Below are 115343 nucleotides of genomic sequence, written 5' to 3' on the forward strand. Positions count from 1 at the left end.
GAACGGCGGAAAGTCGCTGATCATGCCCTGGCCGATCAGATCGCGCATCCACGAACTCTGCACGATCAGGATGGCGGCGGCGACGCCGAGCGCACCCGCGGCGACCGTCGCGACGACGCTCTCCATCATCACGGCGAAGAACACGCGCCCCGCGGTCGCCCCGAAACTGCGGCGGATGCCGATCTCGCGCACGCGCTGACGCACGGTCACGAGCGCGATGTTCACGAGCCCGAGCGCGCCCAGCAGCAGCACGAGGACGGCGATCCCGCCGACCACGAGCTTGGTCACGAGGAACGGATCGTCGTCGTACTGGGCGTAGTCCTGGCGAGACACGTCGACGGCGGTGCCCTCGCCGAGCGCCGCCTGCATGTCGGCCTTCACGCGTTCACCGAGTTCCTGCGAGACCTCGGGCGGCACCCACATCTCGTACTGCGTCTGCGCGCCGCCGTACGGATCCATCGAGGGGTCGGGCGCTCCCTGCGTCTGCGCGACGGTCTGCTGCACCGCCTGCAACTGGTCGGCGAGCATGAACATCGTCGGCTCGGTCTCCCACTCGTTGACGGGGGTGACGCCGACGACGACCGCGAGGATGCCGCTCGTCGCCCCGGTCGCGCTGCCGGGAACGCTGTCGCCGCCGAGCGCGACGGTGGGGTGCGTCGCCAGATCCGGACGCCCCATCCGGTCGTAGAAGACGTCGTTCACGATGAGGCGCGGGGCGTACTGCTCGGCATCGCTGGGCGTGAACCATTCGCCCTGCGACATCCGCACGCGGTGCATCTCGCCGTACGGCTGGTCGACGGCTTGAACTCCGACGGTCGCGCTGCCCGTCGCGAAGGGCACGGTCTGGGTGGCCTGCATGACCCGGCTCGCGTAGGTGATGTCGTAGCGCGCGAGCATTTCATCCCACGCCGCGGCCATCTTGGCGGAATCGACGGTGCCGCTGTCAGTGCGATAGGCCGCCAGATACAGGGTGGCGGGGCGCCCGCTGGAGCGTTCGTTCATCTCTGCGGTCGCCTGCTGCACGATGCCACCGAGCGCGACGACCGTCGTCAGCGAACAGACCGCGACGGCCACGCCGACGAGCGACAGCAGCACGCGCGTGCGGTGAACGCGGAGCTCCTGCCAGGCTTCGAGGACCGCGCCCACGAATCCGGTGAGCAGGCGCTTCATGCCTCGACCGCCGTCACCCGGGTATCGGCAGCGTCAGCGTCTGCCGCATCCGCGACCGCGTGATCCGGGTCGACCGGATCCTGGGCACGGGATGCGGCGCGCTGTTCGCGGCGGCTCGGAGGGTCGGCCGCGGGGTCGTCGACTTTCGTCAGGACGCCGCGATCGAGGCGGAAGTGGTCGCGCGCCCGCTGTGCCACGGTCGGGTCGTGGGTGATCGTGATCATCGCCGCGCCCGTGCGGGTGGCCACGTCGTCGATCAGGTCCATGACCTGCGCCCCCGTGTCGATGTCGAGTGCGCCGGTCGGTTCGTCGGCGAGGATGAGGCTCGGTCCGCGCACGAGGGAGCGCGCGATCGCGACCCGCTGCTGCTCCCCTCCCGACAGCCGATCGGGCATGCTGTCGAGGCGGTGGCCGAGACCGACCTGCTCGAGCATCTCGGCGGCGATCGTCCGGCGCCGCCAGAAGTCGCGCCCGGTCGCGTAGAGCAGCGGCATCGCGACGTTCTCGAGGGCGGTGCGACCGGGGAGCAGGTTGAACTGCTGGAAGACGAAGCCGATCCGGGCGCCGCGCACCCGGTCGCGTTGCGCGCTCGAGTAGCTGCGCACGGCACGATCGGCGAACTCCACCGTGCCGCTCGTGGGTAGATCGAGGAGCCCGAGGATGTTGAGGAGCGTCGACTTGCCGGATCCCGATCGCCCCACGATCGAGATGCGGTCGCCGGGCTCGACGGTCAGGTCGATGCCGTTCAGGATCGTCAGCGCGGGTTGATCGGTGGGGATGACCGTACGGGTGACGTTCTCGAGGCGCAGCAGGCTCACGGCATCTGCACCGGGTCGCCGCAGATCGTGCTTCCGTCGGGCATGGCCGTGCATCCGCCGTCCGCGGGGACGGCGAGCGCGCCGGGCGCGAACTGGAGGATCTCTTCGCCCTCTTCGAGCCCGCTCGTGATCTCCACCTGGCTCCCGTCGCTGAGGCCGAGCCCGACGGCGCGTTCCTCGGTGCCGCCGTCGACGGTCGAGACCCACACGGTGCCGGTCTGCGCGGCGCCGCGAACAGCGGTGGTGGGAACGACGACCACGTCTTCGGCCCGCCCTCCGGCGAGGGTCATCTCCGCCGCGAGGCCGGAGAACACCGTCACCTCGGCGGGTACGGCGCAGCTGACGGTGGCGCCGGAACCGCCGGATCCGGCGCCGGGCGCCGCACCGGTCTCGCCCGTCGATCCACCGTCGCCACCCGTGCTGCCGGCGAGCGGGGTGGAGATGCGCAGCCCCGTGCAGACGAACGGAGCGGGTCCGCCGGTGATCGCGACGGTCGCTTCGGTGGGCTGGTTCAGGAGCCGGTACTGCTGCTCGGGCTGCAGTGCACCCGAGACCGAGAAGGTGGGCGGCGCGACCTGACCGGCGACCATACCGATCGTGACGTCCTGGCCCTGGATCACGGCGAGCGAGCTCAGCACACCCGCGGCGGGCGCGGTCACCCGCTCGTACCGGAAGATCGCGGGCAGCGGGTTGCCCTCGGCATCGACGCTCTTGGCCGGATCGCGTTCGATCGGAACCTTCACCTCGAACACGGGGTCACCCGCGGCGACGGTCGCGCCCTGTTGCACGAACAATTTGCTCACGGTTCCCGCCGCGGTCGACTTCACCGCGACGGCGGGATCGGCCGACACCGTCGCCGTGATCACGACGTCGTTCGTGACGGTTCCGCGCGCGACCGGGATGCGGGGTTCCACCACCGCGCCGGTCGGCACCGCCGGGCTCGTCTCCTCGGCCGTGTCGGGAACGAACGCGAGCTTGCCGAGGGCGACCGCGATCACCGCGATGAGCACGATCCGGATGATCGGAAATATCCACTTGCGAGTGATGCCCATGGCGCTCCCCGTGCGAGACGTCAGACCACCGGCAGCGGGTGGCAGCCGGTGCATACGGTCGTTTGGTCAGAGCGTATCGGCAAGCCGGGGCCGCGCACCGACCACGACAAGCCTCAGCCCTGGCCGCTGATGCTCTTCGCCGTGATCGTCAGGATGATGCGCTGCTGGTCGCGCCCGCCGTACCAGGGGTACGGCCGCCCGGTGTACTTCTGCGAGAGGGCCTCGATGCTCGCGGCCCCGCCCTCCGTGGTCATCGCGGTCACCTCTCCGCGCACCTGGATGTAGCGAAAGGGGTTCTCCGGGTCTTGGATCGCGACCGCCACGCGGGGGTCGCGCTCGATGTTTCGCACCTTCACGTAGCCGACCACCGTGTTGATGATGATGTGCTCGCCGTCGGTGTCGACCCAGGTCTCGGTGACCTGCGGCGAGCCGTCGGGCATCAGCGTGGAGAGGAAGCAGGGGCTGGGTTTGCGCAGCAGATCGAGCAGGCTTTCGGTCAGGGTCATGGGGTCTCCTCAGGGGTGGAACCTCAGTCTCTCCCCGAACCGACGTGAACGGATGCGGTGCGCGACCTCGTGCAGACTTGCCCCACGACGATCCCGAAAGGCCCGTGATGGAGTACTCCGCGAACATCGAGATGCAGTTCACCGAGGCCGGGCCGCTCCCGGCGCGCGTGCGGGCCGCGGCCGAGGCAGGATTCGACGCCGTGGAGTTCTGGCGCTGGGAAGACACCGACGTGCCCGCACTGGCCGCCGCTGCCCGCGAGCTCGACGTGCAGATCGCTCTGTTCGCGACGGACTGGAGCATCGCGGTCGCCGACCCGGCGGAGCGGGCACGGTTCACTGCATCCGTCGACGGCGCCATCCGGGCCGCCGGCCTTCTCGGCGCGCGACAGATCGTGGTCTCCCTCGGCCCCGACCTGGGTCTCCCGCGGGAGAGCCTCGTCGACGAGCTGTCGGCGGCGCTCCGCGTCGTCGTACCCCGCGCGCACGACGCGGGGGTGACACTGCTGCTCGAACCGGTGAACACCCGCGTCGACCACCCGGGCTCCGCGCTGTCGTCGACCGCCGACGCACGCGAGATCCTCGCACGCGTCGATCACCCCGCGCTTCGGCTGCTCTTCGACGTGTACCACAGCGCGGCGCAGGGCGAGGATGTCGCGCAGGAGCTGCGCCGCTCACGCGATCTGATCGACTACGTCCAGCTCGCAGACAGCCCCGGCCGTCACGAACCCGGCACGGGCGAGATCGATTGGATGCAGGTCGCCGCGGTCGTCCGCGAGATCGGGTACACGGGGCGGATCGGGCTCGAGTTCTCGCCCCTCGCCGACAGCGCGACCGCCCTCGAGCAGGCACGGGCCGTGTGGGAGAAGGCCTGGGCCGGCTCGATACGATGAGAGTCGGCGGACGACGAGGGGACCTGCATGCCGGCGATCGACCAGTCCGGGATGCGGCGCCTCAACACTGCGGCGACTCTTCGAGTGCTCACTGACGCGAGCGGAACGCTCACCTCGGCCGACCTCGTCGCCCAGACGCGGTTGTCTCGCCGCACGATCGAACTGATCGTCGGCGACCTGATCGCCCAGGGCTGGGTCGACGAGGCCGACTCCCCCGCCCCGACGACCGCCGGGCGCCCGAAGAAGTACTACCGACTCGTCGCCGACCGCGCGACGGTGCTGTCGGTCGGCATCAACCCCCCGCTCGTGCGTGCCGTCGTCGCCGATCTCCGGGGCCGGGAGATCGCCCGGGCCGAGGGCCCTAGCGGCACGGTCGCCGACACGCTGGACAGCGCGCTGCGCCTGGCATCGGAGGCCCTCGCCCAGGCGAACGTCGACCCCGATCATCTGCACGCGCTCGTCGTCGGTCTCGGCGGCACCTTCTCCCCGGATGGCGTCGTGCTCACCTCGCCCGTCGACCCGGAGTGGGTCGGCGTCGATGTGCGCGAGCCGTTTGCGCGCCGCTTCGACGTGCCCGTCGTCGTGGAGAACGACACGAACCTGTCGGCTCTCGCCGCCCGTGCCGAAGGCCCGGCCCGCGGCGAGCAGACGTTCGCCCTACTCATGCCGGGCATCCGCGTGAGCGCCGGCGTGGTGATCAACGGCGAACTGCACCGCGGGTTCCAGGGGGCCGCGGGCGAACTCGTTCGACTCCCCGACCTGAGGGACGCGAACCACCGCGGCCTCCTCGCCCAGATCAGCTCCCCCGACGAGCGCGAGCGGGTCGACGCGCGAGCGCATCTCCGGCGCGCGATCGACGGAGACCCGGCGGTTCGCGAGGACGCCCGCGCGTTCTTCGACGCCGTCGCGCGCGTCGTGGCCGTGCTCGGCTGGGTGATCGCTCCGCCGGTGATCGTGCTGGTGGGCGGCTTCGAGGGCCTCGAAGACGGCACGCTCGCACTTCTGCGAGACGCCCTGTCGACGATGGATGCGCCCGACATCGACATCCGCGTCGCCGCACTCACCCCAGACTTCCCCGTTCGAGGCGGCATCCAGCTGGCACTCGATATCGCCGGTGCGACCATCTTCGATCCTCGCCGCTGAGCCACTTCTCCCCGCTCGACCGGCCCGCCTCACGTGCCTGCGCGGCACGCCGGGATTATTCACGGCCGTTTCGGCTGCGTAACAAGTCGGTTTCCGGCTAGGCCATCACTGCTACTTTCGCGCATTATTGCTCGGAACACCTCGAGAGCCCCGTTCGCGGTGACGACGACCCGCCCCCTTCACCTGGAGTTCCGCCATGTCCCGAGCTATGCCGCGTACCCCACGCATCCTCACCTTCACCGCGCTCGGCCTCGCCGGCGCCCTCGCCCTCGCCGGCTGCGCGTCGGCCGACCAGTCGTCCTCCGGCGACGAAACCGCCAGCACCGGCAGCACCCTCCCCCAGGAGCTGGTGGATGCGGCCGTCGCCGCGGCGACCACCGCCGCGGACGGCCAGGACCTGTCGGGCACCCTCGAGATGGTCGGCGTGTCCACCGGAGCCGACGCCGACCCGTTCATCGGCGCCATCTCCGCATTCGAAGAGGCCACCGGGGTGACGGTGAACTACACCGGCGCCCCCGACCAGGCCACCGTAGTGCCGGCCGCCGTCGAGGCGGGCAACGCCCCCGACATCGTCGACGGCCAGGGCCTCGGCCTCATGCAGCAGTTCGCCGCGAGCGGCGACGCCGTCTCGCTCAGCGACGTGATCGGCGACGACGTGCTCGCCGACAACTTCAACCCCGGCCTGCTGCAGTCCGCCACGGTCGACGGCCAGGTCTACGGCATCTGGAACGAAGCCGACACCTTCCAGATCTTCTACAACCCCGCGACATACGACGGCCCGACCGAGGGAAGCTGGCAGGACCTGTCGGCATGGTCCGAGGCCCTCGCCGCATCCGGCACAGGCGTCGCGCCGTGGTGCATGGGACTCGAGGCCGGCGCCGGATCGGGCTTCCCCGCCCAGGGGTTCATCGAGAACCTCTTCGTGAAGCAGTTCGGCAGCGACGCGCTCGCGGCGTGGGCCAGCGGCGAGCTGCCCTGGACGAGCGACGAGGTGCGCTGGGCGTTCGAGGAGTTCGGCCGCATCGCGACCTCCGAGACGATGGTCGCCGGTGGCCCGCAGGCCGCCGTGTCGACCTCGGCGTTCTCGTTCATGGACGGCATGTACACCGACCCGCAGGCCTGCCAGCTGACCCTGTGGGGCAACTACGCGGCCGGCATCGTGCAGGGCTCGAACCCGGAGGCCACCGTTCCGGACGGCCTGAACTTCTTCGACATTCCGGCCAGCGACCCCGCCTACGCCGGCGCGCTCGACGTCGCCGGGCACGTCACGTTCGCCCTGAACGACGACCCGGCCACCGCCGCGTTCATGAAGTACTGGGCGACCCCCGAGGCGCAGTCCCTCATCGCCGCGAGCGGGCGGTACACGGTCGCGAACGTGAACGTGCCGCTCGACGTCTACCCGAACGAGAACATGCGCGGCTCGGCCGAACTACTGCTCGCCGCAGAGACCGTCACACCCGGGCCGGCGAGCGCCATCCCGACCGCGGTCAACACGGCCTACCTGCAGGGCATCCTGTCGTACATCCAGGACCCCGCGTCCCTCGACTCGATCCTCGCCGGTATCGAGGCAGCGAAGAGCTGACCGCATGACCGTCCTGTCCATCCTCATCGGGACGGTGCTCGTCCCGGCCGCCGTGATCCTCCTCACGGCGGTCGGTGAGCGCCTGCTCGCACGTGCCCGCCCCGTGGTGGCACGCCGCATCCGCCCCTGGTTCTGGCTCGCGCCGGTCATCATCGGCGTCGGCGTCGTGCTCGTCTATCCCGCGATCGCGACGCTCGTGCTCAGCTTCCGATCGGCCGACTCTTCGGCCTGGACCGGGCTCGACAACTACCTCTGGGCGCTCGGCAGCGACGTGCTCCCCCTGTTCGTGAACAACGCGATCTGGATCATCGCCCTGCCGCTCGGCATCGTGATCGTCGCCACGATCATGGCCGTCATGATCGATCGGGTGCGGTACGAACTCGTCGCTCGCACACTGCTCGTGCTGCCCACCGCGATCTCGCTCACCGCGGCCGGCATCAGCTGGCGCCTGCTGTACACCTGGGCGCCCGAGGGTCGCACGCAACTCGGCGCGTTCAACGCCGCGCTGCAGGCCATCGGCTTCTCGCCCGTGCCGTGGACCTCGAGGCCCCCGACGGATGCGCCCTGGCTGAACACGCTCGCCCTCGTGGTCGTCGGCGTGTGGGCGGGGCTCGGCGTTGCCGTGCTCATCCTTTCGGCCGCGGTGAAGGCCGTACCGGCGGAGTACCTCGAGGCCGCCCGCCTCGACGGCGCGGGAGAGTTCCGCGTGTTCTTCCTGATCGTGCTCCCGGTGATCTGGCCGAGCATGCTCACCGTCATCACGACGCAGGTGATCGCGGCCATCAAGGTCTTCGACATCGTCTACGTCATGACCAACGGCAACGCGGGAACCGACGTCGTGGCCAACGAGATGTTCGGACAGCTCTTCCACTTCCCGAACGACATCGGCCACGCCAGCTCGCTCGCCGTGCTGCTGCTCGTGCTGGCGCTGCCGGTCGTGTGGTTCAACGTGCGCGCCGCCCGACGGGAGATGAACGCATGACCGCCGCCTTCGGTGCCCCCGCCCCGCTCGCTGCCCATTCCGCATCCGGCGGCCGACGTCGTCGCGGCGCACGGGTGCGGGTCGCCCGCATCCTGCTGCACGTGGTGATTCTCACCATCACGGTCACCTGGTTCACGCCGGTGCTGCAGATGATCGCGATGTCGCTGCGCACGACCCCCGATTCGGCATCGAGCGGATGGTGGACGATCTTCGCGCAGCCGCTGATCACGCTCGACAACTTCGCCGTCGCCGCGAAGGCGCTGCGCCTGGACACGACCCTGCTCGCGACCCTCACCTTCGCCCTTCCGGCCGCGGTGATCACGCTGCTGCTGTCGGCCTACGGCGGCTACGCCCTGTCGCGCTGGCGATTCCGCGGCAACCTGTTCGTCTACGGCACGCTCGTCGCTCTGCTGGCCATCCCGCCGCAGCTCGCGTTCAGCCCGCTGATCCAGCTGTTCTCCGCGGTGGGACTCAACGGCACGCCCGCCGCCGTCTGGATCTTCCAGGTCGCCTACACGCTGCCGTTCGGGGTCTTCCTCGTGCGCGGCTACATGTACACGATCCCCATCGAGCTGTTCGAGGCGGCCGCCGTCGACGGCGCCAGCGAGCTGCGCATCTTCCTGCGCATCGTGCTGCCGCTGTCGGCGCCCATCCTCGTCTCCCTCGCGATCTTGCAGTTCATGTGGTCGTGGAACGATCTGCTCACCCCGCTGATCTTCGTCGGGGTGAGCAGCGACAGCACCCCGATCACCGTTCAGCTCTCGGGACTCGCCGCGCAGATCTCGTCCAACGGCACGAACACGACAGCCGCCGGTGCACTGATCTCCGTGCTGCCCCCGCTCGTGATCCTGCTCGCCCTGCAGCGCTACTTCGTCGCCGGCATCACCGGCGGAGCCATCAAGTGACCCGCACGACCATCGCGCTGTCGGCAGCGCGCGAAGGAGTTCGCCCCCTATGACCCTCGACATCGAAACCGACGTTCTCATCGTCGGCGGCGGCATCATGGGATCGGCCGTCGCCGCCCTGCTGCGCGAAGCCGACCCCGACCTGGACATCGTCATGGTGGACGCCGGCGAGCCGATCGGCGACACCGTCGGGCGGCACCTGCACGAGAGCGACGACCCCGAGATCTGGGAGCGCTACAACCATCGTGTCGCGAGCGGAATCCAAGGCCTGTACGCCGGCGACGAGACGTTCCGGCCGGTCGCGCGCAGTCGCGACGAGCTCGAACTGGGGATGCACCGGCTGGCGACCCTCGGGGAGGACGCCGAGGAGTTCTCGGGCGCGGCGCTCGCGTGGAACGCCGGCGGGATGGGCGTGCACTGGACAGCGGCGACACCGAGCCCGGGCGCGCAGGAACGATGGGGCGAAGAGGACCGCTGGGCCCGGGACCTCGAGACCGCCGCGCGCCTCCTCCGCATCACGGAGGCACCGCTCGGTCCGACGGTCGCCGGCGAGCCCATCGTCACCGCCCTGCGCGAACGCTTCACCGACGTGCCCGCCGATCGCACCCCGCGGGCCATGCCGATGGCCGTCACGGTCGACGGCGACCGCCGCATCCGCACGGGTCCGGCGACGATCTTCCCGCCGATCGCGGTCGGCGGCGACCCCGCCTTCCGGCTGTTCACGGGCACGATCGCCACGGCGATCGACCACGACACCGACGCCGTGATCGGGGCGCGGGTGCACCGGTACGCGGATGGCGCGCGCGGCAGCATCCGCGCGCTCATCACGATCGTCTGCGCCGACGCGCTCCGCACTCCGCAACTGCTCTTCGCGTCCGGCATCCGCCCCGCGGCCCTCGGCCGGTATCTCAACGAGCACGCGTTCATCAGCAATCGTGTGCTGCTCGATCTCGACCGCTTCGGGCTCACGCTCGCCGACCTGCCCCCCATCCCCGAGGGCGAGACCGTGTCGGATTCGCTGTGGCTGCCCGCCAGCGCCGAGCAGCCGCTGCAGGCGCAGATCATGGCGCGTCCGTACATCGACGACGAGGGCTCGCCGCTCGCCTTCGGCGTGGGGGTGTCGATCTACGTCCCGCTCGACAGCCGACCCGAGAACCGGATCGAGTTCGGCGACGAGTCCGATCTCGCCGGTATGCCCCGGATGCGGATGCACTTCTCTTACTCGGATGCCGACCGCACCGCGATCGCGAAGGCGACCGATGTGATGGCGGAGATCGCCGCGGACCTCGGCGAGTGGGATCGCGCGAGCGACTCCGTGCTGCTGGCGCCGGGCAGCTCGCTGCATATGACCGGCACCGTGCGGTCGGGGAACATCGACGACGGCACGTCGGTGTGCGATCCGGGCGGACGAGTGTGGGGTTTTCGCAACCTGTTCGTCGCCGGCAACGGAGTGATCCCGACGCCGATGGCCGGCAATGTCACCCTCACGGGTGTGGTGACCGCGATCCGCGCCGCGGAGAGCGTGACGAGTCTTCTTGCCCGACGAACGGAGGTGTCGGCATGACCTTGCCGCCACGCGAACGCATCGCCATCAACCCTCTCCAGTGGGCGACGCCCCGTCTGGATCCGGCCGACCCGCTCAGCGAGCGTGCCTGGCTCTTCCCCGACCCGGGATTCGTGCCGACCTACGCCGCGGCGCTGCACGAGGTGAAGGGCGCCGGTTTCGACGCCGTGTCACTCGAGGTGCTGCCCACTCAGACGACCGCGGAGTACGCGCGCATCGTGGCGGATGCGGGCCTCGCGCTCGCCCCCGGATACGCCGCGATCGACCTCCCTGACGAACTGCCCGCTCCGGGGAGCAGCGCGCGGTCCGCGCTGTTCGACGACATGCGTCGGAAGGCCGAGGAGTCGGTGCACTTCGGTCTCGACACGATCTTCCTCGCCCCGGCGATGACCTTCCGGGAGGGCTCGGTGCGCACACAGGAGGCGGCCGCAATCGGAGCAGGGTTCGATGCCGACCGCCTCGACCGCATGACCGAGGTCATCGGGGAAGCGGCCGACGTCTTCGCCGCCGCGGGCGTGCGCGCCGGGCTGCACAACCACATCGGCACGTGGGTCGAGACCGTGGCGGAGATCGATCACGTGCTCGCCGCGATCGATCCGAGCAGGCTCGGTGCGTCGTTCGACATCGGCCATCTCGCGTGGCTCGGCGTCGATCCGGCGGACGTCCTGCGCCGCCACTCGGACCGGCTGATCGACCTGCACATCAAGGATCTCGATCTGGGGATCGCCGCGGCGAGCCGTGACGGGGCGCACCCCTACAGCTGGGGCCCGCGCCGCGGCCTGTTCCGCGAGCCCGGCCTCGGCGATATGGATCTCGACGCGATCCTCGCCGCGCTCCCGGAAGGGTTCGGCGGATGGATCGTCGTCGAGGTCGACAGCACCGACCTCGACCCCAGCGAGAGCGTGCGCCGGTGCGCACGCTGGGCCGACGCCACGTTCGCCTGACCCGACGGGGGCGGGCGGTTGGCCCGCTCCGGGTGGCGCATCCGCCGCAACTCCGAGAGGGAGCGGCGTGCATCTCTCCTCGGCGGCAGGCTCAGCCGTCGGTCTCGGCCGATCCACCCGTGCGCCGCGACCGGGGCAGCTCACGCGACGCACCCCACAGTGCCGCGAATCCCGCGTACGCGCCGAAGATGACGACGAACCCCAGAATCCCGATGAAGACGCCGGGCCCGTTCTGGTAGAACCAGCTGAGGTAGATCAGGAACACGATGCTTCCCACCGCACCCCCCATGCCTGCGCCGACGCTCCTTGCCGCGTTATTGACCGCGGGCCTGGGCGCGTCCGCCGACATTCGAGCGCCGACGTACGCACCGAGAGCCGCCGCCAGTCCGGACAGGATCCCGGTGATGACCGTGGGTATCAGGATCAGGAGAATCGTCCAGGACACCCCGGCACGGGCATCCGGCAGGTTTCCGACGTAGATCGCCGCCTGAATTAGCAGCATTCCCCCGGTCATGCTCAGGACGCCGAACAGGGTGAGCGCGAGCGTAAGGCGGCGCATGTCGGTCGGGTACTTCTCGAAGGGGTCCATGAGTTCTTCCGCGGTGTCGTCCTTGGTAGAGAATCTCAGGTTGTCAGCGATGACGTATTCGTATCCCGCACGGTCGCGCCATCACCGACTGGATGGGTACTCTTCCGCGGCCGGTTCAGGCTGCGGAGGCCGCCGCGTCCGACCCGCCGCCTGTCGGCGCGATCAGCGCCAAGCGGAGGAAGGCATTCCGCAGACCGTCGTCTTGGACGGCGTCGGTGACGAAATCGGCCACCGCCTTCGCCGCATCGGTGCCGTTGCCCATTGCTACGCCCACACCGCAGGCGCGCAGCATCTCGATGTCGTTTCCGCTGTCGCCCACCGCGACGGTGTCGGCCATCGTCCGCCCCAACCGCGCGGCGAGCACCTCGATCGCGGCGGCCTTGTGCACGCCGCGCGGCGAGATCTCGCCGCTGGCGGTGCCGAGTCCGGGCAGGGTGCCCCCGACGACGACGTACTCCTCGCCTAGACGCGCCGTCACGAGGTCGTACGCCGAGGGGTCGTCGCCGTCGAACACGATCTTCGCGGCGTGGTCGTAGCGGATCTCGCCCGGATCGAGCACGTGAAGTCGCACGCCGGAGTTCTCCATGTCGGCGCGCGTGTAGCCGAAGCTCGCCAGCACTCGCTCCATCCGCGCTCGGTGACCGGCGGTCGGGTACACCCCGCGCCTGCCCTGGAGGCTGTAATCGAGCCCCAGCTCGTCGAGGATGCCCGCGAGGCGCCGCGTCTGCGCCTCCGTGAGCTCGTTCTCGACGATCCAGTCGCCCTCGAACAGCACGTACGCTCCCGCGCCGGCGACGAGTCCGTCGAATCCGAGCGCGTCCACGCGCGGATCGATCTCGAGGGGGCTCCGGCCGGTCGCGATGAAGACCAGGTGCCCGCGTGACCGCGCCTCCGCGATAGCGGCTGCGGCGGATGCCGGGATGTCGCCGCGCTCGTTCGTGAGCGTGCCGTCGATGTCGAGGAAGACGAGACGGGGGGCGGCGGGCGGGCTGCTCAGGTGCACGACGACACCGTATCACCAAAACCGAGCGTTGTTTGGTTTATAGATCGCGGGAGGCGGCCGGGCACACTCAGGCCGTGTCCGCGTCAAGAATCAGATCGGCGATCGGTCCCTCCGGGAGCGCGATCCACCCTTCCCGCGCGGCGAGCGCCGAGACGTCCGCCGGAGGAGCGGAGGACGTCCCGCGCGCAGCGCTGCGCGCAGCGAGCGCGGCGATCACGGCGTCGAACGCATCCGCGGACGAGATCATCGCCGGCTCGAAATCGCCGACGTCCAGCCACGGCGCCGCATCCTGGATCGTGCGGAGCAGCCGGCGTCGATCCTCCGGATCGGTGCGATACCCGGCCGTCGCGAATCCCCACAACCGGAGCGACGCTCCCGGGTAGATCTCGACGACTCTCCCGCTTCCGGCCCGGTCGACCGGGATCCCCGCCTCGGCGATCCGGGCGAGCAATCCGGCGCAGCGCATCGCCGTCAGCCCCAAACGATCCGTCGATACGCTGAGCGGCCAGCGGCCCGTCCGTCGCCGGACGTCGCGGTCGGTCTCGCGGAACGCGAGCGTTCGCCGCCAATCGATCCCGCCATCGACAGTGCGAGAATCCGCGGCATCGTTCGCATGCGCGTGAACGAAACGCACGAACTCATCGGGCCAGCCGAAAGCGCAGTCGATGCCGACCTTGCCGACGCGTCGAGCAGCGTCGACGACCCGAGCGTCGTCGACGTCGAGCCGCAGGTCCACCACGGTGGCCGACGTTTGCCAGTCGATGATCGCCAGGGCTGTTCCTTTGCTCTGGGCGGCCAGGTCGACGCCCGCCGTCAACACTCTCGACCTGCGCTCTCGGAGGAAGTCACCACGCCATCCTCTCCCGGAGGAGAGTGCGTTCGGCGGATGCCCGGATGCAGACGGCCCGCTGCGAGAATGGGGCGAGGACCGCAGGGATCGCCTCACGGAGCGCATTCTCACGAGGAGGAGACGTCGATGGTGGGGCCGATTCTGCACGTCGACGCAGATTCCTTCTTCGCATCCGTCGCGATGCGCCGACGTCCCGATCTGTACGAAGTGCCGTTCGCGGTCGTCGCCCACGTCTACATCGCGAGCGCGAACTACCCCGCCCGCGCCCGCGGCGTGACTTCCGGCCAGCTCGTCCACGAGGCCGTCGCGGCGTGCCCCGATCTCGTCTTGCAAGACGTCGATCGAGACGAAGTGGAGTCGGTGAGCGACCACCTCTTCGACATCTTCGGCCGCCACGCCGTCAGCGTCGAACCCGGCTCGCTCGAGGAGGCGTTCCTCGACGTCGGGGCACGAGACGGGACGGCCGCGATCGCCGCGGCTCGGGCCATCCGCGCCGAGACGAGCACCACCCTCGGCATTCCGGTCAGTGTCGGCGTCGCCCGGACGCGGCTGATGGCCAAGCTCGCGTCCCGCCGCGCCAAGCCCGACGGGATCTACACGATCGGGCCGCCCGAAGAGCGACACCTGCGCGCCACGCTCCCACTCTCCGAGGTGTGGGGCATCGGCGCCAAGACCATCGAACGCCTCCGATTGTCGGGGTACGGCACCCTCGGCGAGCTCTCGACCGCATCCGACGAGGAACTCCGTCGGGTCTGTGGCGTGACCATGTCGCGACGACTCACCGCCATTCGCGCGGGTACCGACGAGTCGGCCGTTCGAGGACTCGACCGTCGCACGTCACTGTCGTCCGAGGGCGCGATCTCGGGTTTCGGCCGCGCCGATCTCCTCCCCGCCGACCTCGTGCAGCAGTGCGTTCGGCGCGTCTGTCACCGTGCGACGAGAGCCGGACTCCTCGCCTCGACGCTGTCGCTGTCATTGCGCCTCACGTCATCCCGGAGCCTCGCGCCGCTCAAGGCCGGTGCGCCCGTGCCGACCGACAATGCCGCGACCTGGACAACCATCGCCCGCACCCTACTGACCCGCGGCCCGGCGGCCGGAGTGACCGGCGTACGCGTCACGCTGAGCGGCCTGATCGCCGCGGAGGACGTGACCCCGCCGCTCTTCTGACCGACCTCTGCCCGCGAGCCGGGCGAGTACGATCAAGAGTGAGCGGTCTCACTTTCGGCTGACGCCGGGGACGCGCTGCCCTGCGCCACACCGGCGCCACTCGCCGTCCTCCCGAAAGTTGCTCGTGCACGCCGCTGCCCCCTCACCCCTGGACGGAACCGACGCAGCACTCGCGGCCCGCTCGCAAGGCAGCACTCTTCCGGCACGGGTGGCTCGTTACGTGTCGATGACGAAACCCCGCGTGCTCGCCGGGAACGTCCTCACCACCGCCGCGGGCTTCGCTCTCTCCAGCGCCGGCGCGTTCCGTCTCGATGGCTTCCTGACCGTCACCATCGGGACGACGCTGATCATCGCGTCCGCCTGTGTGGTCAACAACGTCCTCGACCGCGACATCGACCAGTCCATGGCCCGCACGAAACAGCGCGCGACGGTCACCGGAGCGGTCTCCGCCCGCGCGGCCAGCATCTTCGCCGCGGTCCTGGGACTTACCGGTCTCGCGATACTGCTGTGGATGTCGGGCTTGCTGGTGGCCGCGATCGGCGTCATCGGGTTCATCGTCTACGTGTTCCTGTACGGAATGTGGTCGAAGCGCATGTCCCGCCACGGCACACTCGTCGGCAGCGTGTCGGGGGCGATCCCCGTGCTCGCGGGGTGCGTGGCAGCATCCGGGACAATCGACGCGACCGCACTCGTCGCTTTTCTGATGATGTTCTTCTGGCAGGAACCCGAGTTCTACTCGATCGCGATCTATCGGCGTGACGAGTACGCGGCCGCGGGCGTTCCCGTTGTGTCCGTCACCCGCGGAATCCCCCACACGAAGCGGCTGATCGTCCTCTACACGGCCCTTTTCAGCGTGAGCACACTCGCGCTTCCGCTCGTCGCCTCCGTCGGGATCGTCTACACCGTCGTCATGGGCGCCGTCTGCGTCGCCTGGATGGGGATCGCCCTCGCCGGTCTTCGCACACGCGACGACGAGCGTTGGGCGCGGGGAAATTTCCGCTTCTCACTCTGGGTCGTCATGATCATGTGCGCGGCGTTCGTGGTGGGCCCGCTTCTGCCCTGACTCCTTCCTGCTGCGCAGGAATGTCGGTGATCCTCGTCGCCCAACGGCTCCCTGCGCAGACGGAATCCCGACCGACGCATGCCCGCGACGGCAGACCATCGGTGACAGTTCATGCGGCGAGAACGACAGATTGTGCGGCAGAGCGGGCGACCAGCGCACGCCACGATGAAATGACTGCTGGCACCGCTGCGCCGATGCAGGGTACCGATCTCCATCGTCGGAGATCTGCACACAGAGGAGTACACAGTGAGTTCAGCGACGGCTAAGCGGCCGATGTCGAACAAGAAGTTTCTCGCCATCTGGATCCCGATCGTCGCCGTGGTGGCCATCGTGGCCATCGGCGCGAACATCGCGATCGGCATGTTCCGAGGCGCGATCGAGTCGTACATGGGGGCCGGGACCTACGACATCAGCAATACCGCTGAAGGATCGGAGCTCGACACCGACTACTACGGCGCCGACTACGAGACCGTCGATGACGCCAAAGCGGCATCCAGCGCTCTCGTCGAAGAGATCGCCGGCGAGGGAATGACCCTGGTCAAGAACAACGGCACGCTCCCGCTCGCTGCGGGCGCCGTCACTCTGCTGGGTCGCGGAGCAGCCGATCCCGTCTACGGCGGCTCCGGCTCCGGCACCGCCGACACCCGGACGGCGATCAACATCCGCGCGGGCGTCGAGAACGGCGGGTTCACCGTCAACGGAACCGTCTACGACCAGCTCGCCGCGTTCGCAGAAGCGAACCCTGCGGCCGAGGGCGGACGCACCAACATCGTGATGGACAAGCCCGACGAGTCCAACTACAACATCGGCGAGATGCCGGTGGACCAGTACACGCAGGAATCCGTCGACAGCTTCGCCGAGTTCGGTGACGCGGCGGTCGTCGTCATCGCCCGCGGCGGCGGCGAGGGCGGCGATCTGGCGACGAACATGGAGCAGTGGGATGAGAACGCCGAGCCCGGCCAGCACCAGCTCGAGCTGAACAAAGACGAGAAGGACCTCCTCGAACTCGCGAAGTCGAACTTCGACAACGTGGTCGTCGTCGTCAACGCGTCGACCTCGCTCGAGCTCGGTGCACTCCAGGACGATGAGGGCATCGACGGCGTTCTTCTCGCCGGATCTCCCGGTGCCGTCGGCTTCGGCGCCCTCGGCCCGATCCTCGCCGGCGAAATCAACCCGTCCGGCCGCACGGTCGACATCTTCTCGAGCGATTTCACCGCCGACCCGACGTTCGCCAACTTCGGCGACTACGCCTACAGCAACGTCGACGACGCCTACTTCGTGGACTACGAAGAGGGCATCTACGTCGGATACCGCTACTACGAGACGGCGGCCGTCGAAGGCTTCATCGACTACGACGAGGCTGTCGTCTACCCGTTCGGCTACGGCCTGAGCTACACGGAGTTCGACTACGCGGTGACGGGGCAGAGCCTCGGAGCCACCGACGGAGAGATCTCCGTGGACGTCGAGGTCACCAACAGCGGTGACACAGCGGGCAAGGACGTCGTGCAGCTCTACTACACGGCGCCCTACACTCCCGGCGGCATCGAGAAGTCGTCCGTCGTGCTCGGCTCGTTCGCGAAGACCGATGTCCTCGAGCCCGGCGCATCCGAGACCGTGACGCTCAGCATCCCGGTCGAGCAGATGGCTTCTTACGACAGCGAAGGCGCCGGAGCGTACGTGCTCGATGCGGGCACTTACGAGATCAAGGTGCAGACCGACTCGCACACGGTCGCGCCGGGGACCTCCCCGATCGCATACACCGTCGCCGAGACGGTCGCGTACACCGACGGTCGAGCCAGTGACGAGACCCCGGCGACGAACCAGTTCGCCGAAGCGACGGCGCCGTTCACCGACGGCACTCTGACCGAGTTCTCGCGCGCGGACTTCGCCGGAACCTTCCCGAACGCCCCCGAGGGCGACGACCTCGTGGCGAACGACGCGACTCTCGCCGCGTTCGCTCCGTACGACGCCGCGGCTGCGGCAGAGGAGAACGGCGACGTCGAGGCACCGACCTGGGGCGCCGACGGCGACCTGTCGCTCATCGACATGCGCGGGCTCGCCTGGGACGACCCGGCCTGGGAATCGTTCCTCGACCAGCTCGAACTAGCCGACATCGTCGACATGCTCACCTCGGGTGCGTACAACACGGCCGGGCTCCCGGAGATCGGCAAGATCCGCACGAACGACCTCGACGGTCCCGCCGGATTCAGCTCGTTCATCAACCCGGACCTGTGGACCGGCACCGCGTTCCCGTCCGAGTACCTGCTGGGCCAGACGTGGAACGTGGATCTCGCCGAAAAGATGGGCGTCGCGATCGGCAACGAGGCGCTGACGATGGGCGCGAACGGCTGGTACGCGCCCGCCGCGAACCTTCATCGCTCGCCGTTCGCGGGTCGCAACTTCGAGTACTACTCCGAAGACCCGACCCTGTCGGGGATGCTGGCGACCGCCGCCGTCGACGGTGCGCTGACGAAGGGCGTCTACTCCTTCACGAAGCACTTCGCGATGAACGATCAGGAGACCAACCGTGTCAACGGCATGGGCATCGCGACGTGGGCCACGGAGCAGACCATCCGCGAGATCTACCTGAAGCCGTTCGAGATGATCGTCAAGGACGCCTCAGGGGAACTCAGCTGGTATGACGCGGACAACCAGAAGCAGACCACCGAGATCGGCGCGACGGCCATGATGAGCTCGTTCAACCGCATCGGGGCCACCTGGGCGGGCGGCTCGTCCGCGCTGATGCACGACGTGCTCCGCGAGGAGTGGGGCTTCACCGGCTTCGTCATCACGGACTTCAACCTGTACCCGTACATGTATGTCGATGAGGCGTGGGCCGCACGCGGAACCGATCACATGCTGACCTTCTCGGGCACGAAGACCGTCGACGACACGGAGAGCGCATTCGCGCAGTCGAACATCCGGTACGCCGCGCACAACGTGCTGTACACGGTCGCCAACTCCAACGCCGTCAACGGCATGGCCCCGGGCGCGACCCTGGCCTACCAGCCGGCCGCGTGGGAGATCTGGGTGACCGTGGTCACGGTCGTCCTCGGGGCACTGATCGTCGCCGGCATCGTCTGGATGGTGGTTCGCGTGCGTCGCCACCGCCGCCGCCCCGTCGTCACCACAGAAGACACCGCGTCGGCCTGATCTCGGTCCGACACCGAACGGGGCCGGGCGAGGTCTCCCCTCACCCGGCCCCGAACAGAAAGAACCATCGTGACTGACGTGAACGACACACTGGCGGACTTGAGCCTCACGGAGAAGGCTGCTCTGCTGAGCGGCGAGAACACGTGGCAGACGCGCGCCATCCCCGCACTCGGGGTTCCGCGCATCTGGATGGCCGACGGTCCGCACGGGGTGCGCAAGCAGATCGGGTCCGCCGATCACCTCGGCATCAACGGCTCCGAGCCCGCCACCTGTTTCCCGACCGCGGCCACGGTCGCCAACAGCTGGGACGAGTCACTAGCGGAGGAGATCGGCGCCGCACTGGGGCGCGAGGCGTCCGAACAGGGCGTGCACGTGCTCCTCGGGCCCGGCCTGAACATCAAGCGCAGCCCGCTCGGCGGGCGCAACTTCGAGTACTTCTCCGAAGACCCCGAGCTCGCCGGACGACTCGCCGCCGCCTACGTCCGCGGTATCCAGTCCGAGGGCGTCGCCGCATCTCCCAAGCATTTCGCCGTCAACAGCCAAGAACTCCGCCGCATGGTCAGCGACTCCATCGTCGACGAACGCACCCTCCGCGAGCTGTACCTCACGGCGTTCGAGATCGTCGTCCAGGAATCCGCCCCGTGGACGGTCATGAGTTCGTACAACCTCGTGAACGGCGAGTACGCGCACGAGAACACCCACCTTCTCCAGCACGTCCTGCGCGACGAATGGGGCTTCGGCGGGGCCGTCGTCTCCGACTGGGGCGGCAGCAACGACGCCGTGGCCGCCGTTCGCGCCGGCGGCACGATCGAGATGCCCTCCCCCGGTTTCGATTCCGCACGGGAGATCGAAGCGGCCGTGCGTTCGGGTGCTCTCGACGAAGCCGACCTCGATGCGCGGGTGCGCGAGGTCCTGACGCTCGTAGCACGGGTGACGGCTCGCCCCGTCCCCGCCTCCGTCGACGTCACCGCCCATCGCGCGCTCGCACGCCGCGCTGCCGCCGAATCCGCCGTTCTCCTTCGCAACGAGAACCGGATGCTGCCGCTCGCTACGGGCACTCGCGTCGCACTGATCGGTGATTTCGCGACCACGCCGCGCTACCAGGGCGCCGGTTCGTCGCTCGTGAACGCGCGGGACGTCTCCACTCTCGCGCAGGCGCTCGGAGCCAGCACGCTCGACCTCGTCGGCACCGCCCGCGGATTCCGCCGCGACGGCGTCGCCGATGCCGCGCTCGTCTCGGAGGCGCGAAGCCTGGCCGCATCCGCCGACGTGGTGATCCTCACGCTCGGACTTCCGGAGATCGCCGAGTCCGAGGGCTCTGACCGCGTCACGCTTGCCCTGCCGGCCGACCAGATCGCCCTCATGAACTCCGTCGCCGCCGTGAACGCACGTGTCGTGGTCGTGCTGAGCGCCGGTGGGGTGGTCGAGGTCCCGGCACTCGATGGTGCCGCCGCTCTCGTGCACGGTTACCTCGGCGGTGAGGCCGGTGCCGAGGGCATGGCTGATGTCCTCACCGGCGTCGCCGAGCCCGGAGGACGTCTGTCCGAGTCGATGCCCCTCCGACTCGCGGACACCCCGACCGCGGGGAGGTTCCCCAGTACCGCCCGCACCGCCGAGTACCGCGAAGCGCTCTCGGTCGGCTACCGCTGGTACGACGCATCCGGCACTCCCGTTGCCTTCCCGTTCGGATTCGGGCTCGGCTACACGACCTTTGCGTACAGCGACCTCCGGGTGCAGAACGGCATCGTGACGGTGACCGTCACGAACACCGGCGAGCGCGCCGGTAGCGATGTCGTGCAGGTCTACGTCGGGCGTTCCACGCCGAGCCGGATGCCGCGGCCCACGCGCGAGCTGAAAGGCTTCTCGAAGGTGCGCCTCGAGCCCGGCGCGTCGACGACCGTGCGTGTGCCGCTCGGCGACCGCGCCTTCCGCTACTTCGACGTCGATCTCGGCTCGTGGCAGGTCGAGGGCGGCGAGTACGACGTCTCGGTCGGGCACCACTCGGGCGATCACACGCTGTCGGAGACGGTGCACGTCGAGGAGTCGATCTCCGAGGGTGCGGCCGCGAGCGATCAGCACGCGGCGCGTGCGGAGGCGGGGCGAGTGCTCACCGATTCCGAGTTCGCCGCGCTCCTCGGCCACGACGTGCCGGCACCGGGCTGGGGAAGCGGTCCGCTCGGCTACAACGATCCGATCGACCGCATCTCGACGTCGAAGAGCGCGCTGGTGCGGCTCGTGTTCCGCATCCTCGACCGGCGCCGCCGCAAGGCAGAGGCGTCGGGGCACCCCGATCTCAACATCCTGTTCATGTTCAATGCGCCGTTCCGCGTGCTGTCGAAGATGAGTGGCGGCCTCGCCACCCGTCGCCTCACCGAAGCCGTCCTCACGGTCGTCAACGGTCAGGTCGTCCGCGGCGTGGGAGCGGTCGTGTCCGCCTACTTCCGCGGGCGACGTCTCGAGAAGACGAGCCGTGAGCGCTTCCGCGCCGCATCCGAACGCCCCCGCACGACTCGAAGGAGCCGGTGATGTTCACCGCCATCAAAACCCGCTGGACCACATTCGCGGACGGTCACCCGGAGCTGTCGAAGTTCCTGATGTTCTTCGTCTTCTCCAACGGCGTGACCCTCCTGCAGATCGCGCTCATGCCCCTGTTCCGCTGGGGATTCGACGCGTTCAGCGATCTCACGCAGGTCTCGTTCCAGGTGCTGCCCATCGGGTCGAACGTGGACGGCAGCCAGTACTACATGTTCAACTACGCCGCGGGTCCGCTCCCTGAAGGCGGCGGCGGCCTGTCGTACTTCCTGTCGGTGCAGATCACGCTGCTGATCGCACAGGTGATCAACTTCTTCCTGCAGCGCAACATCACCTTCAAATCGAACACCTCGGCCTGGGTCGCTGCCGGGTGGTACACGCTCGCGTACGTCGTGATCACGTTCGTCGCGGCCGCGGCGCAGGGTTTCTACAAGGCACCCATCTACGATTTGCTCATGAACATCTGGGGCTGGGGCGCGACCGGCGCGGTCGTCGCCGACGTCATCACGGTGATCATCAACTCGGCCATCTCGTTCTGGGTGTTCTACCCGATCTTCAAAGTCATCTTCCGGCAGAAGACCGTCGAGCCGACGCTCACCGGCGCCTCCGCTTGACCCGCCCGCAACACCTCGAATGCACACCGTCCCCACTCCGCTGCTGAGCGTCATCGTGCCGGCGTACAACGCCGTCGCGTACCTCTCGCGCGCACTCGACCCGTTGGCGACAGCGTCGCCGCGGGAGATCGAGGTCATCGTGGTCGACGACGGATCGACCGATGCCACGGGAGCCCTCGCCGACGCGTACGCGGCGGCCCTCCCCGATCTCATCCGAGTGGTGCATCAGCGCAACGGCGGCCACGGCGCGGCGATCGAGGCGGGGATCGCGCTCGCGCGCGGCGAGTACGTCAAGGTTCTGGATGCCGACGACTGGCTCGATACCTCGGCGCTGCTCTCAGTGCTCGCCACGCTGAGAGACCTGGCCGGACGCGGCGGTGTCGATGCGCTATTCACCGACTTCGTCTACGACCGCGCCGGGAAGAGCAACCGCGTCTCCCGGTTCGATACCGTCTTCCCCAGCGACCGGCTCTTCGGCTGGCACCAGACGGAACGGTTCGGAAAGCGTCAGCACCTGATGATGCACGCCATCATCTACCGCACCTCACTGCTCCGGGCGAGCGACCTCTCGCTGCCGCACCACACCTTCTACGTTGACAACCTCTACGTCGTCCGGCCGCTCGTGCGCGTCCGCACGATGTACTACCTGCCCGTGCAGCTCTACCACTACTTCATCGGACGGGCCGGGCAGTCGGTCGACGCCGACGTGATGCTCGCGCGGGTCGACCAGCAGCTCCTCGTGAACAAGCTCGCTCTGGGCGCCCTCCCGCCCGCCGCAGACGTCGCCGCCGGGTCCATCCCCGTCCAGCTCTATGCCGCGCTCCTCCATTACGTCGAAGCGCTGTGCGCGGTCACGTCCGCCACGCTCGCGCGGGGCGGCGACGACGCCCACCTCGCCAAGCGCGACGCGTTCTGGTCGCACGTGAAGCGCGAGAACCCGTGGGTGTACACCCGGATGCGGCGGAGTTTCATCGGCACGAGCAGCAATCTGCCGGGCGGCGCGGGCCGCAGGGTCACCTCGCTCGCCTACCACGTCGCGAGGCGCGTCGTGGGGTTCAGTTAGGATCGCGCGAGCGGGAGAGGAGCACTCGATGATTCGGATCGGCGTCGTCGAAGACGACCCCGCCAGCATCGACCGTTTGGTCTCCCACCTCGACCGCTTCCAACGCGACCACGGCGAGCGGTTCCACGTGGGTGCGTTCCGCGACGGTCGGGACATCATCGACGACTACCGCCCCGACTGGGACATCCTGCTGATGGACATCCAGATGGAGCGCGTCGACGGGATGACTGCGGCCCGCCGCATCCGGGAACACGACGCCGAAGTTCTGATCCTGTTCGTCACCAGCTCGCCGCAGTTCGCGATCAGCGGGTACGAAGTCGACGCCCTCAGCTACCTGCTGAAGCCCGTGTCGTACCCGGTTTTCGAACAAGAGCTCCAACGATGCCTGGTTCGGCTGCGACGACGGGAACGTCGCCACATCCTGTTCTCCACCGTCGACGGCGACCGCCACCGCGTCGATGTCGCAGACGTGCTGTACGTCGAGAGCGCCAAGCATCAGGTCGTCATCCACACGCTGACCGGTGACTACTCGGTCGTCTCGTCGCTGAAGGCGATGGAGGCCGAGCTCGCCGGCGACGACTTCTTCCGGTGCAACAGCGGCTATCTCGTGAACCTGCGCCATGTCACCGGGATCGAGGGCAACGACTGCTCGATCCGCGGCGGAGTCCACGTTCAAGTGAGCCGCCCTCGGAAGAAGCTCTTCCTTGCCGCCCTGGCCGCGCACATCGGTGCGAAGGGCATCACCTCGTGATCCCCGAGGTGGTCGCGAACATCCCCCGCACGTACACCGCCCTGGCCGAGTGGGGTGCGTGCATGGTGTTCGTGTTGATCGTGGCGCGGCGGATGCCGTGGCTGGCGACCGCGGCGACGATGCTGGGCGGCCTCGGCGCGCTGCTCGCGGTGCAGACGATTGCGGGCCTCCTGTCGGTGACACTGTGGATCCCCGGCATGCTGGCCGCGGTGGCGACGATGTTCGTGCTGCTGCTCGGAGTGCTGAGGGTGACCGCGGTGACCGCCGGCTACCTCACGGCGCGGGCGTTCGTTCTCGCCGAGCTCACCGCATCAATCCACTGGCAACTGGACCGGTTCTACGCCGACGCCCCGGAGGCGGGAAAGGCCGCCCTGCTCGTGCTCGTCTACGCGGGCGTGCTGGCGGCCGCGTGGTTCGTGGAACGCCGGCACATGCCGCGTGGCACGCACGTCGACGTCGGCGTCGCGGACCTCGTGAGCGCCTTGGCCATCGCCGGCGCGACGTTCGGCATCTCGAACCTCAGCTTCGTGAATGCCTCGACCCCGTTCAGCGGTCGCCTCGGCCCGGAGATCCTCTACATCCGGACCCTGGTCGACCTCTGCGGCTTCATCGCCCTGTACGTGCAGCACGAGGTGCGGCGCAGTTTGCAGACCCGACGCGAGTCGGAAGCGATGGCCCGTCTCCTCACCAGTCAGCACGATCAATACGAGATCTCGCGCCGAACGATCGACGAGGTCAACCGCAAATATCACGACATGAAGCACCACCTCGACGCTGTCCGCGCCGAACAGGACGCCCAACAGCGCCTGGTGATACTGGACGAGCTGGAGACGTCGATCCGTGATTACGGTGCGCAGGTGCGCAGCGGGAATGCTGTTCTGGATGCGGTGCTCACGGGCAAGCAGATGTACGCGCGAGAGCAGGGCATCCCGGTCGTCGTGGTCGCCGACGGCCGACTGGTCGACTTCGTTCGACCTCTCGATCTCACCGCGATCGTGGGAAACGCACTCGACAACGCGTTCGAGGCGACGATGCGCCTCGGCGAGCGAGAACAACGGATGGTGAAGTTCTCGCTCTTCGCCCACGACGATTTCGTCATGCTGCGCGTGGAGAACACCTTCGACGGCCGGGTGCACCGTCGCGCCGGTCGGATCGTGACGCGCAAAGAGGGCGAGGGCCACGGGTACGGGCTGCGTAACATCGAGGCCGCCGCCGAGAAGTACGGCGGATCGGTCTCGCTCGGGCAGGACGACGGCTGGTTCTCTCTGCGTGTCCTGCTCCCCCGGCGCGGGTCTGCGCAGTCTTCCTAGGCCGGGATTCGATCGCGTTCGTCGGCCGCATCGGCGGTCGTTCCGATCTCCGGTTCGCGCCGGAAGATGATCTTGAAGATCGGGAAGTACACCGCCGCTGAGAGCAGGGCGTTGATCAACATGGTGACCATGTCGGCCGCAGCCTCGCCCGTCGCCCCCATTCCCCACGTCGTGATGAAGAGGTCGTAGATCGGCGCTTTGTAGAAGCCCTGCAGCGCCGCGGCGCCGAACGTGATGACGACGTAGGCGAGCGCGTACCAGACGGCTGCGACCCACGGGTTGCTGTTCGATTTGAACGTGATGTTCCGCTGGGCGAAGAAGTTGATCACCTGCGCGATCGCGAGCGTGATCTGGACGGCGAGGAAGTACGCGAGCCCGCCGCCACCATCCGGAAGCGCGCCGGCGGCGTAGTCGAAGACGTAGTACTGACCGGTCTCGGTGGGCGCCCCGATCGGCAGCGCTTGGAAGCCCGTTTCCACGAGGGGCGTGGACTCGAAGAGCATCTTGATGACCGGCATGAGGATGAGCTGCAGGACCGTCATCCCGACGTTCAAGATCATGAAGATGATGAGCTGCGCGAGAGTCGGCTTCGCAGCTTCGAAGCTCGACCAGCGACGGGTGATCCGAGTGAACATGACGCGCTTTCTGACGACGGCGTGAGGTGGCTTCGCATGGGCCGAAGTTCAGGCAATCACGGACATGAAGGGTCGCCCCGGCGGCACACACGATCTGTCGGTCTGACGGCACAACCTGCGTGCGAATCCCCGCGCCTCCACCCTGAGAGGGGCGTCACGCACCCGCGCGGCTGGTTAGCGTGAATACTGGGGGCAAGACGGCCAAGAGCTCCTCTCGGGACGGCGACGACGCGTAGGGAGCGTCCGTCGCACCAACCTCGCGGGGTACGGTCGGGAGGAGCCGAAGCGAGCGACGCTGGTGCGGGACGAGGAGCGAGCGAATGCTCATCAGACATCGGGACTGTGAGCCGACGATCGATCCGACCGCCTACGTCGCTCCGTCCGCCGTCATCGTGGGAGCTGTGCGGATCGAGGCGGGCGCCCGCATCCTGCACGGGGCGGTCATCACCGCCGAAGACGGCGAAGTCACCATCGGCGAGAACACCGTCGTGATGGAGCACGCCCTGATCCGTGGCCGATCGGGTCATCCGGTGCGCATCGGCGCAGCGGTCATGATCGGCCCGCACGCGCACGTGAACGGCAGCGTCGTGGAAGACGAGGTCTTCGTCGCCACGGGGGCGTCACTGTTCCCCGGGAGCCGCATCGGCCGCGGGGCCGAGATTCGAATCAACGCGGTCGTGCACGTGAACACGGTCCTCGAACCGGGCGCCGTCGTTCCGATCGGATGGGTTGCGGTGGGCGAACCGGCGTCGATTCTGCCGCCGGAACGTCACGACGAGATCTGGGCGATCCAGCGACAGCTCAACTTCGGAGGAACCGTTTACGGCATCGGACCTGCCGTGTCGATGCGGGAACTCATGCGACAGCAGTCCGCGTTCTACGGCGCACACCTGGAAGACCGAGCGATCGACGAGGAAGACCGCTGCCGGATAGACGGCGTCGATCAAATAGATTCGACGTCTGGCGGGGCGTTGACTGGCGGAGACGGAGGGATTTGAACCCTCGGTCCCCGTGAGGGGACTCCACCTTAGCAGGGTGGTGCACTAGGCCGAACTATGCGACGTCTCCAGGCGCTCGCCTCGCGACGAGCACACCTGGCAATCATAACGGCTGCCAGGCGATCTTCCGAACGCTAGCGAACGTTGCCGTTCGAGCAGGTTTCTTCGGCCGCCGTCTGACCGGCGATCGCGGACGGAAGCTCGGCCACATCCGGTGCGGTCGTTGCCGACTCCGTCGGGGCGGGCGTCTCCTCCGGCGCGGTCGTCTCGGCGGGCGCCGGCGTTTCCGTCGGGCTCGCGACGATCGTGCCGTCGCCCTGGCTGGTGGTTCCGGTCAGCACGAGCTGCTGGTTCGCCTCGAGCGCCGTGAACAGCGCCTCGGCGGCCGGGTAGTTCGGCACGACCTTGTTCGGGTCGGACGGATCCGCGTTCGTCGGGTACTGCACGAACACGATGTCTTCGAACGGCACACCCTTCAGCGCGAGCGCGAGCTGCACGAGCTTCAGCGGGTTCGTCAGGCTCTGGCTGGGCGTGATGTTGTCAACGGCCACCGTGGCGAGCTTGTACAGCGTCGCCGGGTCGGACAGCACATCTTCGCTCACGACCTTGCGGGCCAGACGCGACATGTACTGCTGCTGGTTCGAGATGCGACCGAGGTCGCCGCCGTCGCCGACGCCGTGCCGGGTGCGCAGAAACTGCAACGCTTCGAGGCCCTGGATGTTGCGCGGACCGGCCGGCCAGTCGATGCCGGTGTAGCGGTCCTTGATGCCGTTCGCGATGCAGACATCGACACCGCCGACGGCGTTCGTGATCTCGATCACGCCACCCCAGGTGACCTTCGCCGCGTACGGAATGCTCTCGCCCGTGAGCGTCGAGATCGTCTTCACCGTGCACGACAACCCGCCGTAGGTGAACGTCGAGTTCAGCGGCTGCTTGCTCATCGCCGACGTCGAGGACCCGTCCTCCTGCTCGCAGGAGGGGATCGGCAGCATGAGGTCGCGCGGGAACGAGATGACAGTGACCCGGCGCGGATTGTCGGAGATATGCACCATCAGGTTCACGTCGTTGAGCTCGCCGCCCGCATCCGCACCCGTGCACCGGGCGCCGAAGTACTGCTCGTACGCCGGCTCGCACGCGTCGGTTCCGGCGAGGAACACGTTCGTGCCGCCCTCGATCGCCCCGATGTCGGGCGGTGCCGCATCCTGACCCTCGAGCGCGACGGCACCGTCGGCGTAATCGGTCGCCAGGGTGGCGACGTTGTACCCGATGATCCCGACACCGGCGACGAGAACGACGGCGAGGCCCACGGCCAGAAGTTTGAAGAACTGCGAGACCGGATGCGGCGAACGCAACTGGCCGTGGCGCGCGATGGTCTCGCGGCGCCCAGGTCGGGTTGACGGGCTCACTCGGGTCCTCTCCTCCGCGGACGCGACCGAATACGCCGCTCCTCCATGACGGCCCTCATCTTACGGGCGCAGCCCTGAAAGCTCGTTGAAGGCGCGACGTGCGTTGCCCGGGTGGTCCGGCTCCGCTTCCGGCGAGGAATGTTCGTCGCGGAAGCGGAGCCGGATGCAGACCTACGCGGTGACGAGCGTCTTGGCGTCGATGACGAAGCGGTAGCGGACGTCCGAACGGAGCACACGCTCCCACGCCTCGTTGATCTCATCGGCCGAGATCAGCTCGGTCTCCGGCGCGATGCCGTGCTCGGCGCAGAAGTCGAGCATCTCCTGCGTCTCCTGGATGCTGCCGATGCCGGAGCCGGCGAAGGACCGCCGGTTGCCGAACAGCGTGAACACCTGGATCGGCAGCGGCTCGGGCGGAGCACCCACGTTGACGAGCGTGCCATCGAGAGCCAGCAGCCCGAGGTACGCGCCCATGTCGATGACGGCAGACACCGTGTTGATGATGAGATCGAACTCGTTCACGTGCTCTTCGAAGACCACGCCATCGGCGGTGGCGTAGTAGTGGTCGGCACCGAGCCGGAGCCCGTCTTCCTGCTTCGACAGCGACTGCGACAGCACCGTGACCTCGGCGCCCAGAGCGTGCGCGATCTTCACGGCCATGTGCCCGAGACCGCCCATCCCGACGACCGCGACCTTCTTGCCGGGGCCGGCGTTCCAGTGGCGGAGAGGTGAGTACGTGGTGATGCCGGCGCAGAGGAGGGGAGCGGCGGCGGCGTAGTCGATCGACTCCGGCACGCGGAGCACGAAGTCCTCGTCGACGACGATGTGGGTCGAGTACCCACCCTGCGTGATCGTGCCGTCGCGGTCGACGGACGTGTACGTCTGGGTGTTGCCCTTCAGGCAGTAGTTCTCCATGCCTGCCTTGCAGTTCACGCACTCGCGGCACGAGTTGACCATGCAGCCGACGCCGACACGGTCGCCGACGGCGTACTTCGTGACACCCGATCCGACCTCGGTGACGACGCCGACGATCTCGTGACCGACGACCTGCGGGTAGCTGATCGGGCCCCACTCACCGCGGGCGGCGTGGATGTCGGAATGGCAGATGCCGGCGTAGGCGATCTCGATCAGGACGTCCTGGGCGCCCACATCGCGGCGCTCGATGGTCGTAGGGACGAGGGGTTCTGTGGCGGACGGGGCCGCATAAGCGTTAACAATCATCCTGGCCACCATAACCACCACACGCCCGAAGAAAGAGGGTCTGATGGGGCACCCCTCCGCGGGAATAAACCGGAGACCGGATGCGGATGCGGTTGCGGGGCGGCGTGGGCCCACCCAAGGCTTCGAACCCGCTCTACCGAATGGTGAGAGGGAGGCCCCCTGCGGGGACCTCCCTCTCACCAGCGGAGGGTGTGGGATTCGAACCCACGGGACATCTCTGCCCACTGGTTTTCAAGACCAGGTCCATCGGCCGCTCGGACAACCCTCCCGACGACACCGTCACCGGCGCGCGTCGAAACCCGAGTCTAATGCGCGGGCCGACCCGGCTCAGAGTTCGCGCAGAACCGCCGCGACGCCGCCCTCGGACACGGATGCGGTGACCTCGCCCGCCGCATCCCGAACCTCCTGCGGCCCCTGGCCCATGGCGACCGCGCGGCCACCGTTCTCGCGCGCCCACGCGAACATGCCGACATCGTTGCGCCCGTCGCCCATCACGAGCACCCGCGCGGCGTCGATGCCGGTCCACTCGCTGACGTGCGCCAGCGCCGTGCCCTTGTCGACGCCCTTGGGCGCGATATCGAGCCAGGCCGTCCAACCCACGGCATACGAGACCTGGTTCAGCCCCACTCGCTCGACGAGTTCGACGAAATCACGCTCGGTCTGCTCGGGCGACACCACCACGACGCGGGTGACCGGCACCCGTGACAGCTCCTCGAACTCGACCTGCTCGGCCCGATCGAGATTCCAGTCGTCCATGTAATCGGTGTACTGGCGTCGACCGTCGGGCAACTCCACGAGGTAGTGCGCGTCCGGCAGGTGCTCGCGCAGCAGCGTCAGCACCTCGCGCGCATCGAACGTCTCGGTGTGGAACCGCTCGTAGGCGGCGGCGCCCGCATCCGGATCCCCCGTGCGCTTCATGATCACCGCACCGTTCGAGCACACCGCGTAGTCGGGCGCGATCTCGAGCACATCGTGCAGGCGATGCGTCGCCTCCCAGCTGCGACCGGTCGCGAGCATCACATCGTGACCCGCGCGACGGGCGTCGGCGATGGCCTCGACGATTCCGGGGCTCGTGGACTCGTCCTCGAGCAGCACCGTCCCGTCGATGTCGAGCACGATCAGCATCGTCTCGGCGCCGGATGCGGCATCCTTCGCCAGCCCCTCGACGAGCTCCGCCGCTTCGCTCACCGGCTCCACGTCGACCTCGCCGCGGGCGGGAAGGCTCGCGTCGTTCACGCGATCGGCTCCATGACCTCGAGACCACCCAGGTACGGGCGGAGCACCTCGGGCACCGTGACCGAGCCGTCGGCCCGCTGGTGCGTCTCGAGGATCGCCACGATCCAGCGCGTCGTGCCGAGCGTGCCGTTCAACGTCGCGACCGGAGCGGTCTTGCCGCCGTCGGGGCGATGCCGCACATCCAGGCGACGCGCCTGATAGGTCGTGCAGTTGCTCGTGCTGGTGAGCTCGCGGTACGCATCCTGCGTCGGAACCCACGCCTCGACGTCGTACTTGCGGGCGGCGGAGGATCCGAGGTCGCCGGCCGCGACGTCGATGACGCGGTATGCCAGACCGAGGTCCTGCAGCATCCGCTCCTGCATGTCGACCAGGCGCAGGTGCTCCGCCTCGGCGTCGCTCGGGTCGGCGTAGACGAACATCTCGAGCTTGTTGAACTGGTGAACCCGGATGATGCCGCGCGTGTCTTTTCCGTACGAACCGGCCTCGCTGCGGTAGCACGTGGACCACCCCGCGTAGCGCTTCGCGCCGCGGGTCAAGTCGAGGATCTCGCCCATGTGATAGCCCGCGAGCGGCACCTCGCTCGTGCCGACGAGGTAGAGGTCCTGCTCCTCGAGGTGGTAGACCTCGGCGGCGTGTTTGCCGAGGAACCCGGTGCCGCGCATGACCTCGGGACGCACGAGCGTCGGGGGGATCATCGGGGTGAAGCCGGCCTGCAGCGCGCGGTCGAGCGCGAGGCTCATGAGCGCGAGCTCGAGGCGGGCGCCGATGCCGGTGAGGAAGTAGAAGCGGCTGCCCGAGACCTTCGTGCCGCGTTCCATGTCGATCGCTCCGAGCAGTTCGCCGAGCTCGAGGTGGTCGCGGGGCGTGAAGTCGAAGGAGGGGATCTCACCGTGCGTCCGCAGCGTCACGAAGTCGTCTTCGCCGCCGGCCGGAACACCGTCGATCACGATGTTCTCGATCGCACCGAGCGCCTCGGCGGCCGCCTCTTCGGCAGCAGTCGCGGCGACCTGCGCCGCCTTGACCCGCTCGCTCAGCTCCTTGGCCTCGGCCACGAGCGCGGCCTTCTCGTCTTTGGGGGCCTGCGCGACCTTCTTGCCGTGGGCGTTCTGGGCCGCGCGCAGCTCCTCGAAAGCGGTGATGGCGGCGCGCCGGTCGCGGTCCGCGACGAGCGCGGCATCGACCGTAGCGGCCGACTCTCCCCGCGCTTCCTGCGAGGCTTTGACCAGCTCGGGCGCGTCGCGAAGCAGTGCAAGATCGATCACCCCGCAAGTCTAGACGCGCCCGGGGTGCAGACTCGCGGGGTGCGGGGGTGCGGGGTGCGGGCTGAGGGGGTGCGGGGGTGCGGGGGTGCGGGGGTGCCAGGCGGGTGCGGCGTGCAACTCCTCCAAAACAGGCTGTTCCCGTATCCCCGGCGTCCGAAGGGGCCCCGTTTGGAGGAGTTGTGCCACACGGTGACCCGAACGACCGTCGAACAGGGGCGAGGGTAGCTCTCCGAACGCGGAGCCGCGGGGTGGGGGCTCGCGGAGGGCGGAGCGAGGGGTGCGCGGAGCGGGGGGGCGCGCGGAGCGAGGAAGGTGCGCGGTGCGAGGCGGATACGCCGTGCAACTCCTCCAATACGAGCGATACGCGCGCCCAAGGCGCCCGGGGCGCGCATTCTGGAGGAGTTGCACGCCGCTGCGGCCGAACACCTCACCGCACGCCGCTGCGGCCAAACCTCCTGCCGCACGCCGCTGCGGCCGCGCCGCATGCCGCTCGCCGCGGCGCGCGCGCCGCACGCCGCTCGGCGCGGCCCAGACCAGCACCCCACGCCGCTCGGCGCGGCGGCGCGGCCGTACCGGGTTATCGTGTGACCCATGACAGCGGACGCGGCGACACGGCGCCGCGCCGCACTCATCTACAACCCGATCAAGGTCGACGCCGAGGCGCTGCGCGAGCAGGTCACACACTTCTCCCGACGCGCCGGGTGGACCGACCCGCTGTTCTTCCCGACCTCGATCGACGACATCGGGCAAGGACAAGCTCACGCGGCCGTGGCCGCGGGCGTGGACGCTGTGCTCGTCGCGGGCGGTGACGGCACGGTGCGCGCGGTCGCGGAGGGCCTCGCCGGCACCGGCGTCGCCCTCACCATCGTGCCCAGCGGAACGGGCAATCTGCTCGCCCGCAACCTGCGGTTGCCGCTCGATGACGCGGAACGCATCATCCGCAGCACGTTCACCGGCGAGCGGATGCAGGTCGACGTCGGCTTCGCGCTCCTTCGCCGCGTCGATGGCACCGCCGACGAGCACGCGTTCGTCGTGATGGGCGGCATCGGACTCGATGCGGCGATGATCGCCAACACGAACCCGAAGCTCAAGAAGAGCATGGGCTGGGTGGCCTACGTCGACGGCGCCGCCCGCTCGCTCGCGTCGGCCCATCCCTTCCGCGTCGTCTACCAGGTCGGCGATAACCGCATGCATTCGGCCCGGGTGCAGAGCGTTCTCTTCGCGAACTGCGGCTCGCTCCCCGCCGGGCTCGAGCTCATCCCGGAGGCATCCGTCACCGATGGGTCGATGGACGTCGCGGTGTTCCAGCCGAAGGGCTGGTGGGGCTGGCTCTTCGTGTGGCGACGGGTCGCCTGGGATAACAGCGTGCTCCGACGGTTCCGCGCCGGGCGCCGCGTGCTGTCGCTCCGCACGCGCGACAACTCGGTGCGGTACTCGCGCGGGGTGTCGCTGGACGTGGCGGCGGCGGGTCCGCATCCGGTGCAGCTGGATGGCGACGAGTTCGGCGAGGCGGTGCACATCATCGCGCGCATCGAAGCGGGGGCGCTGACGGTCGCCGTGCCGCCCGGGCACGACCTCCGCGGGCTCTGACCCGCCCCAGGTCTCCCGACCGCGAGACGGCAGTGGGGCGGCGAGACGTTGGCCCGCGACCGACGTCTCGTTGCGAAACTGCAGTCTCGCGGTCGGAGCAGCGGCGGGGTGTCAAGCCCGCGGCGGCGGCGCAACGGGCCCGGCATGATGAGTGGAATGACCGGCCCTTCGATCGTGTGGTTCCGCGACGACCTGCGCCTCGCCGACAACCCCGCCCTGCGCGCGGCCGTCGACCGCGATGAGCCCGTGATCGCTCTGTTCGTGCTCGACGAGGAATCCCCCGGCATCCGTCCGCTCGGTGGCGCCGCGCACTGGTGGCTTCATCACTCGCTCGCGTCTCTCGGCGAGCGCCTTCGCGAACGCGGCGGCAATCTCATCCTCCGCCGCGGCCCGGCCGCCGAGGTCGTTCCTACGGTGGTGTCGGATGCGGGCGCCACCGCCGTCTACTGGAACCGCCGCTACGGCGGCCCGGAGCGCGAGATCGACGCGGCACTGAAGTCGGGCCTGCGCGCCGACGGGCTCGAGGTCCAGTCGTTCGCGGCGAACCTCCTGTTCGAGCCGTGGACGGTGCAGACCGGCGCCGGCACGCCGTTCGCCGTCTACACCCCGTTCTGGCGCGCCTGCCTGCAATCACCCACCCCGCGCGCGCCGCTTCCGGAGCCGCAGAAGATCCGCGGGGCGACGCCGCATCCGCCGTCCGACGACCTCGCCGACTGGAACCTGCTGCCGACCTCCCCCGACTGGGCCGGCGGCTTCCGCGAGGCATGGGAACCCGGCGAGCCCGCCGCCCGCGCCCGCCTGCGGGAATTCCTCGCGGACGACATCGCCGACTACGACCGCGCCCGGGACGAGCCCGCCGCGGGGGTCACCTCGGCGCTGTCGCCGCGCCTGCGCTGGGGCGAGATCAGTCCGTTCACGGTGTGGCACGAGACTCTCGCGGCGAACGCGGATGCGGGGCGCTTCCTCTCCGAGATCGGCTGGCGCGAGTTCGCGTGGCACACGCTCTTCTTCCACCCCGACCTCGCGACGGTGAACCTGCGGCGGCGCTTCGATGCGTTCCCCTGGCCGGACCTCGACGAGGAGCACCTCCGCGCCTGGCAGCAGGGGCGCACCGGGATTCCGCTCGTCGACGCCGGCATGAAGGAGCTGTGGCAGAGCGGCGCGATGCACAACCGCATCCGGATGGTGACGGCGTCGTTCCTCATCAAGAACCTGCTGATCGACTGGCGCCTCGGCGAACAGTGGTTCTGGGACACCCTCGTCGACGCCGACGGCGCGAGCAATGCGTTCAACTGGCAGTGGGTCGCGGGTTCCGGGGCGGATGCGTCGCCCTACTTCCGCATCTTCAACCCCGAGACGCAGGCCGCGAAGTTCGACACGAACGGCGAGTACATCGCGCGCTGGGCCCCCGAGCACCGCAGCGGCGACGCGCCGGACCCGATCGTCGACCTCAAGGCGACACGAGCCCGCGCACTCGACGCCTACGACGTCGTCAAGAACGCGAACTGATCCGCCGCACGGCGGAGTCGGCGGTCGGCGTCGCTCAGTTCCAGGGGTCGGTCGGGTTGCCCGCGTCGAGATCGGCGAGCACCTTCTCGATCTCCTGAGTGATCCGTTCCTCGTGCGCCTGCAGATCCTGCAGCACGAGATCCAGGTTCGTGGCCGCCTTCGTGACGTCCCAGGACAGGTTGGTGAGAAGTTCACGGAGCAGGAACGACAGCTCCGCCCACTCCACCCCCGGCCCCGTGGCGCCGATCCCCAGCGACGGGTCACGACGCGCGCCACCGATCGACGTGCCCGCTACCGTTCCGGCGACACTCGTCAGCTCGGTGGCGATCGCCGGGAGGTAGGTCTTCGTGATCTCGGTGATGAGGCCTGGCTGGTAGGCGATGACGTCGGTGGTGTCGGCCTGGTCGTTGCGGATCGGCGGGGCCGACAGGTCGTACGACGTCTGATCCGCACGGACGTTCGCGAGGTTCGTCGAGAGGTTGTCCCGCAGCCGGGTCTCCTCGGTCGAGATGTCGGAGTTGATGCGTTCCAGCGCGGATTCGAACGCGCTCAGCACGGCCTCCGCATCGGCGCCCGATACCTTCGGGTCATCGCCGGGTTTGCCCGTCGATTCACCGAGGATCTCGATCCCGAGCGACGCGACTTCGAGCACGGCACCCGCGCCGGGTACGAAGATCTTGGCGCCCTTCGCCGCCCAGCCGGCGACTTGCAGCACCACCTCGGGACTCCCCGATGACCCTGACGCGGCGAGCGCGGAGGAGGCTGCGACTCCGGCGGCGACCGCATCCGCCACCGCCTGGCGCGCCGCGCCCCAGAGCCCTTCCTCCGCCGCCAGCGCCGAGCCGACCACGAGGGAGATTCCGTGGTGTCCTCCGATCACCGGCCCCAGCTGCGCGAGGAACTGCGACTTGAACGCCGCGATCGCGTGACCGGCCATCGCGTCGCTGTTCTCCAGGATGAGCGAAATGTTCCCCGGGATGATGCCCGCGCCCACCTGACCGCCACTCGACGCCGCCGCCGCACCCGACAGCTTGCGGGTCACCTGGCGGCACTCCTCGACCTCCGGCGTGATGTCGGCGGGGTCGGGAAGAGTCAGCCACGGCGCGATCGCGGAGTCGATCCGGGAGCGGATGCTGTCGAACGCGCCGCCGTACTCCTCGTCGTTCGAACCTCCGGTGAAGATATTCGCGATGAAGTTGTTGCTCGACCAGTCGCCGCCGCCCTCGCCGTCCGCGCCGGGGCGGGTCACCTTTGTATTGGTGCTGCTCGAGCTGATCTCGTAGTGGTCGCCCTCGATCGACCATGCGTACGGCAGGGTGCGCATGTACGCGTCGATCGCGGCGCGCTTGAAGTCCTTGATCAGGTCCGGAATCTCGCTGTACTCAGCCACGGGTGGCCTCCTCGGTGTGGACGACGGCGCCGGTGTCGGTGCGGCGGACGAGGGTCAGTGCGAGAGCAAGTCCGGTTCCGAACACCGCGGTCAGAGTCATCCACAGAGAGCGGGTGTCGCGGGCGTCCTTGCACAGCGCGCGGACATTCGCGAAGACTTCGCCCGCATCCTCTGCGGTCGGCGATTGAGAGATGTCGTCGATGTACAGGTTCTGCAGCAGCCACTCCTGGCTCCGCTCCTGCTGCTGATCGGTCAGCGAGTCGGTCAGATCTGCCGCATCGATGGGCGCGAGAACCGCACGGCACTCCATCGCCCCTACCCCCGCCGAGAGGCCGACGGATGTGGGCGCGAACCCCATCCACGCGACCCCCGCGATCGTCACCGCGGCCACTGCGATACCGGACTTCCGCATCGTTCCCCCATTCATCTCTTCACAGCAGCCTATGGACACACGGGATTCTGGCCTCGTGCGCTTTCATCTGCGGCGGCGCTGGTGTAGCGGGGCGGGGGCCGTGGGCGGTGCTGGGCCGGGGCTCTGTGGGTGGAGGGGGCAGGGGCGGGGCTCTGTGTGTGGCGGGGGCGGTGGCGATACTCCCGAGGGCGGGATGGCCGCGCATCGTGGGTGCGGCCGCGAGTCGTCGGACCGGATCGACACCGAGCGCCCCACGTGCCGCATCCGTCATCATCCGCCCCACCGATCCGACGACTGCGGAGCTGATCGACGTCCGGTCCGGCGGACGGCGGTCGCGGAAAGCAGGCGCGGCCGGTTCACCCGGGGCGGGGCTGCCGGTGATCCGGGGCGGCCGGTGGTCCTGCGAGGGGCACGATCACCGCCCGGGTGGCCCGCACCAGGCGGCACGGTCGCGAGTCGTCGGACCGGATCGACACCGAGCGCCCCACGTGCCGCATCCGTCATCATCCGCCCCACCGATCCGACGACTGCGGAGCGCCGGGGGGGAATGAGCGCGCCCGCGGGCGGGTTGGCATGAGGGATATGAGCATTTCCCTGTCTGTCCTCGACCTCGTTCCCGTGCGCACCGGCCAGACCAGTGCCGAAGCGGTCGCCTCGTCGCTCGCCCTCGCCGAGCGCGCCGACGAACTCGGCCTCACGCGCTACTGGTTCGCCGAACACCACAACATGCCCGCCGTGGCCTCGACGACTCCGCCGGTTATGATCGCCGCCGCGGCCGCACGCACGCGCCGCATCCGGGTCGGGTCGGGCGGCGTGATGCTGCCGAACCACTCGCCGCTCATCGTCGCGGAGCAGTTCGCCGCGCTCGAGGCGCTTGCCCCCGGGCGCATCGACCTCGGTATCGGCCGCGCCCCGGGCAGCGACCCGGTCATCACCCAGTTGCTGCACCGCAGCGGAACGACGAGCGACGTGGACCGGTTCCCCGATCACGTCCGCGACATCCTCGCGCTCACGAGCGCCGAGGGTGCCACCATGTCCTTCACGTCGGGCGGCACGTACACCGTGCGCGCGACGCCCACCGCGACCGGCACCCCCGAGGTGTGGTTGCTCGGCTCGAGCGACTACTCCGCGCAGTTGGCGGCCGCATCCGGGCTCCCCTACGTCTTCGCGAACCACTTCTCCGGTGAAGGACTCGAACGGGCGCTCGCCCTCTACCGAGGGAAGTACCGGCCGAGCGAGGCGCACCCCGAACCCCGCACGTTCGTGACGGCGAACGCCGTCGTCTCACCCACGGCCGAGGAGGCCTGGGATCGCGCGCTGCCGCAGGTGCGCATGATGGCGCGCCTGCGCACCGGGCGTCCGCTCGTCGCGCTCGAGACGGTCGAGGAGGCGCGGGATGCGGAAGCATCCGACAACCTCGCCGCACCGTTCGCCGACTGGGCACGCTCGTCGTGGTTCCTCGGGACGCCGACGGATGCCGCCACCGCCCTCCGCGACTTCAGCGCACGCCATGGCGTCGACGAGGTCATGATCTCACCGGTCGCCGGGGCCTACGCGGACGAGCCGATGACCTCGGCCACGGGGCGCGCGCAGACACTCGAGCTGCTGTCGGGCGCAATCGCCGCGTAGCGTCCGCGTTCCGCATCCGTCCGCGCTGCTTCCTCCTGCCGCTCACGTGTCGCAATCCGTCGCCGCGCCCCACGGAATGCGACACGTGAGCAAAACGGGCTCGCGCTCACATGACGCAATCGGTCGCCGCACCCAGCGGAATGCGACACGTGAGCAAAGCAGCCTCGCGCTCACGTGGCGCAATCGGTCGCCGCAGCCAGCGAACTGCGACACGTGAGCGATGTCGACTCGCGCTCACGTGGCGCAATCGGCGCGCGCGCCCAGCGGATTGCGACACGTGAGCGAAAGTGGGCTCACGTGAGCAAAGTGGGCTCACGTGAGCGAAATGGGCTCGCGCACGCCCGGGGGATCAGGCCTCGGGCTCGCCGCTCAGCAGCCCGCGCAGCCAGTCGCGCGCTTCGACGAAGATGTCGTCGGAGTAGCGATCGGGATAGCGGATGATGGCGCGATCGGCCCGCGGATACGAGCCGAGGAAGATGACCTTCGGGCTCGTGCGGCGAAGACCGAGCAGCGCGTCGGCCATCCGCTCGTCGAGCACGTGACCGTCCGCGTCGATGACGAATCGGTAGCGCCCGAGGGCGTCGCCGATCGGGCGCGAGGCCAGCAGACTCAGGTTGATGCCGCGGGTCGCGAACTGTTCGAGCATGTCGAGCAGCGCGCCCGGGCGGTCATCGGACAGCTCCACGATGAGCGAGGTCTTGTCGGCGCCGGTCTGGGCCGGCGGGGCGACCGTGCGGCTCACGAGCACGAAGCGGGTGACCGCATCCTTCTTGTCGCCGATGCCGTCGGCGAGCAGGTGGAGATCGTGGTGCTCGAGGATTCCGGGCGGGGAGATCGCCGCATCCGCAGCGCTCGTGCCGTCGATCAGTCCGATCGCGCTCGCAACGTTGCTCGCGGCAGGAATGTGGGCGTGAGCCGGCAGTTCGCGGCTCAGCCACTGCAGGCACTGCGCGTACGCGACCGGGTGCGCGGCGATCAGCGACACATCGGCCAGCGTCGTTCCGGGGCGACCGACGAGCACGAAGTTCACCGGCACGAGATACTCGCCGACGATCCGCAGACCCGGCATGGTCGCGAGCGCGTCCTGCGCGGTCGAGACACCGCCGTCGACCGAGTTCTCGATCGCGATCATGGCGGCATCCGAACGCCCCTCGACGACATCGGCGAGCGCTTCGGCGACGTTCCGCACCGGGCGCCACACCTGTCCGCGCGCTTCGGGCACCTGCGCGAGGGCCGCTTCCGTGAACGTCCCGGCGGGGCCCAGATAGCTGTAGGTGCGGGGCGGGACGGATGCGGTAGTCACAGCGACCCAGCCTAGGCGGTCGCGCGCCGTCGCCGCCTTGGAAGGTTCGATGCATCCGCGCGGCTGCCGTCACGACACCCGCAGACCCCCGCCCCCGCCCGCGTCCGCAAACCCCCGCTGGCCGAAAACCACCAGTCTCGGTGGCCGGGCGGGCGACGCCGCGTGCGCCGGAGCCGAGAGGATGACGATCGAATGCCCCCGGCTGCGTGCCGGCCGCGCGCACAGACGACCCGAAGCCCGTCTGCGCGCCGGGCAGGGGAGGAAACGCCATGACCCTCAACGCGCCCGCACGCACCCGGCACCGCCGCCGCGACGATCGCCGGCGGCCGCGTGCCGCATCCGCGCCGCCCCGGCGCCCCGGGCGGCGTGCCCGCCGCATCGCGAGAGACGCCGCGCAGCCGTCGGTGTTCCACGCCGCCCCGAGCGCCGGCCGCATCGCGCGGGCTCGACTCGCGGTGTGCCTGTGCATCGTGCTGTGGATGCTGTACATCGTCACGGTCATCGTCACGCTCGCCCGGGGCGGCGCGCTCTCGGATGCCGCGCAGCTGCTCTCGACCAGCGCGTTCCTGCTGTCCGTGACGCTGCTCACGTTCTCGGCCTGCATGTATCTGCTCGCCCGGGCGGCCGCGCTCCCGCGGTTCGCGGCGCATCGCCGGGTGCGCCGGGTCGACCTGGACGCGCACTTCGCGCACCACTCCCCCACGCTGACCGCGCTGCTGCCGTCGCGGGCGGAGGATCCGGACCTCGTTCGGATGGCGCTGTGGTCGGTCGCGCTGCAGGAGTTCGGCGCGCTGCGGATCGTGCTGCTGCTCGATGACGATCCGCATCCGAGCGATGCCGACGAGCGCGCGGTCCTCGACCGCAGCCGCGCCCTGACCGCCGAACTGGTGCAGGACTTCGCGCCGCCCCGCGCCCGCGCCGAGTACGCCCTCGAGCGGCTTCGCGGCGAGGTCCTGGACGCCCGCACGACCGAGATCGTGATGCGCGAGCACGCGGCCGCCGCGGCCTGGCTACGTGGGCGAGCGGATGCGGAACCCCCGCGCACGCACGTCGAGACGTTCTTCGTCGACCGGGTCCTGCGCGGTCTCGCGGCCGACCTGGACGCGACGGCGACGGCTCTGCACGAGGCCGCCGAGGCGGGCGAGCCGCCGCTTCCCCGGGCGCGCGCGGAGCAGCTCCTGCTGCGTATCGTGCGGATCTTCTCGGTCGAGGCGACGGTCTTCGAACGGAAACGCTTCGCCTCGCTCTCGCACGAGCCCAACAAGGCCATGAACCTGAACAGCTACCTCCAGCTGCTCGGCGGTCGCTACCGTGTCGTCTCCGACGGGATCACCGAAACGCTCGTCCCCGCCGGCGACGCCGCGCACGAGACGGGCGAGATCATCGACGTGCCCGAGAGCGACTACATCCTGACCCTCGACGCCGATTCGATGCTGCTTCCGGAGTACTGCCTCCGACTGGTGCTCGAACTCGAGCGGGCCGGCAACGAGCGGGTGGCGGTCATGCAGACCCCGTACTCCGCGTACCGCGGCGCCCCGTCGCGGATCGAACGCCTCGCGGGCGCGACGACCGACCTGCAGCACATCGTGCACCAGGGGCTCTCGGCGTTCGGGGCGACGTTCTGGGTGGGCGCGAACGCGATCCTCCGCCGCGAAGCGCTCACCGATCTGCGCCGCGAGAGCGTGGAGCGCGGGATGCGGGTCGTCCGGTTCATCTCCGACCGCACCGCGATAGAAGACACCGACTCCAGCCTCGATCTCGCGATCCACGGCTGGTCGCTGCGCAACTACCCCGAGCGGCTCAGCTACAGCGCCACCCCTCCGGATTTCGGTGCCCTCGTGATCCAGCGCCGGCGTTGGGCGGATGGCGGACTGCTCGTGCTGCCGCGACTGCACGACCTGATCCAGCGTCGTCGCCGCGCGGGCACCCCGCTGTCGGTCCCCGAGCGCCTGCTGCGTGCCAACTACCTCGGTTCGATCGCCTGGGTCACGCTCGGGCTGATCGCGATCCTCACGCTGTATCCGCTGGACGGGCAGCTGGTCACGGTGCTGCTGCTGCTGATCGTGCTGCCCTACTTCGTCGAGATGGCCTCCGATCTGCATCACCTCGGGTACCGACGCCGTGACGTCGTCGGCGTCTACGGCCTCAATCTCCTGCTGCTGACCGTGAATCTCGCGGGCACGATCGGGTCGATCGGGCAGGCCCTGACCGGCCGCAAAGCCCGGTTCGTCCGCACCCCCAAGGTGCACACCCGCACGTCGGCGCCGGCCCTGATGCTCGTGGCGCCACTGCTCCTCACCGCCGGCGCCACCGTCATCGCGGTGCGCGGCGCACTCGACGGAGCCTGGGGAACGACCGTGTTCGCGGGCATCACCGCGCTCTCGCTCGCTCTGGCGCTCGTGCGACTCGTCGGCATCCGGAACACGCTGTCCGACATCTGGTGGGGATGGCTGAACTGGATCTGGGTCGCCGCCGACGCGGCCCCGGCGCCGGCCCACGCGGGCGCGGCCCGATGGGCGAGCATCATCGACGACGGCCCCCTCGAGGCGATGGAGGTGGCCCGATGAGCCGCATCCGCCCCGCCACCGTCTCGCGGTTCGCCGGCAGGCGCCTCTCGCTGCCGCGTCTCGCGGCGAGCATCGTGGGCATGATCGTGGCGTCCGCATCCGTATTCGCGGCCGTCGTGATGCCCCAGCTGGCCCCGCCGATCTCCGGCGCGGCCGCCGCGCAGCAGTGGTTCGCCGGCTACTACGACGTGACGCTGGAGTCGGCCGAACAGCTCGCTCGGAGCGCGCTCGAGCAGACGACGGGCGGCGCGGTCCTCGCTTTCGTGGTGGCCGCAGGAGACGACGACTGCACGCCGACCTGGGGCAAGGCCTACACGCTCGACGACGCGGCGAGACTCTTCGAGCTCGACCGGCGGGTGGAGCGGATGCACCGCGAGGGCACACCGGTCGCGGTCTCGTTCGGCGGTGCGATCAACACCGAACTCGCCGCCGCCTGCGCGGATGCGGAATCGCTGGCGGGCGCGTACCGCACGGTGCTCGACCGGTATCGCCTCGACGTCATCGACCTCGACATCGAGGGCGACCTGCTCGCCGATACGGCCGCGACCGCCCGTCGCGCCGCCGCCGTCGCCGCACTCCAGGCGGAGCGTCGCGCCGATGACCGCCCGCTCGACGTCTGGCTCACCCTGCCGATCGCGCCGTACGGGTTGACGCCCGAGGGCATCGAGCAGGTCGACGCGTTACTCTCGGCCGGGGTCGAGGTCGCCGGGGTGAACGGCATGACCATGAATTACGGAACCGACGGAACGGTCGCGTCGATGTCGGCGCTCAGCATCGACGCGCTGACCGCGCTCGCCCCTCAGCTGGCGGATGCGTGGGATCGCCACGCGGTCGACCTCCCGCCCGGCGGCGTCTGGTCGCTGATCGGCGCGACGCCCATGATCGGCCGCAACGACGTCGCCGGCGAGGTGTTCACGCTCGACGACGCGCGCGCACTGAACGCCTTCGCGAAGGAGCACGGGGTGGCGCGCATGTCGATGTGGTCACTCAACCGCGATCAAACCTGTGGGTCGAACTACCCGCATCCGACCGTCGTGTCGACCGGATGCAGCGGCATCGAGCAGGGCGGCGAGCGCTTCGCCGCCCTGCTCGACGACGGCTACTCCGGGACGCCCGGCGGACGCGCCCTCGACGAGGGCGACGGCGACGTCATCGCCGACGACCCGAAAACGAGCCCGTACCCGGTCTGGTCGTCGCAGATGTTCTACTCGTCTGCCGTCAAGGTCGTCTGGAACGGTTCGGTCTACATGTCGAAGTGGTGGAACGAGGACGGCCCGACTCCTGATGACCCGACCCTCGACGTCGCCGGGTCCGCGTGGAGCTATCTCGGCCCCGTCCTCGACTCGGACACGCCCTTCACGTTGCCGCAGCTGCCGGCCGGCACCTATCCGGACTGGTCGGTGTCGACGCTGTACAACCAGGGCGACCGTGTGATGCTCGACGGCAGCGGCTACGAGGCCAGATGGTGGTCGCAGGGTCAGCGGCCCGACCGGTCCGTCCTCGACCGCGACTACTCGCCCTGGAAGCTCATCACTCCGCCGTGAGCGGATGCGGCCGGTGCGTCCGCGGGCCCGAACTCGGCGAATCGCTCATCGATGGCAACCGTCGCCCAGGTCTCGCGCGACCTCGGCAGCATCCGCCCCACGGCGCGAAATCTCGCCTCACCGACGCGCGCCGCCATCCAGACCGCGACCGCATCCACGATCGCGTCCGCCGCCCCGACATCGCTGTCGTCCAGAAGGACGACATCCACTCCGCGCGCGCGGGCCTGGGCGGCGGCCGCGGTCAGCGGCTCGCGCACCAGCAGTCCGGCCCGCAGACTGTCGCGCAGTTCGCCCTCCTGCGCGGCGAACCGGCGCCGGTCCGCGGCGGTCGGCGGCGGGCCGTCCGCAAGCCGCTGCAGCACCGGCACGACCGTGCGAGCGAGGTCCGCGACGCGGTCGGCGAGTTCGTCACGCGCGGCGCGCGACCAGCTCTCGGCCTCGATAGACGCGACGGCCTCGGCGTGCAGCGCGGCGATGTCGGCCTGCATCCGTCCGAGAACGCCGAGCAGCGCGGCCGCGAGGATCACAATCGCGATCGGTCGCACCGTCATCTGCAGCACCTGGCCCGAAGGAGCCTGCGCGACGAACCCCGCGACGACGATCGCGGTGACGACGACCGCCGCGCCGAGGAGCGCGATCCGCGGACGGCGGCGGAGGGCCACCGCGACGAGGACGAAGGCGGCGGCGGTCGCGAACCAGGTCGCGCCGTAGGTGAAGGGCACGAACGCGAGGCCGACGGCCACGGCTCCGACGACCGTCGCGACCACCACCGCGACCCGGCCGCGGGACGGAACGAGAGTCGGCGAACGCCGGAGGGTTTCGGCGGCCCACACCACGGCCGCGAGAATGACCGCCTGCACGATCACGCTCGAGGGGGCTGCCGCGACCGCCGCGACCGCCGAGAAGACCTGGACGATCACGAACATGACGGCGACCACGCCGAGTCCCGCACGGAGCGCGCGCTGGCCGTCGGCGCGGAGATCGCCGCCCACGGCCGGCCGCTGCACCGCCAGCCGCACGCGGGTGCCCCGGCCGGGGGTCGAGAAGATCTCGCCGCTGCCGCCGGGCACGCGCGCCATCCGCGCCACGATGCTCTGCCGGATGCCGAGACGGTCGTGCGGGATCGCCGACACGTCGAACCCGACGCCGTCGTCTCCGACCTCGACATGGATCTCGGAGTCGGAGACGACCAGCGCGACGGTGCGCGCCGCATCCGGACCGGCGTGCCGCACGCTGTTGCCCAACGCCTGCCGCACCGCCGCCACGATCGGCTCCTGCACCTCGGCCGGCATCTCGGATCCCGTGCGTCCCGCCTCGCGGAACGCGGCGCCGTGCTGCGCGGCTTCGGCCCAGAGAGCCGCCCGCAGCGTCGGCCGTTCGTCGGCATCCTCATCGACGAGCCGGGTCACGCCCGCGGCCGCACGTCGCGCCTGCTCGGCCACCCGATCGTGCGGAATGGGCAGGTCGGTCGCCGCGACGTTCAACGTCGCGAGGATCTCGTCGTGCACGAGCGCACTCGCCCGGGCACGGGCAGCGAGCCGCCCCCGCTCCGCCGACGCGCGGGCCGCCGCGGCGGCGGTCTCGGTCGCGGCCCGATCGAGACCGCGCGCGACCGACAGGATGCGGTCGCCGACGACGCAGATCACCGCCCCGGTCAGCAGGGCGTGCAGGTCGTTGACGACACCGTCCATGTCGAATCCGCCGAACAGCGGGCGGTAGACGATGCCGGCGGCCGCTCCCGCCGCGACCGTCACCCATGCCAGCGTGCGCCCCTGCGCGACGAGCGCCATCACGACCGCCGCACTGGACGCGGTCAGGATCCACGGGATCCGGCCGACGCCGTGCCCGGATGCGGCGACGGGAAAGGCGAGCAGCACCGACAGATACAGAAGCACGGCGACGAGCCCGCACACCCGCACGGCCCGGTCGGGCAGCCAGCGGACGACGACCGCGGGCAGAAGGGTGAGTACGGCCGCCGCACCCGCGAGCAGCGAGTACCAGAGCGGGAACGGGCGCTGCCCGCCGCCGGCGATGAAGGTGAGGTTGACCGCGACGATCGCCCCGATCAGGACGGCGGCGGCGATCACGAAGATTCGGCGCGCGGAACGCTCGCCGGGCCCGGCTTCAGCCACGGCGCGGAGCGGGCACGAACCCGTCTTCGATGCCGCGCTGGTAGAGCTCGACCTTCGTCGTGGCGGGCCGGCCGAGCTGGTGGTAGATCGAACGGATGCGGCGGAGGTGGTCGTTGACGGTGTTCTCGCTGATGAAGAGGCGCGCGGCGACCTCCCGGGCGCCCAGCCCGGAGGCGTACAGCCCGAGCACCTCGCGCTCGCGCACCGTCAGCGGGGCGCTTTCGAGGCGGGGATCGGTGTCGAGCGCCGACGCCCATTCGGCCGTCGGCACGTGCGTGCCCTCCGCGGCGGCGTGCAGCGCCGCGACGATGCTCTCGTGCGGGGCGGACTTGCGGAGGATGCCGAGCACGTCGGTGCGCGAGGCGGCACGGACCAGGTACGCGTCTTCGCCGGAGGTCAGCACGAGCACGCGCGCACCCCACGACCGGATGCGCGCGACGTTCGTCTCCGGATCGGTGCCGTCCCGGAGGCTGAGATCGAGCAGCACGACGTCCGCATCCCGCATCGGCTGCACCAGGTCGTGCACCGTGAGGGCGTGGCGGGCGAACACGAGCCCGTCCGCGCCGTCGACGAGGTGCCGCACGGCCAGGGCCAGCAGCTCGTGGTCATCCACGATCGCGATGCGCACCGCATCTGCCATCGCTCCCCCTCGGGTCAACGTTCACCCTGAGTATGGCCCACCGGCCGGCGCGGTGAGCGAACGAAGTCACGCAAGACGTGACCGATGCCGCCCGCGCACGGCAGACTAAGCGTATGAGCCGAGCTGGATCTCCCGCAGACGCGTCCGACCTCATCGATGTCGACGAGCTGATCTCCGCCTACTACGACCGCAAGCCCGACCCCTCGGTGCCCGCCCAGCGCGTGGCATTCGGCACGAGCGGCCACCGCGGCTCCAGCCTGTCGACGAGCTTCAACGAAGACCACATCCTCGCCACGACCCAGGCGATCGTGGATTACCGCAACGCGCAGGGCATCGCCGGTCCCCTGTTCCTCGGGCGCGACACGCACGGGCTGTCGCTGCCGGCGGAGCGGAGCGCGATCGAGGTGCTCGTCGCGAACGGCATTGATGTGCGCGTCGACGCCCGCGATTCGTGGGTGCCGACACCGGCGCTCAGCCACGCCATCCTGAACTACAACCGTGACCGCGACGCCGCCGACCCCGGCCGGAGCGACGGCATCGTCGTGACGCCGAGCCACAACCCGCCTCGCGACGGCGGCTTCAAGTACAACCCGCCCCACGGCGGCCCCGCCGACACCGACGCGACGAGCTGGATCGCCGACCGGGCGAACGAGCTGATCGCGGGCGGCCTCGAGGGCGTCCGCCGCACGCCGCACGCCGACATCGACGCCGACGCGCTCGGTCAGTACGACTTCCGCGAGGCGTACGTCCGCGATCTCGACTCGATCATCGACATCGCCGCGATCAAGAAGTCCGGCATCCGGATCGGCGCCGACCCGCTCGGTGGCGCCTCGGTCGAGTACTGGGGCCTCATCGCCGAGCACTACGGCATCGACCTCACGGTCGTGAACCCCGATGTCGACCCGACCTGGCGTTTCATGACGCTCGACTGGGACGAGAAGATCCGGATGGACCCGTCGTCGCCGAACGCGATGGCCTCGCTGGTCGCACGCCGTGACGAGTACGACATCCTCACCGGCAACGACGCGGATGCCGACCGGCACGGCATCGTCACCCCCGACGCCGGGCTCATGAACCCGAACCACTACCTCGCGGTCGCCATCGACTACCTGTTCTCGCACCGCGAGGGGTGGCCGGCGGATGCGGCAGTGGGCAAGACGCTCGTCTCGTCGATGATCATCGACCGCGTCGTCGAAGCGCTCGGCCGCCCGCTCTACGAGGTGCCGGTCGGCTTCAAGTGGTTCGTTCCCGGGCTGCTCGACGGGTCCGTGGCCTTCGGCGGCGAAGAGTCGGCCGGTGCGTCGTTCCTCCGCTTCGACGGCTCGGTGTGGACGACCGACAAGGACGGCATCCTGCTGTGCCTGCTCGCCGCCGAGATCCTCGCGGTCACCGGCAAGACGCCGTCGCAGCGGTACGCCGAGCTCGAGGACACCTACGGGGCATCCGTGTACCAGCGCGTCGACGCACCGGCGACTCCCGCGCAGAAGGCCGCACTCGGAAAGCTGTCGCCGGATGCGGTCACCGCGACCGAGCTCGCCGGCTCCGAGATCATCGCCAAGCTGTCGCACGCGCCGGGCAACGGCGCGCCGATCGGGGGCCTCAAGGTGGTCACGGCCGACGCGTGGTTCGCCGCGCGCCCCTCCGGCACGGAAGACGTCTACAAGCTCTACGCCGAGTCGCTCCGCGGCGAGGGACACCTCCGCCAGGTGCAAGACGCGGCCCGCGCGGTCGTCACCGAGGCGCTCGGCGACGCCTGACCGCGCCGCGGGGGCTCGCGCTCGGGGGGCTCGCGCTTGCGGGGGGGCGCGCTGCGGGGGGGCTCGCTCTCTCGCGACTCCTCACCCCGGTTCACTTGCCTCACTTGCACGCTTTGGGCACCGAAAAGCGTGTATTCGGGGCAAGTGAAGCTCTCGGGGAGGCCCGGGCGGGGGTCAGGGGCGGAGGGACGCGCGCCAGTCCGCGAGCAAGCGGGCCGTCGCGACCGACTGCGCCCACGGCATCTGCGGGGCCTCACTGCGACCGTCGGCGATCGCGGCGGAGACCGCATCCGCTTCCGCCGCGAACGGATCGAGCGTCGACACCGTGACGATCTCGGCGCGCGATTCGGTCCGCACGCCGAAGGTGCGGCCCGACTCGAGCCGACTGCCCCAGAGGTCGCCGGAGGTGATCGTGCCCAGACCGCCCTCGAGCGTCACGATTTTCGGCAGATCCTCCACGATCGACGCCCGCAGGTCGGCGACGAAGGTGCCGGCCACGACCCGCGCGCGAGCGGTCTCGTCGACCGCGCCGACGACACCATCCGCTTCGCCGATGTGCAACTCGTCGAGGTCGATCCCCGCCGCCGCGGCGACGGCCACCACGAGCGACATCGGATAGCCGCCCACATCGAGGATCGCCCCACCCGCAACAGCCGGATCGAACAGCCGACCCTCGCGCGAGCCGGCCGCGAACCCGAACGACGCGGCGAGCGCACGCATCCCGCCGATCCGCCGCGAACGGATGACGTCATCGAACGCGGCCGCGAAGGGACCGAAGCGGTACTTGTAGGCCTCGACGAACGGGCGCCCGGTCGCCGCTGCGGCCGCGAGGACGCGCATGGTCTCGGAGAGCGACGGCGACACGGGCTTCTCGCAGAGCACGGCTTTGCCCGACTCGAGCGCGGCGACCGACAACTCCGCGTGCGTCGTGTGCACGGTCGCGATGTAGACCGCGTCGACGTCGTCGCGGGCGAGCACGTCGGCGTATGTTCCGGCGACCGGAGCGCCGTATTCGTCGGCGAAGGCGCGCGCGCGGTCGGGATCGGTGCTGCCGACCGCCTGCAGCACCCCATGGGTGCTCCGCGGCAACGCGCGGGCGAAGAATCCGCCGATCTGCCCCGGCCCGAGGATGGCCCACCGTGTCCGCTGCACGCCCCGACCGTAGCAGCGTCCGCCCCGCTCGGCCCCACCCCTGTGCCCCCGCCCGCTCGGCCCCACGCTCGGCCCAACCCCCGTGCCCCCGCCCGCAACTCGCTAGGACGCCGAAACGGGATCTTCGCGCCGAGACAGTGGGGTTACCCCTCCGTCTCGGCGCGAAGATCCCGTCTCGCGGCCGATCTGGCCCGGGCGGCGGTTAGGCGCGGGAGCGGCGGATGCGGCGGCGGCGCGCGCCGACCGCGAACAGCAACCCACCGAGCAGCAGCACGCCGTAGGCGATCGGGATGATCGGACCGAGCTCGGCGCCGGTGACCGCCAGCGGAGATGCCGCGCGCACCTCCAGCGGAACCCAGCCGATCAAGGCACCGGACGCATCCGTCACCGCCAGACGGTGAGCGCCCACCGGCGTCTCCACCGGAACGCGCACCGAGATGTCACCCGACGACGAGACGGTCCGCGTCCCGAGCAGCGTCGGCGTCGAGAACAACCACGCACTCACCGACTCACCCGCCCGGCCCGCGCCCACCCCGACCGTGATCGACGAACCGGCCGTGACCGCACCCGGAGCGGTGATCCCACCCTGCAGCGCGGGCGTCAGCGCCGATTCGAGCGGCGCAATCGCACCACTCGGCGTGCCGGGCCCACCACCCGGACCCCCGGGCGTACCGGGCCCACCCGGCGTACCCGGCGTACCCGGCGTCCCGGGACCACCCGGCGTGCCCGGCCCGCCCGGCTCGACCGGCGCGGTCTCGACGATCACCGGCGACGACGTTCCCTCGCCGGCGACGAAACCGGAGGCGGATGCGGTCGCCACCGCGCGCAGCTCGGCGCCCACGTCGGCCGTGGTCGCCGTGTACGTCGCTCCGGTCGCGCCGATCGCGCGGCCGTCGCGGGTCCACGTGTAGGCGACCTCCGCGTCGCTCGGGTCGGTGGTGACGCTGGCGGTCAGCACCTCTCCGACGCGGGGCGTGCCCGTGATCGTCACGTCGCCGAGGGTCACCTGACGCTCGATCGCGACCGCGTAGGTTCGCGTCGCGCCGTTCGGGGCGGTGACGTCCACACTGCCGGTGGCGGATGCATCCGACGGCTGCGCGATCTGCACGGTCGCGTCGGAGTCGACGGCGACCGCAGACAGCACCGGCCAGCCGGAACCCTGGGTGCGCACGGTGTACTGCTCGGTCGCCGGATCGAAGGCCGCGACGGCGGTGCCGCCGACCGACAGGCGCGCGAGGTCGGCGATCCCGGCGGGCGCCGCGGCGAGGCCGAAGATCTCCACCTCGGAGACGATCATGTGCGTGTTCGGCCGCGCCTGCAGCACGACGCGCACGTCGTCAGCGGTGACGCCGGCGAGCGGCACGTCGACGACCGGTGCACCCGTGTCGGGCAAGGGAACGGCCACGGACTCTCCGGCGACCCACTCGCCGCCGGCCGTGCGGTGCTCGACACGAAGACTCGCGGGCCAGGTCGCCCCGCCATCGCGGTAGAAGGACACGCGCACGTGCCCGACCTGCTCGGTGCCGGAGAGCGCGTAGGTCAACGTGTCCTGCGCGTTCTTCGTGCCCGAGCGCCAGTTCGACCAGCCCTTGTCGGTGGTGACCCCGTTCGTCGTGCGTTCGACGCCGTAGCTCGAGCTCTCGGTGAACGTGGCCGTCGCCCTGCTCTGCGGAGCCACGTTGCGCTCGCTGGGTTCGGTGACGATCACCGTGAGCCGGGCGGGCAACGTGTCGGTGCCTCGTCCCGCGGCGGTTCCCGTCACGACGACGGTGCCCGGCTGGGCGAGGTCCGCATCCGAGATCCCCGACCAGTCCCACTCGACCGGGGTGTCGTACGCGGTACCGCCCAGGCGCACCTCCGCGGGAACCGCGGTCGGCGCCGCCGCGCGCACCCGGTCGACCGCCGCGCCGGCGTAGGTCGTCAGCGATACGGGACGGGTCGCGGTGTACGCGCCCACCTCGACCGTCGCGAGCGCACCCTCGAAGCGGGCGCCGAACACGTCGGTACCCGATCCGGGCACCTCGACGGTTCCGGGCACCGACCAATCGGCCCCCGACAGATCCCATTCGACGGCCGCGGTGCGCTCGACGCCCCCGCGGTAGCGGAGCGTTACGGTGCCGGGAAGCTCCGGAGCCTCACCGACCGCCGTGCTGGCGGTCACCGGAGCGACCCCCTGCACCGCCGTCGAGGCCGGCGTCCACCGCTGGTTCGCGCCGTTGTTCGAGGTCCACGTGCCGACGCTCGTGCCGTCCGCCGTGCCCTGCCCGTTCACATCGAGAACGCGCTCCGCGGCGACGCTGAGCAGCGAGTACGTGCGACCGTCCGCGGTCGACGGAATCCACTGCAGCGCGGGATCGGATGCGGCCGCCGCCGCATCCGCCGTCACCAGGGTCGTCCCGGTACCGGACACCGCGAGGAACCGGCCGTCACCCGCCTGCAACGCGAGGCGGTGCCGGTTCGTGCCCTCGCCGCCGAGCGACCGCACGGTCCACGTCTGCGCGGGCGCGGTGGTCGCGTCGGTCGCACTCGTCCGGATGCGGAGGCCGGCCGCATCCGCGGCGAGCGCCTTTCCGCTCTGCACACCGAGCAGCTGGAGGGTCGCCCCGTCCTCGAACGCGACCGCATCCGCGGAGACGCCCGACACACCCGTGACCACGAAGGTCGTCACGGACTTCGCCGGAACCGTCAGGACGGCCGACCGGGATGCGGCGTCGATCGGCACCGCATCGCCCTCGACGAGCGCGTTGCCGGTGACGTCGCCGGCCGACGATTCGGTGGTCACCACGGGAGTGACGGTCGCGCCGGGAGCGATCTGCCCGAACTGCGAGAGGTCGAGCTCGACCGTGCGCGCAGACGCCTCACTGTTGACGTGAACGAGGGTGACGCCGTCGCCCTCGGCCGTGAGAGCCGCGGTCGTCTGCGCGTCGTTCGTCGGGATCAGGTGGTCGCCGGGCTCGATGTAGTGCGTGAAGTTGCGCACGGTGTTGAACTTCGCGTTCGTCAGCACCTGGCACGACGGGTCGGCGTCGCCATCCGCGATGCGCCGTTCCGAATCGCCCTCGGCGTTGCAGTCGAAGTCGATGAAGACGCTGCCCCAGTTGAGGTCTTCGACCTTCTCCATGTTGTAGAGATCTTCGACGGGCTGCCAGAACACCCATGCCGCCGGCTCGAGCTCGCGGAGGTCGTCGACGATGCGCGTGGCCATCCCGAGACCGTTCTCGATGTTCGTCTGGTTGAAGCCCGTGCCGTCCCAGTCGCCCTCGACCTCGCTCATCCACAGCGGCTTGTCGGATGCTTTCGCGATGTCGCGCGCGACCATCCGGTCGCCCGTGCCGTACGTGTGCACGTTGAGCTGGTCGACCGCGTCCTTCGACTCGTCGCTCCAGCCGTTCCAGTTCTGCACGAAGATCGACGGGTTCGTCTCGTCCATCGCGGAGATGCTGACGTCGGTGGCCGTGCCGGGGGCGGCGAGGCGGTCGCGGAGCACCTGGATCATCTGGTCCTGGCGCGAGGGCCCGATGTGCGCGCCCTCCTGACGGCTCGCGCTCGTCGGCCAGGTCGCACCCGCAGGGATCCGTGTCTGCCAGTAATTCGTGTTGGGTTCGTTGAACGGATCGAGCGTGTCGAACTGGATGCCGTGATCCTTCTCGAGCTCCTCGACGACGTTCACGAGGTACCCGGCGAACGCCGCCATGTCTTCGGGCGCCAGCTGCTCGCTCGTGGCGTTGTTCACGCCGCCGGAGACGAATCCGCTCTGGGTGAGGAAGTACGGCGGCGAGTTGCTGAACGCCTCCCAGTGGGTGACCTTGTCTTTCAGCGCGTCGATCCACCAGCGCTGCGCCGCATCCGCGTCGAGGTCGTAGCTCGCCGGGTCCTCCGCGTCCCACGCGGCCGCGTACCGGTCGCGGTCGGCGAACGTCGCAGAGATGTCGCCGTCCGCATCCGTCGCGTCGAGGTCGGGGTTCCACCATCCGGGCACCGCGCCACCCGGGCGCAGGTACGACGGCACATCGGTCGCGTTGCCGCCGCCGATGTTGTAGCGGGCAATGTTGAGGTTCAGCCCCTCTTCACCGAAGACCGCGTCGAACAGCTTCTGGCGCACATCCGCCGGGTAGCCACCGGTCGCGTTCGCGAACCAGACCAGGCTCGTGCCCCACCCCTCGAAGGGATCCGACGCGTACGACGGATTCGGGGTGATGCGGACGGATGCGGCCGCGTGCGCAGCCTGCGGCGCGGCCGTCGTTCCCGCGACGAGCGCGCCGGCGCTGAGTGCGCCGACGCACAGTAGCGACAGGATTCGGGTGGACTTCATCGTCGTTCCTTCCGGCCGCGGCGATGCGGCGTGGAGTGTGTGGCGGTGTGGTGCAGAGAGCGCCCGCGCAGAGCGGCACTCGTGTTGACGTAAACATGTTGACGTCAACACCGACCATAGGCGACACACAGTCCGCGCACAAGGTCTTTTCGCCCGCTCCCCGCGAGGGCGTGAGCCAGCGGCGGGTCAGGCGCGGAGGAGTGAGCGGCGGGTCAGGCGGGGGCGGCCGAACTGCCGCGGACCACGAGCTCGGTCGGGATCACCATCCGCTCGGTCGCCGCGCCCTCGCCGTCGATCTCGGCGAGGAGAGCCCGGATGGCGGCGGCACCGACGCGTCCGAAATGCTGGCGCACGGTCGTCAGCGGGGGCCAGAAGTTCGCCGCGTCGGCGGTGTCGTCGAACCCCACGACGCTGACCTCGCCCGGAACCGCGCGGCCCGCCTCGTGCAGCGCCCGGATCACACCCAGCGCCATCTGATCGTTCGCCACGAACACGGCGGTGATGTCGCGATCTTCGGCGATCCGCCGGCCGATCTCGTACCCGGAGTCCGCGGTCCAGTCCCCGACGGCCACCTCGGGCACGCGCACCCCGCGCGCCTCGAGCGTTTCGCGCCACGCCTCGCGGCGTCGCTCGGCGGCGTAGGACTCCAGCGGGCCCGACACGTGCCAGACCGTCTCGTGCCCGAGATCGAGCAGATGGCCCGTCGCGAGTCGCGCACCCTGCGCCTGATCGTTGTCGACGACCGGGTAGGCGTACGCCGCGTTCGAGTCGACGACGACCACGGGAAGTCCCGTCGGCAGCGCGAGCTCGGTCTCGCCCAGCCGGTGCGTCTCGATCAGGATGACGACGCCGTCCACCGCGTGCTCGACCAGGCGCACGAAGGCCCCCGACACATCGGACTGCGTCGCGGACTCGACCGTGATGAGGGTCAGCGAGTAGCCCGCATCCGCCGCGACCGACGCGACGGCGTCGAGCGTGCGCGTGTTGCCGTAGCTCGAGAGCGAGAACATGATCACGCCGATGCTGCGGAAGCGTCCGGAGCGGAGCGCCCGCGCGGCGCTGTTGGGCCGGTAGCCGAGCCGGGCCATCGCTTCGAGCACGCGTTTGCGGGTGTCGGGGTCGACGTTCGCGCGGCCGTTCGCCACCCGCGACACGGTCTGGCCCGAGACTCCGGCCTCGGCGGCGACGTCGGCCATCGAGGTCTCGCGTCGTCGGGAGCGCGCCGCAGCGGTCACGGATGCTGCGTCTTCGCCCATGTCCGGATCCCCTCGATGTTGACGTTGACATGTTATCCATACCGGTTTATGTTTACGTCAACATCCTCCGCATCGGTCAGGAACGACCCGCGGAGCGGCATGACAGAAAAGGCTTCGGACGATGACGACCACAGCAGCACCCCCACCCGCGGTGCGCACACCCCGACGGCGACGGCTCCGGATCGACGAGCGCGGCTGGCTGTTCGTGGCCCCGTTCGCGATCGTCTTCGCGCTCGTGTTCCTCGCCCCGCTCGCGTACTCGCTCTACCTGAGCCTGTTCCGCGAACAGATCGTCGGCGGCAACGCCTTCGTCGGGTTCGAGAACTACCTCACCGCGTTCAGCGACCCGAAGCTCTGGGACGGATTCCTGCGCGTTCTGCTCTTCCTGCTCATCCAGGTGCCGATCATGCTGGTGCTCGCCCTCGCCGCCGCGCTCGCGATCGATAGCGGCCGCCTCCTCGGCTCGGGCTTCAGCCGCATCGTGATCTTCCTCCCGTACGCGGTGCCGGCCGTCGTGGCGGTGCTCATGTGGGGCTACATCTACGGCGATCGATTCGGTCTCGCCGGCAACATCAACGACTTCCTCGGGGGCGAGTACCTCAAGCCCTTCCTGCCGGAATGGATGATGCTGTCGATCGGCAACATCGTCACGTGGCAGTTCATCGGCTACAACATGCTGATTTTCTACTCCTCGCTGAAGACCATCCCCGGCGACCTGTACGAGGCCGCGTCCCTCGACGGCGCGGGCGCCTGGCGCACGATCGTCTCGATCAAGCTCCCCGCGCTCCGCGGATCCATCGTGATCGCGACGATCTTCTCGATCATCGGCAGCTTCCAGCTCTTCAACGAGCCGAACATCCTGAAGCCGCTCGCCCCGAACACGATCACCACGTTCTTCACGCCCAACATGTACGCGTACAACCTTTCGTTCGCGGGCCAGCAGTACAACTACGCCGCCACCGTCGCGATCATCATGGGCCTCATCACCGCGATCGTCGCCTACGTCGTGCAGCTGCGTGGATCCCGTCAGGAGATTCGATGACCGCCCCCACCCTCGACCGGACGCCCACGACGCGGCGCCGTCGCTCGTCGGCACCCGGATACGTCCGAGCGTCCTCCACTCGTCCGCGCCGCTCGGTCGTGCTCACGATCCTGGTCGCGCTGTTCCTGATCTACTCGCTGCTGCCGCTGTTCTGGCTGCTGATCAACGCGACCAAGACGCAGGCCGACCTGTTCACGACCTTCGGGCTCTGGTTCGGCGACAGCTTCTCGCTGTGGGACAACATCGTCGCGACATTCACCTACCGCGACGGCATCTTCCTCCGCTGGCTCGGCAACACCCTTCTCTACGTCGTGGTCGGCGCCGGCGGCGCGACACTGCTCGCGACCCTCGCCGGGTACGGGCTCGCGAAGTACAACTTCCGCGGACGCAAAGCCGTCTTCGCCGTCGTCATCGGCGCGGTCGCGGTGCCCGGCACCGCCCTCGCCGTTCCGACCTTCCTGATGTTCAGCCAGCTGGGCCTCACGAACACCCCGTGGGCCATCATCATCCCGTCGCTGATCAGCCCCTTCGGCCTGTACCTGATGTGGGTGTTCGCCACCGAGGCCGTCCCGACCGAGCTGCTGGAAGCGGCGCGGATGGATGGCGCGGGCGAGTTCCGCACCTTCTTCACCATCTCCGCGAAGCTGCTCACCCCCGGCATCGTGACCGTGCTGCTGTTCGCGGTCGTCGCGACCTGGAACAACTACTTCCTGCCGCTCATCATGCTGAGCGATCCGGCCTGGTACCCGCTCACGGTCGGCCTCAACCAGTGGAACGCGCAGGCCACCGGCGCCGCCGCGCAGCCCATCTACAACCTGGTGATCACGGGCTCGCTCCTGTCGATCATCCCCATCGTCGTCGCGTTCCTCATGCTGCAGCGGTTCTGGCAGTCGGGACTCAGCGCCGGAAGCGTCAAGCAGTGACGAGGGGAACTGCCTGACCACGTTCGTCTCCTCCCTCCGGGGCATCCCACCCCGCACCCGAAGAGCCGGAGCATCCGCCCCGGCACCCGAAATACCCCGGGGCATCCGCCCGGGAACCTGCAACACCCGGGGCACCCGCCCCGGCATCCACAACAACGAAGTGAAGGAAATCCCATGACACCCATGCGCAAGGGCTCGGCGCTGCGTCGCATCGCATTCGTCGTGGCCGCGACTGCCATCGCCGGCAGCTCGCTCGCCGCGTGCTCCTCCGGCGGACCCGCCGCGGGCAGCGGCTCGGCCGACGATCTGGACGCCGCCCTCGAGGCCGGCGGCGAGATCACGTACTGGTCCTGGACCCCGTCCGCCGAGGACCAGGCCGCCGCGTTCGAGAAGGAATACCCGAACGTCAAGGTCAACGTCGTCAACGCCGGAACGAACACCGAGGAGTACACCAAGCTCCAGAACGCGATCAAGGCCGGTTCGGGCGCGCCCGACGTGGTGCAGGTCGAGTACTACGCCTTCCCGCAGTTCGCCCTCACCGAGGGCCTGCTCGACCTGGCCCCGTACGGCTTCGGCGACCTCGAGGGCGACTACACGGCATCCACCTGGAACTCGGTCGACTTCGACGGCAAGATCTACGGTCTGCCGCAGGACTCGGGCCCCATGGCGTTGTTCTACAACAAGACGGTGTTCGACCAGTACGGCCTCACCGTCCCCACCACCTGGGACGAGTACATCGCGGAAGCCAAGAAGCTGACCGCCGCCGACCCGACGAAGAAGATCACCAACGACACCGGCGACTCCGGCTTCGCGACCAGCATGATCTGGCAGGCCGGCGGCCAGCCGTTCCAGGTCGACGGCACGAACGTGACGCTCGACCTGGCCGACGAGGGCTCGCAGAAGTGGGCCGACACGTGGAACCAGCTCGTCGACGGCGATCTGCTCTCGGACGCCTCCAGCTGGAGCGACGAGTGGTTCCAGGGCCTCGGCGACGGATCGATCGCGACTCTCGTGATCGGCGCATGGATGCCCGGCAACCTGGAGGCATCGGTTCCGGATGCCGCCGGCGACTGGCGCGTCGCGCCCATGCCGACCTACGACGGCACCCCGGTGTCGGCGGAGAACGGCGGCGGCGGCCAGGCGGTCACCAAGCAGAGCGAGAACCCGGCGCTGGCCGCCGCGTTCCTCAAGTGGCTGAACAACGACCAGGCGAGCATCGACATCTTCGCGGCGAGCGGCGGCTTCCCCTCCACCACCGCCGACCTCGAGTCGGATGACTTCCTGAACGCGACGTCGGACTACTTCGGCGGCCAGGAGATCAACAAGGTGCTGGCGCAGTCCGCATCCGACGTTCGCGAGGGATGGCAGTACCTGCCGTTCCAGGTGTACGCGAACAGCATCTTCAGCGACACCGTCGGCCAGTCCTACGCCTCCAAGGGCGACCTGAACGAGGGTCTCGCCACCTGGCAGGACCAGCTCGTGCAGTACGGCAACGAGCAGGGCTTCACCGTCAACAAGTGACGCACGCGAGGGGCGGGTCGCATCGATCATCGATCCGGCCCGCCCCTCGTCACGTCGCCGCAGAAAGCGATCATGACCTCCTCCACACGAATCGTCCTCGACCCGGCCGCCCCCGGCGCCGCGGTACCGCCTCGCCTGTTCGGCACCTTCGTCGAGCACATGGGCCGGTGCGTCTACGACGGCATCCACGAGCCCGGTCACCCGACGGCGGATGCGGCCGGCTTCCGACGCGACGTACTCGAGCTCGTCCGCGAGCTGGGTGCGACCGTCGTGCGCTACCCGGGCGGCAATTTCGTGTCGGGATACCGCTGGGAGGACGGCGTGGGCCCCTCCGACGAGCGCCCCGTGCGCCTCGACGCCGCCTGGCACAGCACCGAGACGAACCAGGTCGGCCTGCACGAGTTCGCCGACTGGGCGGAGCAGGCCGGTCTCGAACTCATGCAGGCGGTGAACCTCGGCACCCGGGGCGCCGCCGAGGCCGCCGATCTGCTCGAGTACACGAACCATCCGGCGGGCACCGCGCTCAGCGACCGCCGGCGCCGCAACGGCCGCGACGAGCCGTTCGGCGTGCGCCTGTGGTGCCTCGGCAACGAGATGGACGGCCCCTGGCAGATCGGCCACAAGACGGCCGACGAGTACGGCCGGCTCGCCGCCGAGACCGCGCGCCTCATGCGTTTCATCGACCCCGACATCGAGCTCGTCGCCGCGGGCAGCTCCAACCACGAGATGCCGACGTTCGACGCGTGGGAGCGCACCGTGCTGCGCCACACCGCCGGCCTCGTCGACCACATCTCGGTGCACGCGTACTACGAGGAGGCCCCGGGCGACCCGGAGAGCTTCCTCGCCTCCGGCGTCGGGCTCGACCGCTACCTCGGCGACGTCGCCCGCATCATCGACGAGGTGCGCGCCGAAGAGGGCATCGAGAAGCCCATCGGCATCAGCGTCGACGAGTGGAACGTCTGGAACCAGACGCGGTGGAACGAGGTCGACAAACCCGACGTCTTCACGGGTGACTGGCCGATCGCCCCGCGCCTCATCGAAGACGACTACACCGTGACGGATGCGGTCGTCGTCGGCTCCCTCCTCATCACGCTGCTCCGCCGGGCCGACCGGGTGACGATGGCGAACCTCGCGCAACTCGTCAACGTGATCGCCCCGATCCGCACCGAACCGGGCGGCGCCGCATGGCGCCAGACGACGTTCTTCCCGTTCCAGCTCACCGCGACCGCCGCGGCCGGTCACGTCGTCATTCCCGAGATCGCCGCCGCATCCGTCGACACGGACCGGTACGGCGCGGTCGACGCGGTGGATGCGGTCGCCACCGTGGACGGCGACGACATCGCCGTCTTCCTCGCGCACCGCTCGCTCACCGAAGCGACCGAGGTCGAGCTGCGTCTCGGCGTCGCCGCGCACGAGGTCGAGGGCGTCGTCCTGACGACACCCGACGGCGGCGATCGCGACACCGTCAACGCCGCCGCATCCCAGCCCGTCGCCCCCGTCCCCCTCCGGGTCGAGACCGACGACGACGGCTCCGTCCTGCGGTTCACCCTCCCCCCGCTGTCCTGGGCGCGCCTGCGCCTCGGGACCGCCCGCTGATCGAATCGGAACAGACTGTGACCACCTTCACCATCGGCGAGACCGACTTCCTGCTGGACGGCCAGCCGCACCGCATCCTGTCGGGGGCGCTGCACTACTTCCGCGTGCATCCCGACCAGTGGGCCGACCGCATCCACAAGGCCCGCCTGCTGGGGCTGAACACGATCGAGACCTACGTCGCCTGGAACTCCCACGAGCCCGTGCACGGCGAGTGGGACGCCACCGGCTGGAACGACCTCGGCCGCTTCCTCGACCTCGTCGCCGCCGAGGGCATGCACGCGATCGTGCGCCCCGGCCCGTACATCTGCGCCGAATGGCACAACGGCGGCCTGCCGGTGTGGCTGACCGGGCTGCCGGGGGCGACGCTCCGCAGCTCGGAGCCGACCTATCTCGCCGAGGTCTCGACCTACCTGCGCCGGGTATACGAGATCGTCGCGCCCCGCCAGATCGACCGGGGCGGCAACGTCGTGCTCGTGCAGATCGAGAACGAGTACGGCGCATACGGCGCCGACAAGGACTACCTGCGAGAACTCACCCGCGTCACGCGGGAGGCCGGGATCACCGTGCCGCTCACGACCGTGGATCAGCCGATGCCGCAGATGCTGCGTGACGGCAGCCTGGAGGGCCTGCACCTGACCGGATCGTTCGGCTCGCGCGCCGCCGAGCGCCTGCAGACGCTCCGCGAGTTCCAGCCGACCGGGCCCCTGATGTGCTCGGAGTTCTGGGACGGCTGGTTCGACTGGTGGGGCGGGGTGCACCACACGACAGATGCCGCCGCATCCGCCGCCGAACTCGACACCCTGCTCGCCGCCGGCGCCTCGGTGAACCTCTACATGCTGCACGGCGGCACGAACTTCGGCCTGACCAACGGAGCGAACGACAAGGGCCGATATGCGCCGCTCGTCACGTCGTACGACTACGACGCGCCGCTGGATGAAGCGGGCAACCCGACGGAGAAGTTCCACGCCTTCCGCGAGGTGATCGCGAAGTACGCGCCCGTGCCGAGCGAGGTGCCGGCGCCCGCCGTGCCCGCCCCCGCGTTCGAGGTTCCGCTCGAGTCGGTCGGCGACTGGCTTCCGGAGGCCGCGGGTGGCGGTGCCTCGGGTGCGGGTGGCGGTGCCGCGGGTGCGGGTGCCGCGGGTGCGGGTGCCGCCGGCTCGGCCGTGCCGCCGACGTTCGAGGATCTCGGGCATCTCGGCGCGCTCGTCCGCTACGACGCGGCCCTGCCGGAGGCGGCTTTCGACGGGTCGGATGCGGCCACTCTCGTCTTCGACGAGGTGCGCGACATGGCCTGGGTCATGGTCGACGGCGTTCCGGCAGGCCGCCTGTCCCGGGCACTGCACGAGCGTGCGCTCGTCGTTCCGCGCGGGGCGCAGCTCACGGTGCTCGTCGAGGATCAGGGCCGGGTGAACTACGACGTACGCCTCGGCGAGCGCAAGGGACTCATCGGCGGGGCGTCGGTCGGTGGCGTGACGGTGACGGGTTGGCTGGCGACCCCGGTCGACCTCGAGGCGGTGCGCGGGGCGGTTGCCGCATCCGCCGTCCGCCCGACGGTCGGGCGCACGGGCCTGCGCGCATCGTTCGAGCTGGCGGAGCAGGCCGACCTGTTCCTCGACACCGCCGCATTCGGCAAGGGATTCGCGTTCGTGAACGGCTTCCTGCTCGGCCGCTACTGGGTGAACGGCCCGCAGCGCACGCTCTTCGTGCCCGCGCCCGCGACGCGCGCCGGCGCGAACGAGCTCGTCGTGATCGAGCTCGACCAGCTCGCTGAGCCCGTCGCCCGCTTCCTCCCCACCCCCGCCCTCGGACACACCGAGGAGTAACTCCCCTTTCCTCCCCCACCTCCTCCCCGCCGACCCACCCCTCTATTCCCGACCCACCCCCTTGCCACCGCGCATAAGGGGGTGGGTCGGAGACAAGGGGGTGGGTCGGCGAAGGGAGCGACGGGGATGCGGGAGAATGAGAACCACACACAGACAAAGGAGAACCATGTCCTGGCTCGTGACCGGCGGCGCCGGCTACATCGGTGCACACGTGGTACGCGCGTTGGCGGATGCGGGCATGCCGCCCGTCGTCATCGACGACCTCTCCAGCGGGCACGCCGGGTTCGTTCCCGACGACGTGCCGTTCGTGCGCGGCAGCATCCTGGACCACGCTCTCGTCGAGAAGACCCTGCGCGACCACGCGGTCGAGGGCGTCATCCACGTCGCCGGCTACAAGTACGCCGGCGTCTCGGTGCAGCGGCCGCTGCACACCTACGCGCAGAACGTCGAGGGAACCCGGGTCGTGCTCGCCGCGATGGCCGACGCGGGTGTCGACAAGCTGGTGTTCTCCTCGAGCGCTGCGGTCTACGGCACGCCCGATGTGCCCCTCGTCACCGAGGACCTGCCGAAGCGGCCGGCGTCGCCGTACGGCGAGTCGAAGCTCATCGGCGAGTGGCTGATCCGCGATCAGGCCGTCGCGACGGCGGACTCCCCGCATCCACTGCGGCATACGTCGCTCCGCTACTTCAACGTCGTCGGGTCGGGTGACCCGGTGATCTACGACACCAGCCCGCACAACCTGTTCCCGATCGTGTTCGAGAAGCTCATCGCGGGCGAGGTTCCGCAGATCAACGGCGACGACTACGACACCGCCGACGGAACGAACGTCCGCGACTACGTGCACGTCGCCGACATCGCCGCGGCCCACGCCGTCGCGGCGCGCCGTCTCGCCGCCGGCGAACCCGTCGAACCCGCGTACAACCTGGGGTCGCAGAACGGCCTGTCGGTGCGCGAGATCATGGACGCGATGGCCCGGGTGACCGGCATCGACTTCACGCCGAAGATCGGCCCTCGCCGCCCCGGCGACCCTGACCGCATCGTCGCCACCGGCGAGCTCGCGGCGCGCGACCTGGAGTGGGCGAACCGATTCCGCGTCGATGACATGGTGCGAAGCGGCTGGGAAGCCCGCCGCAACGCCTGAGCCGGCGGTGATCGCCCGCTAACTCCTCCAGATCGGTCGCTTCCGCCCACGTACGGGCCCGAAGTGGCAGTTCTGGAGGAGTTAGCCGCGCAACCCGACCGGCATCGCCCGGTCGGGAGCGCTCCCGGAGGGCGAAAGCACCCCGCGCAGGCGCGAAAAGCACCCCGGTGAGGTGCGGCGGTACCCCGGCGAGGTGCGGCGGTACCCCGGGAGGTGCGGCGGCACCCCAGCCGGAGAGGAAACCCCTACGCCGACCCGCGCCAGACGATCGGCGCGTCGAGGACGATGCCCTTCCGGGCCGATTCGTCGCCGCCGAGTTGGGCGAGCACGGCCTGGGCCGCGGCCACGCCCAGCCCTTCGGCCGGCTGGTGCACGGTCGACAGGTGCGGCGTCGTGCGGCGTGCCCACGCGCTGTCGTCGAACCCCACCACGCCGATGTCTTCGGGAACGCGCCGCCCGGCCGCGCGCAGCGCCTGCATGGCGCCGGCCGCGACGGCATCGGATGCGGCGAACACCCCGTCGAGATCGGGCACGCGCGCGAGCAGGCGCTCCATGCCGGCCGCGCCGTCGGCGAAGGCGTAGAGCGGCACGGGCTCGACGAGCGCGGGGTCGAAGTCCTCCCCCAGCGCCTCCCGGAATCCGGCGAGGCGGTCGGTGCCCGAGTCGCGGTCGAGGGCGGCGGCGATGATGCCGATCCGGCGGCGACCGGTGGCGCGGAGCCGCTGCGTCACGGCGCGTGCGGCGCCGCGGTTGTCGATGCCCACCCACGCCCCGCTGATGTCGGGCGGATGACCGACGTAGGCCGCGGGCAACCCGAGGCGCGAGACGACGGCCGTGATCGGGTCGTGCTCGCGCGCGGAGATGACGACGACGCCGTCGACGAATCCCCCGCTGAGGTAGCGCGCGACGCGGTCGGTATCGCGGGCCGTGTCGACCACGAGGCAGACCATCTGGTAGTCCGCTTCCGACAGGGCGGTGTTGGCTCCGAGCAGGATGCCGCCGATGTTCGGGTCCTCCAGGAACAGCGAGTGGGGTTCGTGCACGATGAGCCCGACGGCCTGGGTGCGCTGGCGCACGAGGTTCCGGGCGGCGGTGTTCGGCACGTAGCCGACCTCGTGGATCGCCTGCTCGATGGCGGCGCGCGCGCCGTCCGAGACGTATCCGCCGTTCAGCACGCGGCTCACGGTGCCCCGCGAGACCCCTGCCGCGCGTGCGACGTCGTGCACTGTGCTGCGGCGCCGCACGGAGGAAGGGGAGTCCATGCGCGTCAGCCTATCGACGCGAATCGGACTTGACGGAGTCGGCGCGCGATGTCAGTATGTGCACGTTCACACATTCTGCAGATGACTTTCACAGTCCGAATGTGTGCACGTGCACAGTCCGCACAACTTTCTCGCCTGACGCAAAGGAGCGCCCCTCGGATGTCCGACGCCGCTGCACCCGACCTGCTCGCCACCCTGGGTGGCGATGGGCTGATCTTCGGATGCGACTACAACCCCGAGCAGTGGGACCGCGAGACGTGGCTCGACGATGTGCGACTCATGCGCGAGGTCGGCGTGGGCCTCGTGGCGATCAACGTCTTCGGGTGGTCGGAGATCAATCCGGCGCACGGCGTGTGGGACTTCGCGGCGCTCGATGAGATCATCGCGCTGCTCCACGAGAACGGCATCCGCGTCAACCTCGGCACGGGCACGGCGTCACCGCCGCCGTGGCTGAGTGCGCGGCATCCGGAGATCCTCCCGGTCGCCGAGGACGGCACCCGCAGCTACCCGGGCGGCCGGCAGGCCTACTGCCCGAGCTCCCCCGTGTTCCGCGCGTACGCGGCAGAACTCACGACGCGCGTGGCCGAGCGATACGGCGCACACCCCGCCGTGGCGCTCTGGCACGTGTCGAACGAGCTCGGCTGCCACAACGCGCTCTGTTACTGCGACGCGAGCGCCGAGGCGTTCCGCGGATGGCTGCGCGCGCGCTACGACTCGGTCGACGCCCTCAACCGCGCGTGGGGCACGGCGTTCTGGAGCCAGCGCTACGGCGCGTGGGAGGAGATCTTCCCGCCCCGACGCGCCCTGTCGCTCCGGAACCCCGCGCAGATGCTCGACTTCCAGCGCTTCAGTTCGGATGAGGAGCTCGGGCTCTACCGCGCCGAGGCCGCCATCATCCGCGGCCGCAGCGTCGCTCCCGTCACGACGAACTTCATGGTGACGGCGCACATCCGCAACCTCGACTACTGGTCGTGGGCCGCCGAGATGGACGTCGTTGCGAACGACCACTACCTCGACCGCCGCCTCGACGACCCGCGCGCCGAGCTCGCGTTCTCGGCCGACCTCACCCGCGGCCTGGCGGGCGGCGGGCCCTGGATCCTGATGGAGACCTCGACCGGAGCGGTCAACTGGCAGCCGCAGAACCTCGCGAAGGCTCCGGGCGAGTTGCTCCGCAACATCGCCGCGTACGTCGCGCGCGGCGCCGACGGCATCTGCTTCTTCCAGTGGCGCGCGTCTGTGCAGGGCGCGGAGAAGTACCACTCGGCGCTCCTGCCGCACGCCGGCACCGACACGGCGGCCTGGGCCGATGTGCAGCGACTCGGCGCCCTCCTCGGCCGACTCGGCGGACTGCACGGCACCCGGGTCACGGCGCAGAGCGCGATCCTCTTCGACTGGAACAGCTGGTGGGCCCTCGAGGGCGAGGGTCGCCCCAGCGACCAGCTCGCGTACCTCGATCAGGTACACGCGGCCCACGCCGCCCTCAGCGCGCACGGCCTGACCGCCGATGTCGTGCACCCGAGCGCCGACCTGTCGGGGTATCGCCTCGTGATCGTGCCCGCGCTGCATCTGGTGTCGGATGCGGATGCCGCCGCGCTCCGCGCCTTCGCCGAGGCGGGCGGCACCGTGCTCGTCACGTTCTCCAGCGGCATCGTCGACGAGACCGACCGGGTGCGTCTCGGCGGCTACCCGGGGGCGTTCCGCGACCTCGTCGGCGTGTTCGGTGAGGAGTTCGCGCCCCTCGCGGCGGGTCGCCCCGTGGCTCTCTCGAACGGCGCGACCGGGTCGATCTGGACCGAGCGTCTCCGCGCGCACGACGACACCGAGGTCATCGCGACCTACCTCGACGGCCCCGCGGCGGGCGGGCCCGCTCTCACCCGGCGGCGCGCCGGCGACGGCACCGCCTGGTACGCCGCCACCCTGCTGGACCCGTCCGGCTACGCCGATCTGATCGGGCAGATCGCCGCGGAGGCGGGCCTCACGGGCTTCGCCGGCGCCGGCCCCGACGTCGAGATCGTCCGTCGCGCAGGCCAGGGCCGTTCCTACCTTTTCGCCATCAATCACGGGCACGCAGAGGCGTTCGTCGAGGCGCGGGGACGCGATCTCGTCTCGGGAGAGGCCGCGACCGGCCGCCTCCCGATCGCCGCCGGCGGCGTGCGGATCATCGAGGAGATCTCATGACGACGTCCATCGTCCAGGCGCCGCCCCCGCGGCGACGGATCCGGGTCGCGCACAAGCGCGCGATCGCGATCCTGCTGGTGCCCTTCGGCATCCTCTTCACGCTCTTCTACATCCTCCCGATCGGGTTCGCGATCGGGCAGTCGCTGCTCGTCGTCGAGCGCAACGGCACCTTCGGTCGCGCGGAGCTCGTGTTCGGCGGGTTCGCACAGTACGCGCTGGTGTTCCAGAACGAGCAGTTCTGGGCCTCGGTCGGCCGGATGCTGACGTTCGGGGTCGTGCAGGTGCCGGTCATGCTCGGGCTCGCGCTGCTGTTCGCCCTGCTGCTCGACTCGCCGCTCGTGCGCGGGAAGCGGTTCTTCCGCCTCGCGTTCTTCGTGCCGTATGCGGTTCCCGGCGTCATCGCGGCGATCATGTGGGGCTCGCTCCTCTCCCCCAACCTCTCGCCGTTCAGCGCGGTGACGAGCCAGATCGACTTCCTCGGCGCCGACCTGGTGCTCTGGTCGATCGCCAACGTCGTCACGTGGGTCTACGTCGGCTACAACATGCTGATCATCTACTCGTCGCTCCTGTCGATCCCGACGGAACTGTACGAGGCGGCGCGACTCGACGGCGCAGGCCAGTGGCGGATGGCGTGGTCGATCAAGATTCCGCTGGTACGGCCCGCGATCGTCATGACCGCGATCTTTTCGATCATCGGCACGCTGCAGCTGCTCGCGGAGCCCCAGGTGTTCCGCTCCTTCAGCTCGGCGGTCACGAGCACCTTCACCCCGAACATGACCGTGTACGCCACGGCCTCGATCCCGAACGCGAACCTCGCGGCGGCGTTCTCGGTGGTGCTCGCCCTGACGACCTTCGTGCTCTCGTTCGGCTTCATGAAGTACATGCAGAAGAAGGACAACGCATGAGCGCCTCCACGTTCCCCTCCCGCGTCGGCACCCGCGCCCGGGTCGCGCGCGAGCCGATCGTCTCCCGCGGCAGCGCGATGCTCGTCATGGCCGTCTTCACGATCTACTTCCTGCTCCCGCTGTGGTGGCTGCTGGTCGCCTCGAGCAAGGACACCGGTGACATCCTCACCACGAACCCGCTCACGTTCGCCGACTTCCGGCTCTTCGAGAACATCGGCACGCTCTTCGCCTACCGCGACGGCGTCTACCTCAAGTGGCTCGGCAATTCGGTGCTCTACGCCGGACTCGGCGGGGCGATCGCGACGCTCCTGGCCGCCATGGCCGGCTACGCACTCGCGAAATACCGGTTCCCCGGCCGCGAACTGATCTTCAACGTCGTGCTCGGCGGCGTGCTCGTCCCCGCGACGGCCCTCGCGCTCCCGCTCTTCCTGATCTTCAGCCAGGTGCAGCTCACGAACACGTTCTGGGCGGTGTTCCTCCCCTCGCTGGTGAGCCCGTTCGGGGTCTACCTCGCCCGGATCTTCGCCGCATCCTCGGTCCCCGATGAGCTTCTGGAGGCGAGCCGCCTGGATGGTGCGGGCGAAGTGCGCACGTTCTTCACGGTCAGCGTCCGGCTCATGACGCCCGCGCTCGTGACGATGTTCCTGTTCCAGTTCGTCGCGATCTGGAACAACTTCTTCCTGCCGCTCATCATGCTCCGCAGCGAAGATCTCTTCCCCGTGACCTACGGCCTCTACAACTGGAACAACCAGCTGAACCAGCTGCCGGAACTCCGCGGGCTCGTGCTCATCGGCGCCCTGCTGTCGGTCATCCCGCTCATCATCACTTTCCTCTTGCTTCAGCGTTTCTGGCGGAACGGACTGGGCGCTGGCGCCCTGAAGTAAGTCGATCGCCGGACGGAACGACCCGTCCGGCACCCTGCCGGTCGGAATGGACCGCTCGGCACCCTGCCGGTCGGAATGGACCGCTCGGCACCCTCACCAAGAAAGGATCGAAATGCAGCACAAGACCACGAAGGCGGCGGCAGCCGTCCTGCTCTCCTCCCTCCTGCTCGCCGGTTGCTCGTCCGGCGGCGGGAACTCCGGTGGCGACGCAGCCGCAGGCGACTGCACGCCCGCCGGCGAGAACGTGACCCTGGAGTTCACCTCCTGGATCCCCGGCATCGAAGACGTCGTCGACATCTGGAACCAGGAGAACCCCGACATCCAGGTCGAGGTGCAGACCGGCCCGAACGGCAACGGCGGCACGTACCAGAACTTCTTCAACCAGATCGCGGCGGGCGATGCTCCCGACCTCGGTCAGATCGAGTACGACGCCCTCCCGAACTTCCTCGTGCAGGACGGACTGGAAGACATCGGCGGCTGCGCCGACGTCGTCGCCGCGCAGGACCAGTTCGTCGACTGGGCGTGGGGACAGGTGAGCCTCGGCACCGAGGGCAGCGTCTACGGCATCCCGCAGGACATCGGCCCGATGGCTCTGTTCTACCGTTCCGACCTCTTCGCCCAGAACGGGATCGCGATCCCGACGACGTGGGAAGAATACAAGGAAGCCGCGAAGCAGATCCGCGCGCTCGGCGGCTACATCACGAACTTCTCCACCGCCGACATCAACCAGTTCGCCGGATTCGTCTGGCAGGCGGGCGGCCAGTGGTTCGCGAACGACGGCGACGCCTGGGACGTGACGCTGACCGACGACGCATCCGTCAAGGTCGCCGACTACTGGCAGGAACTCATCGACGAGGACCTCGTGTCGTCGTACCCGGCGTGGACCGACGAGTGGAACAACGCCTACAACTCCAGCGAGGTCTGGACCTGGAACTCCGCCGTCTGGGGGGCCAACTCGATCTCCTCGGGCGCACCCGACACGGCCGGCAACTGGTCGGTCGCCCCGCTTCCGCAGTGGTCCGCGGGCGAGGCGGTCGCCGGCAACTGGGGCGGTTCGTCGATCGCGGTACTGAAGGGCAGCGAGCACCTCTACGAAGCGACGAAGTTCGCCCTGTGGCTCAACACCTCGGATGAGGCGCTCACCGCGCTGAACGAGTCGGCCAACATCTACCCGGCGACGACCAAGGGCCTGACCCTGCCGTCGCTCGCGGAAGGTGTCGACTTCTACGGCGGTCAGAAGATCTACGACGTGTTCGCGGAGGCAGCCACCGAGGTGTCGCCGAACTTCACGTGGGGTCCGACCATGACGCAGACCTACGCCGACGTCTCGGACGGGTTCAAGTCGGCCGTGACCGGCAGCGGTACGCTGTCCGACGCGCTGACGAAGGGCCAGGAGTCCACGATCGCGACGCTGAAGACGCAGTCGATCCCGGTCGCCGAATAGTCACCTGATACACAGCACCCCGCCCGCGGACGCCGAAAGGCGTTCGCGGGCGGTCCGTACGTCCAAGGAGCATCCGCATCATGCCGAACGAGACCGGCGACACGATCACCCTCGCGCACCTGCGGGCCGCGGGAACGAGCCTCGTGGTGGCCTGCGATGCCTTCGCCCCACGCGTGCTGCACTGGGGCACCGAACTCACCGACGCCGACGCCGCGCTCCTTCTCGACACGGATGCCGGCGCCGTCACCTTCAGCTCTTTCGATGAGCCCCGACGATTCCCGGTGCTGCCGGTCGAGTCGGACGGCTGGTCGGGCACGCCCGCGCTCGCCTGGCACCGGGCGGGGACCGCATCCGCCCCGCTCCTGCACTTGCGCGCGGTCGATGCCACCGCGACGACGCTGCGACTCGGGTTCACGGATGCGGTCGCCGCTGCCGACGTCGCCCTCGACTACGCGATCGATGTGGACGGCGCCCTGACCGCGCAGCTGCAGATCACGAGCACGGCGGATGCGGCGGCCCCGCCGCTCGATCTCACCGCCGCCCGCATCCTGCTCCCCCTGCCCGCGCGGGCGGAGGAGATCGCCGACCACACCGGCGCGTGGACGGGCGAGCGTCGCCCGCAGCGCCTGCCCGTGCGCGACGGCGCGCACGTGCGGGCGGGGCGCCGCGGCCGACGCGGCCACGATGACGCGTTCGTCACGCTCGTCGGAACTCCCGGTTTCGGGTTCCGCGACGGAGAGCTCTGGGCGGCCCACCTCGCCTGGAGCGGCGACACCGAGATGATCGTCGAGCGCCTCCCCGAGGGCGCGGGCGTGCACACGTCCGTTCTGGGCGGCGGCGAGCGACTCCGGCCCGGGGAGATCCGGCTCGCCAGCGGCGACACCTATCGCTCGCCTCTTCTGTACCTCGCGCACAGCACGCGCGGGATCGACGGCGTCTCGGAGCGGCTGCACGGTGCCGCCCGCCGACTGCCCGGCCACCCCGACACCCCCCGGCCGCTCGTTCTGAACACGTGGGAGGCCGTCTACTTCGATCATCGCCCCGAGCGCATCGCCGAGCTCGCCCGCGCCGCCGCCGACATCGGTGTCGAACGGTTCGTGCTCGATGACGGGTGGTTCGCGGGGCGTACCGACGACCGCCGCGCACTCGGGGACTGGGTCGTCGACACCGCCAAGTGGCCGGACGGCCTCCGCCCGCTGTCCGACCTGGTGCACGGACTCGGGATGCAGTTCGGGCTCTGGTTCGAACCCGAGATGGTCAACCCCGACTCCGACCTCGCCCGCGCGCACCCCGACTGGATCCTGTCGGCGCATCCGTCGCCGCCTACCTGGCGCCACCAGCTCGTGCTCGACCTCACCCACCCGGACGCCTGGGCGCACATCCTCGCGCGACTCGACGCCGTGATCACCGAGGTGGGCGTCGACTTCGTCAAGTGGGACCACAACCGCGACCTGCACGCCGCCGTGTCGCCGCATTCCGGCCGGGCGGCGGTGCACGCGCAGACCACCGCGTTCTACGCGCTCGTCGACGAGTTGCGCCGCCGGCATCCGCGCCTGGAGATCGAATCCTGCGCGAGCGGCGGGGCCCGGGTGGACCTCGGCGTGCTCCGTCGCGCGCAGCGGGTGTGGGCGTCGGATTCGAACGACCCGATCGAACGGCAGACGATCCAGCGGTGGACCGGCGTGCTCGTGCCACCCGAAGTCGCCGGCGCCCACGTCGGGCCGCCCGTCGCCGAGACCACGCACCGCGCGGCGTCGATGTCGTTCCGCCTGATTACCGCCCTGTTCGGACACGCCGGCATCGAGTGGGACGTCACGACGTGCACGCCCGACGAGCGCGACGCCCTCCGCAGGTGGGCCGCGCTCTACCGCGAGCTGCGCCCGCTCCTCCACCACGGACGCACTGTACGCACCGACGAGGTCGACCCCGGCAGCATCCTGCACGGCGTCGTCAGCACGGAGGGCGACCACGCCGTATTCGCCTGGGTGCGAACGGCCACCTCGGCGGTCGCGTCGACACCGCGCACCCGGATCCCCGGGCTCGACCCCGAGAGCCGCTACGAACTGCGCCCGCGCACCGAGGTCGGCGCCGCCGCGCGGCATGCGGTGCACGACCCCGCGTGGCTCGCGGACGGCGCCGGGCTCACCGCATCCGGTCACTTCCTCGCCGAGGTCGGCGTACCGCTCCCGCTCCTCGCGCCGGGCGCCGCGATGCTGTTCGAGCTCCGCCGGGTGTAGCGCGGACTCGCGCCGGCGCGGCCGGAGGCTACTGCGGGCGCTAACTCCTCCAGATCGGCACGCAACGACGGCTTCGCCACCCGAAACGCGCATTCTGGAGGAGTTAGCCGGCGTCACACGCCGAGCCTCGGCGGCAGAGCCCGAACTCCAGTGCCGCTGACCGCGCTTCAGCGGCACAGCCTGAGCATCAGCGGCACTGGCCGGACCAGGAGCCCGGGAGCAGCCCAGGACGGGCGCTTCGCTCCGGGCGAGCGCGCTAACTCCTCCAGAACGGCACGCAACGACGGCTTCGCCACCCGAAACGCGCATTCTGGAGGAGTTTGCCGGCGGCAGGCGCCGAGCACCTCGCCGACACGGATCAGGAGCTGGCGCGCACGACCAGGGTCGCGGGCACCTCGGTACGCCCGACCTCGGCGTTCTCCTCGAGCAGGCCGACCAGCACCTCGACCGCGCGCGTGCCGAGCGCGTCGAAATCCTGACGGACGGTCGTGAGCGGCGGGCGGTACTCGGCGGCGTCGACGACGTCGTCGAATCCGACGACCGCGACATCGTCCGGCACTGACCGGCCCGCGTCGGCGAGCGCCCGCAGAAGCCCGAGAGCCATCTGGTCGTTCGCCACGAACACGGCGGATGCGGCGCCCAGCGCGGCTCCCGCGGCGTACCCGGATGCGGAGGTCCAGTCGCCCCGCACCGCCTCGGCGACGGGGGCTCCGGCATCCGCCAGCGCCTCCTGCCACCCGCGCTCCCGCTCGACCGCCGCGAATGACGATCGCGGCCCGGCGAGGTGGTGGACCGTCGGGTGACCCCGTTCGAGGAGGTGCGCGACGGCCGCGCGCGCTCCCGCGGCGTGATCGGTCTGCACGATCGCGAAGCGGTCGTCGGCGGGCGAGTCGACCACGACCAGCCGGAGCCCCGCCGGCGGAGCGCTGTCGCGCGCCAGCCGGGTGGCCTCGTTCAGCACGACAGCGCCGTCCACCCCCTGTTCGCGCAGACGCGCGAAGGCGTCGGCGATGTCGCGCGAGCCGGCGACCGTGACGATCGCGAGTGCGTAGTCGCGGGCCGAGGCCGCCTCGGCGATCGCCTGCAGCATCCGCGAGTTGCCGACCGAAGCGAGGGTGGAGACGACGAGGCCGATCGTGCGGGTACGCCCGGTGCGCAGCGCCTGCGCCGCGCGGTGCACCCGGTAGCCGAGCGCGGCCATGGCCGCTTCGACCCGGGCACGCGTGACGGGATCGACGCGGGGACTCGCGTTGACGACGCGCGAGACGGTCTGCGCGGAGACGCCGGCGTGCGCCGCGACATCCGCCATCGATACTCGCGACATGCGTTCTTCCCCTCGCGCTCCGCTGATCATGTTGACGATAGCATCCGCGGAATATAGCGTGTTATCGTGAACACACCTCAGCAGCCCGCCGTGACGCTCGGCGCGGGCGTCGTCAAGCGTTCGACCCGTCTCGCCGACGGTCGCGAACTCGTCTACTTCGACGACCCCGACACGACGCTCGGTGCCGAGCGCTCCGTCGACACGCGCGATCTGGCGCCCCGCCCCGAGACGGCCACGATGCGCCTCGACGTCCTCACCGGCGACTGGATCTCGATCGCCGCGAACCGGCAGAACCGCGCATTCCTGCCGCCGGCCGAGCTCGACCCGCTGGCCCCGCAGTCGCCGACGAACCCGTCGGAGATCCCGTCGCTCTACGACGTGGCCGTCTTCGAGAACAAGTCGCCCTCGTTCGGGCCGGCCCTCGCGACCGAGACCGACGACGTCCCGGCCGGAATCGACCCGCCGCGCGGCCTCGCCGACCTCGCGGAGTACGGCCTCGGCCGCACCCGCACCTCGGTCGGACGCACGGAGGTCGTGTGCTTCAGCCCCGCGCATTCCGGCTCGTTCGGCACGCAGACCGTCACCCGCGCCCGCACCGTGATCGAGGCGTGGGCCGATCGCACGGCCGCCCTCTCGGCCCTTCCGGGTATCGAGCAGGTGTTCCCGTTCGAGAACCGCGGGCAGGAGATCGGGGTGACCCTGCAGCATCCGCACGGCCAGATCTACGCCTACCCGTACGTCACTCCGCGCACGCAGCGGCTGCTGACCGCGCTCGAGTCCACCGGCCCCGACCTGTTCGACCGCATCCTCGAGTTCGAGTCCGCGAGCGACCGCGTGGTGCTCTCGGGCGAGCACTGGACGGCGTTCGTGCCGTTCGCGGCGCGCTGGCCGATCGAGATCCACCTCGTGCCGCACCGTCACGTCGCCGATTTCGCCGAGACCTCGGATGCGGAGCGCGACGAACTCGCCCCGCTGTATCTGCGGATCCTCCGCGGCGTCGACGCCCTCTACGACACACCGACGCCGTACATCGCCGCATGGCACCAGGCGCCGGTGCGCGTCGGGCGCGACGGTGCGCGCCTCCACCTCGAGCTCACCTCGCCGCGCCGCGCGGCCGACAAGCTCAAGTACCTCGCCGGGTCCGAGGCCGCCATGGGCGCCTGGATCGGCGACGTTCCCCCCGAAACCGCGGCCGCTCGCCTGCGCGAGGCCATCGAAGGAGTACAGCTGTGACCGGAACGGATGCGGCATCCGCCGCCCGCGACCTTTTCCTCCGCGTGACGGGCGCCGAGCCCAGCGGCCACTGGTCCGCGCCCGGACGCGTCAACCTGATCGGTGAGCACACCGACTACAACGACGGTTTCGTGCTTCCCTTCGCGATCCCGCACCGCACGCACGTGCAGCTCGGCACCCGGGCGGACGGCCGCATCCGCGTGGTGTCGACGTTCGACGAGGTGCCGGTCGAGGTGCCGCTGGCCGACCTCGCTGCGCTGTTCCCGGATGACCGCGAGAGCGTACCGGAATGGTCGCGGTACCCGCTGGGCGTCGCGTGGGCGCTGCTGCACGCCGCGGGGCGCGACGCCGACGTGACGGGTGTCGACATCGCGATCGCCTCCGACGTGCCGGTGGGGGCCGGGCTGTCGTCGTCGGCCGCGATCGAGAGCGCGACCGCGATCGCCCTCAACGACACCTGGGACCTCGGACTCGACCGGGTGGCACTCGCTCGGGTCGGGCGCACGGCCGAGAACGAGGCCGTCGGTGCGCCGACGGGGATCATGGACCAGATGGCGTCGATGCTCGGTGAGGCGGATGCGACCATCTTCCTCGACTGCCGCTCGCTCGACGCGAACGTGGTCGAGCTCGGCTTCGCGTCGGCGGGACTCGAACTGCTCGTGATGGACACGCGGGTTGCGCACGCGCACTCGACGGGCGGATATCGCGAACGCCGCGCCTCGTGCGAACTGGGCGCCGAGATCATGGGCGTTGCCGCGCTCCGCGATCTCACGGTCGGCGATCTCGCCGCGGCCGCCGAGAAGATGGACGATGTCACGTTCCGGCGCGTGCGCCACGTCGTGACGGAGAACCAGCGGGTGCTCGACACGGTGCAGACCCTCCGCAATTCGGGACCGCGCGCGATCGGTGAGCTGCTGGTCGCCTCGCACGCGTCGATGCGCGACGATTTCGAGATCTCGGTGCCCGAACTCGACACGGCCGTCGACGCCGCCCTCGCGGCGGGTGCGATCGGTGCCCGCATGACCGGCGGCGGATTCGGCGGCGCGGCGATCGCGCTGGTCGAGCGCGCGCAGGCAGCGGAGGTCACCGCATCCGTCACCCGCGCCTTCGCCGACGCGGGCTACGGCGCTCCGCACATCTTCGCCGTCACCCCGTCCCCCGGCGCCACCCGCGCCTGACCCCGGCTCTCTCGACCGCGAGACGGGATCTTCGCGCCGAGACAGTGGGGTAATCCCACGGTCTCGGCGCCCCGATCCCGTCTCGCTGCCGGATGCGGCGGATGGGCGGGCGCGGCGCGTGCGGGCGGGCGCGGAGCGCGCGGGTCAGGGGGCAGCGTTGGCGGAGGCGAGGAGCTCCTCGATCTGCGCGGTGCTCACCGGCGCGTTCGGGAACGCCGCGAGGCGGCCGATCGGGAACGACGCCATCATCCGCAGCATCCCCTGGTCGTCGCCGAACATCGGCTTCAGCGCCTCGCGCATGACCGGGCCCGCGACGGGGTTCTCGAGCAGGTCGCCGATCGACGAGTTCTGGCTCAGCGGCACCCGCACCGCGTCGCCCTCGAGCGTGACGGTCGTGCTCGCGCGGATGTCGCGGCTCGACGCGGCCACCTCGACCGTGTACTCGCCGCCCTCGACGACCCATTCGTCGACTCGGGTGTCCCAGTAGGCCAGATCGCCGCGGCGTACGACGAGTTCGACGCGGCGGCTCTCGCCGGGATCGAGCTGCACGGTTCCGAACGCCTTCAGTTCGCGCGGCGCGCGAGCGACGAGCGACTCGGCGAGCGACGTGTAGACCTGCACGATCTCGCGTCCTGCCACCTCACCCGTGTTGGTGAGAGTCGCCGTGACGACGACGTCGCCGGTCTCGGAGACGGATGCGGCGGCGTCGCTGTACGCGAACGACGTGTACGACAGGCCGTGCCCGAACGGGAACGCCACCTCGGTCTTCTTCGCATCGAACCCGCGGTAGCCGACGAAGATGCCTTCGCCGTAGCGCACGTGGCCGAACTCGCCGGGGAAGTACCCGAAAGACGGGGTGTCCTCCAGGCGCAGCGGGATCGTCTCGGTGAGCTTCGCGGAGGGGTTCACCACACCGAAGAGCACGTCGGCCGTGGCGCTGCCACCGGCCTGGCCGAGCAGCCACCCCTCGAGGATCGCGGGGACCCGGTCGGCGAACGGCAGCGCGACCACGCCGCCGTTCGAGAGCACGACCACCACGTTCGCGCCCGCCTCCAGCAGCGCGTCGAGCAGGGCGAGCTGCGCGGCGGGCAGATCGATGTGCTCACGGTCGAAGCCCTCCGACTCCTCCTCCGCCGGAAGCCCGAGGAAGAGGACGGTCGCGTCGGAGCCGGCAGCGGCCACGACGGCCTCCTCGCGAAGCGTCGCCGCGTCGCCCGATCCGTCGAGCGTGAACCCGGGGGCGAAGGCGACGTCACCGTCGGCGAGCTCGCGGATCGCGTCGAGCGCCGCGTCGAGACGCGTCGGGTTGATGAGCGACGAACCCGCGCCCTGGTAGCGGGGGGTCTCGGCGAAGGCGCCGACGACCGCGATCTTCGCGCTCGGGGCGAGCGGCAGCATCCCGCCGTCGTTCTTCAGCAGCACGATCGACCGCGATGCCGCTTCGTGGGCCAGCGCGTGGTGCGCGTCGACGTCGAGGACGTCCGCGCTGCGGGAGTTCGCGGTCTTCCGGATGAGGTCGAGCACACGGCCGGCGGCGATGTCGAGCGCCACCTCGTCGAGCGACCCTTCCTGCACCGCGGCGACGAGTTCGGCGTCGGTGCGTCCTCCGCTGGAGGGCATCTCCAGGTCGAGGCCGGCGGGCAGGCCCACGACGCGGTTGTTGACGGCGCCCCAGTCCGAGACGACGAGGCCTTCGAAGCCCCACTCGCCGCGCAGGACCGAGGTCAGCAGCCACGGGTCCTCCGAGGCGTAGACGCCGTTGATCCGGTTGTAGGCGCACATCACGGTCCACGGCTGCGCGTCTTCGACGACCCGCTGGAAGCCGCGCAGGTAGATCTCACGAAGCGGCCTCGGGTCGACATCGCTCGAGACGCGGAGTCGATCGGTCTCCTGGTTGTTCGCGGCGAAGTGCTTGAGCGAGGCGCCGACGCCGCGCGACTGGATGCCGCGGACGAGGCCCGCGCCCATCGCACCCGAGACGATCGGGTCTTCGGAGAAGTACTCGAAGTTGCGGCCGCACAGCGGCGAGCGCTTGATGTTGACGCCGGGGCCGAGGATGACCGCGACGTCTTCGATCGCCGACTCGGTGCCGAGCGCGACGCCCACGCGCTGCGCGAGCTCCGGGTCGAACGACGAACCGAGCGCCACCGCGGGCGGGAAGCACGTGGCGGGCACGCTCTCGGCGAGGCCGAGGTGGTCGCTCGCCCCCGACTGCTTGCGCAGACCGTGCGGTCCGTCGGTCATCATGATCGCCGGCACGCCCAGCCGCTCAATGGGCTTCGTGCGCCAGAAATCTGCGCCGCTCGTGAGCGCCGCTTTCTCCTCGAGGGTGAGGTCGTCCGTGGTGGGCAGGTTCTCCGTCATCGGAAGCTCTCCTTGATCGATGGTCGGCGGCGTCGCTCGTCAGAAAACCATACGTCCTTTGGTTTTCGAGGTGCAAGCACTGTTCGGCCTATTCTCGGTTCCATGGTTCAACGCGGTTCGTACGCCAAGGGTGTCGCCAAACGCGAGCAGATCCTGCACGAAGCCCTCGCGGTCATCGCCCGCGAAGGCTACCGCGGGGCGTCGGTGCGAGAGATCGCGGATGCAGTCGGCCTCAGCCAGGCGGGACTCCTCCACTACTTCGACAGCAAGGAGGAGCTCTTCGTCGAGATCCTCCGGGTACGCGACCGGGTCGACATGGCCGCGCTCGGCGGGGAGACGGATGACGCCGCCGATCTCGGCGCTCTCACCGACGGATACCTCCGCATCATCCGGCACAACACCGATGTTCCCGGGCTCGTGCAGCTCTTCGCCCAGATGGCCTCGGATGCGGCGGACCCCCAGCATCCGGCGCACGCGTACTTCCTCGAACGCGGGGCGATGTTCCGGTCCGGATGCGCCGCGGCCTTCGCCCGCGCGCAGTCGGCGGGCACGGTCACCGACCGGGTCGCGCCGGAGACGATCGCCCGCACGCTGCAGGCCGTGTGGGATGGTGCGCAGATGCAGTGGTTGCTCGACAGCTCGGTCGACGTCGCCGGCATCGTCGGGGCCTACCTCCACTCCCTCGCCCCCGCGCCGGAGGGGCAGCGCGCATGAACGATGCACCGGTGGTGCGAACAGCCTCGGGTCTGGTCCGCGGCATGCGACGCGAGGACTCCCTCGCCTTTCTCGGCATCCCGTTCGCCCAGCCGCCCGTGGGTGAGCGCAGGTTCGCCGCCCCGGTACCGATGGAGCCGTGGGAGGGCATCCGCGATGCCACGACGTTCGGGGCGACCGCGCAGCGGGGTGACACCGGCTTCACCCTGATCCCGGAGCCGTCGGTCCCGGGCGACTCCACGCTGAACGTCAACGTCTTCACCCCCGCCGCCTTGAGCGATACGCCGCTGCCCGTCCTGGTGTGGATCCACGGCGGCGGGTTCACCTCCGGAACCCCGTCGAGCCCCTGGTACGACGGCGGCACGTTCGCCCGCGACGGCGTCGTGCTCGTGGCCCTGTCGTACCGGCTCGGGTTCGACGGCTTCGGCGACATCGTCGGGGCGCCGAGCAACCGAGGAGTACGCGACTGGATCGCCGGTCTCGAGTGGGTGCAGGAGAACATCGCCGCGTTCGGCGGCGACCCCGATCGCGTGACGATCGGCGGGCAATCCGCGGGCGGCGGCGCCGTACTCACCCTCCTCGGCATGCCCGCCGCGCAACACCTCTTCCACGCCGCGTGGTCGGTGTCGGGCGCGCTCGGCGACGTGCCCGCGGCGGATGCGCGTGCCCGCGCGGTGCGCCTGGCCGACCTCGCGGGGGTCGAACCCACCCGGTCGGGCTTCGAGTCGGTCGCCGAGGAGCACCTCCGCGACCTGCAGGAGCGCGCCGCGCACATGCCGCGGCGCGACAAGCTCGTGGCGGTCCGCGAGATGCTGGCCGGACTCTCTTGGGGTCCGATGATCGACGGCGACCTCCTCGTCCGTTCGACCCGCGACGCGCTGGCGGCCGGCATCGGCGCCGATAAGCCGCTGCTGCTCGGCGCCGCCGACGACGAGTTCACGATGGTCACGGCCCGGATGCGGCGGATGCTGCGGTGGGTGCCGCCGGGGCTCGGACTCCGCGCGCTCGGCGTGCCCGCATCCGCGCGTCGTCGATACCTGCGCGCGAACCCCGGCCCGCGGCGCGGCGGCTCGCCCGCCCTGCTCGGGCGCTACGTGACGGACCGCATCTTCCGCGCGCTGGTGTCGGATGTGGCCGCGCTACGCGCCGAGGCTCCCGCGCCCACCTGGGTGTACCGCTTCAGCTGGGCCTCCCCCGTCATCGGGTGGGCGTGCCACTGCCTCGATGTGCCGTTCTGGTTCGACGCGCTGGGCGAGTCGCACGTCGCCGCGATCGCCGGCGACCACCCGCCCGCCGCCCTCGCGACAGCGATGCACGGAACCGCGGTCGGGTTCGTGCGGTCTCGCGCCGCAGCCTGGCCACGGTGGTCGGCGTCCGATAAGCCGACGCGCGTGTTCGGCGGCGCCGCATCCGCCCCCGCGGTGATCCCCGACGGGTACGCCGGCGCCGCCGCCCTCGCCTGACCCGCGCTGATCCGCGCTGATCCGCGCTGATCCGTCCTAACCTGCCCTGACCCGCCCTGACCCGCGGCGCCCGACCGGACCCGCCCAAACTCGCCGCAGGAGGGTGCTGCGGTGTCTCACGGGAGGTCGCGGCGCGCGGTGCGGCGCACGAATCTGCCGAAGCGAGGGGATCTGCCGAAGCGAGGACGGATGCGGCCCGAACGGCCCTCGCTTCGGCAGATCCCCTCGCTACAGCCGGCCATTAGCCCGCGCCGACCCCCTCGCGAGAGCGAAACCCCTCACCCCAGCAGGGCATCGGCCCCGCCAACCCCTCGCGACAGCAAACCACCCCAGCAGAGCTCGACCCCGCGAGAGCCCGCCGCACCCCGGAACCCGCACCCCGCACCTCACCCCGGTGGGATGAGCACCGCGCCGGGCAGGCGCTCCCGCATCACGGCGATGGCGGCGGGGTTGTCGTCCACGAGCACGGCGTCGCGACCGAGCGCGGCGGCCACGGCGCCGGTCGTGCCGCTGCCGGCGAACAGGTCGAGCACGGCGTCGCCCGGGCGGCTCGAGGCCTGCACGATGCGTCGGATGATGCCCTCGGGTTTCTGCGTCGGGTACCCGGTCTTCTCGCGGCCGGTCGTCGGCACGATCGTGTGCCACCAGACGTCGGTCGGCAGCTTGCCGCGCGCCGCCTTCTCCGGGGTCACGAGACCCGGAGCCATGTACGGCTCGCGGTCGACCGCATCCGCATCGAACCAGTACCGATCGGGATTCTTGACGTACACGAGGATCGTCTCGTGCTTCGGTGGCCAGCGCCGCTTCGTCTTGGCCCCGTAGTCGTACGCCCAGATGATCTCGTTCAGAAACCGTTCGCGACCGAGGAGCGCGTCGAGCAGCACTTTCGCGTAGTGCACCTCGCGGTAGTCCAGGTGCAGGTACAGCGTGCCGTCGTCGGCGAGGAGGCGCCAGGACTCGAGCAGTCGCGGTTCGAGGAACGCCCAGTAGCCCTGGAACTCGTCGGCGTACACCCCGAGATCTCCCCGGAGCCTCGTGTACTCGCGGTCGCGGAATCCGCGACGCACGTCGGGAACCGCAGCGTCGACGGCGGCGATCCGGGTGCGCGAACGCCCCGTGTTGAACGGCGGATCGAGGTAGATCACCGTGAACGCGCCATCCGGAAGCCGGCGCGCGACGGCGAGGTTGTCGCCCTGATGGATCGCGATCGATCCCGTCACGGAACGCGCTGCAGCCAGGCGTCGGTCGCGAACTTCGACGCGACGAGCGCCTCGGCCTCGGCGTATTCCTCTTCGGTGATATGTCCGGGAACGGCACCGTACAGGTTCGTGAAGGTGTCGATGAAGCGCTCGATGACGGCCTCGCGCGGCAGGCCCGTCTGCGAGCGGAGCGGGTCGACGCGCTTCGCCGCCGAGACGGTGCCCTTGTCGCTCAGCTTCTCGCGACCGATGCGCAACACCTCGGTCATGACCTGGCCGTCCATGTCGTAGCTGAGCGTCGCATGGTGCAGCACGCCGCCGTTCGCGAGCCGCTTCTGCGCGGCGCCGCCGATCTTGCCCGTGGGCGAGGCGATGTCGTTGAGCGGCTGGTAGGTCGCGTCGACGCCGAGCGAGCGGAGCGCCTGCAGCACCCACTCGTCGAGGAAGGCGTAGGAGTCGGCGAACGTCATCCCGGCGACGAGGGATGCGGGCACGTACAGCGAGTAGGTCACGATCGAGTTCGCGGCCATCATCATGGCGCCGCCGCCCGAGATCCGGCGCACGACGTCGAAGCCGTGCCGGGCCGCACCCTCGGGGTCGACCTCGTTCCGGTACGACTGGAACGACCCGATCACGACGGCGGACTCATTCCATTCCCACAGGCGCAGAGTCGGGTTCCGACGCCCGTCGCCCACGCGGGTGGTGAGCACTTCGTCGAGCGCGAGGTTCATGCGCGCCGAGACGGGCGCATCGTGCACGACCTCCCAGGTGAAGTCCTTCCAGCCGGGCGCCGTGATGAGCGCGCGCCGCACCGCGGTGCCGACCGACTCGGGGGTGAACCCGAGCAGCTGGGCTCCGGCCGGAAGCGCCGCGCGCACCGCTGCGGCGATGGCGGATGCATCCGTTTCGACGGGAAGGCCCGCGACGGCCGCGTCGATATCGGCGAGGGCGTCGTCGGGTTCGAGGAAGAAGTCTCCCGCCAGATGGAAATCCGCGATGCGGCCGTCGCGCACCTCCAGGTCGACCACCACGAGCTTGCCGCCGGGCACCTTGTATTCACCGTGCATGCTGACAGCCTAGGCCTGCTGCATCCGGGTGAAGAGGTGCCGCAGACACGCCCATCGGGTGTACTCTCGCTCCGAGATAGCTAGATAAGCGAGATAAATCATGTCGAACCGTTCATCGCGACGTTGGGTCGCCCTGGTCTTCATCAGCATCGCCGTGTCGCTGATCATCGTCGACTCGACGATCGTGAATGTGGCCGTGCCGTCGATCGTCGACGAGCTGGGCATCAGCTCCACCGAGGTGCAGTGGGTGCAGGAGGCGTACACCCTCGTCTTCGCGTCGCTCCTCCTCCTGTTCGGGTCGCTCGCCGACCGGTTCGGGCGCCGGCGTCTGCTGCTCATCGGCGTCGCCATCTTCGCCCTCTCCTCGCTCGCGGCCGCCACGGCGCCGAGCGGCAGTCTGCTGATCCTCGCGCGCCTGGTGCAGGGCATCGGCGGCGCCATGATCCTGCCGACGACGCTCTCGCTGATCAACGCGACCTTCCGCGGCCGGGAACGCGGCATCGCGTTCGCGGTGTGGGGCTCCACGATCGGCGGCATGGCCGCGGTCGGGCCCCTGCTCGGCGGCTGGTTGACGACGGCGTTCTCCTGGCGTTGGGCATTCGGCATCAACCTGCCGCTCGCGGTGATCATCGTGATCGGCGTGCTGCTGACGGTGTCCGAATCGCGCGAGTCGGCCCGTCGCGGCGTGGATCTGCTCGGCGCCGTGCTCTCGGTCACGCTGTTCGGCAGCCTCGTCTTCGCCCTCATCGAAGGACGCACCTACGGATGGTGGGACGCCACCGAGACGTTCTCGGTGGCGGGCATCGAGTGGCCCGGGAGCCTTTCGCCCGTGCCGGTCGCGTTCGTCATCACCGTCGCCTCGCTCGTCCTCTTCCTGCTCTGGAGTCGGCGTCGGCTGCGGCGTGGGCAGGCGGCGCTGCTCGATCTGACGCTGTTCCGGATCGGGTCGTTCCGCAACGGCAACATCGCCGCGCTCGTGGTCGCGCTCGGCGAGTTCGGCATCATCCTCTCGCTGCCGCTGTGGCTGCAGTTCGTGCTCGGGTTCGACGCCCTGCAGACCGGCCTCGTCCTGCTCGCCCTGGCGGTCGGATCGTTCGTCGCCAGCGGGTTCGCCGGCGCGACGAGCGGCCGCATCCGGCCGGTCGTCATCGTGCGCGTCGGCCTGGCCGCCGAGATCATCGGCGTCGCGTGGGCGGGGTTCGTGATCGGACCGGATGCGGCCTGGGGATGGCTCATCCCCGCACTCTTCGTCTACGGATTCGGCGTCGGACTCGCCACCGCGCAGCTGACCGGCGTCATCCTGCAGGACGTGCCGGTCGAGCTCTCCGGCCAGGGCTCGGGCACGCAATCCACGTCGCGGCAGGTGGGCGCGGCGCTCGGCGTCGCGATTCTCGGCACGGTGCTCTTCTCGAGCACCGGGGCAGTGCTCTCAAACGCCCTCGACGATGCCGGGGTGCCCGCCGACCAGCGCGATCCGGTCGTGTCGGCCGTCGTGGACTCGGCCGGCGGCGCCATCGCCGGGCTGCGCGCGAATCCGGAGACGGCGGCGGCCGGGGATGCGGCGGCGCTCGCCTTCTCCGACGGCACTCGCTGGGCCGCGTTCACCGCGGCGGGGTTCCTGCTGGTCGGACTCGCCACGACGTGGTCGCTCGGTCGCGGCCCCTCGGCCACGAGGGATGAACCGCGCCCCTCGGCCGAATCCTCCGCGGCTTGAGTCGCCCGGCGCGTTCGCGTCAGCCGCCCGGCGCGTTCGCCTCGGTCGCGCGGCGCGCTCGCGTCAGTCGCCGCGCGCCGGGAAGCGCCGGTCGAGCCAGGCCATCAGGTCGGCGCGGACGTCGCCCTGCACGGTCTCCTGGAAGATCTCGTGGCGCGCACCCGGGTAGACCAGGGTCGTCACGTCGCTGAGGCCCGAGCGTTCCCGATAATCGGCGGCCAGGCGGTGAACGCTCCGCGGTCCGCCGACCGTGTCGTCGCTGCCGACCATGAGCAGGATCGGAACATCCCGCCCGAGATCCCGACGCGGCCGGCCGAAGATCCGGAGCGCGTCTCGCAGACCGAACAGCTTCACCAGCGGCACGCTCGTCGTCAGCGGATCGGCCAGGAATGCCCGCCCCACGGCCAGATCGCTCGAGAGCCACTCCGTACCGAGCGCGCCCTTGCCCTTCCAGGGCGCGTTGAGATCACCGCCGTTCAGCGCGCCGGGTGTGCGCAGGGCCGACCCCGAGAGCACGACCGCGTCATACGCATCCGGATGCTGATCGAGCAGCATCTGCGCGAGGAACGACCCCCACGAGTGCCCGAGCAGCACGAGCGGCAACCCGGGGTGCGCGTCGCGGATCAGCCCGGTCAGCTGCCAGACCGCGTCGACGGCGGCGCGGTGGCCGCCGGGTCCGAGGCGGCCGAGGCGGTCCGCATCCGCCCACTGCCCCATGCCGGTCCGCCCGTGCCCGCGATGGTCGTCGGCGTAGACGGTGAAACCGGCGGCGGCGAGCGCCTCCGCGAGCACGACGTATCGGCCGGCGTGTTCGCCGACGCCGTGCAACAGCTGCACGACACCGCGCGGGGTGGACTGCGCCTCGTACACGTCGTAGACGATCGTGGTCCCGTGCGCATCGATGAACTCGGGCATGCGGCCGAGTCTATGGCCCCGGATGCGGTCCGCTCGCCCACCCGCGAAGACCCTTAGCAGGGCTAATGAGCTATGCTAAGGATCGACATGAGTTCTTCCGCACAGCCCGCTGATTCCGCTCCGCCCGCGGATGCTGCCGCCGATCCGGCCGACCACTCCGCCGATGCATCCGAGCTGCGGATGGCGACGTTCCGACTCGCCCGTCGACTGCGCGGCCAGCGCGCGGTCGACACCATGAGCGACGGCCAGTTCGCGGTGCTCGCGGGCCTCAAGGTGCACGGCGATCACACCCTCGGCGAGTTGGCGGCGCGCGAGCGCGTGACGGCCCCGTCGATGAATCGCACCGTGAACGGCCTTGAGGAGTCCGGTTACGTCATCCGCACCCCCGACGAGCAGGACCGTCGCAAGGTCAACATCTCGCTGACAGACGAGGGACGCGCGGTGGTCCAAGAAACCGTCCGCCGCCGCGACGCCTGGCTCGAAGAGGCCCTCGGACACCTCAGCGCGGCCGAGCGCGACATTCTCGGGCAGGCGGCGCAGATCATGCGGGGAGTCGCCGAACGATGAGCGCGATGTTCCGCTCCCTCGGACTCTTCAACTACCGCGTCTGGTTCATCGGCGCGCTCGTGTCGAACATCGGCGGATGGATGCAGTCCACCGCCCAGGACTGGGTCGTGCTCACGCAACTGACCGACAACGACGCGGCCGCGATGGGCGTGACGATGGCCCTGCAGTTCGGCCCGCCACTACTGTTCGTCGGAGCGACCGGGTGGGTCGCCGACCGGTTCGATCGGCGACGACTGCTGCTCGTGACGCAGTCCGCGCTGATGGCTCTCGCGGTGATCGTCGGCATCCTGCTGATGACCGGCGTGATGACGCTGCCGCTGATGTTCTGCTTCGCCTTCGCGTTCGGCCTGGTGAACGCGTTCGACGCGCCCGCACGTCAGGCGTTCGTGACCGACGTCGTGGCCCGCGAGAACGCGGCGAACGCCGTGGCACTGAACTCGGCATCGTTCAACGCGGCCCGGATGATCGGCCCGGCGGTCGCGGGCTTCCTGATCGTGCTCGTCGGCACGGGGTGGGTCTTCATCCTGAACGCCGCGACGTTCCTCGCCATGCTCGTGGCGCTGACGCTCATCCGTCGATCGGAGCTCGTGCCGCGCGCCCGCACGGCCGGCGGGGCGCGCCTGGCCGACGGATTCCGCTACGTCGCCGGACGACCGGACCTCGTCGTGACCTTCGTCATGGTGTTCCTGATCGGCGCCTTCGGGATGAACTTCCCCATCTTCGCCTCGACGATGGCGCTGGAGTTCGGCCAGCAGGCCGACGGATACGGCATCCTGAGTTCGATCCTCGCGATCGGTTCGCTCGCGGGCGCTCTGCTCGCCGCCCGGCGCGATCGCGCGCGGATGCGGGTCATCATGGTCGCCGCGGGCGGGTTCGGGGTGTTCTCGCTCATCTCCGCGGCGATGCCGACCTACGGCCTGTACGCCGCGTCGCTCGTGTTCGTCGGATTCGCGACGGTCACGGTGCTGACGACCGCGAACGGCTACGTGCAGACGACGACCGATCCGGCCCTCCGCGGCCGCGTGCTCGCGCTGTACATGGCCGTGATCATGGGCGCGACGCCGATCGGCGCGCCCATCGCCGGATGGGTCGCCGACACGTTCGGCCCGCGCGCGGCGATCGTCGTCGGCGCGGTGGCAGGGCTTGCCGCCTGCCTCGTCGGGGTGACATGGCTCGCACTCTCGGGTCGCATGCACCGCGATTCGGCGCACCGCTTCCGCGTCACGATCGACGAGACGCGGCCGATCCCCGTCGTCGCGCCCGAGGAGTTCAGCGACGCGGTCGCGAGCACGACCCCGATCCCCCTCCCCGAGCGCCGCCGCTAGCGGGCCGCACTCCCGAGCGCCGGGTCGCAGCTCAGGCGTCGCGTTCCGATGTTTGGGGCACAAAATTGCGTTCGGGGCACGATATTCACGCCCCAAACGAAGAATTGCGCCCCGAACCCGCGGATGCCGGGAACACAGGGTCAAGGTCGGCACTGACCGGTCGGGGCTCTCCACCCTTGCGTAGGCCCCGTATGGCTCCGAGTCGTCGGGTCCGACGCCCCCGAGCCGCCTCACACGCCCCATCCGTCACCACCAGCCCCACCGGTCCGACAACTGCGGAGCCGCGAAGCCGGAACAGGCCCCCCGGCACGGGCCATCGGCCGTCGACCACCCCGACGCAGGACATCAGGTCGACCGCCCACAGGGCGCTCCCGCGCAGGACCCCCGTCGACCACCCCGGCGTCCCGAAACCGCCCACAGACCGCCCCGGCACAGGGCCCCACAGGCGGGCCGAAGTCAGGCCTCGCGGGTGATCGTGACCTTGACGTGCAGGTTGCTCTTGAAGGGACCTGCGTACACACCGCGCAGCGGCGGCACGTCGTTGTAGTCCCGCGCCCGCCCGACCAGCACGTGCCGGTCGCCGATCTCGATATTGTTGGTCGGGTCGAAGCCGGTCCAGTCGCCGGCGAACCATTCCACCCAGGCGTGCGACTCACCCGTGACGGGCGTGCCGATCTCGGCCTGCGGCTTCGGATGCAGATACCCCGACACGTAGCGCGCCGGAATGCCGACCGATCGCAGTGCGCCGAGCGCGATGTGCGCCATGTCCTGACACACGCCCTTTCGCGCTTCCCATGCCTCGACGGCGGTGGAGTGCACCCCGGTCACGCCGTGCATGTACTCCACGGCGTCACCGATCGCGACGCAGATGTCGTGCGCGGCCCGGCCGGGATCGTCGTGCCGTCCGGCGATCGAGCGGGCGATCTCGGCGACCTCCGGATGCGGACGCGTCCGGTGCGTCTGTTCCAGCTGCTCGATGGTGTCGATGCTGCGCTCGGCCTCGACGCGCAGTCGGTCCCAGCTGATGCCGCTGTGCTCGATCGGGCGCGGACGCACCTCGACGAGCGAACGCGCCGTAATGCGCAACGCGCGGTGGGGCGAGAGCACATCGAACGAGCTCACCCGCGTGCCGAAGTAGTCGACGTAGCTGTTGACCGAGGTCGACGGCTCGATGTCGAGCGACGAGCTCAGCACGAACTGACTGTCGGTCGTGCCCGGCAGCATCCGGGCTTCGTTGTACGAGGCCGACACGTCTCCGCCGTAGCTGAAGCCCGTTTCGTGCTCGATGCGCAGGCGCTTCATGAGGTCTCTCCGATCCAGCTGGGTTCGGCCTGCGTCGGGAAGAACCGCTGCCGGATCGCGTCGGATGCTTCGCGCGTCACGGTCTGCACGCGCAGCATGTGGTCGGGGAGTTCCTCGAGGATCTCGCCGATGGGCTGGTATTCGAGATCGTTCCGGATGCGGCCGAGCGCGCGCAAGACGTGATTGGAGTGGCCGACGCGGTCTTCGCGCGGGTCGATCGCGCTGATGCACTCTTCGGCGCGTGAGATCGAGTAGATGATCGAGCGCGGGAAGAGGCGGTCGAGCAGCAGGAACTCGGCGGCGTTCCGGGCGCTGGGCATTCCGCGGTAGGTGCGGAGGTAGGCCTCGTACGCGCCGCAGGAGCGGAGGATCGTCGTCCACGACGGCCCGGATGCTTCGGTCAGCGACCGCGTCGCCAGCAGGCGTGCCGACATGTCGGCGCGTTCGATGGAGCGTCCGAGCGTGAAGAACTGCCAGGCTTCGTCGCGGCTCGTCGACGAGTCGACGATGCCGACGGCGAGCGCCGACCGCTCCCGCACCCACTGGAAGAACTCGTGCACCTTCTCGGTCTGCAGCCGTCGCGGCATCCGGGAATTGGTGGTGTTGAGGCACTCCCAGAGCTCGGTGGAGACGATCTCGCGCGCCCGCCGCGCGTTCTCGCGCGCCGCGGTGAGCGAGTACTGGATGCTGGAGGGGTTCATCCGGTCGACGGCGAGCCGGGCGAGCACGTGCTCGCGGGTGACGTCTTCGACGCCTTCCGGCGGCGACGATCCCATGACCGACAGCAACGACCGGCACGCGGTGTCCTCGTCGATCCAGGGGTCCTCGAGGAGCAGTTGCAGGTGCACGTCCAGGATGCGGGCGGTGCCGTCGCTGCGCTCGACGTAGCGACCGATCCAGAAGAGGCTTTCGGCGATGCGGCTCAGCAGCATGGCGCGCTCCCCTCGGCCGATTCGGCCTGCTGCTGCTGTTCCTGCTGATCGACGCGCGAGCGCGGACGATCGTGCGGGGAGTGCGAGACCTCGACGTTGGTGGCGGGGCCGGCGGCGGATGCATCCGTGATGATCGGGATGGCCTGCGTCACGGTCGACGCCTGATCGGCGACGAGTCCAGCGAGACCGTGCCCCTGCCCGTACTCGACCTTGCCCGGAGCGGCGCCGCCGACGATCCAGGTGTCCTTCGATCCCCCGCCCTGCGAGGAGTTCACGACCAGCTCGCCCTCGGGAAGAGCGACGCGCGTGAGGCCGCCGGGGAGCACCCAGATGTCGTCGCCGTCGTTCACGGCGAAGGGCCGGAGGTCGGCGTGCCGCGGGCGCATGCCGTCTTCGACCAGCGTCGGGATGGTGGACAGCATCATCACCGGCTGCGCGATCCAGCCGCGCGGGTCGGCGAGCAGGGTTTTACGCAGCGTCTCGAGCTGGGAGCGGGAGGCATCCGGACCCACGACGAGCCCCTTGCCGCCGGAGCCGTCGACGGGCTTCACGACGAGCTCGTCGAGCCGGTCGAGCACCTCTTCGAGCGCCGCCGGGTCTTCGAGCCGCCAGGTGTCGACGATCGGCAGGATCGGCTCCTCCGACAGGTAGTACCGGATGAGGTCGGGCGTGTAGGTATAGAGCAGTTTGTCGTCGGCGACGCCGTTGCCGACCGCGTTCGCGATCGTGACGTTGCCCATGCGCGCCGCGAGCATGACCCCGGGCGAACCCAGCATCGAGTCCGCGCGGAACTGCAGTGGGTCGAGGAACTCATCGTCGACCCGTCGGTAGATGACGTCGACCCGGCGCGGTCCGCGCGTGGTGCGCATGAACACGCGGCCGCCCATGCAGAGCAGGTCGCGGCCTTCGACGAGTTCGACGCCCATCAGGCGTGCGAGGAGCGTGTGCTCGAAGTAGGCGGAGTTGTAGACGCCGGGGGTCAGCACGACGACGTTAGGGTCTTCGATCCCGGGCGGGGCCGATGCGCGGAGCGCCGCGAGGAGTTTGTTCGGGTAGTCGCCGACGGGGCGCACCCGCATCGACACGAACAGTTCGGGGAGGGTCTGCGCCATCACCCGGCGGTTCGAGATCACGTAGCTGACACCCGACGGCACCCGCACATTGTCTTCGAGGACGCGCATCTTGCCGTGTTCGTCGCGGATGAGGTCGATGCCCGACACCTGGATGCGCACACCGTTGGCGGAGCGGATGCCGTACGCCTGGCGGTAGTAGTACTGGCTCGAGGCGATCAGTTTCGCCGGAATGACCCCGTCGCGCACGCAGTTCTGCCGGCCGTACGCATCGTCGAGGAAGGCCTCCAGCGCACGCACGCGCTGTTTGATGCCGGCTTCGACCTCCGACCACTCGGCGTAGTCGATGATGCGGGGCACGGCGTCGAGCGGGAACGGTCGTTCCTCGCCCGCGAAGTCGAAGGTGACGCCCTGCGCGAGGTAGGAGCTCGCCAGCGAGTCGGTGCGGCCGCGCAGCTCTTCCTGCGTCATGCGGGCCAGCGCCTGGTAGAGCTCGCGGTAGGCGATGCGCGACTCGGCGAGCGCACCGGGGGTGTCGGGGTGGCCGAACATCTCGTCGAACGCGGGCAAGCCCTGCGAGTTCCTTCGCGGCGCGAGAGTGGAGCCGTAGCCGTCGAAGAGGTCGCCCATGGAACCACCCTAGACCGGCCGATGTTGCCGTGATGTTTCGCAGCCAGGGGGTGGACGGCGCCCCCGACTCACCGCATCCGTCTCCGCCGATCGCGCGGGCTGGTGCCACGAGCGCGCTCCTGCGATGGCTACTGTTTCCTGCTGCGGCTGCCGAACCTTCTGCCGCCGTGACAGGTAACAGTAGCCAGCGCGAGCGCGCCCGCGCGCGGGTCAGGCGGCGAGCACCACGCGCAGCTGCTCGACGGCCCAGTCCAGCTCGGTCGCGCGCACCACGAGCGGCGGCGCGATGCGGATGGTCTGGCCGTGCGTGTCTTTCACGAGCACGCCGCGCGCGAGCAGGCGTTCGGCCACCTCGCGCCCAGTGCCGACCGCGGGATCGATGTCGACGCCGGCCCAGAGCCCGGCGACCCGCACGGTCGTCACCCCGTGACCGACGAGGTCGGCGAGCTTCGCCGCGAGGTGCTCGCCGAGCGCGAGCGCGCGCTTCTGGAACTCGCCCGTCTCCAGCATCTCGACCACGCGGAGCCCGACCGCGGCCGCGAGCGGGTTGCCGCCGAACGTCGATCCGTGCTCGCCGGGGCGGATGACGCCGAGGATCTCGCGATCGGCGACCACGGCCGACAGGGGCAGGATGCCGCCACCGAGCGCTTTGCCGAGCACGTACACGTCCGGAACGACGCCCTCGCGGTCGCACGCGAAGGTGTGCCCGACCCGGCCGAGCCCCGACTGGATCTCGTCCGCGATGAAGAGCACGCCGCGCCGGGTGCAGATCTCGCGTACCGCCGCCAGGTATCCCTCGGGCGGAATCACGACGCCCGCCTCGCCCTGCACCGGTTCGATCAGTACGGCGGCGGTGTTGTCGTCGATCGCGGCCTCGATCGCGGCTGCGTCCCCGAACGGAACGTGCGCGAACCCGGGCGCGAACGGCCCGAACCCGTCGCGCGCGCTCGGGTCGTCGCTGAAGCCGACGATCGTGGTCGTGCGGCCGTGGAAGTTGCCGTCCGCGACGATGATCGACGCCTGATCGGCGGCTACGCCCTTGACCCGGTACGCCCACGCGCGAGCGACCTTGATGGCCGTCTCGACCGCCTCGGCACCCGTGTTCATCGGCAGCACGAGGTCCTTGCCGCAGAGCGCGGCGAGCGCCGCCGCGAACGAGCCGAGCTGGTCGTTGTGGTAGGCCCGACTGGTCAGGGTGAGGCGTCCGAGCTGCTCCTGGGCGACCGCGACGATCGCCGGATGCAGATGCCCGAAGTTCAGGGCGGAGTAGGCCGACAGCAGGTCGAGGTAGCGCTTGCCGTCCACATCCGTCACCCACGATCCCTCGCCGCGCGAGATGACCACGGGCAGCGGGTGGTAGTTGTGGGCGAGGTGCTGCTCTTCCGCGGTGATCACATCGTTCGTCGCGGAATCGGGGATGAGGTTCGTCATGCGTTCTCCTGGTTCGCCGCGCGCAGCTCCAGCGTGCAGCACTTGATCCCGCCGCCGCCGAGCAGCAGCTCGGACAGGTCGATCAGCACCGGGTTGTAGCCGCGCTCGCGCAGCTGCGCTTCGAAGCCCGTCGCCCGGGGCGAGATGAAGACGTTGAGTCCGTCGCTGGCCGAGTTCAGGCCGAAGACGTCGCCGTCGGCATCCGAGACCAGGATGGCGTCGGGGAAGCGCTCCTCGAGGATCGCGCGGCTGGCGTCGTCGAACGCGCCCGGCAGGTACGCGATGTTGGCCCGCTCGACGCCGCCCTCGCCCTGCACGGGGTCGAGCACGGTGAGCGCGGTGTCGAGGTGGTAGAACCGGGGGTCGGTGAGGGTGAGCGACACGACCTCGCGGCCGAAGACCTCGCCGATCTCACGGTGGCTGTCTCCGGTCGAACGGAAGCCGGTGCCGGCGAGGATGATGTCGCCGACGAGCAGGAAGTCGCCCTCGCCCTCGTTGACCTCGACCGGCTCGGCGAGATGGTAGCCGTGGGAGGCAAACCAGTCCATGAACGGCCGCTCCTCACCGGAACGCTCCGCGAAGCGGAACTTCGGTCCGTAGGCGACGCCGTCGACGAGGAAGCCACCGTTCGCGGTGTAGACCATGTCGGGGAGCCCCGGCACGGGGTCGATCAGGTGGATCTCGTGCCCGAGGGCGATGTACGCGTCGAACAGGGTCTGCCACTGCTCGATGGCCCGCCCGGTGTTCGTCGGCTTGGCCGGCTCCATCCACGGGTTGATCGAATAGCTGACGACGAAGTGCTCCGGCCGGCACATGAGGTAGGTGCGGTGCTGGGCGACGCGGACGGGGGTCTGGGTGGTGAGGGACATTCGGCTCCTTGGCGAAGGCGGCGGACGCTGTCCTACAGGCCCGGCTGAGCGAAGAGGCTGACGCACGGGCACGCCGGGACTCATTCTGGCACGCGGGCCGGGCTCGAGACAGTAGCTGCCGGCCGTGACAGGCTGGAGGAGCCGGCCTGTCACGGCCGGTCATTTCCACAAAGGAGTTGCAATGCAGGAGCGGAAACTCGGACCTTTCACGGTGTCGGCCATCGGACTCGGCGCCATGCCGCTGTCGATGAACAACGACAAAGAGGTGCCCGATCGGGATGCGGCGATCGCCACCGTGCACGCGGCGCTCGACGCCGGGGTCACGCTGATCGACACCTCCGACATCTACGCACCGGCCTGGGATCAGATGGGGCACAACGAGGTGCTCATCGGGGAGGCGCTGCGCAGTTGGGGCGGTGACACCGCATCCGTCGTCGTCGCAACAAAGGGCGGAATCACCCGGAGCGAGGGCGAGATCTGGGGCCGCGACGGATCGCTCGCGTACCTGCGTTCGGCCGTGGAGAAGTCGCTTCGGAACCTGCAGGTCGACGTCATCGACCTGTACCAGTACCACCGGCCCGACCGCTGGGTCGTCTACGGCGAGGTGATGCAGAGCTTCCAGACCCTGAAGGACGAGGGCAAGATCCGCTCCATCGGCATCTCGAACGCGAACATCGAAGAGATCGAGGTCGCGACCCAGGTGCTCGGCGAGGGCGCCCTCGTGAGCGTGCAGAACGAGTTCTCGCCCGCGCATCCCGGTAGCTACGACGAGCTGCGCTACTGCGCCGACCACGGGATCGCGTTCCTGCCGTGGAGTCCGCTCGGCGGCACCGGCGGCGGCGGGCGCTCGGTCGGCGACCGCTTCGGCGTGTTCGCCGAGATCGGCCGTGACCGCGGCGTCAGCCCGCAGCAGGTCGTGCTCGCCTGGGAGCTGGCCCTCGGCTCGAACGTGATCGCGATCCCGGGCGCGCGTCGCGCGCAGTCGATCGTCGACTCCGCGAAGGCCGCCGACCTGCGGCTGTCGGGCGACGAGATCGCGCGCTGCTCCGCCTCCGTCGGGATCACACCGTAAGCCCCGACGGAGGCAGAGCGGGCCTCACCCGAGCGCGATCGCGCTCCACGACACGGGCGGCAGCGTGACCGTGAGCTGCCCGTCGACGACGGATGCGGAGTCGTTCGTCGCGGGCGCGACGCGCTCCCTGTCGTCGAGGGTGTTCTTCGCATTCACGTCCTCGTCGCTCAGCGTGTGCGTCTCGAGGACGGCGACGCCGCCGAGCGAGGTCACGTCGACCGTCACATCGATGGCCTCGGTCTGACTGCGATTCACGAGGAAGACGGCGCTCCGGCCCGATTCGGCATCGTGGGTGGCGACGGCGTCGACGAGCGGCACCTCGCCGTACACCTCGGTCGCGTAGGTCGGCACGTCGAGGGTGAGGCGCAGCGCGGTGCCTCGGGCAAGCCGCGAGGTGATCGAGAACGGGTAGAACGTCGTCTGCCGCCAGGCCGGACCCCCGGGCTCGGTCATGATCGGGGCGATCACGTTCACGAGCTGCGCGAGCGACGCGCTCGCCACCCGATCGGCGTGCTTGAGCAACGAGATCATCAGGTTGCCGAAGACGACCGCATCCGCCACGGAGTAGATGTCTTCGAGCAGGCGCGGGGCGATCGGCCAGTTGTCGATGCCCTCGATCTTGTCGACCCCGTGGAAGCGGTCTATGTACCAGACGTTCCACTCGTCGAACGAGATGTCGATCTTCTTCGTGGACCCGCGGACCGCGCCGACGTGGTCGGCCGTCGCGACGACGGTTTCGATGAACCCGTCCATGTCGACCGCAGATGCGAGGAAGCTGCCGAGGTCGCCGTTCTTCTCCTCGTAGTAGGCGTGGCACGAGATGAGGTCGACGTCGTCATAGGTGTGCGTCAGGACGACACGCTCCCACTCGCCGAACGTCGGCATGTGCGCGCTCGACGAGCCGCAGACGACGAGTTCGATCGACGGGTCGAGCTGGCGAAGTCCCTTCGCGGCCTGCGACGCGATCTTGCCGTAGTCGTCGGCCGAACGATGGCCGAGCTGCCAGGGCCCGTCCATCTCGTTACCGAGGCACCACATCCGCACATCGAACGGCTCCGCGCGCCCGTTCGCGATGCGCTGATCACTCAGCGCCGTGCCGGAACGGATGTTGGAGTACTCCAGCAGATCGATCGCCTCGAGCGTGCCGCGGGTGCCGAGGTTGACGGCCATCATGAGGTCGCTGCCGACCTTCTCGAGCCACGATGAGAACTCGTGCAGACCCACCTCGTTCGTCTCGGTCGAGTGCCAAGCGAGGTCGAGGCGGCGCGGACGCTCGGAGACCGGGCCGACCGAGTCCTCCCACCGGAACCCCGACACGAAGTTGCCGCCGGGGTAGCGGATGGTGTCGACCCCGAGCTCCTTGACGAGATCGATGACGTCGGTACGGAAGCCCTCCGCATCCGCCGTCGGGTGACCCGGTTCGTAGATTCCGTCGTAGACATGCCGCCCGAGGTGCTCGACGAAGCCCCCGAAGAGCTTTCGCCGAACCGCGCCGATCGCGAAGGCCGGGTCGAGGGTGAGACGTGCAACAGGCATGGATGTGCTTTCTGGTCGAGAGAAGAGAAGACGATCAGCGGATGCGTGAGCCGTCATCGATGGGGATCGATCACGGCGCCGGTCACTTGACCGAGCCGATGGCGAGCCCGCCCTGCCAGTACCGCTGCAGGAGAAGGAAGGACAACAGGAGCGGAAGCACGGAGATGAACGCCCCCGAGGTGATGAGGTTCCACACCTGCTCGCCGCCGGCGCCGGCGTTCGACAACGCGAGCCAGCGGTTGAGTCCCACCGTCACCGGCAGCAGCTGCGGATCGGTCAGCACCGCCAGCGGCAGGAAGAAGTTGTTCCACGTGCCGACGATCGACAGAAGCAACACGGTCACGATGGCGGGGCGGAGCAACGGCACGACGATCGTCGTGAACGTACGCCACTCCCCCGCGCCGTCGATGCGCGCGGCCTCCAGCAGCTCTTCGGGCACCGCATCCTGCGTGTAAACCCGCATGAGGTAGACACCGAACGGGTTCAGGAGCGAGGGCAGGATGACCGCCCACGGAGTGTTGATGAGCCCGTACTGGCTGAGCAGCATGAATGTCGGGATGACGAGCGCCGTGAGCGGCACCATGACCGAGCCGAGGATCATGCCGAACACGACACCGCGCCCCCGGAACCGGTACTTCGCGAACCCGTAGCCCGCGAGGACCGCCACGACCGTCGCGCCGACTCCCGAGACGAATGCGTAGAAGAAGGAGTTGCCGAGCCAGCGCCAGTAGATCCCGCCCTGGTGCTCGAAGAGCCCGGCGATGTTCGAAAAGAAGCTGCCGGGATTGTCGAACCAGAACGCGGGACTGGAGAAGAGGCTCCCCGTGTCTTTGGTCGCCGAGACGAACAGCCACCAGATCGGGATGATGAAGTAGATCGCGAGCACGATCAGCAGCACGTGGGAGCCGATGCGGCGCTGTCCGCCGCGGCGTCCGGCCGAGCGGTTGCGACGGGACGGGATGCCGGTGACCGTCGTATGCACCTCATTGAGAGCGGCGGTGGAGGAGGGAAGGGCGGACATCACTTCAGTCCGTTCTGCTTGCGCGTGAGGAAGAGGAAGCCGAAGGACCCGATGAACACGAGGATCCCGAGCGAGAACGCGATCGTGGCGGCGTAGTTGAACTGGCTGTAGCTGAACGCCAGCGCGTACGCGTACATATTCGGCGTGTATTCGGCCGGGAGTGCTCCGGAGGCGATCGAGCGCAGCACGGTCGGCTCCGTGAAGAACTGCAGCGTGCCGATCAGGGCGAATGTGATGACCATGACCATCGACGAGGAGATCATCGGCACCTTGATGCGCGTCGCGATCTGCCACCCACCGGCACCGTCGATGCGGGCCGCTTCGTAGATCGCCGGATCGATCGATCGCAGCGCGGCGTAGATGACGATCATGTAGTACCCGGCCCACTGCCAGGTGACGATGTTGACCAGGCTGAAGAAGATCGAGTCGCTCGCGAGGAAGTTCGGGGCCTCGAGTCCGAACAGACTGAAGATCGTCCCGCCGGGACCGAACCGCGGACTGTAGAGGAAGCTCCACATCAACGCCCCGATCACGACCGGGATCGCATACGGCGCGAAGATCAGCAACCGGGAGAGCTTGGAGAGCCAGGTGGCGAGCGAGTCGAGCACGAGCGCCGCGACGAGCGCGACGATCAGCTGGGCCGGGATCATGATGATCGCGAACAGGGCCACCCGGCCGAGGCCGCCGAGGAACAGCGGATCGGTGAAGGCCTTGGCGTAATTGTCGATGCCGACGAACTTCGTGCCGGTTGCGAGCGTCGAACTGAACAGGCTCATACCGAAGGCGTAGATGAGAGGGAAGACGAGGAACGCGGCGAAGATCACGAGGAACGGCGTGATGAACAGCCAACCGACCCGTTGCCGCCGCTCGATGCCGCTGCGCCGCCGGGTGACGGGTCGCTGCAGTGTCTGAGTGGTCATGGTGTCACTTCCGTGAGGATGGGGCCGACCCGCAGGCCGGCCCCATCGGGTCAGCCTGCGAGCTCGAAGCCCTGATCGGTCGCGTACGTCTCGAGGGTGGACTGCAGGTCATCGAGCGCCGCGGAGGCATCCTTGTTCTGGTCGACCACCACCGCGGTGACCTGCTGCTGGAGCTGGTCGTAGGCGTAGTTCTGGAACGGGCTGAACGTGAATCCGGCGTACCCGGATGCGGCGGGGAGGAACACGTCCTTGTTGATCTGCTGGCCTCCGAAGAACGGGTACTCGAGGTCACGGAAGTAGTCCGACTCGAGGACGGGCTTCCACAGCGGGAAGAGCGCCGCCTTCTCGATTCCGATCTTCCATGCCTCTTCGGTGCCGAAGACCTCCTTGGCGACGGTCGCGGCGGCCTCCTTGTCCTTCGCCTGGGAGGTCACCGCGAACGTGGATCCACCCCAGTTGATCTGCACCGGGTTCGCTGCATCCCACTGGGGAACGGGCGCGGCTCGCCACTCGGCCGTGTCGTCGGTGCCTTCCAACCCCTGAAGGTAGCCGGGGCCCCAGGCCGCCGCGACGTAGATGGCGTACGAGCCGTCGACGAGCTTCGTGTTGTAGTCGGCCGTGAATGCCTCATCGGTCGCGACGAGACCCTTCTCGGCCAGGTCCTGCCAGTACGCGAGCACGTCCTTCGACCCTTGATCGGCAACGTCGATGCCGATCTCCTGGGGCGACGCGCTGTCGTAGGTGAAGGGCACAGAGCTCGCCTGGGCGAACAGCGCCTGCGTGAAGGCGCGGCCGTTCGGGGGGAAGTTGGCGAGCACGCCGGGCGCTCCGGCATCCTTCAGCTTCTGCGCAGCATCCGCGAACTCGGCCCAGGTCGTGGGCGGAGCGATGCCGTACTGGTCGAGGATGTCTTGCCGGTACAGCATGCCCATGGGGCCACCGTCGACCGGGATCGCGTAGACGGCGTCTCCGCTGGAGACGTCCTTCCACGCGCCCTCGGTGTAATCGGCCTGCACGTCGCCGGCGCCGTACTCCGACAGGTCGACGAGCGCGTTGCGGATGGCGAAGCTCGAGAGCACTTCGGATTCGAGCATGATCACGTCGGGAGCGCCGCTGCCCGATTCGATCGAGGTGGAGAACTTCGTGTACTCGTCGTTGCCCTGGCCGGCGTTGGTCCAGCAGATCTGGACGTCGTCGTGGCTCTCGTTGAAGAGATCGACGACCTCCTCGAAGGACGGGTACCAGGCCCAGACCGACACCTGCGTCGCATCGGGGTTGACGATCTTGTTCGTGCACGAGCTCTCGGCAGCGCCGGAACCGGCGCATCCGGTGAGGGCAGCAGCTGCAACGGCAACGACGCCGAAGCCTGCGATGACCTTGGATCTCATGGGCTGTGTGCTTCCTCTCGCGGTGTGGACACCGGTGTCTTACGGAGATGGATGCGGTGCGCCCGAGCACCGACTGGTGCTGCGCTGCACTCGCTTTACAACGTTGGAAAGTAAACGTTGTAAAGCGATGATGACGCGCGTCGGGTCTTCTGTCAAGAAGTCGTCACACGGCCGGTGCGGACTCCCGCGTCGCGATGCGGAAGTCCGCGAGCAGAAGCCCCGGCGCACTATCTGTGGTCGGGCCGGCGATGCGGGCCAGCAGTGTCTGCACAGCCGTCTGCGCGATCCAGGCCTGCCCCGGGTCGACCGTCGTCAACGAGGGAATGGAGTACTGCGCCTCGTCGAGGTCGTCGAAACCCATCACCGCGACATCGTCGGGCACACGCCGGCCGCTCTCCTGGAGGGCGCGCATCGCCCCGAGCGCGAGCGTGTCGTTCAGTCCGAAAACGGCGTCGAACTCCGCGCCGCGAGCAAGGAGATCACGCATCGTGCGGGCACCGTTGGAGCGGTGCCACATCGTCGTGTATCCGATGAGCGCGTCGTCGTAGGCGATTCCCGCCACAGCGAGCGCCTCGCGGTATCCGCGCAGGCGCAGCCCCGCCGAACCGATCACCTCGCCGTCGTGCGCACCGACCACCGCGATCCGACGCCGCCCGGCGGCGATCAGATACTCTGTCGCCGCGCGCGCCGCATCCACGTTCCGCATCGTCACGTGATCCACGGGCCCGTCGAAGATCCGCTCACCGAGCAGCACCATCGGGTACGGCACGCTCAGCCGCTCGGCGTCGTCCTGGCCCATGCCGAGCGGACTGAAGATGAGCCCGTCGGTGAGCTTCAGTCGCGGGCTCCGCAGCAGATCGAGTTCTCGGCCGCGGTCGCCGCCGGTCTGCTCCACGAGCACGACGACGCCGAGCCGCTCCGCTTCGGCGATGACGGTGGCGGCGAGTTCGGCGAAGTAGCTGAGGCCGAGATCGGGAACGGCGAGAGCGATCGCCCCGGTGCGACCGCTCCGCAGGTTCCGAGCCGTGAGGTTCGGCGTGTAGCCGAGCTCTGCGATCGCCAGTTGCACCTTCTCGCGGGTGGCGGGACGGATGTGCGGATAGTCGTTGATGACGTTGGAGACGGTCTTGATGGACACGCCGGCCAGCCGTGCGACGTCGTGCAACGTCGGTGTCATGCCCGCCCCATGCCGTCACTGTACAACGTTGTAGCCCCGCGGATGCGGACGCCGCCGCGCGAGCGCACTACGATAAGTCGTTCCGCTCGCGCGGGGCATCGCTCCGAGGATTCCCCTCGGGCCCTCTCCTTCCCCGGAGGTCGCATGTCCGAGACCGTTCGCCCCCCCGCATCCGCTCAGCCGGTGATGACGCACCGTGCGATCCTGCTGGTGATCTTCGGTCTCATGGCGGGCATGTTCCTCTCCGCGCTCGACCAGACGATCGTCGGCACCTCGATCCGCACGATCGGCGACGACCTCGACGGGCTCAGCCTGCAGGCCTGGGTGACCACGGCGTACCTGATCGTGTCGACGATCTCGACTCCGATCTACGGCAAACTCTCCGACATCTTCGGTCGGCGTCCGCTGTTCCTGTTCGCGATCATCGTGTTCATCGTCGGCTCCGTGCTGGCAAGCTTCTCGACCGACATGGTGCAGCTCGCGGCGTTCCGCGCCGTGCAGGGCCTCGGCGCGGGCGGGCTCATGTCGATGCCCCTCGCGATCATGGGCGACATCCTCGCGCCGCGCGAGCGGGCGAAGTACCAGGGCTACTTCCTCGCGGTCTTCGGCATCTCCAGCGTGATCGGCCCGCTCGTCGGCGGGGTGTTCGCGGGCACCGATGAGATCCTCTTCATCACCGGATGGCGCTGGGTCTTCCTGATCAACGTGCCGATCGGCATCATCGCGCTGTTCATCGTGCTGCGGTTCCTGCACATCCCGCACCACCCGCGGGACTCGGTGCGCATCGACTGGTGGGGCGCGACCTTCGTCGTCGTCGCCCTCGTGCCTCTTCTGCTGATCGCCGAACAGGGCCGCGAATGGGGCTGGACCTCGCCGATCGCGATCGCCTGCTACGTCGTGGGTGCGGGCGGCGTGCTGGCGTTCATCCTCGTCGAACGCGCGATGAAGACCGACGCGCTCATCCCCCTCGCGCTCTTCCGCTCGCCGACGTTCTCGATGGCGACCGTCATCGGCGTGCTGGTCGGCTTCGGAATGTTCGGGGCGATGCTGACGCTGCCGCTCTACCTGCAGCTCGTGCTCGGTGCGACGCCGACCGAGAGTGGCTTCCAGATGCTGCCGATGATCCTCGGCCTCATGATCGCCTCGATCGCGAGCGGTCAGATCATCGCGCGCACGGGCCGCTACCGGATCTTCCCGATCCTCGGCACCCTGTTCCTCTCCGCCGGCTATCTCGCCCTCACGTTCCTGCACGCCGACAACTCGTACTGGTACCTCGCCGGCGCCATGCTGCTGCTGGGCCTCGGACTCGGCCAGCTCATGCAGACCCTCACGATCGCGAGCCAGAACGCCGTGGGCCTCCGCGACATGGGCGTCGCCACGAGCGCCTCGACGTTCTTCCGCCAGATCGGTGGCACGCTCGGCACCGCCATCCTGCTCTCGCTGCTGTTCACGCTCGTGCCCACCAACATCCAGGCATCGTTCTCCGATGACGAGACGCTGACCGAAGCGATCGACGCGGCGCTCGACCCGTCCGTCGCGGATGCGCCGCAGAACGCGGCCATCATGCAGAGCATCTACACCCCGATCGTGTCGGGGCTGCAGGATGCGGCAGCTGCCGCATCCGTCGACCTCTCCGACGACACGCAGCGGAGCGCCTTCGTCGCGAGCGCGCTGCCGCAGCTGCAGGAGGGTCTCACCGGCGGCGGATCGGACGGCGGCTCGTTCGACAGCACCGTGATGGACGACACGTCGTTCCTCAACGGCGCCGACCCGCGCCTCACCGCCCCCATCCTGATCGGCTTCAATGACTCGGCGGTCTCGGTGTACCGGGTCGCGCTCGGGGTCGTCCTGCTCGCGTTCCTGCTGACGCTCTTCTTCCGTACGCCCCCGCTCCGCGCGAAGTCCGCGTTGCAGGAGGCGGCGGATGACGCGGCCGTGCTCGCCGAGCAGGCCGCGGCCGAGTCCGGCGCGCTGGTCGCTCCGGTGGCCGACGAGGAGGAGCGTGAGCCCGCCTCCGCCGCGCCGCTCACTCGCCGCGAGCTGCGCGAGCGCGGCTGACGGCCGCCGCCGCGCCGAGCGCGCGGGGTCCCGCCCCGGTTCGCTTGCCTCACATACACGCGAAACGCCCCGAAAAGCGTGAATATGAGGCAAGTGAACCGGGTTCGGGGGCGTCAGATGACGGACTCGCTCCACGGGTCGGGGTTGCCGAAACGATGCGCCGTGATCGAGATCGCCTGCTCGTGCAGGAACGGCAGCAGCTCGAGCCGCCCGGCGGTCGTGACCGGGTTCGGGTACACCGCGAGGTCGGGGTCGCCGGCGACGGCCTCCGCGAGCACGCGGTGCAGCGCCTCCGTTTCCACCGCCGGGCCGATCAGACGAACGCGCGGAGCGCGCGCGGGCGGCGCATCCGTCCCGGTGCTCATCAGCGCCACCGCGGCGTCGACGCTCGCGCGGGTCGCGCGTTCGATCCACTCCGCATCCGTGTCGACGTGCACGGTGACGCCCGCATCCGACAGGGCGCGGCGGATGCCGCCGGGCAACCCGGCCGCGACACTCAGCGTGAAGGCGGACGCCGCGCGGATGCCGGCCAGCGCCACCCGCAGCACCTCCTGCACCTCGGCACCGGCGGTCGCGCGCACGGCGACCTCGACCGGCCGGTAGCGGAACAGGTTCCGCTCCACACCGAGCTTCGAGACGTCCTTGATGCGACCGAATTCGCGGTCCCACTCGACCGCATCCGACAACGCCGCACGACGCAGCCACTCGAAGCGGTCGTAGTCGAGCGACGGCTGTGCGGCCTCGATGATCGTCGTGATACGCGAGTCGAGCCCGCGCAGGTGCAGGGTGCTCGATGCGGCCCCGGATGCGGTCGGCCGCCACGAACCGAGTCCGATGAGGTAGTTCGGGCCACCCGCTTTCGTGCCCGCGCCGACCGAGGATCGCTTCCATCCGCCGAACGGCTGACGCTGCACGATCGCACCGGTGATGCCGCGGTTCACGTACAGATTTCCGGCCTCGACCCCGTCGAGCCACGTCGAGAGGTCATCCGGGTTCTGCGTGTACAGACCCGCGGTCAGCCCGTAAGCGACCGCGTTCTGCAGCTCGATCGCTTCCGCGAGCGACGACGCGTGCATGACGCCGAGCACCGGCCCGAAGAACTCCTCGAGGTGGAAGCGCGAACGGGGCTGCACGCCGACGCGGATGCCGGGACGCCACAGCCGTCCCGCGAGTTCCGGCGGACCGTCGACCTGCTCCGGACGGACGAGCCACTTCTCACCGTCGTCCAGCTCGTCGAGCGCCCAGGCGAGCTTCCCGTGCGGCGGCTCGATGACCGGCCCCACCTCGGCGAGCGCGTCGGACGGCGGCCCGACCCGCAGCGAACGGGTCGCATCGATGAGCTGGCGGGCGAAGCGCGACGAGCGCCCGACCGGGCCCACGAGAATCGCGAGCGACGCGGCCGAGCACTTCTGCCCCGCGTGACCGAAGGCGCTCTTCACGAGATCGGATGCGGCGAGATCGAGGTCGGCCGACGGCATCACGATCATCGCGTTCTTGCCGCTCGTCTCCGCGAGGATCGGCAGGTCGGCGCGCCACGAGCGGAACAGCTGCGCGGTCTCCCACGATCCGGTCAGGATCACGCGGTCGACATCGGGGTGGGCGATCAGTCGCTGTCCGAGCTCGCCTTCGTCGATGTCGACGAGCGCGAGCGCATCGCGCGGAACGCCCGCATCCCACAGCGCCTCCGCGACGACGGCCGCGCAGCGACGCGCCTGCGGAGCCGGCTTGAAGACGACCCCGGAGCCGGCGGCGAGCGCGGCGAGCACTCCGCCGGCAGGGATCGCGAGCGGGAAGTTCCAGGGCGGTGCGACGACCGTGACCCGCGACGGCTCGAAGACCGCCCCCGTCACCCGGTCGAGCTCCCGCGCGGTGGCCGCGTAGTAGTTCGCGAAATCGACCGCTTCGCTCACCTCGACGTCGGCCTCCGCGAGCACCTTGCCGGTCTCGGATGCGGCGACCTCGATCAGTCGCGCGCGTCGGGCTTCCAGCATCCGCCCCGCTGACCGCAGCACGACCGCGCGATCGGCGGCGGGCAGGGCGCCCCACGTACCGGCGGCCGTCCGCACGCGGGCAACGATCTGCTCCAGCGCGGCGGCGTCATCGACCCGTGCCGCATCGATGACGGCGTCGCCGGCGGTCGAGCCGTCGATGCGGGCCAGGATGTCGCGCGCCCACTCGCGCCCGGCCGGAAGCGCCGGGTCGGAATCCGCCGCGTTCCGGAAGCCGGATGCGCCGAGCGCACGCCCCTCGGACTCACGGTCTTCGAACACGGCGGTCTCGACGAACTCGGCACCGCCGAACAGCACGGATCGGGCGTCGGCCTCGGCGTGATCGGACGCGATCCCCATGACGGCCTGCGTGAGGCCCGTCTGGATCTCCTGGGTCGGCGCCGGGTCGCGGAGGATCGCGGGGTCGGCCGGGTCGGCGGGAAGACGGCCGCGGTCCTGGCCACGGCGCGGCCCGACGCGCAGGCCCGGCTCCGTCATCCGGTCGAGGGAGGCGAGGAAACGATCCCGCTCGCGCGCCCACAGCTCCGGCTCGTCCTCCAGCTCGAACGCGGCCGAGAGGAAGTTCTCCTCCGACGCGTTCTCCTCGAGGCGCCGCACGAGGTAGCTGATCGCGACGTCGAACTCGTCGGGGCGCACGACCGGAACGTAGAGCAGCACGTGGCCGACGGTGCGGGTCACCGCCTGCACCTGCCCCTGCGCCATGCCGAGCAGCATCTCGAACTCCACGCGGCCCCGCACGCCGCGCTCGCCCGCGAGCAGCCAGGCGTACGCGATGTCGAACAGGTTGTGGCCCGCGACGCCGATGCGCACCGCATCCGTCCGCTCGCTCTGGAAGGCCCAGTCGAGGCAGCGCAGGTAGTTCGCGTCGGTGTCGAGCTTGGTGTCGAAGGGGGCCTGCGGCCAGCCGTGCATGACGGCGTCGACGTGCTCCATGGCGAGGTTGGCGCCCTTGACGAGGCGCACCTTGATGGCGGCGCCCCCGCCGGCCACGCGCTGACGGGCCCACGCCGTGAGCTGCTGCAGGGCGGGCAGGGCGTCGGGCAGGTACGCCTGCAGCACGATTCCCGCCTGGAGTCCGACGAGCCGCTCGTCTTCGAGGATGCGGGTGAACACCGCGATCGTCAGGTCGAGATCGCGGTACTCCTCCATGTCGAGGTTGATGAACGTGCCGTCCTGCCGGGCCGAGAGGTACAGCGGCAGGAGCCGCTCGACGACGCGATCGACGACCTCGTCGAACGCCCACATCGAGATGTGGCTCGCGATGGCCGACACCTTCACCGAGACGTAGTCGACATCGGGGCGACGGATGAGGTCGTGGATGCCCGCGAGGCGACGGGCGGCCTCGTCCTCGCCCAGCACGGCCTCGCCGAGGAGGTTCAGGTTCAGACGCGCACCGGACTCGCGGAGCTTCGCGATCGCCGGGCCGAGCTTCGCGGGCCGGGCGTCGACGATCAGGTGGCCGACCATCTCGCGCAGCACGCGACGCGCGATCGGCACGACGGGGGTCGGTACAGCGGACGCGACCGCACCGCCGAGCCGCACGGCGGACCGGAGGTACCAGGGCAGGAAATGCGGCACGAGCGGCGCGACACGGCTGAGATTCGCGGCCGCGGCGGAGAGACTTTCGGGCCGCATGACACCGTCGACGAAACCGATCGTGAACGGAAGACCCTTCGGGTCGCGGAGCACTCCGGCGAGGCGCTCGGCCGACGGATCGACGTCGGCGGACGCTGCTTCCGAGACCCAGCTGCGGGCGAGCGCGACAGCGGTGTCGGCGAGGGATGCGGTGGCCGCTGCTTGTGGCGCGACCGAGCCGTCTTCGAAGCTCTGGGACATGCGCTCAGCCTATGTCTGGCCTGCCGCCGCGCCCCGTGACGACGCGCACTCCATCGCGCCTCGCCCGCTCCCCCGCTCAGGCCCAGGTGCTCGGGGCGGGGGCCTTCGTCGGCGGCAGGGCGACGTCATCCGCCCACCGGGTCATCCACTCGTCCGGAGCCGGCACCGCGGCGGGATCCAGACCGATCGCCTCGAACAGTTCCGCGATCGGCAGCACGCCGCCGGAGCGCTTCACGAACCGCCCGCGCACGAGCAGCCGCGCGTAGATCTCGCCGCGCACGACCACGCGATGCTCGAGGTACATGGCCCGGTCGTCCGCCGCGACGAGCCGGGACTCGATGTCGAAGCGCTGCCAGAGGTGCAGCGACTTCCGGTAGCTGATCGTCGCGTTGGCCACGACCGGATACCAGCCGCGCTCGCGCCCGAGATCCCAGAGCCCCGTGCGCATCAGCAGATCGAATCGTCCGAGGTCGAACAGCGACAGATAGCGCCCGTTGTTCATGTGCCCGACGAGGTCGAGGTCGGTGGGCAGGGTCGTGAGCCGCACGACGCCGACCTCGAGGGGTTCCATCGCGCCTTCGCGACGGTATCGGCGGCGCGAACGCCACAGAAGGAGCAAGGTTCGCCAGATCACATTCACGTCCCGGATCGTAGCGATCCACCCGTGGGCACCGCAGTTCCTTGTGCGAATCCCACAGCGGGGCGGGCCGCATCCGTCGCCTGCGCACGTCGACGCCGCACGATTTCCGGTGCCGTGGGGCCGCGCGTAGAGTCTGGCCATGGATGCCGAAACCTCCGCCCGCGTCACCGTCCGACCCGTTCGCGACGTCGACGCCGAAGCCCTCGGCCGGGTGCACGCGACGTGCTGGCACGAGACCTACGACCACCTCATCAGCAAGGCCGCACTGGAGCGCGTCTCAGCGAAGAGACTCGCCGAGCTCTGGACGCACTGGGCGTCGCAAGGACCCGACTTCCGGATGAGCGCCGCGCTCGTCGACGGCGACATCGTCGGGTTCGCGGGGTCCGGCCCCGCGCGCGACCGCGATGCGCCGCGCGGCCGCGAGTTGTACTTCATCTACCTACTCGACGCCTGGCACGGCACGGGCATCGGCCAGGAGCTGTTCGACGCCGCGATCGACGCCGGCGAGCCCGCGTACCTCTGGGTCGCCGAAGACAACCCGCGCGCTCACCGCTTCTACCAGCGCAACGGTTTCACGCTCGACGGCGAGACGCACACCGAGCCGTTCCTCGGCGAGACCCTGACCGAAGCCCGCTTCGTCCGCTGACCCGCGGCCCGACCCGCGGCCGGCCGGCCAGCCGCGCCTCCCGGCCCCCTTCGTTCCCGCGAGACGAGTTCTTCGCGCCGAGACGGAGGGGTTACCCCGCTGTCTCGGCGCCAAAATCCCGTCTCGCGGAAATCTGCGGGTTGGCGGGGCGGCGGACCGGGCCGGATCAGCGCTCGGTGACGGTGCCGAACAGGCGGGCGATCGGGATGAGGACGCGCGGGCGGTAGGCGATCCACCCCGCGAGCATCACGGCGATCGACGCGACGAAGATCCCGAACCCGAGCCAGTTGTCGGCGTAGGCGTTCGGATCGACCGACCCCTGCGCCGCATACACGTGGTTGAGGTTTCGCAGCGCACCGGTGGCCAGCACGAGCGTGACGTGCACGACGATGAACACCACGAAGAAGAGCATCACCGGGAAATGGATGCGGCGGGCCGCCTCGAACGTGATCACCCGGTCGAGGCGGGGCGTGTTCTTCGGCCACAGCTTCGACAGACGCACCCCCGTCAGCGTCGCGAGCGGCGCGGCGAGGAAGACGACCGCGAAATACGACAGTTGCTGCACGCTGTTGTAGTTCACCCAGCCGTTCTCGGTCGGCCAGTCGAGCGACGCGTACTGCAGCACGGCCGACAGCGCATTCGGGAAGACGTCGAGGCTCGTCGGCACGATCCGCATCCACTGTCCCGTGCTGAACAGCAGCACGACGTACATGGCCCCGTTCACGAGCCAGAGCAGGTCGACCGCGAGGTGCCCCCAGAGCGTGAGGGTGATGCGTCCCTTGCGGTCGCGGCGCGGATGCCAGAACGCGCGCGGCCGCTTCTCGCGGCGCACCTGCATGCCGGAGCGGATGATGAGCACGAGCAGGAACGCGTTGAAGAAGTGCTGCCAGCCGAGCCAGGCTGGGATGCCGACGGGCGCCGACGCCGGCAGCGCGTAGGCGCCCGGGTAGTCGGCTGTGAAGTCGCGCAACGCGTCGAGGGAGAGCAGCCAGCGCGCCGCGAGAACGGTCATGGCCGCCGCGAACAGCAGCCCTCCGCCGACGACGATCACCGCCCCCGCCCACTGCCACCGCGTGAACGGACCGTACCGTCGGGGCTCGGGCCGCGGCGCCGGGCGGACGGATGCGGCCGCCCCGGGAAAGACGGTCGGCCGGAACGGCAGCGGGGCGCGCGCGTCTTCCTTCTCGTCACTCACCGTGCGTCATCCGCCCCGGATCAGCGGTGACGGAATTCGGGAGCGCGCTTGGCGCGGAAGGCGGCCATGCCCTCCTTCTGGTCCTCGAGCGCGAACAGCCCGGCGAAGACCTGCTTCTCGAACCGCAGCCCCTCGGCGAGCGTCGTCTCCTGCGCCGCGCGGAGCGCTTCCTTCGCGGCGTAGACGACCGGCAGCGACTTCGATGCGATCGTCTCCGCCACGGCCGCGGCCTCGGCGAGGAGATCGGCGGCGGGCACGACGCGGGCGACCAGGCCGGCGCGTTCGGCTTCGACCGCATCCATCGTTCGCCCGGTGAGCACGAGTTCCGCCGCCTTCGCCGCGCCAATCGCGCGCGTCAGCCGCTGGGTGCCGCCGAGCCCGGGGATGACGCCCAGGTTGATCTCGGGCTGGCCGAACTTCGCGGTGTCGGCGGCGAGGATGAGGTCGCAGATCATCGCGAGTTCGCACCCGCCGCCGAGCGCGAACCCGGCGACCGCGGCGATGATCGGGGTGCGGGCGCGCGCGACCGACTCCAGCGGGGCGAACGGGCTCTGCATGAGCATCTCGCGCGCGGACTTGTCGGCCATCTCCTTGATGTCGGCGCCCGCGGCGAACGCACGCTCGCTGCCGGTCAGCACGATGCATCCGATGCCCTCATCGCCGTCGAACGCGGCGACGGCGGCGGCCAGTTCGGTGGCGAGGGTCGAGTTGAGGGCGTTCAGGGCCTCGGGGCGGTTCAGGGTGATCCAGCCGACCCGTCCGCGCTGCTCGACGAGGATCGTCTCATAGGAGCTCATACGCTCCATCGTGTCACGCGCGCCGCGCTTCGCGCAGACTCCGCTGCCGGAGCAAACCCGCACCCTCACTTGCCTCAAATACACGCTTTTCGACGCGCAAAGCCTGTATTTGAGGCAAGTGAAGCGGGGGCGGCGGCGTCAGAGTCGTTCGATGACGGTGGCGTTCGCCATCCCGCCGCCCTCGCACATCGTCTGCAGCCCGAAGCGACCCCCGGTCGCCTCGAGGTGGGCGAGCAGCGTGCCGAGCAGGCGCGTGCCCGAAGAGCCGAGTGCATGCCCGAGCGCGATCGCGCCGCCGCGTGGGTTCAGGCGTTCGTCGTCGGCGCCGAGCTCGGCCGCCCACGCGAGCGGCACCGACGCGAACGCCTCGTTCACTTCGTACGCGTCGATGTCGTCGAGGCGCAGGCCGCTGCGTTCCAGGATGCGGCGGGTCGCCGGGATCGGCCCGGTCAGCATCAGCAGCGGGTCGTCGCCGACGACCGCGAACGCGTGGAACCGCGCGCGGGGCACGAGGCCCAGCGCGATCGCGCGCTCCTCGCTCATGATGAGCACCGCCGATGCACCGTCGGTCAGGGGAGACGACGTTCCCGCGGTGATGCGCCATTCGAGTTCGGGGAACCGGGCCGCCATCTCGTCGGTGCGGAAGGCCGGAGCGAGCCCGGCAAGCCGCTCTGCCGTCGTCCCCGGGCGGACGGTCTCATCGACCGTGACGAGTCCGGCATCCGTTGCCACCGGCACGAGCTGGCTGTCGAAGAAGCCGGCGGATGCGGCGGCCGCCGCGCGGTCGTGCGACCGGGCCGCGTACGCATCGAGGTCCGCGCGCCCGAGCGACCACCGCGCGGCGATCAGCTCGGCAGAGACACCCTGCCCCACGAGTCCCTCGGGGTAGCGGGCGCGGAGCCCCGGCGACCACGGGGAACCCGCGACGGATGCGGCGGCGCCGAGCGGCACGCGACTCATCGACTCCACCCCGCCGGCGATCACGATGTCCGCCGCGCCCGCCATGACGGCCTGCGCGGCGGCGTGCACGGCCTGCTGACTCGAGCCGCACTGCCGGTCGAGGGTCGTGCCCGGCACGGATTCGGCGAAGCCCGCCGCGAGCACAGCCTGCCGGGCGATGTTCATGCTCTGCTCGCCGACCTGGCTGACGCAGCCCAGCATCACGTCGTCGACGAGCACCGGATCGAGTCCGTTCCGCTCGACGATCGCGCGCAGCACGCCGGCGGCGAGGTCGACCGGATGCACGCCGCTCAGCGCACCACCCGGCTTTCCGCGCCCCGAGGGCGTTCGCACGACGTCGACGATGACGGCCGTGCGGGTCATCGTCAGACCCGCTCTTCGGGCCGTCGGGCCGCGTCGCGCTCGGCGGCATCCTGCACGTAGCCGGGGATGTGCCGTTCGTCCGGGCCGATGTACGACGACAGCGGACGGATCAGCGCGTTCGCGGAGAACTGCTCCTGGATGTGGGCGGTCCACCCCGTCACGCGAGCCGCGACGAACAGCGGCGTGAAGGTGACCGTGTCGAATCCGATCAGGTTGTAGACCGGGCCGGACGGATAGTCGAGGTTCGGGTAGATGCCCTTGCGCGCGACGAACTCCGACTCGAGCGTGCTGTACAGCGCGCCGATGTCGGGGCGGTCGTAGTGCTCGACGAGATCGTCGAGCGCCGCCTTCATGGTCGGCACGCGCGAGTCCCCGCGCTTGTAGACCCGGTGGCCGAATCCCATGATCTTGCGCTTGGCGGCGAGGGCCTCATCGAGCCACTCGTCGACGTTGGCGGCATCGCCGATCTCGTCGAAGATGTGCAGCACGGCCTCGTTGGCGCCGCCGTGCAGCGGCCCCTTCAGCGCGCCGACGGCACCGACGACGGCCGAGTACAGGTCGCTGAGCGTCGACGCGATCACGCGTGCCGTGAAGGTCGACGCGTTGAACGAGTGCTCGGCGTACAGCACCATCGAGCGGTTGAACGCGTCGACGACGACCTCGTCCGACTCTTCACCGAAGGTCATCCAGAGGAAGTTCGCGGCGTAGTCGAGGTCGTCGCGCGGCGCGATCGCCGTCGTCCCGCGGCGCCGACGCTGACCGTACGCGACGATCGCGGGAAGCGCGGCGAACAGTCGGATGCTGCGCGCCAGGTTCAGCTCGGGGTTGCCGCTCGCATCGAGCACCGAGCCGGAGCCGGCGAGGTCGGCGGCGCCGAGCACGCTGAGCGCGGTCCGCACCTCGTCCATCGGGTGCGCATCGAGCGGCACGAGGTCGATGGCGGATTGCACCGCCGGGGTCAGCGCGCGATGCTCGCGCTCGAGACGACGCAGCTCGGCGAGTTGCGCATCCGTCGGCAGGTCGCCGTGCCAGAGGAGGTACGCGACCGCCTCGAACGGCTGCGTCGCGGCGAGCTCCTGCACGGGATACCCGCGGTACAGCAGCGAATTCGTCTCGGGATCGACCTTCGAGATGGCCGTCGTATCGGCCACCACTCCGGCGAGGCCCCGATGGACCTCGTTCTGCTCGGTCATGTCACTCCTTCGTGATGCGCGCCGTGTTCCCCGCGCCCGTATGCCGAATTATGCCGCTGAACCGCAGCGGCAGATTTCGGAACACGGAACGCGATGAACAGGACACGGATGCGTGGGGTCAGCGTTCGACGTGGAAGTCGAAAACGCTTTGGTCGAAGCGGTTGTACTGCTCGTAGTCGATCAGGTCGTAGAGATCGGCGCGGTGCTGCATCTCCCCGAGCTTCGCACGGAGATGGCCTTCGGCGGTGAGCTCGTCGAGGGCGCGGTCGGCGGCGCCCATCGCGATGCGCAGCAGCGATACCGGCCAGATCACGATGTTGACGCCCGCATCCCGCAGCTGCGCGGTCGAGAACAGTTCGCTCTTCCCGAACTCGGTCATGTTCGCGAGGATCGGCACGTCGAGCGCGGCGCGCATCGCCTCGAACTCGCCGAGGTCGCGCATCGCCTCGGGGAAAACCGCATCCGCCCCCGCATCGACGAGGGCCTTCGCGCGGTTGATCGCCACGTCCAACCCCTCGACAGCGCGCACGTCGGTGCGGGCCATGATCAGGAAGTTCGGATCCCGCCGGGCATCCACGGCCGCGCGGATGCGCTTGACCGCGGTATCGGCATCGACGACCGACTTGCCGTCGAGATGCCCGCAGCGCTTCGGGTTGACTTGGTCCTCGATGTGCGCGCCGCCGAGACCGGCGTCTTCGAGGGTCTGGATGCTGCGCGCCACGTTCATCGGCTCACCGAACCCCGTGTCGGCGTCGATGATGGCGGGGAGCTCAGTCATCCGGGCGATCTGCTGACCCCGGCCGGCGACCTCGGTGAGCGTCGTCAACCCGATGTCGGGCAGGCCCAGGTCGGCGGCGAGCACCGCACCCGAGATGTACACGCCATCGAATCCCTTGCGCTCGATCAACCGCGCCGACAGCGGGTTGAACGCGCCCGGGAAACGCAGCAGCTCACCCGACGCGAGCCGTTCGCGCAGCAACCGACGCTTCTCGGCCGCGGATGTGGTGGCGTACAGCATCAGAACAGACCCTTGGGCGCCGGCGCCGAGAGGATCACGCCGGGCTTCGCGACGATCGAGAGCTGGCGCACCTCGTCGACACTGAGCTCGGGAAGACGCTGCACGAGAGCGAGGAATCGCTCGATCTCGGCCGCATCCAGCACCGGTTCGGCGAGGATGCGGAACTTGCGGATGTAGTCGGCCCGCGCGAACGGGCGAGCGCCCAGCGGGTGCGCGTCGGCGACCGCGATCTCGTCGACGATCGTCGAGCCGTCGGTCAGGCGGATCTCCACCCGGCCGCCGAAAGCCTTCTCGTCGGGGTCGTCGGAGTGGTACCGGCGGGTCCATTCCGCATCCTCGGCGGTCGTGACCTTCTGCCACAGCGCGACCGTGTCGGCGCGTCCGGCGCGCTCCGGCGTGTACGAGTCGACGTGGTGCCAGCTGCCGCCCTGCAGGGCGACGGTGAAGATGTACGGGATCGAGTGATCCAACGTCTCCCGGGATGCCGCCGGGTCGTACTTCTGCGGGTCGTTCGCTCCCGAACCGATCACGAAGTGCGTGTGATGGCTGGTGTGCAGCACGACCGACTCGATGTTCTCCGGGTCGCGCAGCGCCGGATTCTCGGCCCCGAGGCGCCGGGCCAGATCGATCCACGCCTGCGCCTGGTACTCGGCCGAATGCTCCTTCGTATACGAGTCGAGAATCGCGCGCTTCGGCTCGCCCTCGGCCGGCAACGGCACGTCGTACGACGCGTCGGGGCCGTCCAGCATCCACGCCACGACACCGTCCTCGCCCTCGTAGATCGGCGACGGCGAGGTCTCACCGCGCATCGCCCGGTCGACAGCCTCGACCGCCATCTTCCCCGCGAACGCCGGGGCGTGCGCCTTCCATGTCGAGATCTCACCCTTGCGCGACTGCCGGGTCGCGGTGGTCGTGTGCAGCGCCTGCCCGATCGCCTGGAAGATCGTCTCGACGGGGAGCCCGAGGAGCGTACCGATTCCGGCGGCGGCCGACGGCCCCAGGTGCGCGACGTGGTCGATCTTGTGCTTGTGCAGGCAGATCGCCCGAACGAGATCGATCTGGATCTCGTACCCCGTCGCGATGCCGCGAAGCAGCGCCGCGCCATCCGCCCCCACATGCTGCGCGACCGCGAGGATCGGCGGGATGTTGTCACCGGGGTGCGAATAGTCGGCGGCGAGGAACGTGTCGTGGTAGTCCAGCTCGCGGACGGCGACCCCGTTCGCCCACGCGGCCCACTCCGGGCTCGAACGCCGCTCGAGCGCGCACCCGAACACGGTCGCCCCGTTTCCGCCGATCGAGACCGCGTGGTCGAGCGCCTGCTGGCGCGCGGCGCTCACGGGCCGCCGGGTGAGGGATGCCGCCGCCACGGCCGCGTTGTCGATCAGCCGGTTGACGATCATGTCGACCACGTCGTCGTCGACGGCCACGGGGTCGGCGGCGACCTGGGCGATGTGCCACGCGAGCTGCCCCTCGCGGGCGAGGTTCTCGTCACTGCGATGGACGCGCAGGTGGTGCGTGATGGTCATGATGCTCCCGGATGGTGGGCGGCGCGGCCGGCGCCGAAGTCTGGCATCCACGGCGCTGCGGACGGCTCACCCTCCACCGTACGACAGCGCGGCCGCGACGGCTCGCCCGCGTGCGGTGCGGGGAAGCCGATCCGTC

The 115343-nt window shown here is 69.8% G+C and carries 87 protein-coding genes and 2 tRNA genes (1 of these 89 only partly in view); 43 read left to right on the forward strand and 46 right to left on the reverse strand.

What is annotated here, in order from left to right; genetic code table 11:
• The 4 genes from LQ938_RS13250 to LQ938_RS13265 all read right to left on the reverse strand — a co-directional run.
• Window positions 1–1170, reverse strand: the 5' portion of a protein-coding gene (locus LQ938_RS13250) for an ABC transporter permease (protein ID WP_223722597.1). The gene continues 117 nt to the left of window position 1, outside the view; 1170 of the gene's 1287 nt are visible here — the first part of the coding sequence; its start codon is at window positions 1168–1170; the stop codon falls past the left edge of the window.
• The gene (locus LQ938_RS13255; protein ID WP_223722596.1) at window positions 1167–1988 is read right to left on the reverse strand and encodes an ABC transporter ATP-binding protein; all 822 of its coding nucleotides are present in this window, start codon (window positions 1986–1988) and stop codon (window positions 1167–1169) included. The genes LQ938_RS13250 and LQ938_RS13255 overlap by 4 nt, the downstream gene beginning before the upstream one ends.
• A complete protein-coding gene (locus tag LQ938_RS13260) occupies window positions 1985–3040 on the reverse strand; it encodes an efflux RND transporter periplasmic adaptor subunit (protein WP_223722595.1) in 1056 nt (351 codons plus the stop codon). Before LQ938_RS13260 ends, LQ938_RS13255 begins: the two co-directional genes overlap by 4 nt.
• Window positions 3041–3153: 113 nt before the next feature.
• Complete coding sequence (locus LQ938_RS13265) at window positions 3154–3546, reverse strand: PPOX class F420-dependent oxidoreductase (RefSeq protein WP_223722594.1); 393 nt, start codon at window positions 3544–3546, stop codon at window positions 3154–3156.
• Between the two features lie 107 nt (window positions 3547–3653).
• Between LQ938_RS13265 and LQ938_RS13270 the strand changes: the two genes are divergently transcribed.
• From LQ938_RS13270 to LQ938_RS13300, 7 genes are all read left to right on the forward strand, one after another.
• Window positions 3654–4436 carry a TIM barrel protein gene (locus tag LQ938_RS13270; protein ID WP_223722593.1) on the forward strand — a complete coding sequence of 261 codons (783 nt, stop codon included), beginning with the start codon at window positions 3654–3656 and terminating at the stop codon, window positions 4434–4436.
• Between the two features lie 27 nt (window positions 4437–4463).
• Window positions 4464–5579 (forward strand): ROK family protein, encoded by a 1116-nt coding sequence (locus LQ938_RS13275; protein ID WP_223722592.1) that lies wholly within the window; start codon window positions 4464–4466, stop codon window positions 5577–5579.
• A 196-nt stretch (window positions 5580–5775) separates the two neighbouring features.
• Complete coding sequence (locus LQ938_RS13280) at window positions 5776–7161, forward strand: ABC transporter substrate-binding protein (protein ID WP_223722591.1); 1386 nt, start codon at window positions 5776–5778, stop codon at window positions 7159–7161.
• A 4-nt stretch (window positions 7162–7165) separates the two neighbouring features.
• The gene (locus LQ938_RS13285) at window positions 7166–8143 is read left to right on the forward strand and encodes a carbohydrate ABC transporter permease (protein WP_223722590.1); all 978 of its coding nucleotides are present in this window, start codon (window positions 7166–7168) and stop codon (window positions 8141–8143) included.
• Window positions 8140–9048, forward strand: a complete 909-nt coding sequence (locus LQ938_RS13290) for a carbohydrate ABC transporter permease (protein ID WP_223722589.1) — start codon at window positions 8140–8142, stop codon at window positions 9046–9048. Before LQ938_RS13285 ends, LQ938_RS13290 begins: the two co-directional genes overlap by 4 nt.
• 49 nt (window positions 9049–9097) lie before the next feature.
• A complete protein-coding gene (locus LQ938_RS13295) occupies window positions 9098–10612 on the forward strand; it encodes a GMC oxidoreductase (RefSeq protein WP_223722588.1) in 1515 nt (504 codons plus the stop codon).
• Entirely contained in the window at window positions 10609–11556 is a 948-nt protein-coding gene (locus tag LQ938_RS13300; RefSeq protein WP_223722587.1) for a sugar phosphate isomerase/epimerase family protein, read from the forward strand. The genes LQ938_RS13295 and LQ938_RS13300 overlap by 4 nt, the downstream gene beginning before the upstream one ends.
• Before the next feature lie 91 nt (window positions 11557–11647).
• Here the strand turns inward: LQ938_RS13300 and LQ938_RS13305 are convergent, their stop codons facing one another.
• The 3 genes from LQ938_RS13305 to LQ938_RS13315 form a co-directional block, all read right to left on the reverse strand.
• Window positions 11648–12145, reverse strand: coding sequence for a hypothetical protein (locus LQ938_RS13305; protein WP_223722586.1), 498 nt, complete (start codon window positions 12143–12145; stop codon window positions 11648–11650).
• Window positions 12146–12260: 115 nt separating this feature from the next.
• A complete protein-coding gene (locus LQ938_RS13310) occupies window positions 12261–13148 on the reverse strand; it encodes an HAD family hydrolase (RefSeq protein ID WP_223722585.1) in 888 nt (295 codons plus the stop codon).
• Between the two features lie 67 nt (window positions 13149–13215).
• Window positions 13216–13968, reverse strand: a complete 753-nt coding sequence (locus tag LQ938_RS13315; RefSeq protein WP_223722584.1) for a DUF429 domain-containing protein — start codon at window positions 13966–13968, stop codon at window positions 13216–13218.
• A 156-nt stretch (window positions 13969–14124) separates the two neighbouring features.
• Between LQ938_RS13315 and LQ938_RS13320 the strand changes: the two genes are divergently transcribed.
• The 8 genes from LQ938_RS13320 to LQ938_RS13355 all read left to right on the forward strand — a co-directional run bounded on the left by LQ938_RS13320 (window position 14125) and on the right by LQ938_RS13355 (window position 25651).
• The gene (locus LQ938_RS13320) at window positions 14125–15165 is read left to right on the forward strand and encodes a DNA polymerase Y family protein (protein ID WP_223722583.1); all 1041 of its coding nucleotides are present in this window, start codon (window positions 14125–14127) and stop codon (window positions 15163–15165) included.
• A gap of 220 nt (window positions 15166–15385) precedes the next feature.
• On the forward strand, window positions 15386–16228 hold the full coding sequence (gene cyoE, locus LQ938_RS13325) for a heme o synthase (protein WP_269216549.1): 843 nt from the start codon (window positions 15386–15388) through the stop codon (window positions 16226–16228).
• Window positions 16229–16474: 246 nt separating this feature from the next.
• Window positions 16475–19381, forward strand: a complete 2907-nt coding sequence (locus tag LQ938_RS13330) for a glycoside hydrolase family 3 N-terminal domain-containing protein (protein ID WP_223722581.1) — start codon at window positions 16475–16477, stop codon at window positions 19379–19381.
• 69 nt (window positions 19382–19450) lie between these two features.
• A complete protein-coding gene (locus LQ938_RS13335) occupies window positions 19451–21907 on the forward strand; it encodes a glycoside hydrolase family 3 C-terminal domain-containing protein (RefSeq protein WP_223722580.1) in 2457 nt (818 codons plus the stop codon).
• On the forward strand, window positions 21907–22527 hold the full coding sequence (locus tag LQ938_RS13340; RefSeq protein ID WP_223722579.1) for a hypothetical protein: 621 nt from the start codon (window positions 21907–21909) through the stop codon (window positions 22525–22527). The genes LQ938_RS13335 and LQ938_RS13340 overlap by 1 nt, the downstream gene beginning before the upstream one ends.
• A 19-nt stretch (window positions 22528–22546) precedes the next feature.
• Window positions 22547–23590, forward strand: coding sequence for a glycosyltransferase family 2 protein (locus LQ938_RS13345; protein ID WP_223722578.1), 1044 nt, complete (start codon window positions 22547–22549; stop codon window positions 23588–23590).
• Between the two features lie 28 nt (window positions 23591–23618).
• Window positions 23619–24341, forward strand: a complete 723-nt coding sequence (locus LQ938_RS13350) for a LytR/AlgR family response regulator transcription factor (protein WP_223722577.1) — start codon at window positions 23619–23621, stop codon at window positions 24339–24341.
• The gene (locus LQ938_RS13355; protein WP_223722576.1) at window positions 24338–25651 is read left to right on the forward strand and encodes a sensor histidine kinase; all 1314 of its coding nucleotides are present in this window, start codon (window positions 24338–24340) and stop codon (window positions 25649–25651) included. The genes LQ938_RS13350 and LQ938_RS13355 overlap by 4 nt, the downstream gene beginning before the upstream one ends.
• Here LQ938_RS13355 and LQ938_RS13360 read toward each other — a convergent pair.
• Complete coding sequence (locus tag LQ938_RS13360) at window positions 25648–26286, reverse strand: hypothetical protein (RefSeq protein WP_223722575.1); 639 nt, start codon at window positions 26284–26286, stop codon at window positions 25648–25650. The genes LQ938_RS13355 and LQ938_RS13360 overlap by 4 nt on opposite strands.
• 320 nt (window positions 26287–26606) lie before the next feature.
• On the opposite strand from LQ938_RS13360, the gene LQ938_RS13365 reads away from it, so the two are divergent.
• The gene (locus tag LQ938_RS13365) at window positions 26607–27284 is read left to right on the forward strand and encodes a gamma carbonic anhydrase family protein (protein ID WP_223722574.1); all 678 of its coding nucleotides are present in this window, start codon (window positions 26607–26609) and stop codon (window positions 27282–27284) included.
• Here LQ938_RS13365 and LQ938_RS13370 read toward each other — a convergent pair.
• From LQ938_RS13370 to serS, 6 genes are all read right to left on the reverse strand, one after another.
• Window positions 27263–27354 (reverse strand) — tRNA-Ser (locus tag LQ938_RS13370). The two genes, LQ938_RS13365 and LQ938_RS13370, sit on opposite strands and share 22 nt — an antisense overlap.
• A gap of 64 nt (window positions 27355–27418) precedes the next feature.
• A complete protein-coding gene (locus LQ938_RS13375; RefSeq protein ID WP_223722573.1) occupies window positions 27419–28690 on the reverse strand; it encodes an LCP family protein in 1272 nt (423 codons plus the stop codon).
• A 171-nt stretch (window positions 28691–28861) separates the two neighbouring features.
• Entirely contained in the window at window positions 28862–29908 is a 1047-nt protein-coding gene (locus LQ938_RS13380) for an NAD(P)-dependent alcohol dehydrogenase (protein ID WP_223722572.1), read from the reverse strand.
• 183 nt (window positions 29909–30091) lie between these two features.
• Window positions 30092–30176 (reverse strand) — tRNA-Ser (locus tag LQ938_RS13385).
• Between the two features lie 59 nt (window positions 30177–30235).
• Window positions 30236–31144: an HAD family hydrolase gene (locus tag LQ938_RS13390; RefSeq protein WP_223722571.1), complete on the reverse strand. Its 909-nt coding sequence runs from the start codon at window positions 31142–31144 to the stop codon at window positions 30236–30238.
• Window positions 31141–32406, reverse strand: coding sequence for a serine--tRNA ligase (gene serS, locus LQ938_RS13395; protein ID WP_223722570.1), 1266 nt, complete (start codon window positions 32404–32406; stop codon window positions 31141–31143). The genes LQ938_RS13390 and serS overlap by 4 nt, the downstream gene beginning before the upstream one ends.
• A 591-nt stretch (window positions 32407–32997) precedes the next feature.
• On the opposite strand from serS, the gene LQ938_RS13400 reads away from it, so the two are divergent.
• Both LQ938_RS13400 and LQ938_RS13405 read left to right on the forward strand, forming a co-directional pair.
• Window positions 32998–33996, forward strand: coding sequence for a diacylglycerol/lipid kinase family protein (locus tag LQ938_RS13400; RefSeq protein WP_223722569.1), 999 nt, complete (start codon window positions 32998–33000; stop codon window positions 33994–33996).
• A gap of 156 nt (window positions 33997–34152) precedes the next feature.
• Entirely contained in the window at window positions 34153–35505 is a 1353-nt protein-coding gene (locus LQ938_RS13405; RefSeq protein WP_223722568.1) for a cryptochrome/photolyase family protein, read from the forward strand.
• 34 nt (window positions 35506–35539) lie between these two features.
• On the opposite strand, the gene LQ938_RS13410 is transcribed toward LQ938_RS13405, so the two are convergent.
• Together LQ938_RS13410 and LQ938_RS13415 are read right to left on the reverse strand one after the other, a co-directional pair.
• Complete coding sequence (locus LQ938_RS13410) at window positions 35540–36895, reverse strand: hypothetical protein (protein ID WP_223722567.1); 1356 nt, start codon at window positions 36893–36895, stop codon at window positions 35540–35542.
• Complete coding sequence (locus LQ938_RS13415) at window positions 36888–37307, reverse strand: hypothetical protein (RefSeq protein ID WP_223722566.1); 420 nt, start codon at window positions 37305–37307, stop codon at window positions 36888–36890. Before LQ938_RS13415 ends, LQ938_RS13410 begins: the two co-directional genes overlap by 8 nt.
• Window positions 37308–37889: 582 nt before the next feature.
• Here LQ938_RS13415 and LQ938_RS13420 point away from each other — a divergent pair.
• Window positions 37890–38936, forward strand: a complete 1047-nt coding sequence (locus LQ938_RS13420; protein WP_374197478.1) for an LLM class flavin-dependent oxidoreductase — start codon at window positions 37890–37892, stop codon at window positions 38934–38936.
• Between the two features lie 349 nt (window positions 38937–39285).
• On the opposite strand, the gene pheA is transcribed toward LQ938_RS13420, so the two are convergent.
• Complete coding sequence (gene pheA / locus LQ938_RS13425) at window positions 39286–40239, reverse strand: prephenate dehydratase (RefSeq protein WP_223722564.1); 954 nt, start codon at window positions 40237–40239, stop codon at window positions 39286–39288.
• 269 nt (window positions 40240–40508) lie between these two features.
• On the opposite strand from pheA, the gene LQ938_RS13430 reads away from it, so the two are divergent.
• Window positions 40509–42806 (forward strand): glycosyltransferase family 2 protein, encoded by a 2298-nt coding sequence (locus LQ938_RS13430; RefSeq protein ID WP_223722563.1) that lies wholly within the window; start codon window positions 40509–40511, stop codon window positions 42804–42806.
• Window positions 42803–44350: a chitinase gene (locus tag LQ938_RS13435; RefSeq protein WP_223722562.1), complete on the forward strand. Its 1548-nt coding sequence runs from the start codon at window positions 42803–42805 to the stop codon at window positions 44348–44350. The genes LQ938_RS13430 and LQ938_RS13435 overlap by 4 nt, the downstream gene beginning before the upstream one ends.
• Here LQ938_RS13435 and LQ938_RS13440 read toward each other — a convergent pair.
• Window positions 44317–46482 carry a sensor histidine kinase gene (locus LQ938_RS13440; RefSeq protein ID WP_223722561.1) on the reverse strand — a complete coding sequence of 722 codons (2166 nt, stop codon included), beginning with the start codon at window positions 46480–46482 and terminating at the stop codon, window positions 44317–44319. The genes LQ938_RS13435 and LQ938_RS13440 overlap by 34 nt on opposite strands.
• On the reverse strand, window positions 46475–47122 hold the full coding sequence (locus tag LQ938_RS13445; protein WP_223722560.1) for a LuxR C-terminal-related transcriptional regulator: 648 nt from the start codon (window positions 47120–47122) through the stop codon (window positions 46475–46477). The genes LQ938_RS13440 and LQ938_RS13445 overlap by 8 nt, the downstream gene beginning before the upstream one ends.
• A gap of 113 nt (window positions 47123–47235) precedes the next feature.
• On the opposite strand from LQ938_RS13445, the gene pgm reads away from it, so the two are divergent.
• The gene (pgm, locus tag LQ938_RS13450) at window positions 47236–48879 is read left to right on the forward strand and encodes a phosphoglucomutase (alpha-D-glucose-1,6-bisphosphate-dependent) (RefSeq protein ID WP_223722559.1); all 1644 of its coding nucleotides are present in this window, start codon (window positions 47236–47238) and stop codon (window positions 48877–48879) included.
• A gap of 174 nt (window positions 48880–49053) precedes the next feature.
• On the opposite strand, the gene LQ938_RS13455 is transcribed toward pgm, so the two are convergent.
• The 3 genes from LQ938_RS13455 to LQ938_RS13465 all read right to left on the reverse strand — a co-directional run bounded on the left by LQ938_RS13455 (window position 49054) and on the right by LQ938_RS13465 (window position 55599).
• Entirely contained in the window at window positions 49054–50031 is a 978-nt protein-coding gene (locus tag LQ938_RS13455; protein WP_223722558.1) for a Gfo/Idh/MocA family protein, read from the reverse strand.
• 202 nt (window positions 50032–50233) lie between these two features.
• Window positions 50234–54343, reverse strand: coding sequence for an RICIN domain-containing protein (locus LQ938_RS13460; protein WP_223722557.1), 4110 nt, complete (start codon window positions 54341–54343; stop codon window positions 50234–50236).
• 212 nt (window positions 54344–54555) lie between these two features.
• Entirely contained in the window at window positions 54556–55599 is a 1044-nt protein-coding gene (locus tag LQ938_RS13465; RefSeq protein WP_223722556.1) for a LacI family DNA-binding transcriptional regulator, read from the reverse strand.
• Between the two features lie 121 nt (window positions 55600–55720).
• Here LQ938_RS13465 and LQ938_RS13470 point away from each other — a divergent pair, with 121 nt between their 5' ends.
• The 6 genes from LQ938_RS13470 to galE all read left to right on the forward strand — a co-directional run bounded on the left by LQ938_RS13470 (window position 55721) and on the right by galE (window position 63645).
• Window positions 55721–56641, forward strand: a complete 921-nt coding sequence (locus LQ938_RS13470) for a carbohydrate ABC transporter permease (protein WP_223722555.1) — start codon at window positions 55721–55723, stop codon at window positions 56639–56641.
• Complete coding sequence (locus LQ938_RS13475; RefSeq protein ID WP_223722554.1) at window positions 56638–57564, forward strand: carbohydrate ABC transporter permease; 927 nt, start codon at window positions 56638–56640, stop codon at window positions 57562–57564. Before LQ938_RS13470 ends, LQ938_RS13475 begins: the two co-directional genes overlap by 4 nt.
• A gap of 174 nt (window positions 57565–57738) precedes the next feature.
• A complete protein-coding gene (locus tag LQ938_RS13480; protein ID WP_308015772.1) occupies window positions 57739–59085 on the forward strand; it encodes an ABC transporter substrate-binding protein in 1347 nt (448 codons plus the stop codon).
• 72 nt (window positions 59086–59157) lie between these two features.
• On the forward strand, window positions 59158–60681 hold the full coding sequence (gene arfA / locus LQ938_RS13485; protein ID WP_223722553.1) for an arabinosylfuranosidase ArfA: 1524 nt from the start codon (window positions 59158–59160) through the stop codon (window positions 60679–60681).
• 17 nt (window positions 60682–60698) lie between these two features.
• A complete protein-coding gene (locus tag LQ938_RS13490) occupies window positions 60699–62504 on the forward strand; it encodes a glycoside hydrolase family 35 protein (protein WP_223722552.1) in 1806 nt (601 codons plus the stop codon).
• 166 nt (window positions 62505–62670) lie between these two features.
• Window positions 62671–63645 carry a UDP-glucose 4-epimerase GalE gene (gene galE, locus LQ938_RS13495; RefSeq protein WP_223723037.1) on the forward strand — a complete coding sequence of 325 codons (975 nt, stop codon included), beginning with the start codon at window positions 62671–62673 and terminating at the stop codon, window positions 63643–63645.
• A 245-nt stretch (window positions 63646–63890) separates the two neighbouring features.
• Here the strand turns inward: galE and LQ938_RS13500 are convergent, their stop codons facing one another.
• Window positions 63891–64907, reverse strand: a complete 1017-nt coding sequence (locus LQ938_RS13500; protein ID WP_223723038.1) for a LacI family DNA-binding transcriptional regulator — start codon at window positions 64905–64907, stop codon at window positions 63891–63893.
• 159 nt (window positions 64908–65066) lie between these two features.
• Between LQ938_RS13500 and LQ938_RS13505 the strand changes: the two genes are divergently transcribed.
• From LQ938_RS13505 to LQ938_RS13525, 5 genes are all read left to right on the forward strand, one after another.
• Complete coding sequence (locus tag LQ938_RS13505) at window positions 65067–67085, forward strand: beta-galactosidase (RefSeq protein WP_223723039.1); 2019 nt, start codon at window positions 65067–65069, stop codon at window positions 67083–67085.
• Window positions 67082–67990, forward strand: a complete 909-nt coding sequence (locus LQ938_RS13510; protein ID WP_223723040.1) for a carbohydrate ABC transporter permease — start codon at window positions 67082–67084, stop codon at window positions 67988–67990. Before LQ938_RS13505 ends, LQ938_RS13510 begins: the two co-directional genes overlap by 4 nt.
• Window positions 67987–68874: a carbohydrate ABC transporter permease gene (locus LQ938_RS13515; protein ID WP_223723041.1), complete on the forward strand. Its 888-nt coding sequence runs from the start codon at window positions 67987–67989 to the stop codon at window positions 68872–68874. Before LQ938_RS13510 ends, LQ938_RS13515 begins: the two co-directional genes overlap by 4 nt.
• A 112-nt stretch (window positions 68875–68986) precedes the next feature.
• On the forward strand, window positions 68987–70318 hold the full coding sequence (locus tag LQ938_RS13520; protein ID WP_223723042.1) for an ABC transporter substrate-binding protein: 1332 nt from the start codon (window positions 68987–68989) through the stop codon (window positions 70316–70318).
• Between the two features lie 80 nt (window positions 70319–70398).
• On the forward strand, window positions 70399–72555 hold the full coding sequence (locus LQ938_RS13525; RefSeq protein WP_223723043.1) for an alpha-galactosidase: 2157 nt from the start codon (window positions 70399–70401) through the stop codon (window positions 72553–72555).
• Window positions 72556–72913: 358 nt separating this feature from the next.
• Here the strand turns inward: LQ938_RS13525 and LQ938_RS13530 are convergent, their stop codons facing one another.
• Entirely contained in the window at window positions 72914–73879 is a 966-nt protein-coding gene (locus LQ938_RS13530) for a LacI family DNA-binding transcriptional regulator (protein WP_223723044.1), read from the reverse strand.
• Window positions 73880–73945: 66 nt separating this feature from the next.
• Here LQ938_RS13530 and galT point away from each other — a divergent pair, with 66 nt between their 5' ends.
• Together galT and galK are read left to right on the forward strand one after the other, a co-directional pair.
• Window positions 73946–75112: a galactose-1-phosphate uridylyltransferase gene (gene galT / locus LQ938_RS13535; protein ID WP_223723045.1), complete on the forward strand. Its 1167-nt coding sequence runs from the start codon at window positions 73946–73948 to the stop codon at window positions 75110–75112.
• Window positions 75109–76290, forward strand: coding sequence for a galactokinase (gene galK, locus LQ938_RS13540; RefSeq protein ID WP_223723046.1), 1182 nt, complete (start codon window positions 75109–75111; stop codon window positions 76288–76290). Before galT ends, galK begins: the two co-directional genes overlap by 4 nt.
• A gap of 144 nt (window positions 76291–76434) precedes the next feature.
• Here the strand turns inward: galK and LQ938_RS13545 are convergent, their stop codons facing one another.
• The gene (locus tag LQ938_RS13545; RefSeq protein WP_223723047.1) at window positions 76435–78654 is read right to left on the reverse strand and encodes a glycoside hydrolase family 3 C-terminal domain-containing protein; all 2220 of its coding nucleotides are present in this window, start codon (window positions 78652–78654) and stop codon (window positions 76435–76437) included.
• Between the two features lie 102 nt (window positions 78655–78756).
• On the opposite strand from LQ938_RS13545, the gene LQ938_RS13550 reads away from it, so the two are divergent.
• Complete coding sequence (locus tag LQ938_RS13550; protein WP_223723048.1) at window positions 78757–79368, forward strand: TetR/AcrR family transcriptional regulator; 612 nt, start codon at window positions 78757–78759, stop codon at window positions 79366–79368.
• On the forward strand, window positions 79365–80831 hold the full coding sequence (locus LQ938_RS13555; RefSeq protein WP_223723049.1) for a carboxylesterase/lipase family protein: 1467 nt from the start codon (window positions 79365–79367) through the stop codon (window positions 80829–80831). The genes LQ938_RS13550 and LQ938_RS13555 overlap by 4 nt, the downstream gene beginning before the upstream one ends.
• Before the next feature lie 386 nt (window positions 80832–81217).
• On the opposite strand, the gene LQ938_RS13560 is transcribed toward LQ938_RS13555, so the two are convergent.
• Window positions 81218–82051 carry a DNA-methyltransferase gene (locus LQ938_RS13560; protein WP_223723050.1) on the reverse strand — a complete coding sequence of 278 codons (834 nt, stop codon included), beginning with the start codon at window positions 82049–82051 and terminating at the stop codon, window positions 81218–81220.
• Window positions 82048–83097, reverse strand: coding sequence for a lipoate--protein ligase family protein (locus tag LQ938_RS13565; protein ID WP_223723051.1), 1050 nt, complete (start codon window positions 83095–83097; stop codon window positions 82048–82050). Before LQ938_RS13565 ends, LQ938_RS13560 begins: the two co-directional genes overlap by 4 nt.
• 100 nt (window positions 83098–83197) lie before the next feature.
• On the opposite strand from LQ938_RS13565, the gene LQ938_RS13570 reads away from it, so the two are divergent.
• Window positions 83198–84811 carry a DHA2 family efflux MFS transporter permease subunit gene (locus tag LQ938_RS13570; RefSeq protein ID WP_223723052.1) on the forward strand — a complete coding sequence of 538 codons (1614 nt, stop codon included), beginning with the start codon at window positions 83198–83200 and terminating at the stop codon, window positions 84809–84811.
• 63 nt (window positions 84812–84874) lie between these two features.
• Here the strand turns inward: LQ938_RS13570 and LQ938_RS13575 are convergent, their stop codons facing one another.
• Window positions 84875–85726 carry an alpha/beta fold hydrolase gene (locus LQ938_RS13575; RefSeq protein ID WP_223723053.1) on the reverse strand — a complete coding sequence of 284 codons (852 nt, stop codon included), beginning with the start codon at window positions 85724–85726 and terminating at the stop codon, window positions 84875–84877.
• An 87-nt stretch (window positions 85727–85813) separates the two neighbouring features.
• Here LQ938_RS13575 and LQ938_RS13580 point away from each other — a divergent pair, with 87 nt between their 5' ends.
• Entirely contained in the window at window positions 85814–86293 is a 480-nt protein-coding gene (locus tag LQ938_RS13580) for a MarR family winged helix-turn-helix transcriptional regulator (RefSeq protein WP_374197486.1), read from the forward strand.
• A 5-nt stretch (window positions 86294–86298) separates the two neighbouring features.
• Window positions 86299–87618 (forward strand): MFS transporter, encoded by a 1320-nt coding sequence (locus tag LQ938_RS13585; RefSeq protein WP_223723054.1) that lies wholly within the window; start codon window positions 86299–86301, stop codon window positions 87616–87618.
• 456 nt (window positions 87619–88074) lie between these two features.
• Here the strand turns inward: LQ938_RS13585 and LQ938_RS13590 are convergent, their stop codons facing one another.
• The 5 genes from LQ938_RS13590 to ddaH form a co-directional block, all read right to left on the reverse strand.
• Window positions 88075–88920, reverse strand: coding sequence for a transglutaminase family protein (locus LQ938_RS13590; protein ID WP_223723055.1), 846 nt, complete (start codon window positions 88918–88920; stop codon window positions 88075–88077).
• Window positions 88917–89849, reverse strand: a complete 933-nt coding sequence (locus LQ938_RS13595; protein WP_223723312.1) for an alpha-E domain-containing protein — start codon at window positions 89847–89849, stop codon at window positions 88917–88919. Before LQ938_RS13595 ends, LQ938_RS13590 begins: the two co-directional genes overlap by 4 nt.
• Entirely contained in the window at window positions 89843–91552 is a 1710-nt protein-coding gene (locus tag LQ938_RS13600; protein WP_223723056.1) for a circularly permuted type 2 ATP-grasp protein, read from the reverse strand. Before LQ938_RS13600 ends, LQ938_RS13595 begins: the two co-directional genes overlap by 7 nt.
• 210 nt (window positions 91553–91762) lie before the next feature.
• The gene (rocD, locus tag LQ938_RS13605; RefSeq protein ID WP_223723057.1) at window positions 91763–92983 is read right to left on the reverse strand and encodes an ornithine--oxo-acid transaminase; all 1221 of its coding nucleotides are present in this window, start codon (window positions 92981–92983) and stop codon (window positions 91763–91765) included.
• Window positions 92980–93852 (reverse strand): dimethylargininase, encoded by an 873-nt coding sequence (gene ddaH / locus LQ938_RS13610; protein ID WP_223723058.1) that lies wholly within the window; start codon window positions 93850–93852, stop codon window positions 92980–92982. The genes rocD and ddaH overlap by 4 nt, the downstream gene beginning before the upstream one ends.
• 181 nt (window positions 93853–94033) lie before the next feature.
• On the opposite strand from ddaH, the gene LQ938_RS13615 reads away from it, so the two are divergent.
• A complete protein-coding gene (locus tag LQ938_RS13615) occupies window positions 94034–94924 on the forward strand; it encodes an aldo/keto reductase (RefSeq protein ID WP_223723059.1) in 891 nt (296 codons plus the stop codon).
• Window positions 94925–94948: 24 nt separating this feature from the next.
• Here the strand turns inward: LQ938_RS13615 and arfA (LQ938_RS13620) are convergent, their stop codons facing one another.
• From arfA (LQ938_RS13620) to LQ938_RS13640, 5 genes are all read right to left on the reverse strand, one after another.
• Complete coding sequence (gene arfA / locus LQ938_RS13620; RefSeq protein ID WP_223723060.1) at window positions 94949–96460, reverse strand: arabinosylfuranosidase ArfA; 1512 nt, start codon at window positions 96458–96460, stop codon at window positions 94949–94951.
• Window positions 96461–96542: 82 nt separating this feature from the next.
• The gene (locus LQ938_RS13625) at window positions 96543–97481 is read right to left on the reverse strand and encodes a carbohydrate ABC transporter permease (protein WP_223723061.1); all 939 of its coding nucleotides are present in this window, start codon (window positions 97479–97481) and stop codon (window positions 96543–96545) included.
• Window positions 97481–98401 (reverse strand): carbohydrate ABC transporter permease, encoded by a 921-nt coding sequence (locus LQ938_RS13630; RefSeq protein ID WP_223723062.1) that lies wholly within the window; start codon window positions 98399–98401, stop codon window positions 97481–97483. The genes LQ938_RS13625 and LQ938_RS13630 overlap by 1 nt, the downstream gene beginning before the upstream one ends.
• Window positions 98402–98451: 50 nt before the next feature.
• The gene (locus LQ938_RS13635; protein ID WP_223723063.1) at window positions 98452–99789 is read right to left on the reverse strand and encodes an ABC transporter substrate-binding protein; all 1338 of its coding nucleotides are present in this window, start codon (window positions 99787–99789) and stop codon (window positions 98452–98454) included.
• Window positions 99790–99952: 163 nt separating this feature from the next.
• Entirely contained in the window at window positions 99953–100966 is a 1014-nt protein-coding gene (locus LQ938_RS13640) for a LacI family DNA-binding transcriptional regulator (RefSeq protein WP_223723064.1), read from the reverse strand.
• A 144-nt stretch (window positions 100967–101110) separates the two neighbouring features.
• Here LQ938_RS13640 and LQ938_RS13645 point away from each other — a divergent pair, with 144 nt between their 5' ends.
• Window positions 101111–103024: an MDR family MFS transporter gene (locus tag LQ938_RS13645; RefSeq protein WP_223723065.1), complete on the forward strand. Its 1914-nt coding sequence runs from the start codon at window positions 101111–101113 to the stop codon at window positions 103022–103024.
• A gap of 113 nt (window positions 103025–103137) precedes the next feature.
• Here the strand turns inward: LQ938_RS13645 and LQ938_RS13650 are convergent, their stop codons facing one another.
• Together LQ938_RS13650 and LQ938_RS13655 are read right to left on the reverse strand one after the other, a co-directional pair.
• On the reverse strand, window positions 103138–106869 hold the full coding sequence (locus tag LQ938_RS13650) for a proline dehydrogenase family protein (RefSeq protein WP_223723066.1): 3732 nt from the start codon (window positions 106867–106869) through the stop codon (window positions 103138–103140).
• 76 nt (window positions 106870–106945) lie between these two features.
• Window positions 106946–107440, reverse strand: a complete 495-nt coding sequence (locus LQ938_RS13655; protein ID WP_263317743.1) for a thioesterase family protein — start codon at window positions 107438–107440, stop codon at window positions 106946–106948.
• 208 nt (window positions 107441–107648) lie between these two features.
• Here LQ938_RS13655 and LQ938_RS13660 point away from each other — a divergent pair, with 208 nt between their 5' ends.
• Window positions 107649–108155, forward strand: coding sequence for a GNAT family N-acetyltransferase (locus LQ938_RS13660; RefSeq protein ID WP_223723068.1), 507 nt, complete (start codon window positions 107649–107651; stop codon window positions 108153–108155).
• 166 nt (window positions 108156–108321) lie between these two features.
• Here LQ938_RS13660 and LQ938_RS13665 read toward each other — a convergent pair whose 3' ends face one another.
• The 6 genes from LQ938_RS13665 to LQ938_RS13690 form a co-directional block, all read right to left on the reverse strand.
• Window positions 108322–109350, reverse strand: coding sequence for a cytochrome b/b6 domain-containing protein (locus LQ938_RS13665; RefSeq protein WP_223723069.1), 1029 nt, complete (start codon window positions 109348–109350; stop codon window positions 108322–108324).
• Between the two features lie 20 nt (window positions 109351–109370).
• Entirely contained in the window at window positions 109371–110147 is a 777-nt protein-coding gene (locus tag LQ938_RS13670) for an enoyl-CoA hydratase-related protein (RefSeq protein WP_223723070.1), read from the reverse strand.
• Between the two features lie 138 nt (window positions 110148–110285).
• Window positions 110286–111470: a thiolase family protein gene (locus LQ938_RS13675; protein WP_223723071.1), complete on the reverse strand. Its 1185-nt coding sequence runs from the start codon at window positions 111468–111470 to the stop codon at window positions 110286–110288.
• 2 nt (window positions 111471–111472) lie between these two features.
• Window positions 111473–112663: a bifunctional 2-methylcitrate synthase/citrate synthase gene (locus LQ938_RS13680; RefSeq protein WP_223723072.1), complete on the reverse strand. Its 1191-nt coding sequence runs from the start codon at window positions 112661–112663 to the stop codon at window positions 111473–111475.
• 118 nt (window positions 112664–112781) lie between these two features.
• Entirely contained in the window at window positions 112782–113681 is a 900-nt protein-coding gene (prpB, locus tag LQ938_RS13685) for a methylisocitrate lyase (RefSeq protein WP_223723073.1), read from the reverse strand.
• Complete coding sequence (locus tag LQ938_RS13690) at window positions 113681–115207, reverse strand: MmgE/PrpD family protein (RefSeq protein ID WP_223723074.1); 1527 nt, start codon at window positions 115205–115207, stop codon at window positions 113681–113683. Before LQ938_RS13690 ends, prpB begins: the two co-directional genes overlap by 1 nt.
• Window positions 115208–115343: the final 136 nt, after the last annotated feature.

It is taken from the genome of Microbacterium sp. cx-55 (genome assembly GCF_021117345.1).
GTDB lineage: Bacteria > Actinomycetota > Actinomycetes > Actinomycetales > Microbacteriaceae > Microbacterium.

Coding starts and splice junctions, on each gene's coding strand:
- LQ938_RS13615 (WP_223723059.1), top strand. CDS start 94,034: ATGCAGGAGCGGAAACTCGGACCTTTCACGGTGTCGGCCATCGGACTC.
- LQ938_RS13275 (WP_223722592.1), top strand. CDS start 4,464: ATGCCGGCGATCGACCAGTCCGGGATGCGGCGCCTCAACACTGCGGCG.
- LQ938_RS13430 (WP_223722563.1), top strand. CDS start 40,509: ATGACCCTCAACGCGCCCGCACGCACCCGGCACCGCCGCCGCGACGAT.
- LQ938_RS13585 (WP_223723054.1), top strand. CDS start 86,299: ATGTTCCGCTCCCTCGGACTCTTCAACTACCGCGTCTGGTTCATCGGC.
- galE (WP_223723037.1), top strand. CDS start 62,671: ATGTCCTGGCTCGTGACCGGCGGCGCCGGCTACATCGGTGCACACGTG.
- LQ938_RS13415 (WP_223722566.1), bottom strand. CDS start 37,307: ATGCGGAAGTCCGGTATCGCAGTGGCCGCGGTGACGATCGCGGGGGTC.
- LQ938_RS13340 (WP_223722579.1), top strand. CDS start 21,907: ATGTTCACCGCCATCAAAACCCGCTGGACCACATTCGCGGACGGTCAC.
- LQ938_RS13635 (WP_223723063.1), bottom strand. CDS start 99,789: ATGAGATCCAAGGTCATCGCAGGCTTCGGCGTCGTTGCCGTTGCAGCT.
- LQ938_RS13545 (WP_223723047.1), bottom strand. CDS start 78,654: ATGACGGAGAACCTGCCCACCACGGACGACCTCACCCTCGAGGAGAAA.
- LQ938_RS13600 (WP_223723056.1), bottom strand. CDS start 91,552: ATGGGCGACCTCTTCGACGGCTACGGCTCCACTCTCGCGCCGCGAAGG.
- LQ938_RS13625 (WP_223723061.1), bottom strand. CDS start 97,481: ATGTCCGCCCTTCCCTCCTCCACCGCCGCTCTCAATGAGGTGCATACG.
- LQ938_RS13445 (WP_223722560.1), bottom strand. CDS start 47,122: ATGGCAGATGCGGTGCGCATCGCGATCGTGGATGACCACGAGCTGCTG.
- LQ938_RS13515 (WP_223723041.1), top strand. CDS start 67,987: ATGAGCGCCTCCACGTTCCCCTCCCGCGTCGGCACCCGCGCCCGGGTC.
- LQ938_RS13575 (WP_223723053.1), bottom strand. CDS start 85,726: ATGCCCGAGTTCATCGATGCGCACGGGACCACGATCGTCTACGACGTG.
- LQ938_RS13505 (WP_223723039.1), top strand. CDS start 65,067: ATGTCCGACGCCGCTGCACCCGACCTGCTCGCCACCCTGGGTGGCGAT.
- LQ938_RS13365 (WP_223722574.1), top strand. CDS start 26,607: ATGCTCATCAGACATCGGGACTGTGAGCCGACGATCGATCCGACCGCC.
- LQ938_RS13300 (WP_223722587.1), top strand. CDS start 10,609: ATGACCTTGCCGCCACGCGAACGCATCGCCATCAACCCTCTCCAGTGG.
- LQ938_RS13590 (WP_223723055.1), bottom strand. CDS start 88,920: ATGAAGCGCCTGCGCATCGAGCACGAAACGGGCTTCAGCTACGGCGGA.
- LQ938_RS13530 (WP_223723044.1), bottom strand. CDS start 73,879: ATGTCGCGAGTATCGATGGCGGATGTCGCGGCGCACGCCGGCGTCTCC.
- LQ938_RS13525 (WP_223723043.1), top strand. CDS start 70,399: ATGCCGAACGAGACCGGCGACACGATCACCCTCGCGCACCTGCGGGCC.
- LQ938_RS13280 (WP_223722591.1), top strand. CDS start 5,776: ATGTCCCGAGCTATGCCGCGTACCCCACGCATCCTCACCTTCACCGCG.
- LQ938_RS13290 (WP_223722589.1), top strand. CDS start 8,140: ATGACCGCCGCCTTCGGTGCCCCCGCCCCGCTCGCTGCCCATTCCGCA.
- LQ938_RS13285 (WP_223722590.1), top strand. CDS start 7,166: ATGACCGTCCTGTCCATCCTCATCGGGACGGTGCTCGTCCCGGCCGCC.
- LQ938_RS13420 (WP_374197478.1), top strand. CDS start 37,890: ATGAGCATTTCCCTGTCTGTCCTCGACCTCGTTCCCGTGCGCACCGGC.
- LQ938_RS13655 (WP_263317743.1), bottom strand. CDS start 107,440: ATGGAACCCCTCGAGGTCGGCGTCGTGCGGCTCACGACCCTGCCCACC.
- LQ938_RS13320 (WP_223722583.1), top strand. CDS start 14,125: ATGGTGGGGCCGATTCTGCACGTCGACGCAGATTCCTTCTTCGCATCC.
- LQ938_RS13460 (WP_223722557.1), bottom strand. CDS start 54,343: ATGAAGTCCACCCGAATCCTGTCGCTACTGTGCGTCGGCGCACTCAGC.
- LQ938_RS13565 (WP_223723051.1), bottom strand. CDS start 83,097: ATGCACGGTGAATACAAGGTGCCCGGCGGCAAGCTCGTGGTGGTCGAC.
- LQ938_RS13400 (WP_223722569.1), top strand. CDS start 32,998: ATGACAGCGGACGCGGCGACACGGCGCCGCGCCGCACTCATCTACAAC.
- LQ938_RS13265 (WP_223722594.1), bottom strand. CDS start 3,546: ATGACCCTGACCGAAAGCCTGCTCGATCTGCTGCGCAAACCCAGCCCC.
- LQ938_RS13350 (WP_223722577.1), top strand. CDS start 23,619: ATGATTCGGATCGGCGTCGTCGAAGACGACCCCGCCAGCATCGACCGT.
- pgm (WP_223722559.1), top strand. CDS start 47,236: ATGAGCCGAGCTGGATCTCCCGCAGACGCGTCCGACCTCATCGATGTC.
- rocD (WP_223723057.1), bottom strand. CDS start 92,983: ATGACGAACCTCATCCCCGATTCCGCGACGAACGATGTGATCACCGCG.
- LQ938_RS13380 (WP_223722572.1), bottom strand. CDS start 29,908: ATGATTGTTAACGCTTATGCGGCCCCGTCCGCCACAGAACCCCTCGTC.
- LQ938_RS13465 (WP_223722556.1), bottom strand. CDS start 55,599: ATGGGCGAAGACGCAGCATCCGTGACCGCTGCGGCGCGCTCCCGACGA.
- LQ938_RS13470 (WP_223722555.1), top strand. CDS start 55,721: ATGACGACCACAGCAGCACCCCCACCCGCGGTGCGCACACCCCGACGG.
- LQ938_RS13580 (WP_374197486.1), top strand. CDS start 85,814: ATGAGTTCTTCCGCACAGCCCGCTGATTCCGCTCCGCCCGCGGATGCT.
- LQ938_RS13570 (WP_223723052.1), top strand. CDS start 83,198: ATGTCGAACCGTTCATCGCGACGTTGGGTCGCCCTGGTCTTCATCAGC.
- LQ938_RS13550 (WP_223723048.1), top strand. CDS start 78,757: ATGGTTCAACGCGGTTCGTACGCCAAGGGTGTCGCCAAACGCGAGCAG.
- LQ938_RS13510 (WP_223723040.1), top strand. CDS start 67,082: ATGACGACGTCCATCGTCCAGGCGCCGCCCCCGCGGCGACGGATCCGG.
- ddaH (WP_223723058.1), bottom strand. CDS start 93,852: ATGTCCCTCACCACCCAGACCCCCGTCCGCGTCGCCCAGCACCGCACC.
- LQ938_RS13260 (WP_223722595.1), bottom strand. CDS start 3,040: ATGGGCATCACTCGCAAGTGGATATTTCCGATCATCCGGATCGTGCTC.
- LQ938_RS13675 (WP_223723071.1), bottom strand. CDS start 111,470: ATGACCCGCACGGCCGTCATCGTCGACGTCGTGCGAACGCCCTCGGGG.
- LQ938_RS13630 (WP_223723062.1), bottom strand. CDS start 98,401: ATGACCACTCAGACACTGCAGCGACCCGTCACCCGGCGGCGCAGCGGC.
- LQ938_RS13480 (WP_308015772.1), top strand. CDS start 57,739: ATGACACCCATGCGCAAGGGCTCGGCGCTGCGTCGCATCGCATTCGTC.
- LQ938_RS13270 (WP_223722593.1), top strand. CDS start 3,654: ATGGAGTACTCCGCGAACATCGAGATGCAGTTCACCGAGGCCGGGCCG.
- LQ938_RS13660 (WP_223723068.1), top strand. CDS start 107,649: ATGGATGCCGAAACCTCCGCCCGCGTCACCGTCCGACCCGTTCGCGAC.
- LQ938_RS13435 (WP_223722562.1), top strand. CDS start 42,803: ATGAGCCGCATCCGCCCCGCCACCGTCTCGCGGTTCGCCGGCAGGCGC.
- LQ938_RS13650 (WP_223723066.1), bottom strand. CDS start 106,869: ATGTCCCAGAGCTTCGAAGACGGCTCGGTCGCGCCACAAGCAGCGGCC.
- LQ938_RS13645 (WP_223723065.1), top strand. CDS start 101,111: ATGTCCGAGACCGTTCGCCCCCCCGCATCCGCTCAGCCGGTGATGACG.
- arfA (WP_223723060.1), bottom strand. CDS start 96,460: ATGCCTGTTGCACGTCTCACCCTCGACCCGGCCTTCGCGATCGGCGCG.
- LQ938_RS13345 (WP_223722578.1), top strand. CDS start 22,547: ATGCACACCGTCCCCACTCCGCTGCTGAGCGTCATCGTGCCGGCGTAC.
- LQ938_RS13405 (WP_223722568.1), top strand. CDS start 34,153: ATGACCGGCCCTTCGATCGTGTGGTTCCGCGACGACCTGCGCCTCGCC.
- LQ938_RS13475 (WP_223722554.1), top strand. CDS start 56,638: ATGACCGCCCCCACCCTCGACCGGACGCCCACGACGCGGCGCCGTCGC.
- LQ938_RS13500 (WP_223723038.1), bottom strand. CDS start 64,907: ATGGACTCCCCTTCCTCCGTGCGGCGCCGCAGCACAGTGCACGACGTC.
- prpB (WP_223723073.1), bottom strand. CDS start 113,681: ATGCTGTACGCCACCACATCCGCGGCCGAGAAGCGTCGGTTGCTGCGC.
- LQ938_RS13520 (WP_223723042.1), top strand. CDS start 68,987: ATGCAGCACAAGACCACGAAGGCGGCGGCAGCCGTCCTGCTCTCCTCC.
- LQ938_RS13360 (WP_223722575.1), bottom strand. CDS start 26,286: ATGTTCACTCGGATCACCCGTCGCTGGTCGAGCTTCGAAGCTGCGAAG.
- LQ938_RS13680 (WP_223723072.1), bottom strand. CDS start 112,663: ATGACCGAGCAGAACGAGGTCCATCGGGGCCTCGCCGGAGTGGTGGCC.
- arfA (WP_223722553.1), top strand. CDS start 59,158: ATGACCTCCTCCACACGAATCGTCCTCGACCCGGCCGCCCCCGGCGCC.
- LQ938_RS13670 (WP_223723070.1), bottom strand. CDS start 110,147: ATGAGCTCCTATGAGACGATCCTCGTCGAGCAGCGCGGACGGGTCGGC.
- LQ938_RS13640 (WP_223723064.1), bottom strand. CDS start 100,966: ATGACACCGACGTTGCACGACGTCGCACGGCTGGCCGGCGTGTCCATC.
- LQ938_RS13690 (WP_223723074.1), bottom strand. CDS start 115,207: ATGACCATCACGCACCACCTGCGCGTCCATCGCAGTGACGAGAACCTC.
- LQ938_RS13555 (WP_223723049.1), top strand. CDS start 79,365: ATGAACGATGCACCGGTGGTGCGAACAGCCTCGGGTCTGGTCCGCGGC.
- LQ938_RS13295 (WP_223722588.1), top strand. CDS start 9,098: ATGACCCTCGACATCGAAACCGACGTTCTCATCGTCGGCGGCGGCATC.
- LQ938_RS13305 (WP_223722586.1), bottom strand. CDS start 12,145: ATGGACCCCTTCGAGAAGTACCCGACCGACATGCGCCGCCTTACGCTC.